The sequence below is a fragment of the Psychrobacter sp. APC 3279 genome, from assembly GCF_030407795.1.
In the GTDB taxonomy this organism is placed as follows: Bacteria; Pseudomonadota; Gammaproteobacteria; order Pseudomonadales; family Moraxellaceae; genus Psychrobacter.
Map to the genome: position 1 here is coordinate 57,672 of NZ_JASDCR010000001.1, position 115,343 is coordinate 173,014.

Sequence of the window (115,343 nt, forward strand, 5' to 3'; positions counted from 1 at the left end):
TAATCCGCTCCCAGAACTTAACGGGTCCCGTTTGAATGCTACGTAAAGCCCCGACGCCATTGCGCTCCTCGTCACCTTCATTCACCAACTTAGCCACTCCCACCGCTTTAAATGAGCCATAACTGGCATGGTCACTCAGTGCTTCAAATACCTCATCAATCGGTTTTTTGACAATGCGCTCTACTTTTATTTTAAACATAATATGATCTCATTAAGACTAAAGTTATTTAGCTTACGGCTATTTCAGCAATAAATATAGCCGTCACATTGTGAAAAATTATTACCGTGAAGAGCCTCGTCCTTTTGAAGGACGCCTGCCATTGGTAGCAGGTTTGCCACTGCCTCCGGGCTTACCATTACTGCCTGACGGCCTACCACGACCAGTAGGACGTCCATCCCTACCTTTAGAACCTGCTGGTTTTCTAGCATCATCTTTGGCGTATTTGTTACGCCCCTTTGCTGCCCCTGCCGATTTTGTAGATGGTTTTGACTTTGATGAAGCATCAGCACGAGGTTTTTTTCGTGGCGTATTGCGAGATTTCTTGTTTGAGTGATTGTCTTGTGAAGAAGAGTCTTCTACAGATTTAAGTAACACAGACAACTCTTTTGGAGTTAAGTCTCGCCAGTCACCAACGGGAAGACCTTTGAGACTTACATTCATAATCCGCGTACGTTCAAGCTTGACGACTTCGTAGCCAAAGTGCTCACACATACGACGAATTTGACGGTTCAAACCTTGTACGAGCGTGATGTTAAAGACATTAGGCGCCACTTTAGTCACTGGGCATTTTTTGGTCATCTTGCCGAGCATCGGCACACCGCCCGCCAAACCTTCGATAACACTATCCGTTAGCGGCTTATTCACTGTAACTAGATACTCTTTCTCATGATTATTACCAGCACGTAGTACCTTATTGACCAAATCACCGTTATTAGTCAAAAAGATCAAACCTTGAGAATCTTTGTCCAAACGGCCAATCGGAAAAATACGCAAACTATGTCGCACAAAATCGACAATATTATTTTTCTCAGAGCTTTCCGTGGTGCTCACAATACCCACTGGCTTGTTCAACGCAATAAAAATAAAATCATCAGGCTCTCTTGGCTCAATAAGCTGCCCATTAACTTTTACTGCATCTCCAGCGACCACCTGATCACCAACCGACGCACGTTTGCTATTGATGTATACATTACCTTGTTCAATAAAGCGGTCAGCGTCTCGCCTAGAGCAAATACCACTTTCGCTGATGTATTTATTTAAACGAGTCGAGGAAGCGTTGAACATAAAGCACCGTTTTACCTGATAAGAAGCATTTTTGCTAAGAAAAAAGCCTGAATTGAATGGATAAACAATAACGAAATAGCTCACATTATATAGGAAATCGACTGAACCTTTGAGGAGAGATGGGTGAAAACCTATAAATGTATAGCGTCATATAATTTTGGATGATGTCGAAAGAACTTATTTATGAGGTTGTGAATTTAAAAAGCCTCACCATTCATCATACGAGCAGTGAGGCTTTTTTCTAGTTGTTCAGCTATATAATTTTTCAAATCTGTTCTTTTGCTGATTACTCTACTAACTTATCTTCCACACTACTCAGCATCATCTAACAGTTTGTTAAGCTCGTCCACCATTGGATCGTCAATGATGCTACCTTCTACATAGCTGATTATCTCATCCACAGTCGTCAGATCCATTTCACGAATACCTAAACTGGCTAGTTGCGCATTAATCGATTCTAAGCTGTCGTTATCTTCAGCGTCATCTAATAAATTCTCTTCAAATCTACCTCTGACAAACCAATACATCTTTTCTAATACGGTTTCTTTTTTGGTCAGAGTAGAATAACCATCGCCATAGATGAATAGGTTGAAATGATAAGGTATTTCTACATCGTTGATGAAAAATGTACGTTGGCACTCTAATGTATAGGCTTGAATCTCTTCACTCTCAGCGCTTTCATCACTTTTGTTGTTGTCATCATACTCAATCGCCTCTTCTATCAATTCACCTAATATCTGATAGTCGCCGACTTTAATTTTGTGATTATAAATGATAGCAGAGTCTGCGATTGCATCGAAAATAATGGCGCTGACATCTAAGGTATGATTATCGATATCATAAAATGCTTTTAACGCTGGCAAAAACTCGGTCAGCTCTTCTTCTGGCACTTGAATGAGAAACTGTTGCTCGTATATTTTAATCATATCTTCAGGAGCATAAGTATTAGCAGTATTAGTCTCGTTTCTACCTGTTGGCTGCAAAGGTAAAAAATTATACGGGTTATGTTTGGTCATTCAGAACTGCCTTTTTGCTTAAGTTAAATTTATTAAATGTCTGTTGCTCAATCTCTAAGAGCTTTTGAACGCGCTACTATGCTTCAGTACCGTAAAACTTTAGGATTTATGGGCGTATTGTCTCTTATTCAGGCAATTTTAGATAGACAGTTATAAATATACAAGTTCAATCACTCTGGTTTAGACAGGCAGTCAGAATAATACAGACTAAAAAGACGATTCTAGCCAGCAGCATCTTGATATCGCTTTCAAGGGTTAATCCAATTTTCACTTTTCTCTAAGACTACTTACATACTAATTCACTTGCTGCCATCCTGATATTGCATGATGTTCATCTTGATGTTCAAATAAAGGGTGAGTTTTGGCTTCATGTAAACTCAACACAGGGGTCACACAGACATCCGTTGCTGAAAATACACGTTGCCAATGCTCAAGCGTTTGACTGGCGAATTTTTCCGCGATTGTGTTGGACGCAGCTTCACTCTCAGGCATATTGGGCATGATACCAAGCTGCCAGTGTATTTCTTTGAGCGCTGGTAACTCCAATACCTGACATAGACCTTGCCAAAATTTTAGCTCCAAGGAACCAACCGCCATATAGCGCTGGTCAGCGGTTTGGTATAGTCGGTAACATGGTAAGGCACCACCCAAAAAGTCATGCTGCGGCAGTAGAGTGTCGTTTAAGCCATCTCCTGAAAGGCTATTAATCAGTTTGCCTGTGACCTTTGGCATGACCATATGATTGTACAAACTGTGCGTCATGCTAATAGCAATGTGTCGTCCTCTGCCAGTACGCTGGGCGGCAAATACGGCAGCCAACAGTGCTATCACTGCTGTGTCACTACCACCTGCCAAATCCGCAAACTGGATATTGGGCATGGCCTGCTCACCCTGCGCTGTTTTTAACTGATCCAGCACACCGCTCATGGCCATAAAGTTGATATCATGACCTGCCTTATTGGACCAGTCATGATTCACTTGAGAGCTATTTTTTGAGTCAGCATCTTCTAAATAGATACCTTCTTTCGCGTAATTGCCTGCTAAGCCATAACCAGTAATAGATACCATTACTAGCTTTGGGTTGATGGTATGCAAGGTCTTAGCATCTAGTCCCATTTCTGCCAAAATACCTGGGCGAAAGCTATCTAGCATCACATCAGCTTCTTTAAGATGTGCTTTTATAGCTCCAATCGCTTTAGCGTCATGAAAGTCATATTTTTCGGTAGTCTTACCGTGGTTCAGAGCTGCGAAGAGCTCACCAAATACCCGAGCAGGATCGCCTTGTTTGGGCTCGATTTTAAGAACGTCCGCGCCTAAGTCCGCAAGCAGGCGCGTGGCAAAAGGCCCAGGTAGATTACGAGTCAGATCGATCACTCGTAACCCTTGTAGACAGTCCTTCATTTGATCAGGATTTGATACATATCTATCAGTCATCAGAGAACGCCTCGCCTTTGACTGCCATGTCTAGCAAGATTTGAGCTGGCTCAAAACGTTCACCATATTTCGCAGCCAGCTCACGACTCCGCTCAACAAACGCACTAACACCCATTGCATTGATAAACTGTAGCGTACCACCATGCTGCGGTGCGAACCCCCAACCAAAGATAGACCCTATATTGGTATCAGCTACTGAGCGCACAACATTTTCCTCATAGCATTTAGCAGATTCATTGGCTTGAATAAACATCAGGCGATCAACCAAATCTTGCTGCGACGGTTGCTCTGATTTTGGCGGATATAAATTTATCAGATCAGGCCATAGATGCTTATCACCCTCTATTGGATAGTCATAGAACCCTTTGCCATTTTTCTTACCTTCGCGCCCATGCTCATTGACCAGTGTTTTTAGTATGTCATAAGAAGGACGCACTACGATTGGCTTACCTTCGGCTACCATATCCGCTTGCTGCTGTTCGCTGACATGCAATGCGAGGCTTAATGACACTTCATCTTGTAATGCTAGCGGCGGCATTGGCATACCTGTTTTCAGTCCGGCAACTTCAATGCTACGCGGATGCACACCCTCTCCTAGCATCGCAATGCCCTCTGACACATAGGTACCAAATACCCGCGAGGTATAGAAGCCATGACTGTCATTGACGACGATAGGCGTTTTACCTATTTGCACAACATAATCGAAAGCTTGGGCCAACGTTGCATCGTCGGTTTTCTCGCCCATGATAATCTCAACCAGCGGCATCTTGTCTACTGGCGAGAAAAAGTGCAGACCGATAAATTGGTTTGGACGAGTGCTGGCTTTTGCCAGTCCTGTGATCGGTAGCGTTGAGGTGTTAGAAGCATAGACGGCCGTGTTTGAAATCACTGCCTCACTTTGCTGGGTACACTTGGCTTTGATTTCTCGGTTTTCAAACACTGCTTCGATAATAAGATCACAATCTGCCAAATCATCGTAAGAAACGGTTGGCATAATGCGTTCTAAGAGAGCTTGTTTTTTCTCTTCGGTAGCACGCTTTCTGCTAATGGCTTTATCCAAAATATCAGCAGAGTACGCTTGACCTTTTTCAGCATTGGCAATCTCTGTGTCCAATAAAACGACGTCTATCCCTGCTTTGGCAGTGACATAAGCAATGCCTGCACCCATCATACCAGCACCCAAAATACCGACTTTTTTGGTGGTTGTGCGTTCAAACCCTTGAGGACGAGACTGACCTTTTTTGATGCTATTCAGCTGCGTCCATAAGGTGTTGATCATGTTTCTAGATTCAGTGGACAGTACGCAAGCGGCAAAATAACGCGACTCGATCTCAAGCCCTGTATCGATATCCACGAGGCATCCTTCAAACACACAAGACATGATATGAGTAATCGCTGGGTAGTTGCCATGTGACTTTTGATTGGCCATGGCTGGGGCAATAGAGAATATAGGAACCACCTTTGGATGCTTACTATCGCCGCCAGGAATTTTAAAGCCTTTCTTATCCCATGGCTGCTGCGCACTTGGATTATTTTGAATCCAGTCTTTTGCTTGCTTCAGCATATCTGCTTGATCAGTAGCTATTGCATCAATAAGTCCAATGTCTTTTGCCGCTGCTAGTCTTAATTTTTTGCCTTGCGTCATGAGCTCCAATGCCGTCTGAATACCGACCAACCTCGGTAAGCGCTGAGTACCACCGCCGCCAGGTAGCAAACCCAATTTCACCTCAGGCAAACCTAGCTTGGTCTTAGGCGTGTCAATGGCAATACGATAATGACAGGCAAGTGCCAACTCTAAACCACCGCCTAATGCGGTTCCTGTCATAGCAGCGACGACAGGTTTGCCTGAGGTCTCAAGCTTACGCAAACTACCTTTTAATTCTTCAGTCAGTGCAAATGCTTGCTCGGCTGTCTTTATCTGGTTCAATTGATCAATATCTGCACCAACCACAAAGGTGTCTTTGGTCGATGTGAGAATCAAGCCTGTGGCTGTGCCATCCTTGATAAAACTATCAACTATCGTGGCGAACGACTCTGTAAAACCGCCACCGATGACATTCATTTTGCGTTTGCTTTGGTCAATCGTGACAGTGACGATACCATCCTCATCACGCTGAGCTGAGAAGTTTTCTAGTGCATTAATGGCTGTCACGCTATCTGCTGTCTGGTTATTTGTCATCATTTTTATCCCTTAAATGATTCTTTATCTATTATTTCTTAATCTAATTGTGCTTTAGTCTATTTTAGAAAAAGTTAAACGCGCTCGATAATGGTGGCAATACCCATGCCACCGCCCACACATAGCGTAATCATAGCGGTCTGTAGATCGCGGCGTTCTAACTCATCAAGGACGGTCGTCATTAGCATCGCTCCTGTTGCTCCAAGCGGATGACCCATGGAGATTGCACCACCATTTACATTGACGATATCAAGCGAGATGTCAAAATCATCAGCGGTATTCATCGGGACAGCAGCGAATGCCTCGTTGATTTCCCAAAGGTCTATATCAGAAGCTTGCATGCCCGCTTTATCGAGGGCTTTTTGGCAAGCTGGCGTTGGGCCTGTGAGCATAATGGCAGGCTCTGAGCCAATGACTGAGGCCATCGTGATTTTGGCACGTGGTTTTAACCCTGCTTTTTGACCAGCCGCCGCACTACCGACCAAACATATGGCAGCCCCATCAACGATGCCCGAAGAGTTGCCTGCATGATGCACATGATTGACGGTTTCAATCGTAGTGTATCTGTCCAAAATAACGCTATCAAAGCCCATTTTGCCCGGCATAATAAAAGAAGGTTTTAGACCCGCTAAGGTTTCGACATTGGTATTAGGACGGATGGTTTCATCTTTATCCAACAGCATCATGCCATTGATATCGGTGACAGGGACGACAGATTTGTCGTAGTAGCCATTCTCCCAAGCCTTTGCAGCGCGGCGATGCGACTCGGTGGCAAAGGCATCGACATCACTACGACTAAAGCCTTTGAGCGTTGCGATGGTATCCGCACCTACTCCTTGCGGTACGAAATGCGTCGCTTCATTGACTCGCGGATCCATGTACCAAGCACCGCCATCTGAGCCCATCGGTACGCGGCTCATAGACTCAACGCCGCCTGCCACCACCATGTCTTCCATACCTGACATGATTTTGGCAGCAGCTAAATTAATGGACTCTAGACCAGAGGCACAGAAGCGAGACAGAGTAAGACCTGCCACACTTTGTGCCCAGCCAGCATCAATAACAGCAATGCGGGCAATATCAGAGCCTTGCTCACCCACTGGCGTCACACAGCCAAGTACGACATCATCGACCAAACTGGTATCCAAGTTGTGGCGCTGTTGCATCTCTTTTAGTAAAGTTCGCGTCAGCCAAATCGGTGATGCCTGATACAACGAACCATCCTTTTTCCCTTTACCCCGTGGCGTACGGATAGCGTCATAAATGTAAGCAGTCTCAGTCATAAAAAATCCTTTTTTTATTTTTTAAATAAACAACAATTATCGTAGTCTTATAATATAAGCGTCTACATAAAGCGTGAAGCCAGCTCTTTCATAATTTCATTGGTGCCGCCATAGATTTTTTGCACGCGCGCATCAGCATATAAACGTGCGATAGGATACTCTGTCATATAACCATAGCCACCAAACAGCTGCACGCATTCGTCGATAACTTCACACTGTTTTTCGGTGACCCAATATTTGATCAATGAGGCATGCGGTACAGACAGTTTGCCATCTAACATCGCATCTACTGCCGCATCACACATGGTGCTAGCAGCAAGATAATCGGCATAGCATTCCGCCATCTTAAAGCGGGTATTTTGAAACTTCCAAATAGGTTTGCCAAAGGCTTCGCGCCCTTTTACGTAATCTAAGGTTAAATTGATTGCCAGCTTCATCGAGCCAACCCCTGATAGCGCAATGATTAAACGCTCACGTGGCAACTCCTGCATCATTTGGATAAAGCCCATACCTTCTACCGTACCCAACAGGTTGGTTTGTGGCACACGTACATTGCTAAAGAACAACTCTGAGGTATCCTGCGACGTCAAACCAATCTTGTCGAGATTGCGTCCACGCTCAAACCCTTCTACTTTGTCCGTTTCTACGATGATAAGTGAGACGCCTTGTGCGCCTTTTTCACGGTCTGTTTTGCATGCTAATAGGATAAGATTGGCATGCTGACCATTAGTGATAAAAGTCTTAGAACCATTGATAATGTAGTCATCACCATCTTTTACCGCATAGGTTTTGATGTTTTGTAAGTCAGAGCCAGTACCAGGCTCGGTCATGGCGATAGCGCCGATATATTCACCCGTTGCCATTTTGGGTAGCCACGCTTGTTTTTGCTCTTCAGTACCGTGGTCTAAAATATAAGGCGCGACAATGCCTGAGTGCACCATACCGCCAAATCCCGATTGATTGGCCTCAGTCTGTGCGTAGATAAGTGCCGCTTCATGGCCAAAATCCCCGCCACCGCCGCCATACTCAGCTGGTATCGCCGCACACAGAAACCCCATCTCGCCTGCCTCTTCCCAAGCAGCGCGATCAATCATGCCATTTTTGCGCCACTGCTCATCTTTAGGATCCCAAGATTGAAACATTTTTAAGGCGCTGTCGTACACCATCTGATGCTCTTCGGTCATCCAGTTTGGGGTAAGTTTTTCGATACTCATGATGTCTATCCTTGACAAGGTGGAGTGAATAACAACTATATAGTCAAGTCTATATAAATCCGCTACATCGTCATCCTCGCTAAGCATACTAATATATAACTTACACTCGGTTTCCTTGTATCGAAATTATATTGAACTGACTATATCTAAGCCATTTTGTAAATTATGGTAATTTATATTACCGTTATAGATATACTATAAATGCTTTGTATTTATTAATATATGAGTCTTATACTAGGCTACGAAAAACCACTTCGCAATCAATTAAATAAAAATGGTAATTTATATTACTTATTGATTTAATCACTTTAAATTATTGAGAAAATCATTTAACTGATAGGACGTATCAAATAGTCAATACTTTAAGAAGCGATAAATATGAAAACCTTTAATCAATCAGATAGCCTCACGCAAACTCGATCTCTAGCGCCCCTATCCGATATGCGGCCCGCAACTTTGGATAAAATTGAACAAGCTGTTCGTAAAGTCTTTGCAGGATTTGACGCCAATGAGGTGACGATGGCGCAGATTGCAAAGTCTGCAAACGTTTCTTTGCAAACGCTTTACAAGTATTTCGGAGACAAGCAAACGCTGTTTTATACCATTATGGATATTGTGCTCGGCAGATTAGCCGCTCGAATTATGGATCATCTGCAAGGGATTGATAGCGTACAAGATCGTCTACGTAAGACACTGTGGGTCTGCTTTGATTTTGTAGACTCGCATCCAGATGCGGTGATGGTTCTGTCTTCTGTCTCGGCCTCACGTATACGTAATATCGCAATCTATGAAAACAAAGAGTTAATTGGGGCGTTTTTAGCGGTATTAGAAGATGGACAAAATCGTGGGGTGCTCAATGACACTGTTCCTTTGCACATACTCTTTGATGTGTTTATGGGGTTTATCAGTCGACTTGGTTTAATGCATACCATTCGCCAAACAGAAACACCGTTAAATGCAGAGTTTGATGCGCTATTTGTGATTTTATGGCGCGCCATCTCTAAGCCTGAAGCCTGACGCTTAAAATGAATTTTATAAAACTGATATTTAGCAGTGTTTGTCTCTTACAAGAAAACATAACGTAAAAAACCAAAAAGCCCCACAATAAAGTGAGGCTTTTTTATACTGAGTCTTCTAATTTATACTAAGGCTTCTTAGTCGATGAGCTTAGATTATTACACTCTTCATATACTCACAGCATTTTAGATACTGCTAGATTTTGGCAATCCATACTCTGCATGGTCGACCACATGGTTGTCTTGTTCAATAGTCAGTCGATAGGCTTTGATTATACCGTCGTATGGCAAACTGCCCTCATACTGCTGATAATGCTCGCAGATGCTGTCTTGAATCACTGATTTACGTGCAGCATCGTCTAATTTGGCAAAACCGCTAGGCAGATGTACTTGCGCAAAACGTAAAGCCGCGCCACGAGACATCCAATTGTCAGCACTCGTAAATGTAAAATCTACTTCCGCTCGTAAGCTATATCTAGGTAGCGTGTTAGAGTGATTCGCCAAGTCATATTTAATCTGCGCAATATCTTCTGCGAATGGCTGATACGGTATCTCAAGCACGGCAAACAGTTTTGCCAAAAACTCATCAGCGGTAAAGTGTTTGTCCATATAGCTACCATCAAGCCCAAGGAATTTGCTCGACAGTACATGGCGCAGGCGGTCATAGGCAGGTATGGTATGTTTAAGAGGATAGCCCATTTGCTTGACGATATCTTGCGGGCGCAGCTCAAGCGACTCTATTTGATTGATAATATATTGCGCTAAAGAATGGCGTGGGTGATAACGACGGGTATATTTAGATGGGTTAGCAATGTGGCTCATGATATTGAACACCTTAGACTCCTGTAACTCCGACGAAAAAGTATGATATACGCCCAAATAGGCAAAAAATCAGGCACAAATGAGGTTGTCGGAGTACAGGCTCATGCGCTTTACCAGAGTTGTTTTATATCGTGCTGGAAGTTGCAAGGTTTGTTACGCTGCCATTAGACTATTGTCATGGTCGGCAATAACAAAACTGTTAAACCCACGATAGATCGTTCAACGATGATAGCACATCAGATGACAAAAAATAAATACCGATATTTGTGACCGTTTGTGAATAATTTTTTTTCACGTTGAGCACTCAATCTTAGACGTTTCGATGCGCCACTTATTCATGTGTTAACACGAGGTTCAACATCGAAATATTAGGGTTGAAGTATTAACGCTTAACGCCTAACGATTGACGTCAACGACTATTCGACCACGAACCTTACCATCCAACAACTCGCTGGCTGTCGGAATGACTTCGCTTAGTCCAATCTCTCTAGTGATTGCATCCAATTGTGTCATATCCAAGCTTGTGCTCAAACGCTGCCATGCTTCTACACGCTCATCATAAGGTCGTGTCACACTGTTGATACCAAGCAAACTGACACCGCGCAAAATAAAGGGCGCGACAGTAGCAGGGAAATCCATGCCTTGAGCCAATCCACAGGTAGCGACTAGACCATCCTCACACGTACTGGCACAAACGTTGGCCAACGTATGACTACCAACAGAATCAATTGCGGCAGCCCATTTCTCTTTACCAAGAGGACGTCCAGGACTACTCAATTCAGCACGGTCTATGATCGTCGTTGCACCAAGGCTCTTTAAGTATTCTGCTTCCTCTAAGCGTCCCGTAGAAGCCGTGACAGAGTAGCCTTGGTTTGCCAAAAGTGCGATGGCAAAGCTACCAACGCCGCCATTAGCACCCGTCACCAATATTTCGCCACGCTCTGGTGTGAGTCCATTACGCTCTAATGCGATTAGACAAAGCATTGCGGTATATCCCGCTGTACCTATCGCCATCGCCTGACGTTCAGTCATCGATTCAGGGAGCGGGATAAGCCAGTCACCGTTTAATCGCGCTTTTTGTGATAGACCGCCCCAATACTTCTCACCCACACTCCAACCATTTAACAACACCTTGTCGCCAGCTTTGTAGCGAGGATGGCTGCTTGTTTCGATGGTACCCGCTAAATCGATTCCTGGAACCATGGGAAATGTGCGTACCACAGGGCTACGACCCGTAATGGCCAATCCATCTTTATAGTTGAGCGTGCTAAATGCCACACGAACCGTGACATCTCCTTCTGGTAATTGCGTGTCCTGTATTTCAGTCAGATTAGACTGATAAACATCATCATTTTTTTCAATTAATATTGCATTAAACATAGTAGATCCTATTTAGACCAATCGTCTATAAATGAGTAAAAAATAATTTAGACCAGTCGTCTAAAAATATGGATAAAAAAATTACTTCTGTATTCCTGCTACAAAACCTCGGAAAAAAGTATCTAATGGACTGACATCTTGCGTCAACTTAGCACGCAGAACCGCACCTTCCCAACCAATCCAAAAGAAAGTAGCCAGCTCATCACAATCACTATGAGAATGTATTTGTCCTTGTTGTACTGCAAGCCGTAAGCAAGCCGCTAAACGCTCTTGCCAATCAAGCAATATACTTTCTAGCTCACAGCGAAAACTGTCAGGCAACACGACTATCTCTTGACCCAAGTTTCCTACTAAGCAGCCGCGTCGAAATTCATGCTTAATCATTCCCGACTTAGCATCTTCAACAAAGTCACTAATACGCTGCATAGGAGATACTTGATCATTCAAAAGACAATAATCTAGCTTGCGAGCAAAATACAACGCATATTGCTGCAACACTTCCTGTCCAAATGCTTCTTTGTTCTTGAAGTAATTGTAGAAGGAACCTTTAGGCACATTGATGCGTTTGAGTATGGCATCGATACCAGTGGTCGCAAAACCTTGCTCTGTCAACATTTCCATCCCAGATCTCAGAAGAGCTTCACGGGTATCCGTAAACTCGCGTTCAACATTGGGTGGACGCCCTCGACGGGCTTTTGGCTTAGTAATCGTCATGCATAGATATTATGACCGATCGTCTTTAATGTCAATTAATTATTTTAAGCAGTTTATTTATCCATCAGTCGCGACAGTTTTTTGACTGCCCTTGCTATCAGTCTTCACCATGATATGTCGTCTCATCCATCCAAACGATGGGATCTTCGCACAGATGAGTTATGTGATACCAAATATCACTACTACGAGCGATACGATGATGACCGCCTTCAAAGTAATCGACTTCCCAGCTGTCTGGCAGATTTACTAATGTTCGTCTGGCGACTGCTACGTCCAAACTTTCATCGCCAACTTCTACCATAACTCGTACCATCTCGGTATTGGTCGTGGGAAAAGACAGCTTCATATCAGCCACGTCAGGGATACGGTCCGCCAATACCTCACTTGGATAGATACAAGGTGCAATCAATAGTGCGCGCAAGTTGTATTTATGAGCAAAATGATTGGCAAACCAACCACCAAGCGAATGCCCTGCCAACACCACTCGTGGATACTGTGTCATTTTTTCGCGGATTAAGGCGTCGTAGATCTCAAATATTTCTGCAAAACTCTCGCGGTAATTGACCGTTTGACAGTATTTTGGCTCACGCGTGATACAAGTATATTTACTAGTCTCATTGCTTGAATCAAGACCATGAAAAAACAGTAAAAACGTATCATTGTTTTCGATAGGGAACATCATAAGGTTCTCCTTTTTTAATTATTATTTAGGTTGATTCTTGATAATTTGGCTTATAAATTAAACCGATTTTTGACTAGCAACCTGCGCTTGGTACAAGCTTAAAAGCTCCTCACAAGCCTGCATTGAGATATTTCTTGCAAAGCCTTCGTTAAACCAAAAGTCATAAACCGCTTGGACAATAGCTTTCACCGCTTCTGCATTTTCTGGCTTTTGTTCTGTTAGTTTCATCGCAATGTCTTGCGCTTGTATATCCGACTCGCTATAGGGCGCGCTCCAGCCCACGCCATAACAATAGAGCACATCATTGATCGCCAATATGAATATAGCATTCGACACCCCAAATGACCCGACAAGCCTGTCAAGCATTGCACAGCGCTCTTCATAAATACTGACCTCTATCGGCATATCAGCTCGCTCAAATAGGCAGTCACAACTCACCATGTGCGAGGGTTTACTAAAATCATCCCACAACAATGGATAAGTTCCTCGAATCCCGCCCTTTTCCACTACATTAAATTGCCAGATCGCATAATTCGTATCTGGCCCCTTATAAGGCACATGTATAAACCACTGCATCATCACATCACTGTCGTACATGATATGAGTGCTACCAATCCGCACGCCCTGCTTAGGCAGTACATCCTGATATACGCTATTTATATCATCACTATAGAGCGTCACTTTACGTAAGTTTTCATCACTGCTATCGCCCAACTTTGCTCGTGCTTCAGTTATGTTTCGATAGGGTTTAAATGGCGCTACCCATATGAGCATCTCATTAGTATTGTTCACGAAATAAATATCATCTTCATAACTGTCTATAGAAACCGTTTCGAGGTAAAACAATGGCTGTTTTCGTATTCGGCCTTTCTCATCATTTGCCAGTGCCGTTATACCAGATAACTTTGAGCCATCCGACCATTGCATATTGTCTAACCGTTTTTGTTCAAACTGATACGTTAATGTGGTCATCGTTATATCCTTATTATTTTGATTTTGGTTGTTTAGCTGCAGTTTTTCGTTGTTGTTATATTCTGAATGCTGATTTCAAGCCAGCCGAGCCTATTCGCCATTGTTTAAATGACGTCATTATCTATAAAGTTAAGTAAATTAATCGACTTGGTAAGGTAGTAGCTTTTAATTCTGATAGGCTTTTTAGCCACAGTTTTTTGCTGTCACATCGCTGATATTTTTGCAATGTTAACGAGCTTTTTTCTGCTAAGTTTTTTGTTTATTAATAAATATGGTTTTTTAGGTTTGTACAGGCACAGAAGTTTAGGATTAAACGTAAATAACACTACTAGAAAGACTTCGCTAAGATAGCGTTTAAAAACTCAGTTAAAAAGTGAAGCGTTGCGCTCCGAGGGTTAACTGGTTTTTATCTCATGTCATTTTGCCTGACCTAATAACTATAATATAGGCTCACATAAAAATAAAGCCGATTAAAACCTTCTACGACAACTGGTGTCGCTTTTCTTTCAATGAGTTGTAGTTTAGTCGTTAGCAAGTATCCCAACGCATTAAATATGATTAACGATAGTTTCATATTACTCAAGTATCCTCAATAAACGTCCAATTAACAATCCTTATCAAAAAACACCTTTCACGATTGACGTGGGCTTGCTATTTTGCCCCGCAAACCTTGTATTCTAATTAAACCTACCCCACTTTGACCTATCACACGTAGTATTCGCATCTGTATTGGACTTTATGACACATAACCTTGAGGCCAGCTCAAACGCTCGCCGAACTCAGTATTTTCAAGTATTTTTGATGGGCGTTAGTGCCTTTATTATGAACACCACAGAATTTGTCCCTGTGGCGCTGTTGAGCGACATTGCCCAAGACTTCTCTATTACGACGGCAGAGACTGGCTGGATGTTGACACTCTATGCTTGGATTGTCGCTGCGATGTCATTGCCACTAATGCTATTGACCAGTCGATTTGAGCGCAAGCGCTTGCTCTTGGGTCTTTTTGCCGTATTCATTGCCAGTCACGTACTGTCCGTATTTGCATGGAGCTTTGACGTGCTGCTCATTAGTCGCGTGGGGATTGCGTTATCTCATGCGATATTTTGGTCGATCACAGCTGCAATCGCGATACGCGTCGCGCCTGAAGGCAAAAAAGCCATGGCGCTTAGTGTACTGGCGACTGGTACGTCGTTAGCAATGGTATTGGGTGTGCCGCTGGGGCGTTTGGTTGGGCAATGGTTTGGCTGGCGAGCGACCTTTGGCGGTATTGGCGTCATTGCCTTAATTGTATTTATTCTACAAGCGAGGCTCTTACCCACGCTACCTAGTATGTTTGAAGGGTCTTTTAGAAAGATTCCAGAACTACTTAAAAACCCCCTATTAGTCTGTTTGTACCTGCTTATCTTATTGGTCTTTACAGCGCACTACACAGCTTATTCTTATATAGAACCATTCATGCGCCAAGTTGGCAACATCAGTGAAAATGCTGCGACTTTTGTACTGTTACTATTCGGTGCAGCAGGAATTGTAGGCAGTATTATTTTCAGTCGTTGGGGAGATCGGTTCAATACCAGATTGATGCTAATATCGACCATACTCATGCTCGTGTCTATGCTTGCACTATTGCTAGCAGTGACCTCTGTATGGGCGCTCAGCTTTATTGCTTTGCTTTGGGGCGCGGCGCTTATGCTACTGATTATCTCAATGCAGGCCAAAGTCATCATGGTCGATGTCAATGCACAAGACATGCTGATGTCGATGTTCTCAGGTATTATTAATTTGGGAATTGGTACGGGTGCACTATTCGGCGGTTATGCCGTGACGCATATTTCACTATCTAGCGTAGGATACACCGGTGCGGCTATCGCAGTTGTGGCGTTACTATTAATGCTGTTTATGATCAAGCGTTTTCCTGAATTGAGTAAACGACTTGGCTAAATAATAAGTCGATATTAAAGGATACCCAAAAAACAGTAGTCAGTAAGTAACCGTCAGAAAATAATAAGCAGAATGCCAGCCATATAAATAGGCTGGCATTTTCTTTATGTATGAATACAACAATGTAGCCCATAAAACATTTCAAAGATTTCTTACACACTGATTGAACGAACGTTCAGGTGCAGTTATACTAATTTTATTGGACATAAGTATACTTAAACTATAAGTATATTTAATAAAGGACTGATAGGGATTAAGCACAAAAGGATGAGTGTGAAATGGATACTATTCAAAACAAGGAAGTCATTACCTACGATCTAAATTTAGTGACGATATATACTGCGAGTTTTCAACTTGTTGGAGAGCCTGATGGAATGACTCAACGAGACAGTCGAGATCAAGGAAATCAAGATAACCCTGCGCCCCCTAAGCTAGGCAGATTACACTATGCTTGGATCGTTGCTGCGACAGGCTCTGTAGCAATGTTCTGCGGACTTGGGTTAGGACGATTCGCATTTGGCATGTTACTACCGTCAATGTCATCCTCTTTAGGATTAAATTATACTCAAAGCGGAATCTTGGGATTCACCAACCTGATAGGATATCTGGTTGCAGTGCTTCTAAGCCCGTTTATCCTACCTCGGTTGGGTACTCGAACGACTGCGACGGCAAGTCTCCTCCTCATTGCTGTCTCTATGCTCGGTATGGCTTTTACCACCAGTTTTCCAATACTCTGCGCACTCTATGTGCTGACTGGTATCGGTAGCGGCAGCGTGGTCTTACCAATGATGAGCGTCATGTCTCATTGGTTTTTTCCTTCGCACCGCGGGCTTGCTTTAGGATTAGTCATGGCGGGACCCGGCTTTGGTATCATTTTATCAGGCTTCGTCGTACCCAAACTCTTACCCTTCTCTACTCTATTGTCTTGGCAGACAGGTTGGCTAATTTTTGCCGTGATTAATATTGCGGTAGCTTGGCTTACTTTTACTTTGATTCGCAATCATCCAGACGATGTCAGACAAAGCCCTTTTGGGCGCGCACCTACCTTACCTGTTAAAAATAAGAAAAAGCTAGAACGTAGCAATATTAAGCTGCTCGTACATTTAGGTGTCATCTTTGCTATTTATGGTGCTACTTATATGGTTTACGTTACCTTCATCGTGACCAGTATGGTTGGCTCATATCAGCTGAGTGAAGCGACTGCTGGTGGTGTTTGGGCATGGATTGGGCTGCTTAGCATGTTCTCAGGCATGTTGTTTGGCTGGATTTCTGACCATATTGGTAGACGCCTTGGTCTAGCGCTGGCTTATTTCTTCCTTGCCATCGCTTATCTGCTAGTCGGACTTACTAATTGGAGTTTAGGGCTGTATTTGTCCATTATCTTGTTTGGCATAGTGGTGTGGAGTGTGCCTGTCATTATGGCAGCTTCTGCAGGTGATTATTTCGGGCCTGCGGCGGCGGCAAGTGCACTCGCGGCGCTGACGTTTGCTTTTTCAAGTGGGCAAGCTCTTGGGCCAGTAACCGCAGGTTATCTTGCAGAAGTCACTGGTGACTTTAGTATCAGTTATATGATATCTGGTATCGCCGCTTTTGTAGCGCTTGGACTTGCCTTATTATTGCGTCCACAAAAACAAGCTTAATTTCAGTTTCTATAGTATTGATACTGCTAGCTATACTTTGCTATTACCGCCAGTGACATCTTTATACGCATTTAGTCTGACTATCTTATTGTGGAGTGCTGCTTTGATACTATTTATGATTGGGCAGTTGCTTAGGTTAAACAAGCAATATCGATAGATAATTCTTATACCTTTCAATAAAAATCAGGTGCTTACAGCATAATTACATAGAAGGAAATAAAATATTATGTGAGCGAGACAGTATGATTTTTCAGTACTTGCTCCCCCTTTTTTATGCTCTAAAAACTTACTTAGATAAGGCAATATTCTTGCAACTTGCAATCAAAACGATTGCTAGCTTTCTAAAAAGTGGTTACACTCGGTTGACAAACTATTACATTGATGACAAGGAAGTCACTATGCCTCGTAATACTTCACGTTCTAAAATTAGCCATACCCCTTTCAAAACTTTTACCAAAAGCATGCTGGCTGTCAGCCTATCTATCGCTGGTATTTCTCACGCAAATGCTTATGACAGTGTCACCTTTTTTGGTGATAGCCTGACCGATGGTGGCTATTTTAGTCAAGTTGTACCAGGTCCTGCTCAGTTTACCACCAACCCTGACAACACTTGGGCAACCTCATTCACTGAGCAGCTAGGTACCACGGCTGTTCCCGTTGTATTCGGTAGTCCTCAAACTGGTAATAACTACGCTATCGGCGGTGCAAGAGCAGGCGAAGAAGCGCTTTTCCCTGGCGGTATTCCTATTGCTTCTGCCAATAGCCAAGTCGATAGCTATCTCGCTAATAACACAGTAGATCCTAACGGATTATATGTCGTGTGGGCAGGTGCAAATGACTTGCTTGCGGCGGCTGAAGATCCTGCTAATGCCCAAGCAACCATACTTGGAGCAGTCGCTAGCCAAACCGAAACGATTAATGCATTAAAAGACAATGGTGCCAAATATATCTTGGTACCTAATATTCCCGATGTCGGTCTAACCCCTAGAGTTATCGATCAAGGGCCTGTAGCACAGGCGCAAAGTACTGGTGCTACTAGCCTATATAATCAATTTATGCTTAGTGCCGCAGCAAATACTGGCGCTAATATCATACCGCTAGATATGTTTAGCTTAACTCAGGAGATCATTGCATCGCCTGCTCAGTATGGTTTCACTAATGTCACCGATGAAGCTTGCGGCGACAACAATAGCTCTCTAACTTGTGGACCTGATACTCTTGTAGAAGCAAATGCCAACGAAACCTACTTCTTCGCTGATGGCATACATCCAACAGGTGCTACTCATCAACTGATTGCTGACTATGCAAATGCTGTAGTCACAGCGCCTAGCTTAATCGGTGTGCTGCCACATATTGCAACGACAACTGGACTTGCAACCAATGAGCGCTTACAGTCACACGTCAACCAAATTCAAAGCAGTGAGCAAAAACCTGCCCGTACACTATGGGCCGTTGGTGAAGTCGCTAATCAAGAAATTGCAGGGTTTGATGGTGATAATAATACCCAAGTATTACTTGGCGTAGATTTTGCTCATCCTAACTCAGCCAATGCAGTGACAGGCTTATACGGTAACATTACCCAAAAAGACTTTGAAAACTCAGACGTTGGCACAGGTTTGAGTGATATTGATCTAGGAGAGGTCGGTTTTGGTGTCTATCACAGCAACAAGTTTGGTGGTTTACAGATCAATGGTGCTGCAGGATTTGGCAACATGGATGTCGATGTCACACGTGCTGTGACACTAGGCAGTAATCAACAGCAGTTTAAGTCAAATGCTGATGGCAAGCGCTTTTATGCCAACTTGCAGGCAGGCTACCCAATGCAAGTGAGCAATATTGCTGTCACACCTTATATCGGTGCAACAGCGAGCCGCGTAAAAATTGACGGACTCAAAGAAAAAGAGATGTCTGGCATTGCTATGCAGTTCGATGAGCAGAAATACTCTACGACATATGGCAAGCTTGGTCTCAAAGCCAATCATAGCTTGATGGAGAACCTCAACCTATTTGGTGACATTCATTACCAAAAACAGCTGAGTGACAATCGCGAAGCGGTAACCGCACGTTTGAATACGCTACCAAATATCAGCTTTGAGACGCCTATGGTCGAAACTGATGATGATAACGTTGCTATGACACTTGGCCTATCTAGAAGCTTTGGTCTATTGAATGCCAACGCTGGTGTCACACATTCACAAGGTAATGACGATGACTCAACCAGCGTATTTGTTGGACTTAATGGTGCATTCTAAATAAGTCGTTAATCTAGAATAATGGTATAGGTGGTAATTAATCGCCTATACCATTCTAAATTCAAACGTTGCCATAACCTACTATAGCTTTTGTTCTATAAGTTTTCTGCCGTATAACTTCTCAACGACCAAACCTACTATCACAAACTCTCTAAAAATCTACTTTACCGCGCAAAGCCTTTGTCTTACCACGCTGGGTCTTTTTATCCACCCGTTTACGTTTGGCATTTCTGCTTGGCTTGGTAGGCCTTCTGGTTTTATTAACGTAAGTGGCTTTGGTGATAAAGCTTTGCAAACGTTCAAGCGCATCTATTTTATTGCGCTCTTGCGTTCGAAACTGCTGCGCCTTGATAATTAGCACGCCTTCCTTGGTTATTCGGCTATCTTTGCTATTTAGCAGTCGCTGCTTGTACTCATCGCTCAGACTTGAGTTGTTAATATCAAAACGTAGGTGAATGGCAGAAGATACTTTGTTGACATTCTGCCCCCCTGCGCCTTGCGCTCGTATGGCGCTGATCTCTACCTCATTATCATTGAGGCTGATATTATTGTTAATGAAAATCATAGTTTGCTTTTATCGAATGTGAATGGATATGGTTTATGATAAAGTATTATATAGTCAATACTTTATAAATTAGGTACGGTGTCAGTCTCGCTTAGTATACTGCTTGTAATACTTTCACTCGGCTTTCTAGGGCGTGTCCTCATTTTAAGAATGGTGATAAAAATGAGATAAATCGCAGTCAAACAAGGAAAATAGCGCAGATAATATCGAGATATTAGTCAGCTATTTGACGCCATTTGGCAAGATTTAGCCATTTTTAACCCATTTAGATAACTATCGATTGAATTGAGGACACGCCCTAGTAACCAAATTATATTGAACCGACTACTTATATTGAACCAACTATGGATTGGTCTGTTACTTTACCAACAATTGACGACTACGCTCAATCACTGGTGCATCGACCATCTCGCCATCTATTTTAAATACTGCCTGCCCGCTCCGCTCATACTCCTCGACTACACGCTGTGCAAATAACAAAGTCTCATCTGTTGGTTGCAATGCTTGTTGCACGACTGCCACTTGTTTAGGATGAATACACAGCATTCCTGACATCCCCATTTGTGACCATAGCTGTACTCGGTCATTCAGCCCAACTTCATTATTGAAATCAGGATAAATGGTATCGATGGGTGGCGATAATTGGTGCACTTTTGACGTCAGGATTAGTTGATAGCGGATTTGATTGGCGATGATATCAGCGGCAGGCGTTCCTACTTGTACTTGCAAATCATTGCACAGATCTAAAAATCCATAACTAAACGCGGCCAACCCGACCGCTTTTGCCATACTATCGATTTGATACAATCCCATCGCACTCTCAATCAAGGCAATCACAGGTAAATTGGTAAGCTGATGTACGTTATTAATATCTTCTGCTTGCTCAGTTTTGGCCAATAATACTCCCGATAAATTTGGCATCTGGTGGCAAAGCGCGATATCTTTTATAAATGCATCGCTGCCTGCTTTATTGATACGTAGCCAAATCGGCTGATAGTCTGCGCTGTCATGATATTGTTGTAATGCTTTTCGGGCATCTGCTTTATCTTCTGACGCAACAGCATCTTCTAAATCGACAATAACCGCATCTACGCCACTAGCAAAGGCTTTCGCTACTCTGTCGATGCGAGTCGCTGGCACGAATAGCCATGTTTTATTTTGAGAGATTATATTTATTTTATTATTAGTCACTGAATCCATGCTTGATTCCTATATTATTCAAGTAGCTGTTAGTACCTTTATTATGCCATTACACAGCCTATTTTTACTTTAAATTAACAATCTATCGATGCAATGACACTAAGATTATTTAGACACTCGATCAGAAATAAAATCAAAAAAAACTGCATGGAAATAAATCTCATGCAGTTCTTAATAGTAAATTGTTTTTTAACTTGTATCCTAAGTCTTCTAACTGGCTAAGCCAACATACCACCATCGGCGACGATGGTCGCGCCTGTGGTATAACTTGATGCATCAGATACTAAGTACAATACCGTACCAGCCATCTCGTCAGGATTAGCAACGCGTCCTAGTGGAATCGAGTGTAATGCCATTTTTAAGACTTTATCATTGGTCGTTAAGGCTGAGGCAAACTTAGTATCGGTCAGACCAGGCAACAAGGCATTGACGCGAATGTTTAAGGGACCGCACTCTTTGGCAAAGGCTTTGGTCATACTAATCACAGCCGCTTTGGTGATCGAGTAGATACCTTGCTTGTCGCCAGCTACCAAGCCATTGACCGATGCGGTATTCAAGATAACACCGCCACCTTGCTCTTTCATCATTTTGCCAGCAGCAGTCGACATAAAGAAGTAACCACGAATATTTACTTCAACCGTTTTATCAAAGGCGGCTAAGTCCGTATCCAAGATATGGCCATAGTAAGGGTTTGCAGCGGCGTTATTGACTAAGATATCAATTTGACCAAACTCGCTTTTGATATGCTCAAAAATCGCATCAATCTGTGCCATCTCGCCCACGTGACAAGCAAAAGCACTGGCTTTGTGACCGTCAGCGATGATGCTATCAGCGACTGCTTGGCAAGCATCAATCTTACGGCTAGAGACGATCACGTGCGCGCCTCTTGATGCCAACAAACGAGCAATAGATTCGCCAATACCGCGGCTAGCGCCAGTGACTAAAGCAATCTTGCCGGTTAAATCGAATAAATCTTTCATCGTTATCCCTTATATTTTGAATTAGCTATTCAGTTTTCAATTTTTTATCGTAACCACTTAATAAATTATAGTCGAAAAACTGCAAATCCATTACAAGGCAGCTGAGCGTAGATAGTACGCATAGTACATCGAGCGAGGCTAACACCGTAATGATTTAGCAGTTATTTGACTATTAAGCCAACATGCCACCATCAAGGGTAAACGCATGACCATTCATAAAGGTACTCTCATCGCTGGCTAGCCATGCAATCGCACTAGAGATTTCATTCACATCTCCTAGACGGCGCATTGGACTGGCTTTGATAGTTGCTTGCTGCGTACGCTCATCCATCGTTGCCATGGTATTGCGTACCATCGGCGTATCGATGAAGCTTGGGCAGACCGCGTTGAAACGAATATTGGCGCGCGCATACTCATGGGCAGCAGACTTGGTCAGACCCATAACTCCGTGTTTAGCCGCACTGTAGGCTGAGATCATCGGTGCTGAACGCAGACCAGCAATAGACGCTACGTTAATCACATGACCACCACCATTAGGTAGCATACAGTTGACGGCAGCACGCATACAGTGCCAAACACCTTTTAAATTCACGGCGATATTGCGATCAAAGTCATCATCGCTTAGCTCATGCATTGGCGAGGGCTTATGGTCGATACCAGCATTGTTTACCACCACATCTAGACCACCAAGCGTTTCCACTGCGAAGTCGAACAACGCACGTACTTCGTCACCACTGGTCACGTCTACTTTTTTGAAGACGACACTGTTACCAGCATCTTGAGCTTGCTTGGCAACCGCAGCGCCCATCTCTTCTGCCATATCCCCAATCACAACTTTTGCACCGCGACTGGCCAGCAATAGCGCGCTTGCTGCGCCGATACCTGAGGCACCGCCCGTGATTAAAATTCGTTTACCCGTTACATCTGATGCAATTCCATTTGTATTTAATGTCATGATTTATCCCTCTACCTTAAGTACCAGTTTGCCGAAGTTCTCACCTTTAAAGAGCATCATTAACGTATCAGGGAACGTCTCGATACCTTCAACGATATGGTCTTTTACTTTAATGTTGCCCGATTGAATCCAGCCAGCAATATCTTTCATCGCTGTCGGGTATTCTTTAATATTATCAAAGACGACAATGCCTTCCATACGCGCACGATTGACCAACAGTGACAGATAATTTGATGGCCCTTTGACTTCTGTGGTGTTGTTATATTGGCTAATAGCGCCGCAAATCACGATACGCGCATGAAGATTAATTTGCGTGAGGACGTCATTTAAAATATCGCCGCCGACGTTGTCAAAATAGACATCGACGCCTTTTGGACAAGTTTCTTTTAACGCTTTTTTTATATTCTCATTCTTATAGTCGATTGCCGCATCAAAACCTAGCTCATCGACTAAGAATTTACATTTCTCAGCACCGCCGGCGATACCGACGACGCGGCAGCCTTTGAGTTTAGCAATCTGACCAACTAAACCACCGACCGCGCCGGCAGCGCCAGAGACGACGACGGTTTCACCTGCTTTTGGCTGACCCGTTTTTAATAAGCCAAAGTAGCCTGTCATACCCGGCATACCGAGCACGCCTAAATAATAAGATAAAGGTGCGAGATTTGGATCGACTTTATGTAGTCCAGTGCCATCACTGACCGCATAAGACTGGACGCCGTCGTGACCTGCGACATAGTCACCTACTGCAAATTTCTCATGCTTACTTTCAATCACTTCGCCCACAGTACCGGCGCGCATCACTTCACCAATTTGTACTGGCGCGATGTAAGATTTGGCATCGTTCAACCAACCACGCATCGCCGGATCGATAGAGATGTATTCAACCTTAATCAGTAGCTGACCATCGGTAATCGTCGGTATTTCTGTCTCGGTATAATCCCAAGTTTCAGCGCTCGGCTCGCCTACTGGTCTTGCTTTTAGGCGCCATTGTTTATTTATCTTTGTCATGTCTCTTTCCTTAGAGTTGTCCTTAGAACCAGTCCGCTTGCATATCAGTGCAAACTGAATTGGTGTTGGTTAATAATTCGATGTCGCGTTTAACTAATGGTAGTTCCCAATCGATGAAGTATTTGGCTGCTTGTATCTTGCCTTTGTAAAAGTTTTGCTGCTCGACATCTTGCGTCGTACTTAGCAGCTGCTCGGCTTTACTGGCTTGGCGAATCCAAATCCAGCTCAGTACAATTGAGGCAAAAATATTCATCAGTGCTTGCGCGTTGCCCGTCAATGTCAGCGCTTCTTCTGTCTGCAACACTTTGCCCAAATGCACAAGCACTTCATGCAGCTGACCCATATAAGGCATCAGCTTGCCTGCAAGTTGTGCGCTCTCAGGTGTAGTGATGCTTTCTAAATCTTGTGTAATTTCACGTTTTAGGATTTGAATGCCTAACCCACCTTTTTGCCATAACTTACGGAATGACAAATCTAGCGCCTGCACACCGTTTGTGCCTTCATGGATAGGATTTAGACGATTGTCACGCCAAAACTGCTCAGCCTGATATTCACGTGTATAGCCTGCGCCGCCCAATACTTGAATACCCAAATCATTGGCTTTTGGACCATATTCAGATGGCCATGCTTTTAGCACTGGCGTTAGCAAATCTAATAGTTCAGTTAGCTCATTTTTTAGTGTTTCGTCTTCACAGGTATTGATACGGTCAATTAGGTTTGAGCCATATAAGCATAATGAGATGCCGCCTTCAGAATAAGCTTTTTGTGCCAATAGCATGCGCTTTACGTCACCATGCTGAATAATGGCCGTTGCATCATCTTCAGGCTTATTGTTTGGCGCAATGCGACCTTGTGTACGGTCTTTGGCATAATCTAGCGAATACTGATAGCCGCGATAACCAATCATAGAAGCACCAAAACCAACTGCGATACGTGCTTCATTCATCATCTTGAACATATAACGCAAGCCAAAATGCTCATCACCGATCAAATAACCATAACAATCGCCTTCATCGCCGAAGCTCAATGCCGTAGAAGTCGCACCTCTATAACCAAGCTTATGAATCAGTCCAGTCAGATGTACATCGTTACGCTCGCCAACAGACAAGTCATCGTTCAAGCGATACTTAGGCACGGCAAATAAAGAGATGCCTTTTACGCCACCTGGACCACCTGGCACTTTGGCCAATACCAAATGCACGATATTGTCAGACAGCTCATGATCGCCTGCTGAGATATAAATCTTGCTGCCTTTGACACGGTACGAGCCGTCATCTTGTTTTACCGCGATGGTTTTGATATCAGCAAGCGATGAACCTGCATGTGGTTCAGTCAGTGCCATGGTGCCGGTGAACTCACCTGTCAGCATACGCGGCATAAAGGCTGCTTTGATATCATCGCTAGCAAAATGCGAGATAACGTTGATTGCCGCAGTGGTCAAAAATGGATAGGCAGTCGTTGATGGATTGGCTGCCATAAAGTAGCCTGCCACAGCAGTCATAACCGTCTCAGGTAACTGCATGCCACCATCTTCGAAGCTATAACGACCTGCGATAAAGCCAGACTCACGGAACGCATCAAAAGCGACTTTTACATCGTTTATCATGCTGACTTTTTTACCATCGAACTGCGGCTCGTTCTTATCTGCGATATGGTTGTGTGGTAAAAATAAATCTGTCGCAATCTTATTTGCCGTCTCTAACACAGCATCAAATGTCTCGCGGCTATGTTCTGAGAACTTTGCGTGCTCGGTGAGTGATTCTGTGCCTAGTACATCATACAATTGGAAAGGTAATTCAAAATCGTTTAGGAGGGTATCTGCGGCCATAGTATTCTCGTTAACTGATTAAATGTGGTTATCAATTGATATTAGTCTAATTTGACACCTGTCCGTATTGTCATTTATGACATAATTATGGTTAAATAAGACATAAACAGAGTATCTAACCAGTTAAAATCAACCAAATAATGGCTATTTTGGTCAGTACAGCAAAGGAAAAGAGTGACTTATGCCCTATTTCAAACCATTTAATGTAATCATTCTTGGCTTCGATGGCGTGCTTGGGAGTGTGCTCGCTGGCGCCTTAGATCTTTTTTCATTTACAGGGGTCAGCTGGCAGCGATTTTTAGATGAAGAGGTTGAACCTAGATTTAAGGTACAGATCGCAAGCTTGGGTGGCGGTGATATCAGATGTAGTAATCGCCTAATGGTGCGAGCGCACTGCGATATCCAAGATGTCACGGAGTGCGATTTATTGCTCGTGCCCACCATTGGCGACTCTATTGACAAGGTGCTAAAACAAAACAGTGAGCTACTGCCACACTTAGTACGGCTTGCAAATACCAAGGCCGATATAGCAAGCAACTGTAGCGGTGCATTTTTTTTGGCAAAGGCGGGATTATTAGATCATAAGATAGCCACCACACACTGGGGCTATGCCAATAAGTTTAAGGCAGATTTTCCATTGGTGGATCTACAAGAAAATCAGTTTGTGACCCATTCAAGAAGCGAGTCAACAAACCAATCAGGCAATATATTTTGTGCAGCTGGCGGCAGCGCCTTTTATGATTTGGGGCTATTATTGATAGAGCGGTACTGCGGACGTGAGATTTCTACACAGGTGGCAAAAACCCAAATTATCGATAGCAAAAGAGGTAGTCAAAATAGCTATACCAATGTGACCTTGCACAAGCCACATTCGGATCATTTGATTAAACAAGTACAAGAATATATTGAAGAAAACTTTCAGCATTCTTTACAGGTCAGTAGTTTAGCCGCTATGGTAAATATTACCCCGCGCACTTTAAACAGGCGCTTTCAGTCCTGCGTGGCGATGCGACCGATTGAGTATATTCAGGCTGTCAGAATTGAACAAGCCAAACGCTTACTTGAATTAGGCGATGTATCGATAAAGTCGCTTGCCGATCAAGTAGGTTATGATGATATCTCTTCATTCACGCGTCTATTTAAACGTGCGACTGAACTGACACCTAAAGAGTATCAAGATAAGTTTTCACGGTTGGCTATTTAAAAAGGACAGTGATTAGCGTTTAAGCAGTCTGCCACAAGCTTTCTACTTGGATGGCATCAGCCTTGATGGTTGGATAATCGGTAAATGCCAACTGATAGCCGCCATTTGCATTAGGACTCAGCTGGCAAATCGCTCCTAGCGGAAAGCTGTATTTGTTGCCGATATGACCAAAAGGCATACCACTATATACCGGTAATCCTGTTAGTTCATGCAATTGACGAATGACTGTGCCGACATCATAACGTTTGTCATAACTGTCCTCGCCTGTACCAGACAATGCTCCAAATACAATCGCTTGCTGCCCTTTGAACACACCTGCGAGATATAAATCATATAACATGCGCTCAATACGATACGCCTGCTCACCGACATCTTCTAGAAATACAATACCGCCATCGATACGCGGTAAATACTCACTACCTGCCAGCGCTGACACGACACTTAGGTTACCACCCCAAATCGTACCAGTTAATGGTTTTGGCTCACCCTTTGTCAGTATGACAGGTAGCTGCTGACTGGTTAAGGTAGCATCTTGTATGCTGATAGTCAGAGTAGGATTGGTCAGTGCTTCAACAAACTGCTGACAGCTGATCTTATCAGGCACAGTTTTGCCAAACTCGCTATAGAGCATTGGCGCGGCAAGCGAGCTCGTTGACCCTTTTGCCAATAGCGCACACTGAATAGCCGTCACATCGCTAAAGCCTGCGAGTATCGTGCCGCGCTCCTTCATAATACGTCCTAGTGTCGACCAATCCACCATAGGCAATATGCGCATGGCACCGTAACCACCGCGCACACCCAACAGCAGCTTTGGCACGGCTATTGCCCCAGTGGCAAGGTTTTGAAAATCGCTAGCACGCTGTGAGTCCGTTCCCGCGAAGCGTAAGTACTGACGATTGATAATAGCAGGATTTTCTACTTTAAACCCAGCACAAGCCACCCGATCTAATGCCAACTGATTACGCTCATCACTACCACCGACATTGGAGCTGGCAAAAAGTCGCGTCTCAATCGTAGGCGTGATACAACCTGCCTGCGTCAGTGATTCCTGTGACGTTTGTGATGATGAGCGATTATCCAATAACGAAGTTGGTAGATCATCCTTGGTCAGCTGCGTACTATGACCAGACTCGATAGGACTGGCTGCAAGCGCTTGAGAAATACCTTGGCTCGCTAGTACTGCTGTGCCTGCACTCACCCCGATTCGACGTAGAAACTGCCGACGGTTTAGCCCAGATGTTGTTTCAGTTGCATGACTATTTTCATCATCTGTCCATGACTGGCGCTTAATCCCCATATCTTACTGCTACCTTATCGCTTTTATTTTTATGACTTGTGTTTTTAGACCTTGTGGCAGCATATTGTAGACGCTTTTCTGACACTGATGGTTGCCTAATCTTTACCGATATTTACTTTTTCGCTACTGAGACACACAATATAGATCGATCAGATTTGTTACTGTAAATACAAATTCATCGCGAAAAACAAAAGGTAATAATTATGTTTAATAAAAAAACCGATAAAAACAAGTCACTTGACTCTAATTTAGAATACTTGCTAGGCAAAGAAGATAAGCTTAAACAAAAATTAGAGGACAGCGGCTACCTTGAGCCGTTTAGTGATGATTTAATGCTATTTATGAGTCTTGTCAAAGACTATTACAAAGGTGACTACCGTAAGATCCCTTTTAAGACAATCTCAGCTGGCGTTCTTGGTGCGCTCTATGTGTTAAATCCAATTGACCTCATTCCTGATTCTATTCCGTTTATCGGCCATATCGATGATGCGTTAGTACTTAAGTTCTGTTTAAAGCAGGCCAGAAAAGATCTGCAAAAATACAAAGAATGGAAGCAGGAACAGTCAGCTACTAAGGATAAGTTAGAATCTAACAACGACACGGATAAGACTGATAACGATAAAACTAGTAATGATGAGAAAGATAGCGACGAGACTGGTACTAATCTTAAGAAAGCCTCATAAATATTAATACTTTCAGCTATTAAAAACTGCACTATCGAAAAAGCCACGACCGCAAATTAACTTTTCGGTCGTGGCTTTTTAGTTTTCATGATTCATCTGTCGTTAAATTTTAATCAGGCACTTCATAATTAGCTTTTTCTGGATTAAGGCCAAACGAGTAGACGAATGTCGCAACGAGGCTGTTGACAATAATGAAAGGTAAATCAATCGCAGCATGACCAAGTGCATAGCGACCAAGCAGCCAAGAGACGATCAACATGATAATAAAGAATGCACCCAAATATGCCAAAATCGCAGGATGTTTCAAATTATAAGGCTGCTCAGGCGTCGGTTGTTTGTCTAATACATACGTTCTTACCGCCCAACCAGCTGCATAAGAGAGTCCACCTAACACCACGTAACTAAAAAAATTCATATTGCTTAACTCTAATGGTATGACTGTTTATAACAAAATACTGTCTATGCAAATATCATCCACCAACAATAGTATTTATAGTCGATACTTATCCAAGTACTATCGTTAATGCTTATTTAAATACTATCATCAACATTATCGATAACAAGATTGGCATGTGGATTGGCTAAAATATCGGTATTCACCTCATCGCACTCTACACGGTAGATCGTGTTGGCGCCTCGATAAATGTACGACAAGTACTCACTGTCTAAGAGCGGATCAATATTTGCGTAAGCTGGTTTGACATGAGCCAGTACAAGCACTCGATCAGGACGACCAATGACTGCATCGACATTGTCTGGATCGATAGAGAAAAACTGCGGTATATCGCTATTTTCAATCACTTCTAACGGCTCTGGAGTATCCCAGACGCGCTTAGCAGTGACGGGCTCTTTCATCTGCATCACCCAAGTGTCATCTTGCTGGCTGACCTTTATCTGAGCAGGCTCATCTTGACTCACCGTATAACAACCTTCAAAGACAGAAAGATCTGCCGCAACTTCGGTATCTGCTTGAAGGCTAGTATCACTACAAGCGCTCAGAAAAATCGCGCTGCTAGTAGTTACACTGAGCATCAGATACGTCAGTCTCTTATTAAATAAATTCGAGCGTAAGGACATAATGGGGTTATCCTGCAATCATGCATTAAAAACTTTTATTAAGTGTACTATTATCAAAATGTCACTAGATAGCTGTATAAGAAAAATGCGCTTAGGCATCTTGGTAGCAAAGACAGCTCAGTCATTAAAAACCAGTGGCTTTCAGTGAGCTTCGCTATTTTAACAGAAAACTAGGACGTTACTATTATGTTATAAGTTACCGTAACGGTTTTCTGACTTTGTGCGTCACGACTGCCCATATTTATGATAGATTTGCTATACTCACAACGTCATCATCATCGTTCGAATAACGTAAACGAGATGCTCTAGTACTACCCTATGCTTACCACTTATCAGGTCCATACTCTTTTATGTCAGACAACCGTAATTCAATGCCAAACACTCATAAAGACAACGCGATTGATCCATTGGCTGCTAAAACAAACACCACTGTGGCCTATACTGATGGTGCTTGCAAAGGCAATCCTGGCGCTGGCGGCTGGGGCGCACATCTTATATTTAGTGATGGCAGCACACAAGATTTATACGGCGGCGACAAAGAAACCACCAATAACCGTATGGAACTAATGGGTGCGATACAAGCCCTGACGCATAGCCCGCATGAGCATACTCTTGAGATTTGGACTGACTCCAGTTATGTCAAAAAAGGCATAACTGAATGGATTGAAGGTTGGAAGAAAAAGGGCTGGAAAACTGCCAGTAAAAAGCCCGTCGCCAATCAAGACCTATGGCAACAATTGGATAAGCTCTGCCAACAGCGTGATGTTAGCTGGCATTGGGTCAAGGGTCACGCTGGACATGCTGGTAACGAAAAAGCAGATGAGCTGGCAAACTTAGGTGTCACCTCAAACAGCGGCCATTCAGCTATAGTCAGTAAAGCAGATACGGCTAAAAAAAAAGACCACATAGCGACTGATATTAATCCTAACATTGTTACTAATACTGACACTAACATTGATACTTCGCAAAAATCATCTAGCGCTGACTGGCTAAGTTTCGATCCATTGGGTCTAGATATGATGGACGATGAGTTTGATGAAGAGCTCTTAGAACCTGAGCCGCTAAGAGAAGATAGTCAGAGTGCTGCTGACAATCGCGATATAAATGAAGACATTGCTGTAGAATCTCACAGCCATCAAGATAATACATACAACCCGACGAGTACCAAAGCTATGCCAGACATTCAAACGCACCTAGATGATACCGTCGACAACGATATGTTGCCAAGTGTAGAATCTGATGCCCCTAAGTTCGATGGGGATACTAGCCGTGCCAACCCATATTTCAAGCCGCTACTACCAAAGCCGATACACCGCCATGAGGCAGATCGTCAGCTTATCATGGATACAGAAACCACAGGGCTTGATGCTCTAAAAGGCGATCGTATTATCGAGGTCGGTATTGTGGAGCTGGTCGGACGTAAGTTTACTGGTGAAAAGCTGCACGTTTATATCAATCCGCAGCGAGGTATGGATGACGAAGTCATTCGTATTCATGGTATCTCTGAAGCATTTTTGACCGACAAGCCGACCTTTGACCAAGTGGCTCAGTCTTTGTATGACTTTATGGACGGCGCTGAAATTATCGCTCATAACGCTACTTTTGATATGAACTTCTTAAATATGGAGTTTGCAAAAGTTGGTCTGAATGATTTTGCTAATCGAGTGCAAGTAACCGATTCACTGGCGATGGCCAAGCAGCAGTACCCTGGGCAAAAAAACACGCTAGATGCCCTCGTGCGTCGCCTAGATGTTGGTAAGCAAGACCGTACTTTTCACGGGGCATTACTTGACTCAGAGATTCTAGCCGAAGTTTATTTGGCGATGACTGGTGGACAGGTCACGCTTGCCATCGAAGAGGATACAGACACCGATGGCGGACAAACTGCTCATGCAAGTTTCGCCAATTTAGCGAATTTATTACTGGCTTCAACATCGGATGAAACTGCTGACCAAAGCTGGTATGCCGCTTTGGCAGAAGATTATCCTGCCCTAAAAGCTAGCATGTAATTGTCGTTCGAATTTTTATTGAACCGACATTTGTATAATTTAGTCTTGATTATTATGATAGAAAGCGTTAAAACATCACTAGCTAATACTTTCTAAATCAAATTTATCATATTGCTATTCTCATCAGTACATTATGGAAAAATACTTATGGACCAGTCTGCGCAAATGAAGCTAACCGCCCCAACGCTTAGTGTTACTGATTTTAACCTACCGTCACTCCATTTACTGCATGATGAGGTTATAGCAACGCTTAAAGATACTGAAATTCATCTAGGTGAGTTCAATGATGATAGTAGTCAGGCGCCTTTGTTGTCAGACTCTATCGAAGTATTAAAGCAACTGTCTTGTATTTTCAAACTGATTTCTTTGGTCGGTGCAGAAGCATTGAATGATGCCATTGTTGGTGGTCTACAGAGACTTTATGACAATGGTGACAACAATGATACTGATTTGATCATGGATCTATCAGAAGCCATCATGACCTTGGATCGTTATGTCGAGTTTGTCCTATTGACTGAATCGGTAGAGCCTACTCTACTGATACCTGTAATCAACAAGCTTAATGCACATAGTCAAAAAGCTCCTATTACAGCAGACTATTTTTCTGCATTTGGTAGCAGTAGTGTCATCATCGCCAATCCTGAACAAAACTTTGAATCTCTAAGCGCACTTAATCTAGACACAGAGCTGTTGACCAACGCGTATCGTAGTGGCCTTGGGGTTACGCTACTCAATCAAGATGGCAACATTGACGCTGCAGATCAGCAAAAGCTTGATGCTATGAGTGCAGCTTGTGCATTAATCGCTGCAAATACTGATAGCTTATTTTGGCAAGCGGCGACTGCCGCCGTGACTGATATCGCAGCAGTATTACCATTAAACCTAAGTCAAAAGCACACACTTATCTATTTAGAGCAGCAATTTCAAAGCTATTTACCAGTCATGGATACCCGCTTTGCAGATTTAGTAAGCTTTGCCTGTCAACGTGATAACGAGCAAGCGCAGCAATTACGTGAACAATATGCAAATAACCATTTAGAAGGTGCTCAGTTAGAACAAATGAAGCGCTTTTTATTCGGTCCTAACCGCGAACTTACCGATACGTTAAACACAATTATTCAAAATCAGATCAATAACATTAAAGAACACGTCGATAGTTATGCACGTGGCGATTCAATCAATCCTATTGATATGCAGACAGCGCAGATTATTAAAGAGCTGACTGAACTAAGTTCGGCATTACGTTTGTTAGGTCTGTCCAACGCAGCCAATAGTCTTAGCGAAGCAGCAGAAGCTGTGAGCCATTGGCAAGCGCCTTCTCCTGAAGACTTCGATCATTTGCTATTAGCGTTAATGCACGCAGAGAACGCCACCATTGCTATGGCAGAGATGCATACACCAGGGGCAATCTATCTACCACTGAATAACCCGCATATCTCATTGCATCAGCTTAATACGGCCAATGATACCTTGATACAAGAAAGCCGAACTGCGATTGCTAGTGCCGAGCAAGCCATCAATGATTATTTGGCGGAGCCTGAGCGCGACATGCTCAATATCCAAAATATTCCTGGGATGATGCGTCAAGTAGCAGGCGCGGTACGTTTCTTACAGTTGGCCACACCTGCCAGCATGCTGAGTCAGCTAGCCAACTATATCGAACAACGTATCGAAGGCGGACGACGTATCGAAGACAGTACGTTAGCCTGCATCGCTGATGTTATTATGGCGGTTGATCATCACTTAGATGGTTTTGAGAATAATCGCCCTGTCAGCAAGCAAGCGCTTGATGTTGGTCAACAGAGCTTAAGCCATCTACTTGCTGCTTAACTTTTCTCATTGTCATGTCATGGTCATTATCTCTTAACCATGACATCTCATTTAAATATAGATAATTCAAGATAATGTAGGTACGAGTCAGGCACGTGAAAGCGCTATATTCATTAGGTTAAACTAGCCTAGTCATTAGGCTGAACCAACCTGACAATATATATGGATATCTGGGTATCTGGTTTACATAGAATTGATGATATTTTACTCTTAATAAGTCTGTGTCTACGTCGATGCGGACTTACTTTATAATGTTTGGAATTTTATATGGCCCATGCTTTTGTATTAAGTGATGACAGTATCTTATGCCGTCAAATGCCAGATGGTTGGTGGCCTTTGCAAGTTCAGCTATCGTCTGATAGTAATGACTCAAATGAGCAAGCTTATCAAGTCGGTCATGTAACGCTGCACGAGAGCCTAGCACCAAATCATTGGTTATCAGACAACAACAATAGCGCTGGCAACCATGCAAAGGGTACGGTTGACGCCAATATGGCTCATAGCTTTACCGCTCAAGCGACGAGCGCCATGACTTATGACTATGCAGTTGCTCATAACGTGACGCTACCAATTATTGCTGAAAGTAGTGGTAACACCTTTGTTCCTTATCGAAAACTAATGACTCATTTGCCAGTCGCTTTATCAGATCAGATTAGCCAGGCAATACAACTATTAAGCTGGCAAGCAGATACGCAGTTTTGTAGTCGCTGTGCTAGCCCTACCGTACATGCTGACCAAGGCGAACGTGCCATGGTTTGTCCAGTATGTCGATTGCGCCAATACCCTCGCGTACAACCTTGCGTCATCACTGCTATTACTCGTCCAAATCCAGTGAAAGGTGAGATGCAAATCTTATTGGCTCACCATCATCGTCATGGACAGCAGAACCTACCGCCAATGTATGGTTTGATCGCAGGGTTCGTAGAAGTTGGAGAGAGTCTGGAGCATGCGGTGGTACGTGAAGTCGAAGAAGAGGTCAATATCAGCGTATCAGATATCCGCTACGTCAGTAGTCAGCCATGGCCATTCCCCTCTAACTTGATGCTCGGTTTTCGAGCATCGTATGCCAGTGGCGATATTATCTTGCAAGAAGATGAGCTAGCTCATGCTGATTTCTTTGATCTCTCAAACCTACCTAGAATTCCGCCAAAGGGTAGTATCGCTCGCGATTTGATTGACCAAGTAGCTAAAGAGCAAAATATAGATTTATAATCAGTCCTTATCTATCAATACCTCATTACGCTATAGTATTGTATTTTCAATCTCATCTCTTTAAAATCGCTGCTCCTGTGATAAGCGTTTTACTTCGAACTTCATTTTTAGTAAGTAACACGCCAAAATGAGAAGTAACACGCTAACATGAGCAGATGCTTTTATAGATACTGTTTTACAAAGACCGCTTTCTCAACCTTTTATCTCTATTTATACTAATACCAATTCTTACGACTGGTATTAAGGTCCTTAATTAAATGCAAAGTAGCACCAATATACGCTTAGTCAATCTACCTATCTTATTCGATGCATTACACATTGATACCTTGTCCGCTGACATACAGGCAAAAATTGCACGTGTGGATGCGTGTCTGCCACAGACGCAGTGCGGTCTATGTGAGCATCCAGATGGTTGCCTGCCATATGCCGCTGCAATTGTATTAGATGGCGAGCCGTATAATAAATGTGTGCCTGGTGGTCAGCCAGTCACCAATGCGATTGCTCAGACTCTCGATATAGATACTTCTAACACTACGCTGACGGCAGTGCCTTCACAGTGGCCAATAGATGCCACCTCTGAACGTCCGACTGAGGTTCGTGCGGTTATCCGTGAAGATGACTGTATCGGCTGTACCAAATGCATTCCTGCTTGTCCAGTCGATGCTATCGTTGGTACTGGCAAGCATATGCATACGATTTTTACAGATTTGTGCACGGGCTGTGAGCTATGTATCGCGCCCTGCCCTGTTGATTGCATCGACTTAGTTACGATTGAGCGGGAAATATCTGAGCCTGAGCGAATAGCAGAGCAAGAGGATTTAAGACAACGCTACCACACTCATTTGAAACGTGTGACAGAACAGCTTGCTGATACGAGCAATAGTAGACCTGTCGTTAGTATGGTAGAGGCTAAGCTCAATAACGCAGCAAGCCAGTCTCTAAACATCAGTGAGTCGCAAGCGAAAAATACCATTGCGGCTGCCAAGCTCCGTACCAAAATCAAAAAACTGGAAAAGCAACTGAGTGTGCGTGCAAACGATAAGAAACAAGTAGAGCTCGAATCTTTACAAGCCGAGCTTGAGTCATTGCAAGTAGCGCTATAACGGTAATAGCTGATTACGCAATTAATGCGTTAATAAATTGATACTTTAATCATTAACATGAATGCTAACGCTAGCATATAATTTGGCACAATCATTCATCAAAATAATAGTCAAAATGCCATGAGTAAAACGGTCAAACATAAAACAGCTGACACACCGCCCTCTAGACGAATGCCCAATCGTGACGTGCGTCCATTCTTTGAAAAGCTAGCAGCGACTATTGATGAGCCTGTCACCGAACTTAATTATGATAGTAATTTTGAGTTACTTATCGCGGTAATTTTGTCCGCACAAGCGACTGATATCAGTGTCAATATTGCCACCAAGCAATTGTACCCTGTGGCCAATACGCCTGAGGCGATACTAGCATTAGGCGAAGACGGTCTCAAATCCTATATCAAAAACATTGGTCTATATAATGCCAAAGCAAAAAACGTCATAAAAACTTGCCGTGATTTGATTGAGAAATTTGATAGCACTGTTCCTGATAACCGCAAAGATTTAGAGTCACTGGCAGGTGTCGGCCGAAAAACTGCCAATGTCGTGTTGAATACGGCCTTTGGCCAGCCGACCATGGCCGTTGATACGCATATCTTTCGGGTGGGCAATCGTACTGGGCTTGCTACTGGCAAAACCGTACTCATTGTCGAAAAAAAGCTGGTCGAGCGCATCCCAGAAGACTTCATCGTAGACGCTCATCATTATCTTATCTTACACGGCCGCTATACTTGTCAGGCACGTACACCCAAATGCAGCTCTTGCCCTGTCTATGAAGAATGCATGTTCAAAGATAAAGCTGCATTTTTAGAGTTGTAACGTATTGTTCATTTCAAGCAAACGCTACTGCTAGCTAATCACTCAGCTAGATAAACCGCTATCCAGTAACCACCTTTGATTGCAGTGAACTGCTTGTTGAGCATTTCTTATAGTAGAGCAAGTGTTGCTCACTAGAGTTTTATAACGTTTCAAGGTAGAATAACCCTATTTTGCGTTAAGAGATTTTGGCTATTACCCTGCTTCTGATAAGGCAATCTGCACATTAGCGTTGTCTATTAGGGCAAGTACTGCTTCAACTCGTTACCGCCAAGACCATATTAGAGCGAGGCAGTATCATTTTATATATTGATTAAATGATAGTCAGCTCACCCTTTGGTCATATTTATTAGCAAAGATTTTAGTCAAAACCGATTTTAAATTGAGAAACACCGATTATCTGCCGCGTAAATGCGTGGTCAAAATTAATTAGAGCAGCACCCAGATGTGCTGCTTTTCCTACCCTTATTGATTCAATTAAGCGATCCCATTATGCGTGAATACAACTTATTTACCTCAGAATCTGTGAGCGAAGGCCATCCTGACAAAATGGCTGACCAAATATCAGACGCTATCCTTGACGCTATCTTACGTGAAGATTTGCACGCACGTGTGGCATGCGAAACCTTAGTAAAAACAGGCGCAGTCATACTTGCAGGTGAAATCACCACAACGGCAAATATCGATTTAGAGCGTCTGGTTCGTGACACCGTAAATGGCATCGGCTATCACCATTCAGACCTAGGCTTTGATGGCGAGACTTGTGCAGTCATCAATATGTTAGGTAAGCAATCTCCTGAAATCGCGCAAGGCGTCGATCGTAGCGACCCTGAAGAGCAAGGTGCAGGCGACCAAGGCTTGATGTTTGGTTATGCCAGTAATGAGACCGAAGTATTAATGCCAGCACCTATCGAGTATGCCCATCGTTTGATGGAGCGTCAGTCGGAGCTGCGCCGTGCAGGTGAGCTGCCATGGTTGCGTCCAGATGCCAAAGCGCAGGTGACCTTGAAGTATGACGGCAATCGTCCTGTCGCCATCGATGCTGTTGTATTATCAACACAGCATGATCCAAGCATCTCGCAGTCAGATCTACAAGAAGCTGTGATGGAATCTATCATTAAGCAAGTGCTACCAGCTGACTTATTGCACGCTGGCACACGCTATCATATCAACCCAACTGGTAAGTTTGTGATTGGCGGTCCTGTTGGTGATGCTGGTCTGACTGGTCGTAAAATTATTGTTGATACTTACGGCGGTATGGCACGTCATGGTGGCGGTGCGTTCAGTGGTAAAGATCCTTCAAAAGTGGATCGCAGTGCTGCTTACGCAGTACGTTATGTGGCCAAAAACATCGTAGCAGCAGGTCTTGCTGAGCGCTGTGAAGTACAGGTCAGCTATGCAATTGGTGTCGCTGAGCCGACTTCTATCTCTGTTAATACCTTTGGTACTAGTAAAATCAGTAACGATGAGATCATTCGCTTGATTCGTACTCACTTTGACCTACGCCCTTACGGCATTACCCGTATGTTGAACTTACTACAGCCAATGTATCAGCAGACTGCTACCTTTGGACACTTTGGTCGTCCAGGCTCAGAGACTGCCTTTACGTGGGAAAAAACAGACAAAGCTGATATCTTAAAAGCAGACGCTGGTTTATAAGAGTCATTACTTTAAAACGTTTGCCAACCATTTTTATATACTAAAAACTACTGACACTTATTATTAGGAGTTGCTTATGTCTCAAGACAATATTCAAGACCAAAACGCTGATGCTAACATTGAAATCACCCCTGAAATGCAGGCATTCTATCAACGTGCTGACGCTATCATCGGTATCGCCAACAGCCAGCTAGGTCCTGAAGCACATTCAGGTCAAGTAGGTGCTTCTTTATTGTATGCTGCAGCACGCTATAGCGCGTCAGTTGCCTCTATCGGCTTCGTCAAAGGTGATGATTTCGCTAAAGAAAAAGACGATATCGTCGAGTTTTATGTTAAACAGTATCGCCAAATGCTAAGCGATAATTTAACTGATTATGCTCAAAACTTTGACAAGTACGTGCAGCTAAACCAAGATGACAAACCAGCTGAATAAGCGAATGTCGTCAGTCTAGATGTCTTTCATTTAGACATGCTGTCGTAGTATCAATATTTGATGGCAGAAAACAAAACCCCAAGCTTAATTGAGCTTGGGGTTTTTTGTATGGTGTTTAAGTGGATAGCTATTGATAAATGAGCTACCATAAATACTTAAGCGTTTAGCCTCAATAGGCAAATCCATCAGCGATAACAGGACGCTATCGAATATTATTAATAAGGACATTTCTTATGAAACAAACTCTATCCAATTGTCGATTTTCCAAAATTAATCAATCTTCGTTCAAACCATTATCACTTATATTGATATTAGTTCTAGCTTTGACGGGCTGTAGCTCTATGTCTGATGTAGGCACGTCTGGTCAAACACCTACCCCATCCATTCCTGATCTCAGTCAGCAGTTTGAAGATGCTCTTACTCAATGTCCACCCGCTAATCCTGCCAATAATATCTGTACGGCACAATATGAACCCGTCTGTGTAAAAACGAAAGTTGGATCAATTGTTAGCTACCGAACGGCTAGTAATGCCTGCTCAGCCTGTAATATTCCTGAAGCCATTGGTTATACAAAAGGCGAATGCAATTAATCTATAAAGCGATTATATCGAGATCTGCTGTGCTGAAAGCTGCTGTATTGGAAGACTTTCTATTAAAAATATTGAACATCCATAAAAATACCCAGCTTATGACAAGCTGGGTATTTTTGTAGCTGAGAAATAAACTCTAAAGCTTAAGCATCTTTCTCAAGTGCTGGTGGGCCTTTTAGTAGCTCTTCATCACGGAATTCATTGGCCGAGTTGTGCTCTGCTGACTCTTCTGTGGTGAACCATTGCTGATTACGATACAGTATCAAGCGATCGCGACTGAGGCCACGCAATAGAGAATACATCATCACGACGATCACAATAACAAAAGGAAATCCTGAGACAATCGATGCCGCTTGTAATGCACTCAAACCACCTGCTGCCAATAGTACAGCAGCGATAACGCCTTCAGCACCTGCCCAAAACAAACGTTGAATCTTTGGCGGATTGGTATCGCCGCCCGAGGTCAGCATGTCGATAACAAAGCTAGCTGAATCTGATGAGGTGACAAACCACAGGACAATCATCACCACGATGAGCAAGTTGACCGCACCTGTTAATGGATAAGACTCCATCAGTTTAAAGATAGCGCTACCTGTATCGGCTTTGACTGCTTCGATCAGACCTGGGCTAACCATGTTAGGGTCTGCTGCTGCCACCAGCTCCATATTTACCGCAGAACCACCAAAAGCGGTAAACCACAAGAACAATATCGTGATAGGAATTAACAGTACGCCTAATATAAACTCACGGATGGTACGGCCACGAGAGATACGTGCAACGAAGACCCCAACGAATGGCGACCAACTAATCCACCATGCCCAATAGAAAATCGTCCAAGAAGCTTGCCAATTTTCTTCGCCTCTATAAGACTCTGTCCATAGACCTAACGGCACGATTTGGTGCAAATAGTTGCCGATGTTTTCTACAAAGCTATTAAAAATAAACTGCGTAGGCCCAAAGATAATCACAAAACTGAGCAATATCACAGTGAACAATATATTGGTATCACTTAGACGCTTGATGCCTTTATCCAATCCCATAAACAGAGATAACCCTGCTAGCATGGTGATAAGGCCAATCAAAATAATCTGCACCGTAATATTATTGGGTATACCAAATAACGTCTCAAGGCCCGAGTTAATCTGCAAGACGCCAAGACCTAACGTAGTCACTACCCCAAACATCGTACCAAATACGGCAAGCGTATCTACCGTATGCCCCCAACCGCCGTAGATTTTTTTACCCAATATTGGGTACAGTGTCGAACGGATAGCCAGTGGTAAACCTACTCGATAATGAAAATATGCGAGCGATAGCGCAACCATGCCATATAGCGCCCATACATGTAGACCATAATGTAAAAACGAGATATTCATCGCTTGCTTGGCCGCGGCAACGGTTTCTGGTTCTCCTAATGGCGGTGCCATAAAGTGATACAGCGGCTCGGCGGTACCCCAGTAGAGCAGTCCAATACCAATACCTGCCGAAAACAACATACCAACCCAAGAAACAAGATTGTACGCAGGTCTCTCGTTTTGATGACCAAGCCTAATATCGCCATAACGGCTAAATATCATGTAAATACTCATGACCAATGTTAAATTGACCACGACAATAAAGAACCAGCCAAAGCGTAAAGAGACAAATGCTTTTGCTTGGTTAAATACCACTTCTGCTTGTTCATTGAATAAAGCGCCAAAAATAATGAACGCCAGTATCAAGATTGCTGAAGTCAAAAATACAGGTTTACTTACCCGCGGAAAAGGGCCTAATCGGCCAACTTTTACATGATCCATAGGTATATCCCCAAAAAAGTGCGTAACCATACCAAGGTATGAACGAATTATCAAATATAACACCTTGTAAATACTGCCGAATGTATAGAAATGGTAGTAACATTTCGGTAATAATTTTCAAAAATCCGAATTTATCCTGAATAAATTTAAGTATCTTTACCCAATAAAGAAGCCCCAATTTAAAAACAAATTGGGGCTTCTTCTATTAAAAGCTTAAGTATCTGTCTTACTTTTATCTACTTCTTAGTCACCTTTTACAATCTTGGGTGGTCCTTTTAGCAGATGCTCATCAGCAAATTCATCTGCCGAGTTGTGATCTGCTGATTCTTCAGTAATATAATGCTGCTGCGCTCTATATAGTATCAGTCGATCACGACTCAAACCACGCAGTAGCGCATACATCATTGCAAATATAACCAAGGCAAATGGCAATCCTGCTACGATAGCGGCTGCTTGTAACGCGCTCAATCCACCAGCAGCCAACAACACAGCAGCAATGACACCTTCAGTGCTTGCCCAAAATAAACGTTGAATCTTTGGCGGATTGGTATCACCACCAGCCGTCAGCATATCGATGACAAAACTTGCTGAATCTGATGAGGTCACGAACCACAATACAATCATAATCACAATCATAAATGTGATGGGTTGCGCCAATGGATAGTATTCAACCAATTTAAAAATGGCACTACCAAAATCTGTTTGTACCGCCTCGACCAGTCCAGGACTAACCAACGCTGGATCAATAGCAGCGAGCAGCTCCATATGAATAGCAACGCCGCCGAAAGTTGAAAACCAAAAGAACAATATGGCCATAGGAATAAGTAACACCCCAAGTACAAACTCTCTAATCGTACGACCACGGCTGATACGAGCAATAAACACGCCGACAAATGGTGCCCAACTTACCCACCATGCCCAATAAAATATCGTCCATGCTGACTGCCAGTTTGCCTCACCTTCATAAGACTCTCCCCATAGACCTAATGGTACAACCACTGAAAGATAGTTGCCGATATTTTCTAGGAAGCTATCAAAAATGAAAAGCGTCGGCCCTAAGACGACCATAAAACCAAGTAGAATAGCCGTCAAACCGATATTCACATCGCTTAGACGCTTGATACCCTTATCCAAGCCCATCATGACAGAACAGGCGGCTAAAGCAGTAACAAAAGCAATCAGAGCGATTTGTATTGTGAGGTTATTAGGAATACCAAATAATTTCTCAAGCCCTGAGTTGATTTGCATAACCCCAAGACCGAGTGACGTCACCACACCAAACATCGTACCGAATACGGCTAAGATATCAACGGCATGACCCCACGAGCCATATATCTTTTTACCCAATATAGGATAAAGGGTTGAGCGAATCGATAGTGGTAAGCCACGGCGAAAATGGAAATAGGCTAAAGATAGCGCTACAATCGCGTACAATGCCCAAGCATGTAAGCCCCAATGTAAAAAGGTAATATTCATCGCCTGTTTGGCGGCTTCTATCGTTTCCTTTTCACCGAGTGGCGGTGCCATAAAGTGATGTAAGGGCTCTGCTGTACCCCAGTAGACAAGTCCAATACCGATGCCAGCAGAGAACAGCATACCGATCCACGAAAATAGACTGTACTGTGGTGTCTCAGTTTGAGCACCAAGACGAATATCGCCATAACGGCTCATAGACAAATAAACACAAAGTCCTAAGGCCACATTAACGAGAATAATGAAAAACCAACCAAATTTATCGGTAATAAAGCCTTGTAAAAAACTGAACAACGTACCGGCAGATTCAGTAAAAAAAACGCCAAGAACAATAAATATAATAATAAGTAATGCTGAAGTTAAAAAAACAGGTTTACTTACCCGCGGGAAAGGGCCTAACCTGCCAACTTTTACATGATCCATAGGTATATCCCCAAAAAAGAGCGTAACCATAGCAAGGTATGAACGAATCACTAAATATAACACCATGTAAATACTGCCGAATGTATAGAAATCGTAGTAACATTGCAGCAATAATATTTCGACAAACTGAATTTGTTCTGAACAAATTTAAATATCTTTACCCAATAAAAAGCCCCAATTTAAAAGTAAATTGGGGCTTCTTCTATCAAAAGCTTAAGTAGCTGTCTTGATGCTATTTACTTCTTAGTCACCTTTGACAATTTTAGGTGGCCCTTTTAGCAGATGCTCATCAACGAATTCATTCGCTGAGTTATGGTCTGCTGATTCATCCGTAATAAAGCCTTGCTGCGCTCTATATAAAATCAGACGATCGCGACTCAAACCACGCAGTAGCGCATACATCATGACAAAGACCACTAAGGCAAATGGTAGTCCTGCTACAATCGCTGCCGCCTGTAGAGCAGACAGTCCACCAGCCGCTAGCAAGATAGCGGCGATAACGCCTTCTGTCGTCGCCCAAAATAAGCGCTGGATTTTAGGTGGGTTGGTATCGCCACCAGCAGTCAACATATCGATGACAAAGCTAGCAGAATCTGACGAGGTCACAAACCATAGCATAATCATGACGACAATCAGTAGCGTAATCGGTTTTGCCAATGGGTAGTATTCAACCAACTTAAAGATGGCACTACCGGAATCCGCTTGTACTGCTTCAACCAATCCTGGGCTAACACCTGACACAGCAGAAGCAAGCTCCATATGAACAGCAACGCCGCCAAAGGTGGTAAACCAGAAGAACAAAATCAGCATTGGAATCAGTAGTACACCAAGCGTAAACTCACGAATCGTACGGCCACGAGAGATGCGAGCAATAAAGATACCAACGAATGGTGCCCAACTAACCCACCATGCCCAATAAAATATCGTCCAACTACTTTGCCAATCTGTCCCGCTATAAGACTCACCCCATGTACCTAGAGGTACAATCACAGTCAGATAGTTGCCGATGTTTTCGATAAAACTATCAAAGATAAACAGCGTTGGTCCTAAGATGACCATAAACGCTAATAAGACGATAGTGAAACCAATATTGATATCACTTAAACGCTTAATACCTTTATCCAAACCCATCAAGACTGAAGCTGCCGCTAGCGCTGTGATGAAAGCGATCAAGCCAAACTGTACGGTAAGACTGTTAGGCGTACCAAACAGCTTTTCGAGTCCAGAGTTGATCTGCATAACCCCAAGTCCAAGCGAGGTAACCACACCAAACATCGTACCAAACACAGCCAAGATATCGACCGTGTGTCCCCAACGACCATAGATCTTTTTACCAAGTAAAGGATACAAAGTAGATCGAATCGATAATGGCAGGCCGCGACGGAAATGGAAGTACGCTAAAGATAGCGCTACAATCGTATAAATCGCCCAAGCATGTAGCCCCCAATGCATAAATGAGATATTCATTGCTTGCTTGGCGGCTTCTACTGTCTCTGCATCGCCCATTGGTGGTGCCATAAAGTGATACAGCGGCTCCGCTGTCCCCCAATAGACAAGTCCAATCCCGATACCAGCAGAAAACAACATGCCGATCCATGAGAATAAACTATATTGCGGTGTCTCAGTTTGAGCCCCTAGGCGAATATCACCATAGCGACTCATTGCCAAGTAAACACAAAGCGCGAGGGCTACATTGACTAGAATGATAAATAGCCAACCAAACTTATCGGTAATAAAGTTTTGTAAAAAACTAAAAACAGCCCCTGCTGTTTCGGTGAAAAGCGCACCAAAAATGATAAAGCCAACAATCAGCAGTGACGAAGTAATAAACACAGGTTTGCTCACCCGTGGAAAAGGTCCTAATCTGCCTACTTTTACTTCTTCCATGTGTAAGTCTCAAAATTTAAGGAACATTACCTTAACAAAATAGATGTTAACTATCAATCAATTACAAAATAAAACTTGATAAAACTATTAATTTACTCTAAAAGAATTTGATAGTTTTATTAAAATAATTAAATATACAGGCAGGTAAATACGTCCTTAATTCGATGCTGTTTCGATGTTTTTTCAATATTGTTTCGATGTTATTTGGGCAATAATCTGAGTAATTGTGCATCACTACCGTCCTCAAGTGTCCACACTTGCCCGTCTACTGCTAGCACACTGCGCACACGCTCTCCCATGTCATAGCGGTAACGCTCAGCGGCGGTATTGTCTTCACTTATGCCCACTACGATAAGCGCTTTAGACGATAAGCCACTGATAAGCGCATTGCCTTGCCAGCTAGGAAAATCATTATGAGTACCAGCCGCATAGATGCTCATAGCAGATGGTGAAATAACAGGTGTCCAAGTAATTTTGGGTGCCGCAAACTCTGGCTTTGTGCCATGGTCAGGAATGTCTAAACCTGAATAATTGCGGCCATTGGATACCACTGGCCAGCCATAATTATTACCCTTCTCAATAATATTAAATTCATCGCCACCTTTTGGTCCCATTTCGTGCGCCCAAAGCTGTCCACTATCGTCAAATGCCATACCAAGCACATTGCGATGTCCGACGGTCCAAAACTGTTTGGCCAACTCATTATCAGTAAACGGATTGTCTGTCGGGGTGTTACCATCAGGACTCAACCGTATTATCTTACCCAAATTACCATTCATGTCTTGTGCTGGGTCTTTGTCTTGACGCTCGCCTGAGCTGATATATAGATAGCGCCCATCAGGAGAAAACAGCAAACGATGACTATAATGTCCCTGCCCTGTAACTTTCGGAGACTGTTGCCAGATAGGCGTGATATCTTGCAACGTAGGTGTGGCTGTCTCTAGTCCTGAAAGTGTCGCTTTGATAACTTTAGCGCCAAATTTATTACTATCACTTCCTGTTCCTGCTTCCGCATAACTAAGATAGACGGTATTGGACGTCGCAAAATCCGGAGCCACAATGATATCCCCCAAGCCACCTTGACCACCGTAAGCGACTGTAGGAATGCCTTCGATTTTGGTCTTATTACCCGTCGCTGTATCTACGATAAATAGCTCACCTGTTTTTTGTGTTACTAGTAATTTTGGCGCTTTGCTATCTGCAATGGGTAACGCTGTCATAGCCCAAGGCTCATCAAAGGTAGCGATTGCTTTGGTGGTAAAGTCAGGCTTGCTAGTCTTTGTTTGTTTGGTGGTTTGTGTGGTGGTTTGAGCATCGTTATCTGAAGTGGACACTTCTTTAGATTCTGTTGCAGTACTTTTATTATTGCTGGGACTTACTGTAGAAGAGTTGGAGCACGCGGCAGTGCTAAACAGCAATGCTGCAATGATTAGCGGCGAGGTTAAAGGTATATTTATACGTTCAATATGGGCTGTCATCGGTCTACTTCTCCATTCAGTTGATACAGTTACTATTAGTCATTGATTTAGTTATAGCATAGTCCTGAGACTTAAGAGATATCGAAATGGTAAAAAAACAATAACGTAAAACGCGCCTTATAAATAAAAACCCCTTACCTACGATTGTAGATAAGGGGTTTATTTTAAAAGTACAGTTGGGTTATAAAAACGTCAAAGCTAGATTGATTAGCTCATTCTAAGCTTATCAAAAGTGAGCTTATCATCGGCACCCACATCGACTTTGATAATATCACCAGCGACAAAATCACCTGCCAATAGTTTCAATGACAATGGGTTTTCGATCTCTTGTTGAATGGCACGCTTTAAAGGACGAGCACCATAAACAGGGTCATAACCCACAGCAACCAATTTATTCATCGCATCTGCTGACAGCTCAATATCCATCTCACGCTCTTGGATACGCTGACGTAATCGATCCAGTTGAATATCCGCAATACCTGCCATCTGCGACATACCAAGCGGATGGAAGACTACGATTTCGTCAATACGGTTGACGAACTCTGGACGGAAATGCTGCCCAACAGAATCCATTACTTCCGCTTTGATATCCTCATAGCTCTCACCAACCATCTCTTGAATTTTATGCGAACCCAAGTTACTGGTCATGATAATCACGGTGTTCTTAAAATCTACCACACGACCTTGCGAATCGGTTAAGCGGCCATCGTCCAATACTTGCAATAAGATGTTGAACACATCAGGGTGCGCCTTTTCTACTTCATCGAACAATATGACGCTATATGGCTTACGGCGTACCGCTTCAGTCAATGTACCGCCTTCTTCATAACCGACATAACCTGGAGGCGCCCCTACAAGGCGACTGACACTGTGTTTTTCCATATACTCACTCATGTCGATACGTACAATCGCATCTTCAGAGTCAAACAAGAAGTTTGCTAGTGATTTGGTCAGCTCAGTTTTACCAACACCAGTAGGTCCTAAGAATAAAAACGAACCAGATGGACGATTTGGATCAGACAAGCCTGCACGGCTACGACGTACCGCATTGGCCACCGATTCGACTGCTTCGTTTTGACCAATGACACGCTCATGGAGCTTTTCTTCCATTGCTATCATCTTGTCACGCTCGCCTTGCATCATTTTGCTGACTGGAATACCAGTCGCGGCTGCCACCACTTCTGCAATTTCATTGTCGGTGACTTTATTACGTAGCAATTTTACACCGCTCCCTTCACCTGTCTGCTCTTTTTGCTCAGCCAAATCAGACTCATGAATACGACGTTCTAACTGCGGAATGGTTTCATATTGCAGCTTACTCATGGTCTCATAATCGCCTTCGCGGCTAGCTTTGTCATACGCGATACGGGCTTTATCTAGCTCGTCTTTTAGCTGTTGACTGCCTTTAACCAATGCTTTCTCTGCCTGCCAAACCTCATTGAGATCAGCATACTCTTTTTCCAATTCAGCTATTTGCGCATCAAGCACTTTTCGTTCTGCTTGCGCGCCGGCATCCTCTTCATTTTTGAGTACTTCACGCTGCATTTTTAGCTGAATCAAACGGCTATCAAGCTTACCTAATGATTCAGGCTTGCTATCCATCTCCATCCGCAAACGACTGGCCGCCTCATCAATTAAATCAATCGCCTTATCTGGTAGCTTACGGTCAGTGATATAGCGATGACTCATGCGCGCAGCAGCGATAATGGCACTGTCTTGAATATCGACGCCATGATGCAACTCGTAACGCTCTTTTAGACCCCGTAATATCGCGATGGTATCTTCGACCGTTGGCTCATCGACCAGTACTTTTTGGAAGCGACGCTCAAGTGCTGCGTCCTTTTCGATGTACTTACGGTATTCATCCAGCGTTGTCGCCCCGACACAATGCAGTTCACCACGTGCCAATGCAGGTTTTAGCATATTACCTGCATCCATCGCGCCTTCAGATTTACCTGCCCCGACCATCGTATGCAGCTCATCAATGAATAGGATGACATTGCCTTCTTGCTTGGCCAAGTCGCTCAACACGCTTTTGAGACGCTCTTCGAACTCACCGCGAAATTTTGCGCCCGCAATAAGCGCACCTAAATCCAACGACAGCACTTCTTTACGGCGCAGCCCTTCTGGTACGTCACCATTGATGATTTTTTGTGCCAAACCTTCTACGATAGCTGTTTTACCAACGCCCGGCTCACCGATGAGCACAGGGTTATTTTTGGTACGGCGTGATAGCACCTGAATAGTACGGCGGATCTCTTCGTCACGGCCAATCACTGGATCTAGCTTGCCAAGCTCTGCTTGTTCAGTCAGGTTAATCGTGTACTTGTTGAGTGCATCACGCTGATCTTCGGCGTTTTGGTTATTCACTGTATCATCACCGCGCAATTGCTCAATTACCGCTTTTAGTTTGCTTGCCGTCACGCCAGCACTTTCAAATATCTTTCTGGTTTCGCCCTGCTCAGCGAGTGCCAACATCACCCATTCCGTCGCGATAAAATCATCGCCTTCTTTTTGTGCCTGACGATCGGCCAAGTTCAAGATTTTGACCGAGTTTGGGTTTAGGTTGACGTCACCTGTCGGTTCCGAAATGGTCGCTTGGTTATCTAGTGCTTTAGCAACGCCATTTTTTAGCGCTGGGATAGAAGCACCTGCTTGTTGGCAGATAGATAAATTAGACTCATCTTGTAGCAACACGGCAAGCAAATGCACAGGATCGATACCTGTATGATCGCGACCTAATGCTAGGCTTTGTGCTTCTTGAATGGCGGACTGCAATTTTTGAGTAAACTTCTCAAATCTCATGTCTATATCCTTTTATAATTGGTATTCTCAGTAGCACCTCTAAGGATTACCTTAGTCTAGTGCCCACTGTTATCTGTCACTTATATAAGGTATGTATACACCTATTTCAAGACGATTACCAAATAAAACCTTACTTAAAGCAATGATATTTATTATTAATAATATTTAAATGAGCTATTAATATCAGTTAAAGGTATTTAGTAGATAAGTTACGCCATTTTATTAGTGCAAATGAAAGATAAATCTCTATTAAATACGTTAATGAATAATGCATCTGCTTAGTATAAATTAGATAACAATCCGACTATTCTACTCCACGATTTCAATAGGAACACCAAGTGTCACCGCACCCATAATTTCATCCATCTCATCATTGGCAACAGCGATACAACCATCTGTCCAATCACGTCGTTGATTAAATAATGCCAAATACCCAAAGCCATTCATTTGCCCATGAATCATGATATCGCCACCCGGATTGACCCCTAATGAATTCGCTCGCGCCTTGTCTTCATCATTAGGATAGCTAATATGAATAGAACGATACGCAATGGAGTCCTCATTTTTATAATCTAATGTATAAATCCCAACTGGCGTACGCTGGTCGCCTTCTTGTTGCTTGTGACCTGATGGACTGCCCCCTAGCGCAATACGATATGACCTAATAACTTTACCATCGCTCATCAATTTTAAGATACGATCTGATTTGTCGACAAAGACTCGGTCAATGACTATGGAAGGAGGAATGGAATTTTTGGTTTTTGAGGTGCTTTTAACATAAGCAATAGCGCTGGTGCTGACAATGGCAGCAAGACTAAGACCAATGATAATGGGCAACCAAGGCGTACGCTGCTCATTTGATGAATAAGATTTTTTATAAAAAAATGGCATAGACTCTGGTTCCTATAATTAATTTTTTGTCATTAATCATATGTATCAAAGCACTATGCCAGATTCTGTAGATACGTTTTGTGCAAAAGTGATGAATCACTCACTAGACTGTTACACCATGCGAATCGCACCATCTAAGCGAATAACTTCACCATTTAGATAAGCATTATCTATGATATGAGTCACCAATTTGGCAAACTCATTGGGAGCGCCTAAACGTTTAGGATATGGCACACCTGCCTCTAGCTGCTCGCGTGCTTTCTCAGGAATGCTCTCCATCATCGGCGTAGCAAAGACACCAGGTGCAATAGTCATCACGCGAATACCATGACGTGACAGCTCGCGAGCAAGTGGCAAGGTCAGACCAACAACGCCTGCCTTGGACGATGAATAGCTGGCTTGACCTACTTGACCGTCAAAGGCTGCGATAGAGGCTGTATTAATGATAATGCCTTGATCTACATTCTTCTCTACATGGTCGCCTGCACTACTGTCATTCGCTATGCGCTTGGCAATGCTAGCAGCGACCAAACGAGCGACGTTAAATGAACCAACCAGATTGATATTGACCCCACGGCTAAATGCCTCAAGGTCTGCCGGATTGTTATCACGATCTAGCAGCTTTTGTACCACTACGATACCAGCACAGTTGATTGATCCTTGCAGGCCGCCGAAAGCTGACTCTGCCATTTCGACCGCTGATTGCACTTCATCACCGTTAATGATATCACAGCGTACAAAGCGCGCACTATCACCTAACTCGGCGACCAGATCTTGCCCAGCAGATTCATTTAAATCAGCGATAACGACGTTGCCACCTTGACCTACGATCGCCCGAGCCACTGACTCTCCCAAACCTGATGCACCGCCTGTGACCAAAAAGCTGTTTTCTTTAACTTGCATGATTATTCCTTTAAATATTCATTTTTTATTAGCTGTTTTCTATGAATTATCTATAAACGCTCTATTAGGTAGTTACGCAGCAGATAAACTACGTAGTAAAAAGCGTTGAATCTTACCACTTGGTGTTTTTGGTAACTCGGTCACAAACTCGACCTCACGCGGATAAGCATGAGTGGATAAGCGTTTGCGTACTAGCTCTTGGATTTCTTTGGCAATCTTATCACTACCTTCGATACCATCTTTTAGTACCACATAAGACTTAATAGTATGACCACGCACTTCGTCTGGTACGCCTACTGCCGCAGATTCTGCGACTGCTTCATGCTCTAATACAGTATTTTCGACATCAGTAGGCCCTACGCGATAACCTGCAGTAATAATGATGTCATCATCACGGCCTGAAAACCAGTAACTGCCGTCACTATGACGCTCGACCACGTCGCCTGTCAGATAGTAATCATCTACAAAGGCTTGTTTTTCATTCCAGCTATAGCCACGGAAATAAAACGCAGGTGACTGACTGACCACGACTGCTAGCTGCCCTTGCTCACCATCCGGCAGTACATTCATATCATCATCTAGTACCACCAGCGTATGACCTGGGAGCGCCATACCCATCGAGCCAACAGGACAGTCATGCGCCAGTGCATGATGTGCACAGCAAGTCATGCCAGTCTCTGTTTGGCCATATTGGTCTTTGACTTGGCACGCCAAATAGGTTTCAACCCAGTTGACCACTTCTGTATTCAATGTCTCGCCTGCCGAGTTGGCACAGCGTAAAGACAGCTTGGCATTAGTATCGTTATGAGCGCCTTCATTAACACTATCAAATACGCCGCTAGATTTCATCATTCGAAATGCAGTTGGCGAAGAGGCCAAATTGGTAATCTTGTGACGCACCATAAACTCACGCGTATTAGTCGCGTCAAATCCTGCTTCATTAAAATAAGTGGTGATACCCAGTAGCAGCGGCCCTGTGATGGCATAGTACAAGCCATACGCCCAGCCTGGATCTGCCATGTTCCAGTACTGATCATCTTCGCGTAGGTCGATGGCATAACGCATATATAAATAGAAAGCAGGTAACGCAGCCAATGGAACGCTGACGCCTTTTGATTTACCAACCGTACCTGAGGTAAACATTTGCAAGAATGGCGCGTCCGTATCAAGCATCATAGGTTCAAACGTTTGCAGCTGTGCTGCCATAGACTGGCTATAATGATCGTCACCCCATGTCTGAGCATCTTTTATACTGCCGACCAATACCATTTTGGTTTGCTCAGCCAAATCTTCAAACTTGCTGCGATTTTCTAGGTTAGTAAAAACGACTTTTGTATCGGCTTTGTCCATCCGATATTTGATTGAATCATAGCCAAAAGCAGTAAATAGCGGCTGATATACCGCGCCGATGCGCCACGTCGCCAATACAACAGTAAGAAGCTCTGGCGTGCGCGGTAGCATGGTCGCTACCTTGTCGCCCGCTTGTACCCCATACGACTGTAATAAGTTAGCGATTTGTGCACTCGCTTTGTCAAGCTCACCAAAACTCATGCGCGTTACATTGCCTGTCGTGTCTTCGTGTACTAACGCAGTATTGTCAGCCCGACCGTCACGTACATGACGACCACAGCAAGCCATATAAGCATTTAGTCGATCATCCACATGCTCGCCAAATATTTCTGACAGCAGTGTATTCATATCAAAATTATTATAGTAATCGGTATAGTTCTTTGGCGTGACGGTAGTATCTGTATCAATATTCGTCGGGGTTTGAGAGGCGGTGTTCATAAGCTAATCCTTTAGCAATAGCAGGTAACTGGTAAAATGGTATTTATGATGGAAAAACGGCCACATCCTATAGACCGTTTCATAGGTTCGTATTTATCATGCTCTATTAGTAACGCATTTTTACGTTTATTTCAATACATAACGTATCATTTTTATTTTATAGAAATAGAGATAATCTATAACTAATTATCATTAATTCGTTATAAATCCGCAAAGACACCTACAATAGCCAAAGTACTGCCGCATATTTTCAATTTCCTATTAAAGAATTAACACCTCAATATTATTATCTAAAATCTCACATCTAAACATCAGCTCTTAAAAACCCTAACAATGCTTTTTCTTCACAACTTTGGTATTTTTTGGTTCGTCCACGGCGTGCTTGTTTGTAAGTCTCAAAGAACTGCCCTGCCAAAAAACGCTCAATGACAATGGGATGAATATAAGAGGCACGGCATACGGTTGGTGTGTTGCCCAGCTCTGCTGCCACACTTTTTACCATATCAGTGACTAATTGCTGTCGCTCAGCGCTTTCTGGTGCACTGGTTAATATGTTAGCGCCTGCAGTTGTTTGCAGTTCGTCATATAGGTAGCTTGCTGCAAGAACACTTGCCATCCATGTACGAAAATCCTTTGCGCTGTACAGTTTACTTTCGCAGTCCATGCCGCACGTATGCATCCGTAAGTAGTCATTGATATCACTACTATCAACGACTTGCTTATGCCCATTATCATCTAGATATTTGAATATCTGATAGCCTGGCAGCTCAGAACAGGCTTGCACGATGTCAATCAATCGCTCGTCTTGTAGCTCAATATGATGCTCTTTTGCACTTTTTCCGACAAAATCAAACGCCAGTCCATTGTCGGTTTCGCTGACATGCTTACTACGTAACGTACTTAGACCATAGCTTTTATTTTGTTTGGCGTAGCGGCTATTACCAATACGAATCAAAGTAGTTTCAAGCAATTTAACAACGGCAGCAAGCACATTGGTACGTGATAAGGACTCTGCTTCCAAATCTGCCTCCACCTGCGCGCGTAGATTGGGCAGTGCCTCTGCAAATCCTATCATCGCATCAAACTTTGCTTGGTCACGGATGTTGTTCCATGACGGATGATACAGATACTGTTTGCGTGATTTTTCGTCTCGCCCTGTTGATTGCAAATGGCCTCTTTCGTCTTGGCATATCCACACCTCTGACCACATGGGCGGTATCACCAATGCATCAAAACGCTGACGCAATGCTTTGTCTTTGACCGTGTTGCCTGTTGCATCACGATAAGTAAAGCCGCAACCCCAACGTCTACGCTCGTAGCCTGGTTCGTCGTCACTCACATAACGCAAATTGGCACGGCGTGCGAGATGCTCGTAATCATGACGCACGTCTTTGGTCATTGTTTGCTGGCTTGCCTTTACTGTTGCCTTTGTCATAAACCTGTATACCTTTGAGAGTTCATGGTTTTAGCATAATTAATGACGGTAGTTTTTGCTGTTTATTTGGCACAGACAAAGTGTAATCGATGTGTAAAATAAAGCAGTGACAAAATCGTGATATGGGTTCTAAACGCTACTTTTTTGAGGCATAATTTAGCGCTATCCACAACTTAAGTTTATTAAAAAAAATGAAACATTCATCTGTAAAAATTAAGCTACTGGCTCACAAAGATTACGCTTCATGGTTAAATTTATGGCAAAATTATCTCAGATTTTATGAGACCAGTTTACCAATGAGCATAATTGATGCGACATGGCACAACCTGCTTAACAACGATATCCCTATTTATGGATTTGGAGCATGGAAGGATGATATCTTGGTAGGTTTTACCCATGTCGTGCTGCACCCCAATACTTGGAACACTACTGACTGTTGCTATTTAGAAGATCTATACGCGAGTGAAAATATGCGCGGTCAAGGCGTTGGACGTGCGTTGATCGAAGCGGTATATGCTTTTGCCAATGAGAAAAACTGCAACCGTGTCTATTGGGTAACGCAAGAAAATAATACATCTGCACGTAAGCTATACGACAATATCGCCAGCTTGACCAACATGGTGCAGTATCGTAAAAACCTATAATTTTAATTAACCCTGTGTTGACTGCTTTATTAAAGTTCATGCCTATTTTAAAAAACATGCATAAAAAAACGCCAAGCATAAAATACTTGGCGTTTTTCGTTTTGATACTGCTATAACTTAGAAGTCGTTATTTACCGTATACACATAGATAAGCGGTTTCGACGTCTACTTTTACTTGGAACTTCTGATTAGCTTCAACGGTAAACTGCTCGCCAGCGTTAAACGTTTGCCACTCATCACTCTCTGGTAATTTTACGGTCAATGCACCGCTCACCACGCTCATGGTTTCAAATTCACTGGTGCCAAACTCATACTCACCAATTTCCATGACGCCGACAGTTGCAGGCTTAGTAGCCGTTTGAAAAGCAATAGAAGTCACTTTATCATCAAAATAATTATTAACGCTTGGCATAATTTTCCTTAATTAAATATTGGTTACTATTTTAAAACGGCTGCTTATTTAAAACAGCCTTTTACAATCCTGCTTTTAGACTCGCTTCAATAAACTGATCGAGGTCACCATCTAGCACCGCACCAGTGTTAAAGGTCTCAACACCCGTACGTAAGTCCTTGATGCGTGAATCATCGAGCACGTACGAACGAATTTGACTGCCCCAGCCGACATCAGACTTACCGTCTTCGACTGCTTGCTGTGATTCCATACGTTTTTGCATCTCTAACTCATAGAGCTTAGCACGTAGCATCTTCATCGCCGTGGCTTTGTTACCATGTTGACTACGCTCATTTTGACAGGTCACTACCACGCCCGACGGCTCATGGGTAATACGTACCGCAGAATCTGTCGTGTTTACATGCTGACCACCCGCCCCAGATGAGCGATAGGTATCGATACGCAAGTCCGCTGGATTGATATCAATCTCGACGTTATCATCAATCTCAGGCGACACAAACACCGCAGCAAACGACGTATGACGACCATTATTACTATCAAATGGTGATTTACGTACCAAACGGTGGACGCCAATTTCGGTACGCAACCAGCCAAACGCATAATCGCCTTTGATCTCAATCGTTGCAGACTTGATACCAGCTACACTGCCTGATGACACTTCAATAACATCTACTTTAAAGCCATGAGCTTCAGCCCAGCGTGTGTACATACGTAGCAGCATTTCAGCCCAGTCTTGCGCTTCGGTGCCGCCACTGCCTGACTGAATATCTAAGTAACAATTGTTTGGATCCATCTCACCGCTAAACATCCGGCGGAATTCTAAGTCAGCAACACGTTTCTCAGCGCTATCTAGCTCGCTCTGCACATCGGCTAGCAATGACTCATCTTCTGCTTCAACTGCCAACTCTAGCATGGCAGACGCGTCTTCTAGTGTGGTTTCAAGAGAAACCACCACATCGATGACACCATCAAGGTGACTTTTTTCTTTGTTGATTTTGGTCGCGCGCTCTGGATCGTTCCATAGCTCAGGGTTTTCTAATTCCAAATTGACTTCTTCTAAGCGTTCTTGCTTACCATCGAAGTCAAAGATACCTCCGCAAATCCTGCCCACGCTCTGATAAATCTTTAATTTGTTCTTGATACGGATTGATTTCCATAAATATTCCTGTTTTTCTAATAAAAATAAATAACGAATGTGGCGCTATTTTAAATGAGATTGAGACTAAATGGTTCGCTAATTATCGCTATTGCCAATGTTGCTATTATTATTAGATTGGACAGCCTATATTGACCAATCTTCTACTGCCCAGCGATGTGCCAAAGCATGCGCATGTAACGCATCATCAGGTGATACGCAAACGGCCACATCAGCCCATTCGAGTAACGGAATATCATTTTTAGAATCTGAATACGCGTACGTTTTTTCAAAGGTGATGCCAGAGGCTTGCTGTTTATTTAGCCATTTATCCAAATGGTATATTTTGCCCGCTTGGAAGTTTGGTCTATCAGTTAGCTTACCTGTATAGCGATTATCTTTGATCTCGAGCGGCGTTGCCAATACATTGGCAGCTTCAATACCAAAACGCTTGGCAATGGCCGATACCACAAAATCATTGGTCGCAGAAATAATCACCACATCGTGCCCTTGCTCAATGTGCTGGCACAACGCTTCCATTGCTTTTGGGCGAATATGTGGCTCGATTTCACTTTTAATATAGTCTTCTCTTAGCTCATCAAGTCTATCAAGCGGCAGACTGCTTAAAAACTGCGCGACGAATTCATTATACTCTGTCGCGTCTAGCGTACCTTCAATATAGTCATTATAAAATTTCTGATTGGCAGTGCGGTACTGCGCCTCATCGACAAGGTCATGCTTTACGATATACTCACCCCAGAGATAATCGCTATCGACATCAAGTAATGTATGATCTAAATCAAATAATGCCAGTTGCTTTTGTTGTATTTGTGCTTGATTTGCCTGCATGGTGAGACCTTATCGTTGGTTGCGAAAAAATATGAATTATTTAATAAAATTAGGTACAGTTATCTACTAAGGCTGAGCCGTATCACTTAAACAGCATGTAAATGAAATAAGTATGCGCCCTATCGTCTATCTATTTAAACTTAGCTCGTTTACTTACCCTTAGTCAGGCATCGCTATTTCTGTTAAGCCAGTTTTAAATTTCTGGCAACGCTCAGCATAATGTAGCGCTGACATTTTTAGCATTGCTGCTTGCTCATCGGTCAGTGTCTTGACGACTTTTGCAGGCGCGCCCATCACTAGCGAGTTATCTGGAATAACCTGACCTTCAGTAATTAAGGCTTTCGCCCCTATCAGACAGTTTTTACCGATTTTGACATTATTAAGTACCACAGCGCCAATACCAATCAGACTGTTATCACCGACTTCACAGCCATGTAGCATAGCTAGATGACCGATAGTCACGTAATTACCAATAGTGACTTTGATACCTGCATCAGTATGAATCACACTGTTTTCTTGTACATTACTATAGTCACCGATATGGATACGATCGTTGTCACCGCGTATCACTGCACCGAACCAAATATTGGCTTGATGGCCTAAATACACATCGCCCATCACTTGCGCTGAATCTGCTACCCAACCGTTGAACGGTGCGGCAAACTCAGGGGTTTTGTCTAAATACTGATAAATCATAACGACTCCTTGTCATCTTCATTATTGTTATAACAAACGATCATAAAAATTGGGTTTAGCGCTGCGCTGTCCATTGTGGCAAAGCCAACTGCGAAAATCCAGCGCTATTAATACACGCTGGATGTTGATTTTGATAAAAGAAAAGGTAGCTTGTATTTGCTTAGGCTATTTTATAAAGTTAATATCTTTATAAAGTCCTCATTATTAGCTATGAAATGACTAATAATCCAGTAAATCGGCTAGCTATAACCGTCTATTTTGTATATAATACGCAAAATCTGTGCCTAAGCGAGCGGACATGATGCAAGTTACCTATTCACTATCTAGTGGGTTTTGTAGTTTTCATCAATAATGTCTTCTCGCTTTTTTGTGGAAAATTTTTGTGTATCGCCCTTTTTTTACTTTTATATGACAACAGTCAAATGCCGTAAATAAAAGGATACGGAGCAATTTTAGTCCAACAAAACATGATGGCACTCACCAATAACAGCGGAGGCAATCCTTGAATTCATCGGCAGAAATACAAGCAATTTTGGCACTAGCAGACGGTACAATCTTTCGCGGTGTCAGTATCGGCAGCCTAGGTCATCGTATTGGTGAAGTGGTATTTAACACAGCCATGACAGGGTATCAAGAAATCCTAACCGATCCAAGTTATGCCCGCCAGCTGGTGACTTTGACTTACCCTCATATCGGTAATACAGGCACCAACGCTGAGGACACAGAATCTGGCAATGGCCATAAAGTATGGGCAGACGGTCTTATCATCCGTGATGCCACCATGGTAACCTCTAACTTCCGTAACTCAGAGTCACTTAGCGACTATTTACAGCGTAATGAGACAGTGGCTATCGCTGAAATTGATACCCGTCAGCTAACACGTCTATTACGTGATAAAGGTGCACAGAACGGCTGTATCATGACTGCCTCAAACGGCGAGACGATCAGTAGCGACGATGAGCAAAAAGCGATTGAGTTAGCGAAAGGCTTTGCAGGTCTAAAAGGCATGGACTTGGCAAAAGAATGCTGTACTAAAGAGAACTTCGAGTGGACAGCGGGTACCTGGGATTTATCAGACACCCTACTCAACCGCGATATCCCTGGTAGTCATGATAGCGGTACTGGCGGCTTCTTTAAGCAACTCGGCACTCACATCGATTCTAAACACAACGTAGTCGCTTATGACTTCGGTAGCAAAACCAACATCCTACGCATGCTCGTCGACCGCGGTTGTCACGTAACGGTTGTACCAGCACAGACCCCTATCGCTGATGTGCTAGCAATGAACCCAGATGGCATCTTCTTATCAAACGGCCCTGGTGATCCTGCAGCTTGTGATTACGCTATCGATGCGGTACGCCACATCATTGAGCAAACTGACGTGCCAACGTTTGGCATCTGCTTAGGCCATCAGCTGATTGGTCTGGCTAGCGGTGCAAATACCATCAAGATGAAAACAGGCCATCATGGTGCCAACCATCCAGTACAAGATTTGGCGAATGGCACGGTTATGATTACCAGTCAGAACCATGGTTTTGCGGTTGATGAAGACACGCTACCTGACAACGTTAAATCTACTCATCGCTCACTATTTGATGGTACCAACCAAGGTATCGAGCTGACCGATAAGCCTGTATTTAGCTTCCAAGGTCACCCAGAAGCCAGCCCTGGTCCACATGACTGCGCGCCATTGTTTGATAAGTTTGCGGATATGATGGAACAGTCTAAAACTGCCCAAGCGTAAACGGTTGATTATAACTACATAATAAGTAAACGCTTGAATCGTCCATAGCGCTTCAAGCGGCATTAAATAAAGCACTGCAAGCATAAGACGCCATGAGCGTTATCAAAAATAAAGATTACTCAAATTATCACCCAAACGAAGGTAGCTCTAACTATGCCAAAACGTACCGACATAAAAAGCATTCTTATCATTGGCGCAGGCCCTATCGTCATCGGCCAAGCATGTGAGTTTGACTATTCAGGCGCACAGGCGTGTAAAGCACTAAAAGAAGAAGGCTACCGCGTCATCTTGGTCAACTCAAACCCTGCGACCATCATGACTGACCCTGTCATGGCTGACGCGACCTATATCGAGCCGATTACTTGGCAAACCGTTGAGCAAATCATTGCCAAAGAACGTCCAGATGCAATCTTGCCAACGATGGGCGGACAGACAGCACTAAACTGTGCGCTAGAGCTAGACAAGCACGGTGTATTGACCAAGTATAACTGTGAGTTGATTGGTGCAACCAAAGACTCAATCGAAATGGCAGAAGACCGCAACTTGTTTGATAAAGCCATGAAGCGTATTGGCCTTGAGTGCCCTCGCGCTGAAACGGCTGAAACCATGGAAGAAGCCTTTGCTACTCAAGAAAAAATGGGCTATCCGTGTATCATTCGTCCATCATTCACGATGGGTGGTTCAGGCGGTGGTATCGCTTATAACCGCGATGAGTTCATTGAAATCTGCGAGCGCGGTTTTGACTTGTCTCCAAACCATCAACTGCTTATCGATGAGTCATTGATTGGTTGGAAAGAGTACGAGATGGAAGTGGTTCGTGACAAAAACGACAACTGCATCATCATTTGTGCCATCGAAAACTTTGATCCAATGGGCGTGCATACAGGCGACTCAATCACCGTCGCACCAGCACAGACCTTGACCGACAAAGAATACCAAATCATGCGTAATGCGTCATTAGCAGTACTGCGTGAGATCGGTGTTGAAACAGGCGGCTCAAACGTACAGTTCGGTATCAACCCTGACACTGGTCGCATGGTCGTCATCGAGATGAACCCACGCGTATCACGCTCGTCTGCCCTAGCCTCAAAAGCCACTGGCTTCCCGATTGCCAAAATCGCAGCGAAACTGGCCATTGGTTATACGCTAGACGAATTGCAAAATGACATTACTGGTGGCAAAACGCCAGCCAGCTTTGAGCCTGCGCTTGATTATGTCGTGACCAAGATACCTCGTTTTAACTTTGAAAAATTCCCACAAGCAGACAACATCCTATCGACTCAGATGAAATCGGTCGGTGAAGTGATGGCAATTGGTCGTAACTTCCAAGAGTCGATGCAAAAAGCCTTACGCGGTATGGAAACAGGTGCGGATGGTTTTGATGAGCAAATTGACTTATCAAAAGTAAGCGCCGAAAAAGCACGTAGCGAAATCATCAACCGCCTAACCATTCCAACACCTGAGCGTATCTACTACGTTGCAGATGCATTCCGCGTCGGTATGAGTGTCGATGAAGTGTTTAACTTTACTAAGATTGACCCATGGTTCTTGGTACAAATCGAAGACATCGTTAAAACAGAAGCTACCGTAAAATCACTGGGTTTTGGCGGCTTGAACGAGAAAAATCTACGTAGTTTTAAACGTAAAGGCTTATCAGATTTGCGTTTGGCTAAATTGCTTGGTATCTCACAGAAACAACTACGCAAAAAGCGTTGGGATCTAAACGTCTATCCAGTCTATAAGCGTGTCGATACCTGTGCCGCAGAGTTTGCTACTAGCACGGCTTATATGTACTCAACGTACGATAGCGAATGTGAAGCCAATCCAACAGACAAAAAGAAAATCATGGTTATCGGTGGCGGTCCTAACCGTATCGGCCAAGGTATTGAGTTTGATTACTGCTGTGTGCATGCAGCGCTTGCCATGCATGAAGATGGTTACGAGACCATCATGGTCAACTGTAACCCTGAAACGGTTTCAACCGATTATGACACTTCTGACCGTCTATACTTTGAGCCAATCACATTAGAAGACGTGCTAGAGATTGTTCGTATCGAAAACCCAGATGGCGTGATTGTACAGTTCGGTGGTCAAACACCATTGAAGCTTGCTCGTGCACTAGAGTCAGCAGGCGTTAAAATCATCGGTACTAGCCCAGATGCGATCGACCGTGCCGAAGATCGTGAGCGCTTCCAGCATATGATTCAGCAGCTAAACCTAGTACAGCCATCAAACGCTCTAGCAACCAGCTTGGAAGACGGCTTGGTTAAAGCAAAAGACGTAGGCTATCCATTGGTTGTACGTCCATCTTATGTATTAGGTGGCCGCGCGATGGAAATCGTCTATAACGAAGACGAGTTAAGACATTACCTACGTACTGCGGTACAAGCATCGAACGAAGCGCCAGTTTTGCTAGATCGTTTCTTAGATGATGCCATCGAAGTTGATGTGGATTGTGTATGCGATGGTACTGATGTTGTCATCGGCGGTATCATGCAACATATCGAACAGGCTGGCGTTCACTCAGGTGACTCAGCATGCTCACTACCACCATACTCGCTATCTAAAGAGCTATGTGATGTGATGCGTGCGCAAACGGTTGCTATGGCAAAAGAGCTAGGCGTTATCGGTTTGATGAACGTACAGTTCGCAGTAAAAGGCGAAACCGTATATATCCTAGAAGTGAACCCACGTGCTGCACGTACAGTACCGTTCGTCTCTAAGTGTATCGGTACTTCGTTAGCACAGGTTGCAGCGCGCTGTATGGCTGGTACCTCGCTTAAAGACCAAGGCTTTACTACTGAAATTGTTCCAGCATTCTATGCGGTCAAAGAAGCGGTATTCCCATTCGCCAAGTTCCCAGGTGTTGACCCAATCTTGAGTCCTGAGATGAAATCAACGGGCGAAGTCATGGGCGTGGGCAAAACCTTTGGCGAAGCATTCTACAAGGCCATTATCGGTAGTAATGAGCGTCTGCCAGGTCTACCGACTGAAGGCGAGACAAAAACCGTTTTTATCTCAGTTCGTGACAGTGACAAAGCGCAAATCGCTCCGATTGCTCGTCAGCTTGCAGACTTTGGCTTTAAGATTGTCTCGACCACTGGCACGCAAAAAGTACTGAGCGACGCTGGTATCGAAAGTCAGCAAATCAACAAGGTCACTGAAGGTCGCCCGCATATCGTTGATGCCTTGAAAAACGGCAAAATCGACCTTATCATCAATACGACTGAAGGTAAGCAAGCTCAAGAGGATTCGTTCTCTATTCGCCGCAGTGCGCTACAGGGCAAAGTATTCTACGTCACCACGTTAGGTGCCGCTGATGCCGTCTGCAAATCTTACGCGATTGACTTACCGTTTGATGTCTATAAGTTACAAGATTTGCATGGGCAAGCAAAGTCTATTGACGTGGCTGAATAATTTCAGTAGATTAAGCATAACCGTTAGGCTTGCCTAAAAGCTCACTCAAGTATCGTTGTTTGCTTTAAATATAGCCAACCATGCTTGAGGAACGATACCTTTACCGTGATAGACCTAAAAAGCATAGTGGCTAAATTGCGACTATGCTTTTTATTACGTAAGCTTAAGTGCGCCTATGCTTGAATTGAGGTGAGATACACTCATAAATGATAGCCAACTTATTCACTACATCGTCTTAATTATCACTCTTTTATATTTTATATCCATTGCAACAACACTGACACCATCTCATTATGAGGTGGTGTGGTGTTATTGGTTTAAGGAAAAAACATGCAACGTTACCCAATGACTCCGCAAGGACACGCGGCTCTAGAAGCCGAATTAAAACAGCTAAAAAGTGTCGACCGTCCACGTATCACAGCATCGATTGCTGAAGCACGCGAACACGGCGATTTGAAAGAAAATGCTGAATACCATGCTGCCCGTGAGCAGCAAGGTTTTTGTGAAGCACGTATTCGTGACATCGAAGCCAAACTTGGTGGCGCTCAAGTCATCGATCCTTCGACACTGCCAAAAGAAGGCCGTATCGTGTTTGGTGTCAGCGTCGTGATTGAAAACATGGACACAGAAGAAGAGAAACAGTACAAAATCGTTGGCGATGATGAGGCTGACTTTAAAGCTGGCAAAATCTCAGTCAACTCTCCAATCGCTCGTGGTTTGATTGGTAAATTCGAAGGCGACGAAGTGCGCATTGAAACGCCAAAAGGTGTAGTCGAATATGAAGTCATGAAAGTTATATACGACTAATAGCTACACTGCGTTCTAATCTATAAATTTGATGTTCTCAATTGAAGACAGTTTGAGAAATGTCTTTTAGATAGCAGCTTCGATGACAATAATTGCGCCTAGCTACTTAGTTATGCGACTCCATAGATGAAAACTGTACTACACATAAATAGCATTTATACCATTTCGGTTACACAATGCTGCTTTTATCCGTGATTTGTTTTGGCGCATAATTATTTGAGTTTGAGTGCACAACAGCTTCAATATTAAGTTTATTCAATAAGAAATAGTTAAGATTGAATAACTTTGATATAAGTCAACACTGCTGCGCTCTTACTAAAAATAATGATGGTCTGATCGCACACATAGGCTAATATCAGCACTACTACCCTCGTTATTTGGCATATTTTTCGGTGTCATTTAGCGGGGGTTTTGTTTATCTAGGCATTATCTATTGTTGTATTACTTACTATTATTTTTGAGGAGTCTTTTATGATTATGAACGATGGTTTTCAAGCGTTAACTACTAAAACGACTATGGCAAAAAATGCAACTCTGTCTGCATTACTAGCAGGTATCATGTTGGCCGCATCATCGGCCAATGCTGCCCCTGAGATTGCCATTAGCTCCTCTGCGAGCGGTAGCACCACGGTGGTCGAGCAATACTCTGATGGCAAAACTGCTACGATTACGGCGACACCAAACGGTATCACCATGCAAGACGGCATGCCGTACGCGGTGACTCAGGTGACCACTGTGCCACGCTACGTCGTACGTCAGTCTCCTGTTGTCCAAGGTACGACGACCGTTACTAGCGTACCAGTGACTAACTCTATTACCAATAAAGTCACTAAAGTAGATGTGATTACCACGCCTGCCAGCAGCGTGACGCAAGTACTACCTGTCGCAACCAATGTCACCCCGCCAGTGATTATGCAGCAGCCAGTGACCAATCAAGTAACGACAACGACGACAACTTTGGATACGTTGCAACTGACCCCAACTTTTAGCACGCCTGGCGTAGTCAATGCCAACACCAAAGTCATGAAAATTCTAAAAAATGCTGATGGACGTGAAGTTGCCGTTCCTGCCAATCATATTGCCCCTGGTGATGTGATTGAGTATCACACCACGTACACCAATACCACAGCACAGCCGGTTAATGACATCAACGCCATGATCTCATTACCAAGTGGCGTCCAGTTAGTCTCGTTAAATAGTCCTCTGCCGACGCTTGCTACCACTGGCGGAGACAGCTATCAAACCATTCAGCAAGTTGGTAATACGGTAGTTGTCCAAGAAAACTACTCTGGTCTAAAATGGAACTTGGTGAACTTTGATGCCAATGCGGCCAAAACCGTCGTCATACGTGCCAAGGTTCAATAAACATTAAACTGTCGCATATTATTATTTAACAGCTATCTGAATATGTAAAAGGTCTTGTGGACTAGCTCTAGTCAGCAAGACCTTTTTTTGGAAAAAAGCCAAGCACAGGTATTCACGATACTAGCCATTCCTCTCTTATTACTCGGTATTGCAGGTATCGTTGGCGGTTTGGTCATTGGATTATTATCTGAAAAAATCTTTATATAAATTCAAATCACATCCAAAAATTCAGATTTTTGTGACGACAACCGTTGTCGCATATCATTCTAACTTCACCTATAAATACAATGACTTAGCGATAATTTTGGTAAAATAGTCTCTCAATAATTAATTGGTAAAACGCGACTTATGGCAAACATCAATTATGAAAGATTACAGGGCAAACTCAATATCTTGGCCGATGCTGCCAAGTATGATGTCTCTTGCTCATCCTCCGCTGGTACTCGTAAGAACCAAGGCGGCGGACTAGGTGATGCCTCAGCAACAGGTATCTGTCACAGCTACACCGAAGATGGTCGCTGCGTCAGCCTATTAAAGATTCTTTTGACCAATCACTGCATTTATGACTGTGCTTATTGCACTTCACGTAAAAGCAATGACACGCCGCGCGCTGCGTTTAGTGTGGAAGAAGTCGTCGACTTGACCATGCAGTTTTATCGCCGTAACTATATCGAAGGGCTATTTCTCAGCTCTGGTATCTTTAAAAGTGGCGACTATACAATGGAGCGACTGGTCGAAGTCGCCAAACTCTTACGTACGCGTGAGCGCTTTAATGGTTACATCCATCTAAAAACCATCCCAGGTGCCTCAAAAGAACTGCTGCTAGAAGCAGGGTTATATGCGGATCGTTTGAGCGTCAATATTGAGATTCCAACCAAATCAGGGTTGGCTTTGCTTGCGCCAGAAAAATCTCATGATCAATTAAAAGCACCGATGGAGACGGTAAAAGAAGAAATCATCACCATTCGTGAAAGCCGTAAAACTCACAAAAAAGCACCTAAGTTCACGCCAGCAGGTCAGACCAGTCAAATGATTGTCGGTGCGAGTAACGAGACTGACTTGCAGGTGATTCAGCTATCGAGTCACTTCTACAAAACGTATGATCTCAAGCGGGTCTATTACTCAGGTTATGTACCTATGCTCTCTGATAATCGCTTGCCTGCGATTGGAACGCCTGTGCCGATGGTACGAGAGAATCGTCTGTATCAGGCAGATTGGTTAATGCGCTTTTATGGTTTTGGCGCGCATGAGATTGTGGAGCCAGAGTCGCCATTTTTAGATTTAGACTGCGATCCAAAGCTTGCTTGGGCAATACGCCATCGCGAGCATTTCCCAGTCAATATCCAGACAGCGACTTATGAAATGATAGTGCGTATCCCAGGTATCGGTACAAAAACTGCTAAAAAAATCGTCAAAGCACGTAAGTTCAATCAATTAACGCTATACCATCTAAAAAAGATGGGCGCTGCGGTCAACCGTGCTAAATACTTCATCGCGACCACTGGCAAAAACGAACACCTTGCTCATTTAACGCGCGATAATTTCCGTCAGTATGTATTGGCTCAAACGCAAACCAAGTTTAACGATCAACGTACTGGGCAGTTGGCTTTATTTTAGAATGGCTCTAGATAGTGGGTGCTAGAGAAAGTTGCCATCTGGCTACTGTATTTATAATAAAAATTTAGGATAAAACATGTCAGCACTTATGCAAAACGACTCTTACGCTGTCGGTCAATTGACGCCTAGCATTGTACTGTATGAGCCTAGCTTTGAAGGTTGGCTGAGTGCTGTGTTTTATGTCTATGCCAATCGTCTGCAAAATGATATGTCACTGAAACTAACTGCGCAAGATTGCTATGTGCCATCACTCATCGCTCAGGCGACTAGCGTGGCAACTGATGAGGATAGAGCCGAGCGTGTGTTGGTCAAATTAAATACCCTATTAGGTCGCTCAGGCATGCGAAATATCTTATGGGGTTTTTTATCAGAAAAGGATGATATCGGTACGACATTGTTTCGTGTGGTCAAATACGCCATCGACTACCCTAGCCGTCAGATTATGCAGGATTTGGGTAATTTGGACGTGCTTGAACTGGTGCAGACAGTCAAATCTGTCGGCCGTGAGAAACATCGTATGGAGGCGTTTGTACGTTTTGAGCATACAACCGATGATATTTATTTTGCACGTGTAGAGCCTGATTTTAACGTATTGCCACTCATCGGAGAGCACTTTCGTCAGCGCTATCAAGATCAACACTGGGCGATCTATGATCTGACTCGGGGCTATGGCATCTATTACGATAAAAGTAATAGCACACCATCACGTCCAGCAAAGCTACAAACCATCACCGACCTCGATGATGCGGTACTACTCAACCCTGCTAGCATCCATAGCCCTGATGAACAGCGCTATCAAAAATTCTGGCAAGGGTATTTTACCAACGTCAATATCAAAGAGCGCAAAAACCCTAAGCTGCATAAACAATATCTCCCGCAGCGCTACTGGAAATACTTGAGTGAAAAACAAGTACTTCCCAATGCTGAGCACTTACAAAAACGACGCTAATGGCTTTTGGTGCTTATTAATTAATCTACGTCTTACGCTTATATAGTCTAAAAACCGCCTATCTGACCTCATCTTTTTATCTTGATGGTTGAGTTTTAATCGCTTTTAACTGACAATAGCAAATTGATATTACTAACCGGTAACCAACGCTATTATGAAAGTTATGCGCTTACTGTCGTCTCTAAAGCATGATGAATCCGAGCGCGGCATTTTTCATCTTGGGCGGGCATTGGTCAAAAATGAGCATACCTCTATCATTGTCTCGAGTGCCGATGAAGACAACGACTTGGTCAGACGTCTCAAACGTGATGGCAATATTTACCATCAGTTGCACGTGAATAAAAAGTCTTGGCTATCGCTATTGCAAGTCTCTGCCCTACGGCATTTGATAGAAAAGTACGAACCCGATGTCATTCATGTACATTCGCGTACCCCTGCATGGATATTACATTTGGCACTGCGCCGCGCACGCGTCAGGCGTTTTCCCAAACTGGTCTCGACTATGTATGGGTTTTATCCTATTAATAAATACTCTCAAGCCCTACTCAATGTTGATACGATAATCACCGTATCTGACAGTGTCACTCAATACTTAAAAAAAGGACTGCGCCTCGAAGACGTAGATCCCAAAGTCATCACGCGTATCTATCGTGGTATCGACACTCGGCGCTACCCTTATCGTCATAATCCTTCGGTCTATTGGTTACGTCATACCTTTGCTGAATACCCTGAGCTTGAGCACAAAAAATGGCTCGTATTCCCAACTGTAATCGGTAATGAGTACGGACAAGAGTGGCTGATAGATATTTTGGGTAACCTGCAAGAGCAATTCCCCAATATTCACGTTATTATTATGGATGAAGACTATAAAGACGGCGATGTCGCTCATGAAGATTTTCGTCAACGTACTAACAGCTTGGGACTGGCTGAGCGCATTACCTATGTGGGCAGCAAACGTAATGATATGCGAGAATGGCTATCGGCGGCCAACATTGTCATGGCACTTGCCAATGAGCCCGAGTCAATCGGTATCAATGCCCTACAAGCCATACATCTAGGTACGCCAGTCATTGGTTGGGATCAAGCAGCCTTTAGCGAGATTTTACAACCGCTCTACCCGCAAGGACTGGTAAAAAAATATAATGCCAATGCGCTCTGTAAAGCGGTTAGAAATCAGCTAGAGAGCGTGACGCGTCCTGAAATGACCAACAAATTCACCATGCGTGAGATGATTGAAAAGACGCTTGAAGTCTATCAAAGCTTACATGATGCAGCGCTTGCCGAAGAACAAGCAAAAGCAGATGCTATCGCAGTTCGACGCATCAAACGCAGTCTGAAGAAAGCATCTAAACCTGCGCTCAACGTCGCTGTAAAAAATATTGAACCTGTTGCTAAAAATCCAAAAATAAAGCTGACTAAAGAAAAATCGAAGACAACGCATAATGTAGATACGACAGAAGACAATCAATAGCCATAAATACTTGTCATTCTGACGATGCCAAACCTCGCCTAACGGGTGATGTCTGTATCGCTTCATATGCCAATTTTTTGATTTGTAATGATGCGGTCATTGTACCGCAATATGATGATATAAATGATTCACTCGCCATCGGTCAGCTTGAAAAAGTCTTTCCTCAAGCATCAGGTAGTGGGAGTACGAACGAAAGAAGTGGTTTTTGGTGGCGGTAATATTCACTGTATTACGCAGCAGCAACCAAAATCATCGATCAAAGGCAATAACTAAAAGCATTAATCAAAAGCTTTAATCAAAAGTAGCAGCATAAAAATATAGACCCAAATGGATTTTGAACTCAATAATATTTTAAAATAAAGGACATCACATGAGCGATTATCAAGTCAACAACCCTGCCACTGGTGAAGTAGAAGCCACTTACCCTACTGCCACTGAACAAGACATCCAACAAGTCATTAAGCAAGCAGACAACGCTTATAAAGGCTGGCGTCAAGTGCCATTAAATGAGCGCAGTGCGCTACTGCATAAAATCGCTGATATATATCTGGAGCGCCAAGACGAGCTATCTCGTATCGTGGCCAATGAGATGGGCAAACCTGTTGCCCAAGCAAAAGGCGAGATTGGTCTGGTGGCTGATATCTATCGCTACTATGCAGACAACGCTGAGCAGCTACTAGCGCCAAGCACCATTGATGTAGACTCAGGGTCAGCATCGGTAGAAAAACACCCTGTAGGCGCGCTACTAGGTATCATGCCGTGGAACTATCCACATTACCAAGTAGCCCGTTTTGTCGCGCCAAACTTTATGGCAGGCAATACAATTATTCTAAAACACGCACCGCAGTGTCCAAACACCGCAGAAGTTATCGTCGATATCTTTAAAGATGCAGGTGTACCTGAAGGCGTTTATAACAATATTTTTGCAACCAATGAGCAATCAGCGACCATCATCAATGACACACGCGTACAAGGTGTCTCGCTGACGGGTTCTGAACGCGCTGGACAAGCCGTTGCAAAAGAAGCTGGCGGCGCACTCAAAAAAGTCGTTTTAGAATTGGGCGGTTCAGATGCCTTTATCGTCGCAGCCGATGCCGATATCGAGCAAGCGATACAAGGCGCTATCGCTGGTCGTTTCGGCAATACTGGACAAGCCTGTAATGCTGCCAAGCGTTTGATCGTCATTGAATCAGTCTATGACAAGTTCGTTGAAGGCTTTACCAATGCAGTCAGCAACATGACTTTGGCCGACCCGCTCAAAGAAGATACGTTTATCGGCCCAATGTCATCAAAAGCCGCTGCGGTCAACTTGCAAGCGCAGTTAGACAGTGCTATCCAAGCAGGTGCGACAGTATTAGTAGAAGGCGGCATGGACAAAGACAAGCCTGGCGCTTGGTTTAAGCCTGCGGTACTGACAGATGTGACTGAATCCATGGATGTATATCGTGAAGAGCTGTTTGGTCCTGTAGCAGTCGTCTATAAAGCAAATGATATCGACCATGCTATCAAGATTGCCAACGATGTGCCTTTCGGTCTGGGTGCGTCTATCCAAACGCAAGATGCGGCACTGGCGGCTGAGATTGCGGACAAATTAGAAGTCGGTATGGTGACGATCAACGCCCCTTCTGGTTCTGAGGCCAATACGCCATTTGGCGGTGTTAAACGTTCAGGTTTTGGCCGTGAGCTTGGCACTCTTGGTATCACCGAGTTCTTAAACTATAAGCTGATTCGTGATAAGTCTTAATAGATTAAAACCTTAGTTAAATGAAAAAAAGCCTAACGTTTGACGTTAGGCTTTTTTATTAACGATAAGTAAGTCTACTTTTTATATGGATTTTCTTTTAACCATTGTTGATTAACAATTTTGAGCTCATGTAGCTCATGATCCATAATCTCTTTACTTTTACCAGGATTCTTCATTGATGCATAGCCATACATTGCGCCGCCAAGAACCGTCCAACCAAGGAATATCCACCACTCGATAGGAACAAGGGCTGATGGCATGCCCGGTAGGTAAAGCGCCAACATACCGAGACTTAAGATAATAGTGATAATACCAACCAACTTACCTGCTGGTACTCTAAACGGACGTACCATATCAGGCTCACGGTAGCGCAGCACTAAGAATGAAAGAGCCACACAAGTATAAGCAATAACGATACCGAACCCACCAGCATCTACAATCCATACCAACATTTTGCGACCAAACAATGGCGCGAGTGTCGCGAGACCACCAATCAACAAGATCGCATTGACTGGGGTGTTATACTTAGGATGCAGCTTGCACAAAAACTGCGGCAACATGTGCGTTTTGCCCATAGCATATAGCAGACGACTACCACCAATAAGAAACGCGTTCCAGCTCGATAAAATACCTAGCACGCCGCCAATAACTAGCAAGGTGCCTGCCCACTTACCATTCCAAGCATTGGTCATCGCATCAGCCGTTGCCAATGTTGAGTCTTGTGCTTGTAATAGCGGTAAAGTCTTACCCACACTCCAAGCGACTGCTACATACCACAGCACCGCGATAATAATAGAAACGATCAAAAACTTACCGATGTTCGGACGAGATAGATTGATTTCTTCTGCAGCTTGAGGAATGACATCGAAGCCAACGAACAAGAACGGTACCATTACCATCACCGTCATGATGCCACCCATACCACCAATAAAGTTAGGCGCTTGTACGGTATTAGAGGTCTCAGGACTAAACATCAATGCCCCAACGAACAGCAGTATACCTACACAGAAAATACCCACGACTGCCAGCTTTTGAAACCAAGCACTGACTTCCATACCGCGTATGTTCAGCCAAGTAACAATCACTGAACCGAGCATCCCGACGCCTACCCAAGTGGCGTAAACATCCCAGCCAGCGATATTCCAAAGATACCCTTGGCTATAATTGGGAATAATGTATTCGACGACGGTGGGCAGTGCCACGGCTTCGAACGCAACGACTGAGAAGTAACCGAACAAAATACTCCATGAGCAAATAAAGGAGACATTGACCCCTAGTGCTCGGTGGGTATAGGTATGCTCACCGCCAGTAATTGGCATAGAGGCCGCAAGTTCAGCATACGTCACACCAATCAATACGACGACTAGACCGCCTATCAAAAAGGCGCTAATTGCGCCCCATATACCTGCCGAGATGATCCAACTACCTGCCAGTACAACCCAGCCCCAACCGACCATTGCACCGAATGCCAGTGCAATGATATCGAACACCCCTAGCGACTTTTTTAATTCAGACATAACCTACTCCTTGTCTGTGTTTCATCCGTGTGAGCCTGTTACAGCTACACTATTTTTGTTTCATGGGATCATACCCATCATGTTTGTTGGGTCTGTCGCGTCGCCGAAAAACTTGTATTTGCCGTCGGTATAGTATGCAAACAGCAAATACAAAAACGGCGTCTTGACTTGCAAGGCGCCGTTAAAAAACTCACTCAAAGCGAGTGTCATAAGGGCAACCTTGCCGTTATCTTCACTATAACTTTTCAATCAAAATCAATGTTTGATTAAAAGCGATCCATCGCTAAATTTTATGACACTCGATAACTATTAAGCTGCAAGGATACCTTTAATGATATCAAGACCTTCTTGTAGCACGTCGTCTTCAACTGTTAATGGCACCATCACACGAATAGCATTGCCATACATACCACAAGACGCTAGTAGTAGGCCTTGCTCAAATGCTTTTGCTTTTAAGTTGGCTGCTGCTGCTGCATCAGGTTTGCCTTCGCTATCAATTAGCTCAAACGCTAGCATCGCGCCTTTATGACGGATATGACCGATACTGCTTAGGTTCAAGCCTTTTAAGAACGCGGCGATGGTATCACCAATCACAACACTACGCTCAAGTAAATTCTCTTCCTCGATCACTTCCATGACTGCAAGCGCCGCCACACAAGCAAGTGGGTTACCAGAGTAAGTACCGCCCAAGCCACCGACTTGCGGCGCATCCATAATGTCAGCACGGCCAATGACCGCAGAGATAGGATAACCACCCGCCAAACTCTTCGCAGCAGTCATTAGATCAGGCTCAACGCCTAGCTGTTCAGTGGCGAACAACGTACCGGTTCTCGCAAAACCACACTGTACTTCGTCAAAAATAAGCACGATGCCATGCTCATCACAAATCTCACGCAACGCTTTAGCAAATGAAGGCGTTACTTGATGGAAACCACCCTCGCCTTGGACTGGCTCAACGATCATTGCAGCCACTTCACTAGGATCGATATCTGCTTGGAAAATCATGTCAAGGCTATGTAGCGCTTGCGCTTCTGTTACGTTCAACTCTTCTGCAGGGAACAACGCATGGAATACAGGTCCTGGCATCGGGCCAAAATTCTTTTTGTATGGTAGTACTTTGCCAGTTAGGCTCATACACATCATGGTACGACCATGCCAGCCACCAACAAAAGAAATCACGCCTGGACGACGGGTTTTAGCACGAGCAATCTTGATGCAGTTTTCAACCGCTTCTGCGCCAGTGGTCAAAAAGAATGCTTTAGTATCGCCGCTGATAGGTGCTTTTTCGCACAGCTTTTCAGCCAGATCCACGTAGCATTCGTAGTTAATCATTTGCGCCGCAGTATGCGTAAATTTGTCTAGCTGCTCATGCACACGTTGGGTAATTTTTGGATGGCTATGACCCGTGTTCAATACTGAGATGCCACCGACAAAGTCGATATAGCGCTTGCCTTCGATGTCCCAGATTTCTGAGTTCTTTGCTTTTTCTGCAAAGATAGGAAAGGCAACCCCAAGTCCTGTTGGTAAAACAGCTTTGCGGCGCTCAAGTAATGATTGATTGGTAGTCATGGGAATGTCCTTTTCTTTGTTCGTAACATAAGTGCCATCTAGAGATTGGCGGTTTATTTGATTTCTGTCTTTGTACTCAATAGATATCAAATGGTGTTTATTTGAGCTAAAACACCACAGATATCCAAAAATTTTCGCTAGTTGATGCGTTGCTAATTGTTACTTTGCTAACCATTAAGCCAACTCGTTAGGTTATGGCTATTAGGTGATATCAGAGCACCAGTACTTGGTCGTAATATAGTCTTCGATACCATATTTTGAGCCTTCACGGCCAAAACCAGACTGCTTCACGCCGCCAAACGGGGCAACTTCTGTAGAAATTAGACCAGTATTATGGCCGATGATGCCGTACTCCAGCCCTTCAGTAACGCGCCATGAGCGAGCATAGTCGCTACTATAAAAGTAAGCGGCCAAGCCATAAATCGTATCGTTAGCAGCACGGATAACTTCTGCTTCGTCTTTGAAAGTAAAGATGGTTGCAATCGGTCCGAAGATTTCTTCAGAGGCGATGTCCATATCACTGCTAATATCTGTAATAACCGTTGGGTTATAAGTCAGTTCTGATGCGTCATTGACACTACCACCAGTGACCAGTTTTGCGCCTTTATCCAGAGCATCTTTTAGCAAGGCTTGAACTTTATCTAAGGCTTTTTTGTTGATAAGCGGGCCAATATCGACGCCTTCTTCTAAGCCGTTACCTACTTTTAATTCAGCGACTTTTTTGACAAAAACATCTAAGAATTTATCTTTAATGCTGTCTTGAACGTATACTCGGTTGGCGCAGACACAAGTCTGACCAGCATTACGATATTTAGAAGCGATTAAACCAGCAGCGGCTTTCTCTAGATCGGCATCATCAAAGACGATAAATGGCGCATTGCCACCCAACTCTAACGATAGCTTCTTAATAGTTGGCGCGCATTGTGCCATCAGCGTACGGCCTACTTCTGTAGAGCCTGTGAATGATAGTTTATGGATGCGTGCATCACCCGTTAGGATGTCACCGATGACAGAAGACTTACCGGTTACGATCTGAATGACGCCAGCTGGTATACCCGCTTGTTCTGCCAATACACCTAGTGCCAATGCAGAGTATGGTGTCTCGGTAGCAGGTTTGACGATAATCGTACAGCCTGCTGCTAGTGCAGGAGCAACTTTGCGCGTGATCATCGCAGCTGGGAAGTTCCAAGGCGTGATAGCAGCACAAACACCGACTGGCTGCTTAAGAACGACATGACGTAGCTGTGTGCTATTAGCAGGAATCACATCACCATAGACGCGCTTGCCTTCTTCGGCAAACCAACGGATAAAGCTGTTGGCATAACCTACTTCACCACGTGATTCAGTCAGCGGTTTACCTTGCTCAGCGGTCATAATGATGGCCAAATCTTCTTTATTGGCATCGATTAGATCAGCCCACTTTTGCAATAACTCTGCACGCTCTTTGGCTGTTTTTGCTGCCCAGTCTGCTTGGACATCATGAGCATAAGCAACGGCTTCGTTAACATCTTCTGTGGTGAGACTTGGTACAGTACCAATGAGCTCACCATTAAAAGGGTTGTTGACATCGAGCGAAGATTCATCACTAGCAGCATGCCAGCCGTCTTTGATGAAGCAAGATTGTTTGAGTAAATCTGGATTTGATAACTGCAGCGCGTGTGACATGTTGACGCTCCTTGTCATATAGGGTTTATTTATAAGAATGGATACATTGGTAAGTCGTAAATAATTATTGATAATTCATTACTTGTTCAATATACTGAACACGTATTCTATATACGAGACGTCATTATAAGAACGATATGACGCGATTTGCAACCCTTAATCTCATTATTTTAAAAATTATCTTGTACTTCTTTCTTTTATTTCACTTTATAGGTTATTTATGAGCTCGACTGCCGTACCTGCGCTAGACAAAACGTTTCAGATTTTGGACTTGATTACTGATAGTTCACAGCCTCTGACCGCAGCTCATATCGCTAAGGAACTGGGGCTACCTCGCAGCTCTACTCACAACATATTGCAAAGTCTATTGACCAAACATGTCATTTACAAAGACCCTGAAAGTCGCTTTCATTTGGGTTCATATTTGATGTATTGGGCTGGGAAATATGAGCAGCAGCAAGGCGTCACCCAGTTGTTTAAAGATTTGATTGTGCAGTATCCGGTGCTCCTTCAGCACACGGTTACCTTATCCAAACTGGATTTAGGAGAGGTGGTATTTTTGGCATGCCATGAGTCGCCTGCTCCGCTTGGCTTTACCTTTCGTGCAGGTGTTCGTGTGCCCGCCGTGTTTTCTGCAACTGGCAAGGCTATGCTATCCACGTTATCTATGGACAACATCAAATCGTTATATAAAAATGAGTTTCCGACACCTATGACCCAGCATGGGGTCAAGAATTTTACGGATTTATCCGCTGAGCTTGTAGCGACTCAAAAAAGTAGGTTGTCACTCGATGATGGACAGTTGCGCGATGGGATGTATTGCTTGGGCACTTATATCCGTAATGCATCAGGCAATGCGGTCGCTGGTATGGCAGTAAGTTTTTTACAAGGAGAGTATGAGTCTAAACGGGCTGAGGTCAGTGCGGTATTGATTGAATTGGCGGAGCAAATCGAGCAGCATTTAGGCTTCAATCCTAACGCTGAAAGATAGCGTTAGGATTGAATATCGGTGCAGGTCTAAAAAATATAATCTAAAAAATTCTGCTAAACAATTCCATCGGCTTTTAGCTTAGCGATCATCTCACTGTCATAACCCAAATCAGTAAGCGTACTATCAGTATGCTCGCTTAACTGCGGTGGCGGCGTACGATAGCTGACTGGTGATGCGGATAACTTGATAGGGTTACCAAGTGCGCGTACTGGACTGCCTTGCTCGGTGAAATTAACGATCATCTCACGTGCTTGCGCTTGCGGCATGGCCAAGGCTTCAGCCACATTATGAATCGCACCGCATGGAATCCCTGCTTGATCTAAAACCTCTAGCCAATAGGTACGTGGCTGCTTGGCAAAATGTTTAGTCAACTCACCGCACAGCAGTTCGCGGTTGGCAACGCGTTGTGGATTGGTCGCGAAGCGCTCATCGGTATGCCAATCAACTGCAAGCACCTCACACAGTTTGGCAAATTGACTGTCGTTACCACAGGCTAAAATAAAATGCTGCTCGCCCTCGCCCGCAAATACTTGATACGGCACGATATTAGGATGCTGATTGCCCAGTCTTGGCGGTATCTTATCGGATGCCAAATGATTCATACCGACATTGGCCAGCATGGCGAGCGCACTGTCGAGCAACGCTACATCGACATGTTGACCAACACCCGTATTTTGACGTGCCAGCAGTGCCGCTTGAATACCAATCGTTAGCTGCAAACCTGCAAACAAATCGACGACTGCCACGCCAACTTTATGCGGTTCGCCATCGCTTGGACCCGTGATACTCATCAGACCTGACAGACCTTGGATAATATAATCGTAACCAGGGCGTTTGGCATCGGGACCTGACTGCCCAAACCCTGTCAATGACGCATAAATCAGACGCGGATTGTCTTGTTTTAAGCTGTCATAATCCAAGCCGTATTTTTTCAGACCACCGACTTTAAAGTTTTCGACCAAAATATCACTCTCAGCAATTAGCTGCTTAATGATGTCTTGTCCTTTAGCCGTAGTGATATCTACCGTCAGTGATTTTTTATTGCGGTTAATCGTAGCGTAATAAGCGGAGGTATCATCGCTGAATGTCGGCGGTGCCCAATGACGCGTTTCATCACCGATATGCGGACGCTCAACCTTGATGACTTCGGCACCAAGATCAGCAAGTACTTGTGTACAAGAAGGCCCTGCCAGCACTCTCGATAAATCAAGCACCTTAATACCATGCAATGCGCCCTCTGGCATATTAGCTATATCAGTCATGAGATTCCCTTACTCTGTCGCGTATTTTTTGACTTTTAATCATAAAATTGTTCTTCAGGATGTAATTACAAAGTAGTTAAATCATGAAGAACAATTGAAAAACGTACGCTACCGTTAATGCTCTTTTAATAAAAAGCTAAGCAGCAACGTACGTTATAAAATACAGTTGTACCAAAAACTATTAGCTAAAAACGCTTAGAAGAACGCTTGAATGCCTGTCTGGGCACGGCCTAGGATAAGCGCATGAATATCATGTGTACCCTCGTAAGTGTTGACGGCTTCCAAGTTCATCACGTGACGGATGACATGGAATTCGTCAGAGATACCGTTACCGCCATGCATATCACGAGCGATGCGAGCGATATCAAGCGCCTTGCCGCAGTTATTACGCTTGATAAGTGAGATCATTTCAGGTGCTGCATTGTCTTCGTCCATCAAACGACCGACACGTAGCGCTGCTTGTAGACCTAAGGTAATTTCTGTCTGCATATTGGCAAGCTTCAACTGTACCAGCTGCGTTGCGGCAAGCGGACGACCAAACTGCTTACGATCGAGCGTGTACTGACGAGCCGCTTTCCAGCAGAATTCAGCCGCTCCCATCGAACCCCAAGCGATACCATAACGGGCTTTATTCAAGCAGCCAAATGGTCCTTTTAGGCCACGGATATCTGGGAAAGCATTGGCTTCAGGAACGAATACTTTGTCCATGACAATCTCACCCGTGACTGATGCACGTAATGAGAACTTACCTTCGATTTTCGGCGCAGATAATCCTTTCATGCCTTTGTCTAAAACAAAACCGCGAATCTCGCCAGCATCATCTTTTGCCCACACGACAAATACGTCTGCGATAGGACTGTTGGTGATCCACATTTTATTGCCAGTCAACTCATAACCGCCATCCACAGCGCGTGCACGAGTCGACATCGATGAAGGATCAGATCCTGAATCTGGCTCAGTCAGACCGAAGCAGCCTACATACTCACCTGTGGCAAGCTTTGGTAAATAACGCTCTCTTTGCTCTTCTGTGCCATACGCCCAAATAGGATGCATAACCAAGCTTGACTGTACGCTCATCGCTGAACGGTAGCCCGAATCAACAGCTTCCACTTCCTTGGCAATCAGACCATAGGCGACACTTGATAGACCAGCACAGCCATAGCCTTCAATCGTGACACCAAGCAGACCCATTTCACCCATTTGACGCATGATATTACGATCGAAATTCTCATTGCGATTGGCCTCGATAATGCCAGGCATCAACTCTTTTTGAAAAAACTGACGCGCGCTGTCGGTGACCATACGCTCTTCTTCAGTGAGCTGATCACGTAGTAAAAAAGGATCTTCCCAATCAAAACGTGGGCTAGTAGATGTTGCCATGTGGATCTCCTTGGTATCAGTCGTCCTGACTGACGAATAGTGATTGATACAACAGTTGGTCTAACAAGTCATTGACTTCGTTATTCCGCTGTGCGAAACTTAGTTTCATAATTTAAAACCATTTAACCAAACTTTCGCTGCGCTGTAAACCTTTATCAAAAAAAGATGAGTATAAAATGACGAAACCCTTATCAACAGCTACTCCGCTACTCGAACGCATGCATGCAACGATGAGTCAAAACAAGGAAGAGAATGACCGACAGTTTGTGACGGCATTGGGACGGGGACTGATTATACTGGCAGCTTTCGAGCACCATGAGCGGCTCACCCATCAACAGCTATGTCAGATGACAGATCTCCCAAAAGCAACCATTACCCGTCTTATCCATACCTTAACTACGCTTGGGTTTTTACGTGTCACTGAGCACGGACAATATCAATTGGGCAGTAGTGCTGTACGTCTCAGTGCGACCGCATGGAGTCGCCACGATATGGTTGCAGCGGCTGAGCCTTTACTGCGACAATTTGCTAGTGAGAATGAAGTATCGGTGAATTTGGCAACTGAAGTCGAAGGAGAAATGCGCTATCACGCCTGCTGCCGTAGTCCTGCTCGCCTATCGGTCAATTTACAGGTTGGCTCCGCTGTACCTGTCGCACGCACTGCTATTGGACGTGCTTTTTATACGGTAAGTACGCAAGCGAGACAGGCGGTCATCATTAATAATCTCCAAGAGAATTTATCTGTTGAGGAATTCGACCATGCGCAAACCGCCCTAGCCAGCGCGGCAGAGCATTATGAAAAGTATGGCTATACCGTGTCTGATGGGGAATTTTCTACCGACATATTGGCAGTCGCGGTTGGTGTATATGATGTCGCCATTGGACAATACGCGTATTCGCTCAATGCCAGTGTACCAAGTGCTAACTGGGAAGTGGATGACTATGCGGCGATGATAGTGCCAAAATTGCAGGCGTTGGCGGAGCGGATTGGTGGTGGGGTTTAAAACAGTAATATGGTGAAGATATAAGCCTTCTAGCCAGTCATAATTTTTCTATTGATATAAACTAAAGAGCTGGTTAATTGGCTGGCTCTTTAGCGTCTAATACCCAAACGGCATCGTGTCCAACAAAATACGTATGATGGTCCGCCACTTCTATGTTATAGACATAGTCTTCATAAGGATTGGGGCAGACATCGTTATAGCGTCGCATCTGCTCATGGATACTTTCTTCTGTTAATCCCATTGAATCGCCATACTTTTTGATACTGGCTAAAGCTTTTTTGAATAAACCTTCATCACCAATTCTATTTTCTTTGATTATTTTTCCCTCAAAGATTAGAGGTGAGTGCATCTCTCTTACAAACCTTTCTGCACTATGTGTCTTAGGCGCTATGTCTTGACGTAATCTTACATTCAATGTTTTATAAAGATCAGGGTCTATAATAAAGGGTGCCTTTTCATTGATGAGCAACTTGGCATCAGAAGTTTGCAGATTGACAGTTTTGATTTCTTCTTTGAACGCTTCTTCTGTATTGGCTAAACTGACAAACTGGTAGCCATCATCCGTAAATTTCACAAACTGAACCAGACCGTTTGTCTTCCATAAGTCATGTTCCTCAATACTTTGAGTATAAGCTGTACCTTCAGGGAAGTTCGGTAAGGTGCGTACAGGGATAAACGAGTAATCATCAAGTGCAATCGTATCACCATGAGCAGACGTTAGATATCCAGCTGGTAAACGCTCCGCCGACAGCCATTCACCTTCCGTATCTTCAGGCTGGCGAGTTACCCAAAATGGGTGGTTGCTGGTACATAAGATATAGTTTCTACCCTTCTCACCTTGCTTGGCTACCGTTTCGTTAAAGTATTCAACTTTAAAGATTCTTTCCTTTTTCGGGGATGTAAACGTACTTATGACAGGCTTATATTCTATGTCACCGCTACCATCTTCAGGCTTGGAGAGTACAGGCTTTGATAAAATTAAGTCACCTACTTTAATATCTTGAATCGGTACTAAACCTTTATCCGTATGGATAAGCGTGCCTGCGACAAACCCTGTATTGTTCATCAATTTTCCTTTTACTGTTTTTATTATTGATGCAATTAGTTATTTGAACTGGCATCATGTGCCCATAGTCCTGCTTGATCAATAAAATAGGTATGATTGTCTGCCACCTCAAAGTTATAGACGGTTGTGTTATAAGGGATAGGCGCGCCTTGATCATTCGTTAGATGATTTAGTATTCGTGGATTACCTTCTTTATCTAGGATACCAATATCAAAGTAACCATGTCGCTGATAATAGCTAATATCATTAACATAGCCTATACCTTTATATTCTGCCTTACTATAGTCGAGCATGTGCGCTTCGGCATCTTGTACATAATCATCATAATAGTCTTCGTGATAATGCTTTTGATACCAAGAATAGTTTGGATTACTCTCCAAATCTTCATGAGCGATTTGATAGGTAGGTTGCACACGCTCAACGGTATACATTACGCCATCGGCATTCACAGCAATCTCATACTGTTGTAGTTCGTCCACACGTTTAAAGTGAGGCTGATCATAGAACTCAATGTCCGCCTGTGGATTTTCCATGGCTCCGACTACCCAAACAGGGTGATTGGGCGTCGCTAGAAAATCACTGAAGCGACTAGCTGACTTGTATGTTTGATAATCAATCATCTCGCGATCTTTATCAAACTTCTCAATATTTTTCTCTAAACGCACGATCCACATCTCTTTGTCTTCATGCACAAAGGTCATGACCACAGGCTTATACTCTATGTCACCGCTACCATCTTCAGGCTTGGAGAGTACAGGCTTTGATAACATGAGGTCGCCCGCTTTAATATACTGAATCGGCACTAGACCTCTATCCGTATGGACTAGCGTTCCTGCTGCAAATCCTGCATTGTTCATGTCTTATCCTTTTTAATATTATCGTTTTAACCCATCAAACCTCAGCCCAAACTTTAGCAGATACTTACGCAGTCGGTCGCTGTCGTTATTGCTTTTCAGCTGAGTTCTGGAGTTGGCGTACAGATAGCGCCCAGCCGCCGCTTGGTTTTTATGGTTGATACAAACCTCAATCACATATGCCAATTGCACTGCATCAAACGGATCAATAGTTGTCAGCATGTCTTCATCGAGATATTGGCGTAAAATATTATGGCTACCCTGCTCGATGGTTTTGCTGTTTAAAGTAACATATGGGCTATTTTTAATCACTTTATTGCATATACTGTCATTACTTATTTATGCAACCGAACTAATGCCGCTCCTAATGAAAGTGATTTTGGCAAGCTGTTACCCATTGATACCGACGTAATGACGTCATGCGTGTATGATGTACGCGACAAATGTAAGCATCTTATTTATATCAATCATTACTATTGAGCCTCGCTATGCCTGAATCTCGTACCAACCTAAACCCTGAACCCAAAACCAGCTCGCCGTATTTTATCGGATTATTACTTCGCTATAGCACGTTCGGCGCGGCGATTTTAATTCTATTAGCGGGTTTATTATTGGTAAGTTGGTGGCTGATTGTGATTGGTGGTTTGGCGGTGGCACTTGGTATATATGATTTGATTCAGTCTAAGCATGCCATATTGAGCAACTACCCTGTCGCTGGACATATTCGCTATGTGTTGGAAGACTTTCGCCCTGAGATTCGCCAGTACTTGCTTGAGGACGATAAAGAACAAGTGCCGTTTTCACGCCAGCAGCGCGCACTAGTCTATCAGCGTGCTAAGAACGTCAGTGACACCAATGCCTTTGGTACGTTGGATAATCTATATACTCATGGCAAAGAGTGGTTTTTGCAATCCACCATCAGTGCACCACTAGAGAACAAAGATTTTCGTATCATGGTCGGCGGTGAGCGTTGTCAGCAGCCGCACGATATGTCGGTATTCAATATCTCCGCGATGAGCTTTGGTAGCCTATCAGCAAACGCTATCATGGCACTCAATCAGGGCGCAAAACTCGGCGGCTTTACTCACGATACGGGCGAAGGCGCAATCAGTCCTTATCATCGTAAGTTCGGTGGGGATCTGATTTGGGAGTTGGGTACGGGTTATTTTGGTTGCCGTGATAATGATGGTAACTTTGATCCACAGTCTTTCGCTGAAAAGGCCGTTGATCCGCAAGTTAAAATGATTGAAATCAAGCTTTCACAAGGTGCTAAGCCTGGTAAAGGTGGTGTCCTACCCTCTAGCAAAATCACGCAAGAGATTGCAGACACACGTCAAGTACCTACGGGTCAAGACTGTATCTCACCCTCTTCGCATACCGCATTTAGCACCCCGCGCGAGTTGGTCGCCTTTTGGCAGCAGCTACGTGATTTATCAGGCGGCAAGCCAGTTGGCTTTAAGCTATGTATTGGTCAGCCATGGCAGTTTATGGCGATTGTCAAAGCGATGATAGAGACGGATAACTATCCTGATTTTATCGTTATCGATGGTGCAGAAGGCGGCACAGGTGCAGCGCCCGTCGAGTTTATGGACAATGTCGGCATGCCAATGGTCGAAGGGTTTTTATTGGTTCATAATACTTTAGTCGGTGCAGGTATTCGTGACAAAATTAAGCTTGGCGTCAGTGGCAAGATAGTCTCAGGCTTTGATATCGCGCGCATGATTGCGCTAGGTGCCGACTGGTGCAACTCAGCACGTGGCTTCATGTTTGCCGTCGGCTGCATTCAGTCGCGCTCTTGTCATACCAACACTTGCCCGACGGGTGTGGCAACCCAAGATCCTTACCGTCAAAAGGCGCTCGACGTCCCTAGTAAGGCTGAGCGTGTTGCAAGTTTCCACAAAAACACGCTAAAATCGCTTGCCAGTATCGTAGGCGCGGTCGGTTTACAGCATCCTAGCCAATTACAGCCGTATCATATCGCACGCCGCTTAGACGATGGGCAGATTAAGCTGTTATCCAAGTTTTTCTATTTTGCTGATAAAGGCGCATTACTCGATCATAGTGCTCGTGCCGACGTATTTAATCAGATGTGGGTCATGGCAAACCCTGATAGCTTCTTAGCCAATAATGACGCACTCATTGCTTATAACAAAGACTCGCGTGATAAGGGCAAGGAAACTGGCGCGCCAACAGAACAAAGCGCTGGATATAATTCTGAGCATTTGACCAACCTCACCGATGGTGGGCGATTAATTGGTAATGTGAATAACACAATCCGCGACTTCCCGCCTGCTAGCGACTGATTCAGCGCCTAAATCGTTGTACTTAAAAAATAGTAATGAAAGTGTAATTAAGCAGTAGATAGCAACCAAACTTAAATAATTTGTACATTAAAAGACGCGTGATTGATGCCAAGTTCTATTTTTACCTTATCCCTACCAACGATAGTGCTTGCGCTAGGCCTTAGTGCCTGCCAGCAGACAAATACCAATGCGGCTAGCAGCGATACCGATAGCTGGTCATGTCAGACTGAAGACACACCTTTTACTTATAGCGTTTGCCGAGTGGATGCTACCGCGTTAGCGAGCGAGCGTTATTCATTACAACTGTTTTGGCAATCCTCTGATAACAATAAGCCTCTGCTAACCTTTGATACGTTATTGGCCACATTACCGAACCATGAGAGTCTCAACTTTGCGATGAATGCAGGCATGTATAATGAAAACTATGCGCCGATTGGATATACCGTCATCGAAGGCAAAGAACTCAAATCGCTAAATGTAAGAGAAGGTGGCGGTAATTTTCATCTATTACCTAATGGGGTTATGTGGTGGGACAAAGCTGGCAACGTGCAAATCACCGAAAGTAATGCGTTAAATGAGCAGCTAAACAATGGTGATGTGCAGCCTTGGTATGCGACGCAATCGGGTCCTATGTTGGTCATCAATGACGAGATACACCCACAGTTCAATCCTGATAGCAGCTCAATCAAACTGCGTAATGGTGCAGGCGTTTGCCGTGATGGCAGTATACAGCTCGTTAATAGCGATGAGCCTGTGACTTTTTATCAGTTTGCAGAGCTATTTAAGGATGAGCTGGGTTGTTCAAACGCGCTGTTTCTAGACGGTGGTATTGCCTCAGCATTGTATGCGCCTAGTATCGATAAGCAGGATAAAAAAGAGATGGGCGTCATGATTGGATTGGTTGAAAATAAAGATTAATACGTCTTTATATCTTTAGGTTAATCTCTTTCTTCTCATAGTATGTTGTATAAAAAAGCACTTAGCGTGATTATTCCATGCTAAGTGCTTTTTTATAAACATTTATTTTGAATATTATAGTCAAAGAACTCTAAAATGGGTACAAGGCAGCCGACTGTAGATTGTACAATTAGTACATCTAAGGAGGGTAACGCCGTAGCGGTTTATTAGTTCACCGACTATATGTTAAAAACTTAACCACCCAAGCTCATCTTAGGGCCAAACGGTTCGTAGTGGACGCTATCGACACCATGATCTAATGCTACTAACCCATCAATCATGCTCTCCATAAATAGCATCGAGCCGCACACATAGACATCGGCAGGCTTAGGCAAGGTAGCAAGCCATGTTTCATCTAATATCTGCCCAGACTCAAAGTAGAATATATGCTTTTCTACGTTCTCAGCCTTAGCAAGCAATGCCTCTACCTGATCAGAAAAAGCATGATGAGCGACATTTTGACATGCATAAACCCAAATAATAGGTCGTTTAGGATTGGCTAATACTTGCGCTTCTAGCATAGACAGTACAGGCGTAACCCCGACTCCTGCACTCATCAACACCAATGGAATCTCATTCTGATGTACCAAATCTTGATTGAGCGCAAAGTCACCAGCTGGCGCTGATAATAAAACCGTATCACCGACTTCTAGTTGATCATGCATATAGTTAGAAACCAGCCCATGATGCGCATTACGGTTGTCACGTCGAACCGCAAACTGAATGCCCGTATCGGTACTAGCAGAGTACAAAGAATAATGGCGCAAGGCTATATGGTCGCTGTCTTTTGGGTCTGTTTTTACTGTGATATATTGACCAGCAGTTAAGGTTAACTTGCTTAAATCAACCTCTTGAGTGTTTGCTGAATCATTGCCTGTTTTGTTCTCACTCTTATCGACTGGTACCACGGTAAAGGCTGCGATATCTGTAGCGACTGCTTCTTTTTTAGTGACCTTAAACGGTGCAAACCCCTGCCACATTGCTTCTTCATACATGCCATGTTCAATTTGGATAAACACGGAGGCAATTTCATCATAAGCTTCTGTCCAAGCGTCAATAATGTCATCGGTAGCCGCCTCACCCAATACTTCTTTTATCGCCCCAATTAAATGCTTGCCGACGATAGGATAATGCTCAGGCAATATCTGTAACGCTCTATGCTTATGGCTAATCTGAGTCACTTGCGGTAATAACATAGCCAGTTTGTTCAAGTGCTTGGCAGCGGCTAATACTGTCGTCGCTAGCGCCGTCTGCTGTCTTCCCAATTTTTGATTGGTCTCATTAAAAATATCTAACAGCTTAGGATGCTCGTTAAACATATTTCTATAAAACACAGTGGTAATCGCAACGCCATGCTCTTCGAGTACAGGAACAGTTGCGGTGACGATTTCTAACGTTTTTGGTGAGGCCATGTTGTTTCTCTTAGTCATTAACTTCATTGATAAATTGAGATGTTAAAAATAATCCGTCTAAACTAGCAATAATGAGCAGACCTTTTTAAAATGGTCATCAAAATTTTTAGCAAACCAACTCGAAAGATTTATAACATTCATTTTAAATGAATGTTAACACACTTTATTAGACATACCAATATACAATCAATATTGAGTTCATTTTCATCGATGAAAAAACAGCCGCTATGTTGTCATAACGGCTGTTGTTATAGGGATTTAAGCTGTGTTAACAGACTTTATTTATTCATCAATCAGGCTTAATATCAAAATTACCGTGCCATATATTGAGTCATTTCTTCAACACCATGTAACGTCATCGGATACATCTTATTTTCAAACAGTTTTTTAATTTCAACGATGGTTTGCGTATATTGCCAATACGATGGGTTTTCAGGATTGAGCCAAGTTACTTTATCAAAATGCTCCAGTACGCGTTTCAACCATACGATGCCCGCTTCATTATTCATATACTCTACGCTGCCGCCTACTGTCATCAGTTCATAAGGTGACATCGATGCATCACCGACGAAGATGACACGATACTCACGGCCATATTTATTGAGTAGCTCAAACGTTGGCATCGGCGCACTATGACGACGATTATTGTCCTTCCACACATAGTCATACAAACAGTTATGAAAATAAAAGAACTCTAAGGTTTTAAATTCATTTTTTGCCGCAGAAAACAGTTTTTCGAGCGCTTCGACATGGATATCCATACTGCCGCCCACATCAAACAACATCAACACTTTGACACGGTTACGGCGCTCTGCCTGCATATGTATATCGAGCACCCCCTTTTTTGCCGTACGCTTAATCGTCTCATGAATATCTAGCTCGTCAGCACTGCCTGTCCGCGCAAACTGGCGCAGATTGCGTAGCGCCATCTGAATTTGGCGAGTACCGAGCTGATTATCATCATCGAGATTGCGATATTTACGCTGCTCCCAGACTTTTGCTGCGCTACGTTTGCGCGACTCACCGCCAACACGCACGCCTTCTGGATGGTCACCATAAGCACCAAATGGTGAAGTGCCGCCTGTGCCTACCCATTTACTACCACCTTGATGACGCTCTTTTTGCTCTTTTAACCGTTCCTCTAACGCCTTCATCAGCTCTTCAAGCGAGCCGTACTTTTTCAGTAGGCGTCTTTGCTCTTCGGTCAGATTTTTGGGATCGAGCTTCAGATCCAGCCACTCTTTGGGCACATCTGTTAGCTTGGCCAACAGCTCATCCATATCGAGACTATCGACACCTTCAAAATAATCTGCCATGGCCCGATCGAACTTATCAAAATGGCGCTCATCTTTGACCATGCACAGTCGAATCAGCCGATACATATCTTCGCGGCTGGCAAAAGTAGTCAGTGCTGGATCTTCAGGATGCGTCTGCATCATCAGCCCTTTATCTAACGCGGCATTGAGATCGAGCAGCTCGCGCGTACTGACTGGCACGCCGTAAGTACGCAAGGTATAGAATAGTTTGATAAACATAAGAGTCGTATCACTTATTGGCTGATATTATTATCTGGTGGTATTGCTGATATCATTAATTGTTACAGTCACAGGTTGAGCGCTTGCATTGACCTTCATAATAGACATCCGATGTCGGACACAAGATATTAAAGTCAACGCAAGCGGCAAACATTAACGACGCATCATATTGGCAAAACGCTGTAATAAACTCACATCTGCCTCGTTCTTGAGCAACGCACCATATAGTGGCGGGATAGATTTCTCGCCGCGTAGATTTTCTTCTAATTCGTCCTGAGCCATATCATCAGCAAGTAACAAAGTTAACCAGTCGACTAACTCAGACGTTGATGGCGGCTTTTTAAGACCTTGAATACCACGCAGTTTATAGAAGATATCCAATGCATCATTGACCAGTTTTTCCTGAATATCCGGAAAATGCACTTCGATGATTTGGCGCATGGTTTCTTCTTCTGGGAAGTCAATATAGTGGAAGAAACAACGACGCAAAAATGCATCTGGTAGCTCTTTTTCATTGTTTGAAGTAATAATAACTACTGGACGCTGCGCCGCTGTAATAGTCTCACCCGTCTCATAAACATAAAAAGACATCTTATCAAGCTCATGTAGCAAGTCATTTGGGAACTCGATATCGGCTTTATCAATCTCATCAATTAGCAGTACGCTACGCTCTGTACTGGTAAAAGCGTCCCACAGCTTGCCCGGCTTAATATAGTTGGCAATATCATAGACCTTATCATCACCCAACTGTGAATCGCGCAGGCGTGATACCGCATCATACTCATACAGTCCTTGCTCCGCTTTAGTCGTCGATTTGACATGCCAAGTAATCAGTGGCATACCCAAACTCTCAGCAACTTCTTCGGCAAGCAACGTCTTACCTGTGCCAGGCTCACCTTTGATCAGCAATGGCTTTTGTAAGGTCATGGCGGCATTTACGGCCAGTTGCAAATCGTCGGTAGCAATATAACTACTGGTACCAGTAAAGTTTTTCTTAGTATTGTCAGCTGTGGTCATAATCAGATCTCGATTGTTGTTATAGATAAGTTGTTATAAATGGATAGGTCTAAAACATGAATGAGTAATAAAGGATAAATTAGTAAAGAATAAATTAGATTAGCACAGCCTGATGCATTGCCAAAATACTCATGCGTTCGCATTTATTAACAATTGTTATGTGCAGTTCATAGTGAGCAATTATTCATTTGACTACTAAACAATCTGGCATAAAAAAAGACACGCAGCGGTGTCTTTTTATTCGAGTATCAAATAACTTTTAAGACAGTAATTTTGTCTCAACGCCTAGCTTATTTTTATCACTTGTCAGATGTATCGCTATTCGTTTTCTTAGCCAACGTACTGTCTTTTTTTAAGCTTACATTAGTGTCAGGCTGTTCGGTTACGGTAGCGCCTTCTGGCAAATAACTGCCTGTGGTCATTTGTAACGTGGCCTGCGTATCTTCTGCACTGCGGCTACGGGCTTTGTCCAAACTTGATGCAAATGCGCTGCGTATCAACTGCCATACAAAACCAACGAACAACCCTGCGACCAGTATCACCAATATTGGCAACATATTGGCAACTGCACCTGCATAATCTTTCATCATCACAGCATAGACGACGCTAATACTGGCTGGTGCAAGCTCGCTAGGATCGCCAAGCGCTGTACCTGGTGCTAGTAATACTGCAAACAGAACCATCCAGCTCATACCGCCCAATGGTTTCGGCAGTACACGAGCAACGAGTATCCATAGCACTAGTACCAGAACAGCACCGCCCAGATAAGCATACATCGGCAAATCAGCGGGCGGGACATCCTTTACCATTTGGCCCCACCAAATGGCAATCTCACCGAGAATGTCACTGATAGACTCTAGCGGTAAGCTATGTAAGATATTTTTTAACCAGTCCATGCGTGTTTATTTACCTGCGTTTATCGCCGGTGACACAATCTGTGTCTAGCGGTATATGTGCGTTCTGTAGAACCAGAATGAGGCCAACTACATAATGGACTTATGCATTATGTAGGCTTATATCTGCATTGCATAGGGTGTCAGTTTATCACGACTCTCTACTCAAATGCATGTGAGCAAGTGTGTCGTAGGTTTTTATCGACACTGTTTTTAAGGTAGCATACTGATATGTCCTACCACACTTACTCGCTAACAAATCTATTAATTGTAGATGCTGTCCTGTGATTCACGAGCGCGCAGCTCTGCTTGGCGGCGCATCACGTCTTGCGGCGGCAACTGCACAAAGTAGCCTTGAGACTGTAGTTTTGCCAGTACTTCTTCTTTGTCGACACGAGCGAGCTTATCTTTAGTTGATAAGTCCAAATGCATGACGAACTTACTACGACCTAAACCTGCACGGAAATCTTTTGGTAATACACCAAGCCAGTCTTTGATTTCATCAGTATCATCAGGATAATCAGGACGCGCAATGTAGATATACATGTCGTCGTGTTTGGGAAATTTATAAATATCGCAATGCATAAAAACCACCTATCAGAAACTATGGGCGTAGGTTAGCATATTTCAGGCAAATACCAGTAGTCGCTTTGCGTTTTGCTATCGTAATTTTTGTCAAAATACACAGATAAAACGCTGATATGTGCAATAAAAATATCGTTGTAAAACACAACCTATTTGACAGACTGCCCTATCAAAACATGATTTTTGCCAAATTTATTTATTTTAATGGCTTTGATGACTTGTAAAAGCGCCTTGAACCTTTCATAATAAAAGCGTTTTTCAGGAGAGAGTTTATCAGCATCGTTTTTGTATTGAACCCCATTGGTTATACAACTATCGCAATTGCTAGATAACCACCGAAGGCGCATCCACCCTGCCAATCGCTCAGGTAAAAGGACTGAAAAACGCATGTCACTGTTGTTTGATAGTGTGTAGTAGTATGACGCTCATAGCGCACTACTTTATCAAACATCAGGCATAACAAATCTGGAGAGTGGTAAGCACGGACGACGTCTTACCCACCGAAGGGGAGAAAATACGCTATCATCGATGATAGGGCTCATATAACTGCCCAAAAATGATGGTTCGTGTTGAAAATCTCAGGTCACAGGACAGATAGGGCTTTAGCTCAAACTGACGTATAGCGTCTGTTTGGCTTATGTCTTCATCTTTGCTTTCTGTGTCACCCTTTGATGTGATATTTGCGCCTTGCAATATTGCTTCTCGCTACTTTTACGTTGCGCATCACTCCCTACTCTGCCGAGTACGACTGATGTACACATAAGGATTTGTTATGACTGATACCCATTCTCAAGACTCTAGCAGCAACCAAGCTCCTCAGCGCACCCCTTTTTACCAGTCTCATATTGATAGTGAGGGCAAACTGGTCGATTTTTCTGGTTGGGAATTGCCCATTCATTACGGTTCACAAATCGAAGAGCACGAAGCAGTACGTACAGATGCAGGTATGTTTGATGTCTCACATATGGTTGTGACTGATATCAAAGGCGCTGATACCAAAGCATGGCTACAAAAACTGCTCGCAAACGATGTCAACAAACTCACTACCGCTGGTAAAGCGCTGTACTCTGGTATGCTCAATGAGCAAGGCGGCGTCATCGATGATTTGATCGTCTACCTGATGAATGCAGAAGAAACTGAGTACCGTATCGTCTCTAATGCGGCCACTCGTGACAAGGATTTAGCACAGTTTAATAAAGTCGCTGAAGGTTTTGACATTATTATTACCGAGCGTCCTGAGCTTGCGATGCTTGCCGTTCAAGGTCCAAATGCTATTGCAAAACTGGCTCAAGCCAAACCAAACTGGGCAGATACCTTAGTAGGGCTAAAACCTTTCGTTGGTGCTGACTTGACCAATATCGAAGGCACCGATTGGTTCGTGGCTCGTACTGGCTATACTGGTGAAGATGGCGTCGAAGTCATTATGCATGGCGATGATGCCCCGGCTTTCTTTGAGCAGCTAAAAGCGAATGGCATCCAACCTGCTGGTCTTGGCGCACGTGATACCTTGCGTATGGAAGCTGGTATGAACCTTTATGGCCATGACATGGACGAAACCATCAGTCCTTATGAGTGCAACATGGGCTGGACGCTAGCGCTCAAAGACGACCGTGCCTTTATCGGCCGTGAAGCATTGGTCAGCAAACGTAAGCAGTCAAAAGAAGACAACACCGCTATGAAGCAAGTGGGTCTGCTATTGACCACGCGTGGCGTATTGCGTGAAGGCATGACAGTGACTATCAATCAAGGCACTGGCAATGAGCAAACTGGCATTATCACCAGTGGTACATTCTCCCCTAGCCTAAAAAATTCAATCGCGATTGCCCGTGTGCCTGCCAGCTTATCAGAAGACGACAGCGTACAAGTCGATCTACGCGGCAAAGGTAAGTTCGTCGATGTACGCGTACTAAAGCTACCTTTTGTCCGCAACGGCAAGCAACAGTTTGACTCTTAGGTCTTATAAATTCTATCATTAGAGCGCGTTGTCATTTTACACACGATTATAAAAATGACGACACGCCTAGCCTCCATTATTTTTGTTAATTAACCTCTATCACTTAGGAGAGAGATCATGAGCAACATCCCAGCAGAGCTAAAATATATTGCGAGTCACGAGTGGCTACGCCTAGAAGACGACGGTACGATCACTGTTGGTATCACTGACCATGCTCAAGATCTATTGGGTGATGTGGTATTCGTTGAGCTACCAGATGTGGGCGATATCATCGCTGTCGATGACGAAATCTCAGTTGTTGAATCAGTAAAAGCGGCTTCTGACGTTTATGCACCTATTTCAGGTGAAGTGATCGCTATTAACGAAGCACTAGAAGATGATCCTGAAATCATCAACTCTGACCCATACGGCGAAGGTTGGTTCTTCAGAATGAAGCCTGACAACATTGCTGACTACGAAGCACTAATGACTGCTGACGAGTACGAAAGCGACTTATAAGCTAAGCACGTAAGCTAAGCATGCTCTCGCAAGACATTAGCACTTGTAAGACATTAGCACTTGTAAGACATTAGCACTTGTAAGACATTAGCACTTGTAAGACATTAGCACTTGTAAGACTTTAGCTTATACAAAGCACTAGCCCCGACTAAACATCATAGATACTGGCAGCAGCTGGTATCTATACTCTCTATTTAAACGATTTAAATATCTTTCTCATGAAAAGTATTGGCTCATTGACCATGCTTGTTATTTGAAAGAAGCTTTATATGTAGATCTCCAACAATCATTATCGTCCGATGTTACTGCTCTCAAGCGTTATCTCATTGACTCGTATTGATCACCTATTCGAATCCCAATGAATACGTGCTATCAATAACGACGCAAACTGATAACCCAATTCTCAGCATGGATCCTAATATGAATGCCAACACCGATAATAAAGACCCCATTTCCACACCAAATCATACGCCGCAGCTACAAGCCTTCCGCGATATTGTAGAGTCACGCCGTTCAGTACGCCGCTTCACTGACACGCCCATACCTGATGATGTATTGGCAGACTGTCTACGCTTGGCGATGCTAGCGCCGAACTCTAGCAATTTGCAGCCGTGGGAGTTTTATGTTATCGATGATGCTGACAATAAAAAACGTGCCATCAAAAACTGCATGAATCAAAACGCAGCAAAAACATCAGCACGTTTGATTGCAATCGTTGCCCGTACTGACATTTGGCACGACCACGCTCAGCAAGTATTGCGCGAATACCCTGACCAGCCAGTGCCAAAGAAAGTGAAAGACTACTATAACAAAGTCGTCACAATGGACTTTTTGCGCGGTCCAGCCAACGTAGTCTCAGCAGCCAAATGGAGTGCGACGCAAGTAGTTAGGCGCGTAAAAGGGCCAATCAAGTCGCCTTATTATACGTTTGAAGATACCAAAAACTGGGCAACCAATAACACCTCGCTTGCTGCCGAAAACCTCATGCTAGCATTACGTGCTCATGGGTTTGATAGTTGTGCTATGGGCGGCTTTGATGAGCCTGCGATGAAACGCTTACTAGGCTTGGGCGATGATCAACATATCATTATGATGATTGGTGCTGGCGAACGCGCTGACAATGGTGTTTACAACACTCAGTTCCGCTTTGATCAGACTCAGTTTGTGCATTACGTATAACGTACCGCTCACATTATTCCCTTAATTGCTATTTTGTTTATTACTCCCTTAACCAAGGATTGTCATGACTATCTCTCAAAACCCATCGTTTGATACCTTCCAAGGATTGTTCAACGAAGCTGAATTTGTCTATCGCCACTTAGGCTCAAATGAGACCAAGCAAGCTGACCTACTCAGCGCTGTTGGTTACAAAGATATGCAAAGCTTTATCAATGACACAGTGCCTGAACCAGTGCGCTTGCACAAAGAGTTGGATTTGCCAGTAGCGATGAGTGAGCATGCTGCACTTGCCAAACTGCGCACAATGGCAGACGACATCACTGTTAACAAAAGCTATATCGGCCAAGGCTACTCGCCTGTGCGTATGCCTGCTGTTATTCAGCGTAATGTCCTTGAAAATCCAGGTTGGTATACTGCTTATACGCCTTACCAAGCGGAAATCGCTCAAGGTCGTTTAGAAGCATTGCTGAACTTCCAACAAGTATGTATCGATTTGACTGGTCTTGAGCTGGCTGGTGCATCATTGCTTGATGAAGCAACAGCAGCGGCAGAAGCGATGGCGATGTCAAAGCGTGTGAGCAAAAGCAAATCAACACAGTATTTCGTTGATGAGCGCGTCTATCCACAAACACTAGATGTCATCAATACTCGTGCTAAATACTTTGGTTGGGAAGTCATCGTTGGTGATTTTGAAACCGCTAAATCTGGCGATTATTTCGGTGCGCTATTCCAGTATGTCGGTGCTGAAGGCGACGTTAAAGACTTAACAGACGTCATCAGTGCAGTAAAAGAAAACAAAACCTATGTGAGTGTCGTCAGTGACATCATGAGCTTAGTGCTATTAAAATCACCAGCTGACATGGGTGCCGACGTAGCGCTAGGTAGTACCCAGCGTTTTGGTATTCCAATGGGCTTCGGTGGTCCACATGCCGCTTATTTTGCGTTCTCTGATAAGGCCAAGCGTTCAGCGCCTGGTCGTATCATTGGTGTCTCAAAAGACGCACAAGGCAATACAGCACTACGTATGGCTCTACAAACGCGTGAGCAGCATATCCGCCGTGAAAAAGCCAACTCAAACATCTGTACGTCGCAAGTATTGCTAGCTAACCTCGCTGGTATGTATGCGGTATATCATGGTCCAGGCGGCGTGAAGCGTATTGCCACTCGTATTCATGCGTTCGCCACTGCGTTTGCTGATGCTATCACAGAATCTAACGACAGCAGCTTGAGCGTGGTACATGATCAATTCTTCGATACAGTTGTAGTTGATTGTGGTTCAGAGAAGTTGGCTACTCAAATCTTTAAAAATGCAGACAACGTCGGCTACAATTTATGGCGTCTAAGCGACACCAAATTGAGCGTTGCCTTTAGTGAAACCAGCGATCAGCAAGATTTTAACACCTTGACTCAGCTATTCGTCAACAAGTCACACGATCTACCTGAAACAGCTCGCGTCTCACTTGATAGCGCACACCTGCGTACGGATGACATCTTGACTCATCCAGTATTCAACTCGCATCATACCGAGCATGAAATGCTACGCTATCTAAAGTCGCTTGAAGACAAAGATCTAGCGATGAACCGCAGCATGATTTCACTGGGTAGCTGTACCATGAAGCTAAACGCCACCAGTGAGATGCTACCGATTACTTGGCCTGAGTTTGCCAATGTGCATCCTTTTGCACCGCGTGATCAAGTTACTGGCTATATCGCGATGATCGATAGCTTGCAAGATCAATTAAAAGCCATTACTGGTTTTGATGATGTCTCTATGCAGCCAAACTCTGGCGCTTCTGGTGAATATGCTGGTCTGTTAGCCATTCGCCGTTATCATGAGTCATTGGGCGAAACCAATCGCGATGTTTGCTTAATTCCTATGTCGGCGCACGGTACCAACCCTGCTACCGCTATGATGATGGGTATGCAAGTTGTCGTGGTCAAAACTGATGAAAACGGCAACGTTGATATCGATGATCTAACGGCTAAATGTGAAGAATATAGCGATCGTCTAGGTGCGCTAATGATCACTTATCCATCGACGCATGGTGTGTTCGAAGAAGGCATCCGTCATATCTGTGATTTGACTCATAAGCATGGTGGGCAGGTCTATATGGACGGCGCAAACATGAATGCTCAGGTAGGCATGATGCAACCTGCAGACGTTGGTGCTGACGTGCTACACATGAACTTGCACAAAACCTTCTGTATCCCGCATGGTGGCGGCGGTCCAGGCATGGGTCCTATCGGTATGAAAGCGCATTTGGCACCATTTATGGCCAACCATACCTTGAGCCCTGTGCATAATGCGCAAAAAGACTGCTCAGCAGTATCGGCAGCCCCTTATGGTTCAGCGAGCATCTTGCCTATCTCATGGATGTACATTGCCATGATGGGTCGTGACGGTCTGCTAAAAGCGACAGAACTGGCATTGCTAAACGCTAACTACGTGGCAGCCGAGCTAAAAGGTCACTACCCTGTCTTGTATGCAGGCAAAAACGGCCGCGTAGCTCACGAATGTATCATCGATATTCGTCCGTTAAAAGAAGAGACTGGCATCACGGAAAGCGATATCGCTAAGCGCTTGATGGATTATGGTTTCCATTCGCCAACGATGAGCTTCCCAGTCGCTGGCACACTTATGATTGAGCCAACTGAGTCTGAGTCAAAAGAAGAACTAGATCGCTTTATCAGTGCGCTGAAGTCTATCAAAGCTGAAGCCATGAAAGCCAAAGCTGGTGAAGATAACTGGACGCTAGAAGACAACCCATTAGTCAATGCACCGCATACGGCTGCTATGATTACTAGTGAAGAGTGGACGCATCCATACAGCCGTGAGACTGCTGCATTCCCACTGCCGTACATTCGTGCAAACAAGTTCTGGCCAAGTGTCGCGCGTGTCGATGATGCTTATGGTGATAAGAACCTAATGTGCTCTTGCCCAAGTATCGAAAACTATATGTAATTATCATTTTCGATAGTTATTCTCTGTAGTAAAAAACCTCCAAGTCAGCAGCTGACTTGGAGGTTTTTATTTTGCTGACTTTTTATCTATTATATTAGCAGGTAATATTATCAATAAAATAAACGATAAGAACTCAATGTAATAAAAGCTTATATTGATAATAAGCTATTTATCTTAAATTTCTGAAGCATTGACTTGGATACTGCTATGCGACATAAAGCGCCTAAACAAAAAACTCGCGTCATTCTAATTCATGGGCTACACCAAACCCCATGGATCATGCGGCCATTAGCCAAGCGCCTGCAAACAGCAGGATTTGATACCCATCAGTATGGCTACCGTAGTATGCGTGATGGTATCAAAACCAATAGCGCCCGCCTAAATAGCTGGCTAGAAACAAACCATCACCCAGATCATCCAATAGATTTGGTTGGGCATAGTTTGGGTGGTTTAATCATTCGTGATTTTGTCGCTCAGTACCCAAAATGGCAAATTGGACGTTGCGTGACGCTAGGAACACCGCATATAGGCAGTGTTTGTGCAGATTATATCTGGCGACTGACTCCTGCTGTCGTAGGTCGCTCCTATGTCGACGCACTCGACGGTACAGTCGCACAATTGCCCAAACACGTGACGTTAGGCGTCATCGCTGGCAACCGACCTTATGGTCTAGGTCAGCTATTTTTGCAATATCACAATCGCAAACTGCGCAAATCTGACAAGCCACTTCTTAACGAGCAGCTTGCACATGACGGGACAGTATATATAGAAGAGACGAAGATAGAGGCTGCAGCTGATCATATCGTCATGCCAGTCTCGCACACCGGCATGCTAGTGAACCCAGAGGTCGCCGAGCAGACTCGATACTTTTTAGAGCATGGACGATTTAAACGCTAAGAGCTGTATAAATAAGAGCTGTATGAATACTTGAGGGTCAGTTTTCAGTCTTGTCGAACGTCGGCTTATTAAACGCGGCCCTATCGAACGATTCCTTATTGAACACGAATACCCATGCCTTGCTGCAGTTCGGTTTTATGCTTTTTGATGACTGGAATTAAGGTTTTAACAACCCAGTCGTTACGCCAACCTTTTAGCCCTTGCGGCAGTTCGCTCACGTCTTTATCAAGAGCAACCACTTCATACAACTGCCCTAGCCATTTTTTACGCATCAATACGCTAGCAGGTATACCAATCTCACGCGCATGCTCATCAATCGCTTGCTGCACTGCTTTTGAGAGTACTTTATTTTTTGAGCGATATGGTGGCACTAGACAGTCTGGATGCTCTGTAGGGGGTAGACTCTTGGCATCTCTGATTACTTTCAGCAGCTCTTCGCCATATAGTCGCAGCATACTACGGTGCATGGTCGTTTTATGTGCCAGCTCGCGCATACTGTTTGGTTTTTCAGTGACAATCTCTCGTACTGCTTGTTTTTTTATCACAAAGGTACGCGGTTGATTGGTCGCGCGTGCCAGCTCTTCTCGCCATGTAGCAACCCCTTTGAGTATCGCCATTTGCTGTGAGTTATAGCGATAATCTGCCATCGTTAGATACATCGCTTCATCTTCGACGTGTTGCGTGTCATACAAATCACTGGCATAAAGCTGACAGTCAGCCCAGACATAATCATATAAACCTTGAGCCTTAAGCGCATGCTCGATACTGAGATACAGCGCTGGCAGATAACGCACATCATCGATGGCATACTGCTCTTGTTCATCTGTCAACGGACGCTGGAGCCAATCAGACTGGCTGTGTTCTTTATCGATATGCATATCTAGCTGATCAGCCAGTGCCTGCTGATACCCCATTTGCAATTGACCCGTTAGATAAGACAACGCTATTTGCGTATCAAATATATTGGTCAATGGCGAACAACCAGATAGCAGATAAAAAATACCCAAATCTTCGCCGCAGGCATGCCAGATAGCTACATCTACTTTGCGTAGCGCTTCCCACAGCTCAGCCAGTTGCAACTGGGGTGCATCCAGCAAATAAACATGATTGCCAGTATTTAATTGCACCAGTGCCAAGCGCGGATAATAAGTGTCGCGCTTGATAAACTCGGTATCTAAGGCCACGCGTCCGCAAGTCGCTAAGGCATCAATAACCTCATCTAAATCGCCTTGCTTACGTACCCATGTAATAGCAACGTCATCAGCAATATCCAACAGCGCATCAATATCTAGCACTTCAACATCTGGAGTATTAGACACTGACTCAGATGACGTTGCTGCTGACATTGGCTCAGTATTAGCGGCTTCTTGTAATGAGCCATTATTGATATCAGCAGCATTTGATTGAGCTGAGGCGTTTGAAACGTTATTGGACACGGGCAGATACCTGCATTAATAGGAGAAAATAAAACGCTAAACCGCGCCTTAATAAAATTAAAAGATAAACAATAATAAAGTAATTATAACAATTCCAAGAAATGAATTGGGTAAGACTTTAAAGCAATCAAAACATTATAAAAAAGAACGATTTTGCATGGCTTGACCGAGCGTCATACTATCCAGATACTCAAGCTCGCCGCCCATCGGGACACCTTGTGCTAAGCGCGTCACTTTATTGACATGACGACTGACAGCCTCACTGATAAAGTGCGCCGTAGTCTGCCCTTCGACAGTCGTACCCGTTGCCAGTATTAGCTCTTCGACAGGTTCTTGCTTCACTCGCCATACGAGCTGATCAATATTTAAGTCGTCGGCGCTGACACCATCAATTGGCGATAGATGCCCGCCCAACACAAAATAACGTCCACGATAACCAGCTGTCTGTTCAATCGCCATCACATCTGCTGCTGTCTCGACCACGCATAGCAGACTGTCATCACGTCTAACGTCTTGGCATAGCGGACATACAGCCTCATCACTAAAGCTATGGCAACGCTGACATTCAACAATATCACGCATCGCTTCATCTAGTGCTTGGGCGAGTGCCATGCCTTGTGGGCGCTTTTTACTGAGCAGATGTAACGCCATTCGTTGGGCACTTTTTTGACCGACGCCTGGCAATATACGCAGCTGTTTGACCAGCTGATCAAATTTGGCTGTAAGCAAAGTAGCTTCCTTTAGTTGACTTTATCTAACTGAATTTATAAATCGTAGCTATAAAAATGGGGTCGTATCGTGTCGATAACAACCCCATTTTTGTCTTCAGTATGAAGTATTTAATGCTTAAAACATGCCTTGCATACCTGGTGGCAGACCCATACCTGAAGTCGCGCCAGCCATGGTTTCTTCGTAGAGTGCATCTGCTTGACGAACCGCATCATTGATAGCAGCAGCGATAAGATCTTCAATCATATCTGGCTCATCTTCTAGCAGACTTGGATCAATAGTCAAACGCTTAACTACATGACGACCAGTCATCGTTACTTTAACTAGGCCACTGCCCGCTTCCGCTTGTACTTCTTTGTTAGCAAGTTCTTTTTTAGCATTTTCAACGTTTGCTTCTACTTTCTTTTGCATCGTTTGTGCTTGTTGCATCAATGCTTGAATGTTCATAGTTGCCTCTTTGTCTTATAATAATAAATGGGATAATTTAAAGTTTAAAATAAAATACTGACGGCATTATACCGCTATCTTTACAAACTGTCTAAACCACGCGCCAAATCTTTGATAATATCTTCGACATCTTCCAAACCGACTGATAGACGAATCAGACCGTCTTTCACGCCAGCTTCGGCACGAGCCTCAGGGGTGAGACGGAAATGCGTGGTCGTCGCAGGATGCGTAATCGTGGTTTTAGCATCGCCCAAATTATTGGTGATGGAGACCATTTGAGTCGAGTCAATCACATGCCAAGCCGCTTCTTTTGTATCGCGGCTGTCAGATGCTTTGACTTCAAAACCCATGATAGCACCGTAACCGTTTTTCATATGATGCTGATGGGTGGCAAGCTCGTGTGCAGGATGGTCACTTAGGCCAGAGAAATGCACCGTACTAATGTTAGGGTGATTGACCAAAAATTCTGCGACTTGATTGGCATTGTTACAATGCGCTTGCATTCGGAGTTTTAGCGTTTCAAGCCCCTTAGTAAATACCCAAGCATTGAACGGACTCATGCTGATACCGCCTGAGCGCACTACGGTAAACGCTTCTTGCATGAGTTTGTCACTACCAACCAACGCCCCGCCAAGTACTCGGCCCTGACCATCCAAATATTTGGTCGCAGAGTGAATAACGACATCGGCACCCAAATCTAGAGGGCGCTGCAATGCTGGCGTCGCAAAGCAGTTATCAACAACCAATAATATGTCATTGGCTTTGCACAGCTCGCTCAAATAACCGATATCGCAAATCTGCGCCAGTGGATTACTTGGGCTTTCACAATAGATCACTTTGGTGTTTGGTTGAACGGCATTGGCCCATGCATCATTGTCAAAGCAATCAACATAGCTAACTTCAACACCAAACTTGGCCATATAGTTGTTAAACAGACCGATAGACGAGCCAAATAACTGATTGGCAGCGAGCAGATGGTCGCCCGCTTTTAGATATGCCAAGCACATGGTCAGGATTGCACCCATACCAGAGGCCGTTGCAACCGCACGCTCACCGTTTTCTAGCGCGGCGAGACGACGCTCAAAAGTACGGACGCTTGGGTTGGTATGACGAGAGTAAACGTTTCCTGTCTTTGTACCGTCAAAATGTGCCGCAGCATCAGCTGCTGATTGATAAACATAAGAGCTGGTCGTAAAAATCGGCTCTGAATGCTCGCCCTCATCGGTACGATGCTGACCTGCGCGCACGGCGATGGTTTGCATACCATAATCAAGCCCTAAATCTAAGGCATCGTTACGCCAGTTTGGATCTAATCCATCGTTTAAATGCGTTTGTTTGTGACTCTCATCTTTTGTTTGCGACTGACTCATAGACGTTCCGTTGCTGTGTTTTGGTTGATATAAAAGGACTGCTTATTTTTTTGATTATCGAGTGGATACACCAGTACCATCATAACATGCTGACTTATTTCAAACATCTGCTTTCAGATACCTCTCCATATTATTTGTGCCTACTGCAGACTCAAACGATTCAGGATAAGGAGTATCAGACAGGTTGAACTGCCTTAAAAACAGACCACATCCATCGTCAAACCTAACAAAAATAACGTATTTATAATAGGCAGATATGCTAACAGCTGCTAAGCTTAGCGACGATTTGAATTTTGGCGTTGGTGATATTTTTATAGACCGTCCAATCGATGCTATCATCCTTAAAAATAGATGAACAATTTCAGCAAATTACTTATCCATGCATTTTATTTATCAGTATATTTAGGCTCATCAAGGTAAATTCGTTATGTCGATGTTCAGTATAGAACCAAGCAGCTTATCGTTGAGTCTGACACTTGGGCTGACTTTAGGTCTGAGCGCTTGCCAGAGCCTACCCAAACAGCCTCACCTGCCTGAGAGTCAAGCATTATCAGCGCGAGTCAATGCTTTATACCAACAAGAAGACAGCCCAAAGATTGAGCAAAATACAGCGACTACAACCAACAATACTGATCTAGTGGCCGCTGTTAGTGTGCAGAATGAAATTCATCCTGATTTGTCAGGCTATCATCCGATCGTCACTGGGGCAAATGCGTTTGCCGCCCGTAGTATGTTAACAGGTATGGCCACGCGCAATATCGATGCGCAGTATTATATTTGGCATAACGATCAGGCTGGTCAGCTTCTACTAAAAGACTTATGGGATGCGGCTGAGCGCGGCGTAATCGTGCGCTTATTGTTAGATGATTTTAATAATAGTGCCAAGTTCGACCAGCATTTATTACGCTTTGCCAGTCATCCCAATATCGCGGTACGTATTATCAATCCTTTGATGCATCGTAAGTTTCCAACATTGAACTATGTGACTGGTTTGCCGCGTATCAATCGCCGCATGCACAATAAAAGCATGACCTTTGATAAGCAAATTACTATCATCGGCGGGCGTAATATTGGCAACGAATACCTTAGCAATGACCAAAGCAGCCAATTTGCAGATTTGGATGTCTTACTTATCGGTAAAGTCGTTGCAGATATTGATAACAGCTTTTATGACTATTGGTCATCGCCTTTATCATTTGATATCGAGACCTTAGCGAAATTTGATGATGACGTTACACCTGATTTTTTAAAGGCCTTAGATAAGCTCGGCCTGGATGAAGAAAACAACGAAGGCAGCAGCTTGACGGTTTATAAGGCTGCGATCAAAGACTCTACGATTGATAGTGACTTGATTAATAAGCGTGTGCCTTTTCGTTGGACCGACATGCAGTTCTTAAGTGATGATGTGGGCAAACTAAGCAAAACAGTTCCTGCCGATACCAACTTGGTTCATCAGTTGCGTAACTTGCTCGGTAGCCCAACCAAGAAGTTGACGATTATTTCTTCTTATTTTGTACCGACCAAAGATGGGGTCGATACTTTGGTGAAGCTCGCCGAATCTGGCGTTGATATCAAAATATTAACCAACTCATTTGATGCGACCGATGTAACTGCCGTGCATTCTGGTTATAGCCAGTGGCGACCTCGCCTGCTTCGTTCAGGCGTCAAAATATATGAGCTTAAATCAACCGCTGCTGAAGAAAAACGTGATAACAAACTGTGGCGAGCACGTAGTCAATCATCGACCAGTTTGCACGCAAAAACATTCGCAGTAGATGATTATCAAGTCTTTATCGGTTCATACAACGTTGACCCACGCTCTGCCAATATCAATACCGAAATGGGTGTAATCATTAATGATGATGAACTAGCAAGGCAGCTGCATGGGGCGCTGAGTGATGATTTACTAAACCAAGCTTATGAAGTTAAGCTGCTAGACAACGGTAGCTTGGAGTGGCACACCATGGAAGATGGCAAAGAGGTCGTTTACGAATCAGAGCCACGAGTTGATATGGGTGATCATATTTGGCTTACTATCATGTCTTGGCTACCCATCGATTGGCTGCTGTAATATGTAAATTCTTTTCTAAATAGTCCCTAAAATTACAGGATGTGCAGTTTCGCTTCTGGTAAAAGCCAGATCCTGTAATCAAAGTTCTTATTACAACACACACAAAATTACTGTTTCGGCAAATCATTGTTTATATACTTTGATTTGCCGGTTTTTATCATGGCCGATTATCTAAACGATGATCGTCTTAATGGCCACTTTACCCTGTGGAAGCGTGATCTATTATGCCGTCTCGTTCTCAATACGCCTTGATGTCTACAAAAGACAAAAATACCGTTATGTTCGTAAGCTTCATCAGTGCGATCGTCTTTTTTGACTTTTTGATTTACTTATACATTGCAGATATCGTGACCGCTGCGTTTTTTCCTGTTGATACTGACCCCAATGTCGCCAAACTACAAGGACTGGGGCTTTTTGTCATTGGTTACTTAGCTCGTCCGCTTGGGGGTATTCTGTTCGGGCGTTATGGTGATCTCAAAGGTCGAAAACCGACCCTTTTTCTGAGCATAATCGTCACGGCAGGTAGCTTGCTTGCGATGGCCTGTCTGCCTACTTATGCGCAGTGGGGCGCGCTTGCACCTGCGTTATTCATACTGCTGAGAATCATACAAGGTATGGCATTTGGTCTTTACGTACCGTTATCTTGGGTGTTTGTGGCGGAGCATGTGCCTAGGCAGTATTTGTCAGTGGCTTGTAGCTACATTACCGCTAGCTTTTTGGTAGGGGTACTCTTCTCTAATGCGTTTTTTCTGTGGCTGACTGGTTTTATGACCACCGTACAGTTGACTGACTATGGCTGGCGTTTGCCGTTTTTTGTTGGTGCCTTACTAACCTGTCTACCATTGTTGGTATGGCGACTGGTTAAAGAGACCCCATTTTTCTTGGCGTTAGATAAGCCAAAAACTGGTAAGAATTTGGGTAGACCATTTACGGTGTTATTCAAGCGCTGCAAGCATTCTATCTTTGTCAGTATGGTACTGACTCTAGTGATATCTAACATCACCTCCGTCATTGTCCTACTACTGCCAGATTTAATAGAAATCAACTTTACTTTAGACAGTGATTTGTTTAGCTTCTCTCACAGTTTGGGCATCGTATTTATGATTCTTGGCTGTGTCTTTTATGGCATGATCTCGACCCATGAGAACTTTGGTAAAATTTTGGTCATTGGTTCTGTTCTACTTATCGCTCAAACGTTGGCGTTCTTTTATCATTTGCAGGCGGGTGGCGATTATATATTGATTATGTATGCACTTTTGGGATTCTGTGCCGGTATCGTGGGCATGGTCCCTGCCATTTTAGTGCAGCTATTTCCGACCAATGTACGTCTCACAGGTATCGCTTTTTGTTATAATATTACCTACGGTATCGTTGGTGTACTGATCCCCTTTGGTCTTGGTTACGCCACGACGCTTATCAGCTTCTCACCAGCGCTATATATTGCCTTTGTGGGCTCTATCGGTATTATTATGGGGCTTTACTTCTATAATTTGCCCGAATTCAAAAAAATTGATCATGTTATTTTATAAATAATGGATCAGTCACTGATTTGAACAAAGCTTAAAACTAAGGTGCAATGGGATGTCTCATCCATTGCACCTTCTCCATTTATTTAAGACACAAATATTAAGGCTCAATAATCATGGTTGATATGACCAACAAACGCCTCTCAGTAGCTCCTATGATCGACTGGACAACAACAGATTATCGCTACTTTGCACGACTGTTCAACCCGCATACGTATCTATATACCGAGATGATCAGTACTGGTGCATTGATACATGGTAACCGAGCACGGCATCTACGTTTTGATACGCTCGAGCATCCGCTTGTATTACAGCTTGGCGGTGCAGACATCGATGAGATGACGCAGTGTGCTGAGTTTGCTCAGCAGTATGGCTATGATGAAGTCAATATCAACGTCGGTTGTCCCTCAGATCGCGTACAGCACAATAAGATAGGTGCTTGTCTGATGGCCGAGCCTAAGACGGTTGCTGATTTGGTCAAGCATATGCAAGCCGCAGTCGATATTCCTGTGACGGTCAAACATCGTATTGGCATCGATGACTTTGATAGTTATGAGTTTATGGTGGACTTTGTACAGACAGTTGCAGCGGCAGGTTGTACTCGATTTATCGTACATGCGCGTACAGCATGGTTGCAGGGGCTCAGCCCTAAGCAAAACCGCGAGATACCACCGCTACGTTACGATGATGTGTACCGTCTGAAGCAGGATTTTCCTGAGCTGGATATTGAAATCAATGGTGGTATCGATACAATTGAGGACATTAGAACGCATCTACAGCATATCGATGGCGTGATGATTGGTCGGGCGTTTTATCATAACCCGTATCTATTAGCAGAGGCCAATAGCTTATGGAACGAGGCAGCGTCCGAGACAATACCTAAGCGCTCAGAGATTTTAGCGCAGCTTTATCCATATCTCGAAGAACAACTCGCAAAAGGCGAAGCGTTGCCAACAATGACACGGCATTATTTAGGACTCTTCCAAGGTCTGATGGGCGCGCGTAAATGGCGTCAAGCATTGAGCGGTAAACCTCAGCTGACGATTGATGATATTAAGCGAGCTGCCGATGAAGTACTACTATTAAATCCTGATGCATAATCCTAACGCGTAGCCAAATTTTTATATCTAACTATTTCGATATAATTTATATAGTAGCAATCATTGAGGCTAGTATTTCATCTACGCCGCTTGCGCAATATACTGCCACATCGCTGCACCATTATTGACAATGTGCAGTACGATTGGCAGTAGTAGCGAGCCCGACTTAATCCGTGCATAGCAAAATATCAATGCCAACACTACGATAGTACTAATCTCGTATATACCATACTGCACATGGATCACAGCGAATATCAAACTTGTCACAATGCTGGCGACAATCGCCCCATGATTCGCTGAATATGATGATGCCGTAAACTGTTCTTCGATGGCTGACCACAATATACCGCGAAAGATAACCTCTTCATAAATTGGTGCGACGACCACCATAGCAAAAACCAACAGCCAAACCGAAATGACAGACTGATAGAGCGGATCAACAAACACCAACGGCGTCATATCGAGTACATACGTCAGTGTCTGACTGGCAATCATAAATATCAGGAGTAGCCCAAGCATGCCTATACCCACCGGCAGTGAGAACGGTTTTAGTGCTAAATATTGACGCAGACTGCCACCTTTTAAACGAATGATAAGCACGCTAATGGCCACTAGCAATACACAGCCGATAAGTATAGACAGGCTCACGACCGTTCCATCATTACTACCAAAATAGAATATACGCCCTATCGATGTCCTTTCATCGGCAGGTAATACCAGCTTGCCAGCGACATAAACACCTACCAACTGACTGATAAAAAACGCAAGCACCATTCCTACTGTTAGCACGAATGTACCCACGCGCGAAAATAGCGGCAGAGACTTAGCTGAGGCAGTCATACTAGATGGAACAGTTAAGTTTTTTGGCATAAAGGTATCACTTAAAAATACTCTGGCAGCTCATATCCATTACAAGCATGACTGATAATATGTTGCGTTTATTTGGACAATTGCTGCTTAATCAATCCTAACACCTGCGTTGAGACAGACTCTGGATGCTCAAGTGGGAACATATGCCCTCCTTCGTGAGTCTCATAAGGAATGCCCAAGCGCGATTTTATCTGCTGCGGAAAGCGTCGTTTCAAAAAGATACTGTCTTGACCAATGATTAAAGTCACAGGCACTTTAGGACCGCGGTTTGGTGCCAGCCAATACCAAGAAGGATTGGTACGGAAGACAGCGACTTCGCTAGCTTTAGGGATAGCCAATGTCACTTTGCCATCCGCGCGCTCATGCAAGCCATGATCGATATATCCTTGAAAGCTACGCTCATCAAAATTCTTAAAAAACCCTTTATGTCGCATTTTCTCATATGCTTCATCCCGGCTATTCCACACATCACGGCGATGTTTGGAAACGCCAGCTGGTGACAGTTTGTCCATCAGACGGTTATTCATGAGCGGTAATCTGTCTGCTGTCTTTGCCAAATGCCATAACAAGCTGACTTTGCCATAAATCCAAGGCGGATCCATAAGCACCGCTTGTGCAAATAGTTCAGGCTGACGATACGTGGCCTGCAACGTACACATGGCCCCAAGCGAATGCCCTACTCCTACTACTTGTGCAACGCCATGCTTGTTACAAGCACTGTTTACACTATCAATGATTTGCTGCGTCAAACTACGCCAATGGTCATCCACTGGATAATCCGGTGTATCACCCAACATCGCAATATATTCAATCGTAAAAAACTCTGATAAACCTTCAAAAAACGGCTCATATACCGCGCTTGGCATTCCATTAGCATGAGCAAAATGCAGCACAGGTTTATTGGTTATTTTAGAGACAGGTAGTTTAGCAAAGGACTGCAAATTTATTTCATCACTCATGACAGACTCTCGTGGGATCGTTTATGTTATATATTATTTTAATGATTGAACCTTGTACCATTATTAAAACCAACAGCATCAAAACTACCCCCTTCAAAACAAACCATCTTTGTATGGCAAGTTTGACGACTGTGTTTGATGATTATAGTTGTACAGCTAGTTTAATCAGGCTATCACTCAGACCAAGGTTTTTTATTTGGTATTACATAGAATTAAGGCTGAGCACAATTATATGCTCAGCCTTAACAATCATACACATTATATCTAAAACATAAAACGCTTAACGCATCTGCCCAGTGTTGCTTTCTTGTGGCAATACGTCGAGACTAACGCTAGAGCCAATACCTGCACCTAACTTCACTGCAAAACGGTCCATAAACATTTGGAACGGATCAGTTGGGCTATAGCTGATGATTGTATCAAGGTCGAGTTGCTTACTTAGACTTGTGATACTACCTGTTTTGTCTGCCAAACCTAGCTCAATAGACTGCTCACCTGTCCAGAATAGCCCTGAGAACAGTTTGTTTTGTTCAGGATTCTTCAGGCGGTCACCGCGCCCTTCTTTGACAGCGTTGATGAAATGCTTGTGCGTATTTGCTAGTACTTTTTCGACATGGTTTTCTTCATAATCAGTCAACGGACGAGATAAGCTTAAGATATCTTTATACTCACCAGCCGTAATCGTACGATCTTCTACGCCAACTTTGTCCATCAAACCTTTAACGTTATAGCTTGGCATAATGACACCGATAGAGCCGACCAAACTTGACGGATTGACATAAATCTCATCTGCGGCAGACGCAATATAATAAGCACCTGACGCACCGATATCACCAATCACCGCATAAAGCTTTTTGTCTGGGTATTCTTGGCGTAAGTCCATCATGGTCTGCCAAATCTCATCAGACTGTACCGGTGAACCGCCAGGTGAGTTGATATCTAAGGCCACTGCTTTTGAGTTACTGTTTGCAAAAGCGTCTCTCAAGGCTTCATTAACATCATACGCATTGGCCACATCGTCATTACTGATGACGCCTTGCAGCTCGACCACTGCTAAATGTGGATCGCTAGTATCGACTGCGTCCATACCTGTTGGCGCACTGCTGCAACCACGACCAAGGGTCAAAAATATCAATAAGATATAACCAAAGGTCAGTAGTTTAAAAAAGATACTCCAACGACGAGCGCGGCGCTGCTCAACCACACTCGCTAATAACGTGTTTTCCAGCACCTTCCATTCTTGTCCACTTGGCGGGCTTGGTTGCTGCGGTTGCGTTGGCTGATTTGCCGAGTTATCAGGACGTTTGTTAGGGTCTGGTGGCCAGTTGGGCATATAACTTCCTAAGTTAGAAACAATCTAAAACAATAAAATGAGGTTGTCGAGAAATACAGCTAGAACGGTGGTATATACCTGATACTGTCTCACAGTATCTGTAACCTATGTTAATAGTCAGTGACCTGTATTAATAGGCTGCTAAGTATGGTGGTATTTCGATAATGGTTCAATAGTATAACTGTGAAATATCACTATATTGTAACGCTGATAATATAAGCCTTATTTTTCAGGATTAGCAGTCTCGGCATTGGGAATGCTATCAATGTTATTTAGCGATTTAGTTGTTTAGCGATAATGCAGCTTCTAAAGGATTATTATCATAGGTTATAACTTCATCGACTCTCTGACGATTTATGACATCAGCTGTAATCTGCGAGTCACTATGACCAAGCCAACGTGTATTTTTGAATAGCATGTCATCATTATTTGATTCAGCTGAACATAGTAATGACCACAGTTGCCAAACGCGTTGATGAGTAGCAGTATCTAGAATCAAACGCGACTGGGAAAACGCTGACTGTTTGCTAGTTAACTGATTGGTGACTATTTGTGCTTGACGGCTAACAGGTGAATTGGCAGGTAACGAGTTAAGTGGGTCTGCTGCATTGTATCTAAGAACGCGTATAGGCAAGTTAGTATCAAGAGCAATCGTACAATTCCAAACGCTAGCATCACCTATCTCGCTCCAACCAGTGATGGCCTGTACTGACAACTCATCGTTAATCGACTGCCATGTTTTACCTTGCTCACAACGTTGAGCACTGATAGTAGGCGTATCTTCAGACTGCCTAACTGTTTTGTAAGCTTGCTGAAATGCAGACCAACGATCAGAGCGCCCTGCTTGCCAATATTGGCTAATGGTTAAGCGGTCATTTAATTGCGCAACGGTCATCGGTAGTAATTCAGGATTTTCGGTATTATTAGCAATATTCTTACCGTCAAAGATTAACGTATCCGTCAGACCGACCCTGCTACTCTGTACGACAATACTCTCTAACTTATCGACAGATAAAATGCCCAATTGCTGCTTTAAATTTTCAGATAATTTGTCTGCTGTCAGGTTACTTGGCATCGTTCGTGTAGAGGCTGGTCTATGATCAGCTAAGAACAACCAATTGGTACTGTCTTCATTGGCGGTAGGATATTGCAGCAATGCTGCCGTTATATATGAATCACCCGTTGGCAAAATATATAGTGTCGGTACCGTGACGAATGACTGCTGATTAGCATACACTGTCATTATCAGTAACGTTAATGGTGGCAACATCAACCAACGACTGAGTAAACCCCTTGGCAACAGCCAAGGCAATGCACTTAGCAAAGCCATCGATAGTATCGCGATATTAAATGGTGTATAGAGCCATGCATCCGATAGCGCTGGCAATGACGTCAGCCAACTCATCAAATCGTGTAGATGACCAACTATTGTACTAATAATTACCCAAAGAATATCAGCGATACTCGGCATTAAAAGGTAACATAGTCCTGCTAATAGATTGAGCGGTACAATTACCCAACCAAATAGCCCGATAGCAAATAAATTGATAAAAAGTCCCCATAACGACGCCTTACCAAATAAAAGCAACGTAACGGGTAATAAAGTAAGAAACAGCCAAAACTGTAATTTAAACACACGCTTGATCGTTTGCCAAACACGGTTAGATAGCGCGTTATTGATATGAGTACGCGGCTTATCATTGTATAAATTCGTTACAGCAGTAGTCTGATTCTGATACGACTTATCGTCATACTTAAGCAATAACGCCACTGCAATAAAAGACAGCCAATACCCTGCCTGCCATAATACGTAAGGGTCACCCCAAGCCATCAACACAGCTAGAGCCAATAGCACACGCATCGTACTGATAGGAAGCAATGTTAATCTGACAAATCCAATCGCTAATAACATCCAAGCCGTACGGGCAGCAGGTACGTCAAAACCAGTAAATAGCGCATAAATAAAAGCGGCACCAATCATTACCCACCAGCGCACTTGCCAACGCGGAATACGACGATAAATCGCTGAATAATTACGATCAAACAGCAGTACAACTATGCCTGCCAATACAATAGCTAAAAACAGTACGTGCGTGCCTGAAATAGCGAGCAGGTGTGAGATACCGGCCAGTTGATATAAGTCCTTAGTATCACGATTAATTAAGCTACGATCACCCGTAAGCAGACTTAATGTCACGGCTTTTGCTTGTTGCTCTGCTGTCGATTGCGCTGACCAGTCTTGATAGAAATGCTGTCGTAATCGCCAACGTCCTTGATCGATACGAGTACGAAAGTGCTGAAGATATGAATCAAAGTCTAGCGACTGCTTCGAATATTTTTCATCTCTTATTTTATTGCTGATTTCGTTACTGTTTACCAATATAGGACTAACGGCCAAAATATTTGCAACGCTATCAATATGCCGACCTCGTAACCAGCGATAACTGTCAAAACCAGTAGGGTTATTGACTGCTTGCTCAGAAGTAGCCAATGGCGCCAGTGCTAGGCTCATGAATACCTCATCACCGGGCTGCAAATCGTTTAAGGATGTAAGCTGATTATCATTTGCAGACTTTCTTGGATAGGCGTTAAGTAGGACTCGGTGTTCGCTAACTTTGATATTAATTTCATTGGAATTAACATTGTAATTTCTGCTTAGGCTATTTTTATTTGCATCTAAGTAGTCGGATGTTTTAGTTTCTAATTCTATCGGCGTCAGCTCAGCGACCAATGGAGTGATATTCGTTATTACCGCTACTTGGCGATAACCGCTATCTGTAGCGGCATCATAAACACTGTCGCTCAACCCTTCAATACGCACGAGCGCTTGTACTCGTATCGGAGCAGTTATTTCAGTGGTTTCTGCTTGTTGATGAGTAACTAAAGCTTGCAGTGCACTGCCTATCACCAGCGCAGTCGCTAACAAAGCTAAGACCAAGTATCTAATAATTCGGAAAGGAAGTTTAGTATGACGAGATGCGTTATTAAAGGTACTGTTATCAGCGCTGTGGCTGTCTATCGGGGGTATGTTGAATTGAGCAGAAGCCAACAGAAATATAGCAAATACAATCAGCGTCAACGACAGATTAGACGTACCAACTGTCTCTAGCAAGGATAAGTCAGTTGGCAATATAACATTATCTGCGACTGCCAATACGCCCATCATAACTATAATTATGAGGCTACCAATTAACCAGTACACCAGCACTCCTTGCTTGATGACTTAAATATTATTCGGCCAAATATGGTTACTTACTATAGCAAATGGCACGCGATGCAATAGCATTTATATTTATATTACCCTATACTGAGGCAACGTATTAGATGGTAACTATCTGACACCACTATTCTGTGTGTTCTAACCTTTATCCTACTCACCATATATTACTTTATACCAGCTTCTCAATACCATTGAGTAGACTGTAGTTAATGATTAAAGGCGATCCTGTGCCCCAAAAACGTCTAAAAGACCTACTTCCTACACCTGAGAAAATCTTAGAAAGTCGCACTTTAAAGCTGTTTGCACCGCACTTGGCTGATCCAAGGTTATGGCATTTCAATCGACACAGCCTAAATAAGGCTGTCTATATCGGTGTACTAAGTGCATTTTTTCCGCTGCCAGGACAGATGTTACTGGCACTTATTGGCTCGCTTATTTTTCGTGCCAATGTCCCTATGGCGCTTGGTTTGACATGGATTACTAACCCAGTCACTAGCTTGCCAATCTTTTATGCTGGATACTATATCGGTGCAAAGATCATTGATGCACCTGTGATTAGCTTGCGATTCATCGGTAGAATGATTGCTGATTTTAGCTTATGGGCATTATCAAACGGTGCCAATCCGTTCATTACTTATCGCGGTACAGTATCGCTTGCTGCATTTTGTATCGGGCTAACGATTTTGGCCGTGGTCACCAGTCTTATTTGCGGTTTGGCATTTAAGGCCATTTGGCGTTATAAAACCGTGGCGAGCTGGCAGAAACGTCAGCAGAAAC

At 43.7% G+C, this 115,343-nt stretch carries 92 protein-coding genes and 2 riboswitches (2 of these 94 cut by a window edge); of the genes, 37 read left to right on the forward strand and 55 right to left on the reverse strand.

Annotated features, from left to right (window positions below; genetic code table 11):
* The 7 genes from QL898_RS00075 to QL898_RS00105 all read right to left on the reverse strand — a co-directional run.
* Nucleotides 1-199, reverse strand: partial view of an SRPBCC family protein gene (locus QL898_RS00075; protein ID WP_290175376.1) — the 5' end (the start) only. 245 nt of this gene lie to the left of the window's left edge; 199 of the gene's 444 nt are visible here — the first part of the coding sequence; the start codon lies at nt 197-199; the stop codon falls past the left edge of the window.
* A gap of 81 nt (nt 200-280) precedes the next feature.
* Complete coding sequence (gene rluF, locus QL898_RS00080; protein ID WP_290175378.1) at nt 281-1,285, reverse strand: 23S rRNA pseudouridine(2604) synthase RluF; 1,005 nt, start codon at nt 1,283-1,285, stop codon at nt 281-283.
* A gap of 311 nt (nt 1,286-1,596) precedes the next feature.
* Nucleotides 1,597-2,301 (reverse strand): hypothetical protein, encoded by a 705-nt coding sequence (locus QL898_RS00085; RefSeq protein WP_290175379.1) that lies wholly within the window; start codon nt 2,299-2,301, stop codon nt 1,597-1,599.
* A gap of 294 nt (nt 2,302-2,595) precedes the next feature.
* Complete coding sequence (locus QL898_RS00090; RefSeq protein WP_290175381.1) at nt 2,596-3,735, reverse strand: CaiB/BaiF CoA-transferase family protein; 1,140 nt, start codon at nt 3,733-3,735, stop codon at nt 2,596-2,598.
* Nucleotides 3,728-5,917 carry a 3-hydroxyacyl-CoA dehydrogenase NAD-binding domain-containing protein gene (locus QL898_RS00095; protein ID WP_227679255.1) on the reverse strand — a complete coding sequence of 730 codons (2,190 nt, stop codon included), beginning with the start codon at nt 5,915-5,917 and terminating at the stop codon, nt 3,728-3,730. The genes QL898_RS00090 and QL898_RS00095 overlap by 8 nt, the downstream gene beginning before the upstream one ends.
* 71 nt (nt 5,918-5,988) lie before the next feature.
* Complete coding sequence (locus QL898_RS00100; protein ID WP_160021282.1) at nt 5,989-7,197, reverse strand: acetyl-CoA C-acetyltransferase; 1,209 nt, start codon at nt 7,195-7,197, stop codon at nt 5,989-5,991.
* 62 nt (nt 7,198-7,259) lie between these two features.
* Complete coding sequence (locus QL898_RS00105; RefSeq protein ID WP_290175387.1) at nt 7,260-8,411, reverse strand: acyl-CoA dehydrogenase family protein; 1,152 nt, start codon at nt 8,409-8,411, stop codon at nt 7,260-7,262.
* A 378-nt stretch (nt 8,412-8,789) separates the two neighbouring features.
* Between QL898_RS00105 and QL898_RS00110 the strand changes: the two genes are divergently transcribed.
* Nucleotides 8,790-9,428 carry a TetR/AcrR family transcriptional regulator gene (locus tag QL898_RS00110; protein ID WP_156410701.1) on the forward strand — a complete coding sequence of 213 codons (639 nt, stop codon included), beginning with the start codon at nt 8,790-8,792 and terminating at the stop codon, nt 9,426-9,428.
* A 185-nt stretch (nt 9,429-9,613) separates the two neighbouring features.
* Here QL898_RS00110 and QL898_RS00115 read toward each other — a convergent pair whose 3' ends face one another.
* The 5 genes from QL898_RS00115 to QL898_RS00135 form a co-directional block, all read right to left on the reverse strand.
* The gene (locus tag QL898_RS00115) at nt 9,614-10,249 is read right to left on the reverse strand and encodes a hypothetical protein (protein ID WP_290175390.1); all 636 of its coding nucleotides are present in this window, start codon (nt 10,247-10,249) and stop codon (nt 9,614-9,616) included.
* Between the two features lie 396 nt (nt 10,250-10,645).
* On the reverse strand, nt 10,646-11,629 hold the full coding sequence (locus tag QL898_RS00120; protein ID WP_290175391.1) for an MDR family oxidoreductase: 984 nt from the start codon (nt 11,627-11,629) through the stop codon (nt 10,646-10,648).
* Between the two features lie 81 nt (nt 11,630-11,710).
* Nucleotides 11,711-12,343: a TetR/AcrR family transcriptional regulator gene (locus tag QL898_RS00125; protein WP_290175393.1), complete on the reverse strand. Its 633-nt coding sequence runs from the start codon at nt 12,341-12,343 to the stop codon at nt 11,711-11,713.
* Nucleotides 12,344-12,440: 97 nt separating this feature from the next.
* The gene (locus tag QL898_RS00130) at nt 12,441-13,025 is read right to left on the reverse strand and encodes a YqiA/YcfP family alpha/beta fold hydrolase (protein ID WP_290175394.1); all 585 of its coding nucleotides are present in this window, start codon (nt 13,023-13,025) and stop codon (nt 12,441-12,443) included.
* A gap of 57 nt (nt 13,026-13,082) precedes the next feature.
* The gene (locus QL898_RS00135) at nt 13,083-13,997 is read right to left on the reverse strand and encodes a hypothetical protein (RefSeq protein ID WP_290175395.1); all 915 of its coding nucleotides are present in this window, start codon (nt 13,995-13,997) and stop codon (nt 13,083-13,085) included.
* A 738-nt stretch (nt 13,998-14,735) separates the two neighbouring features.
* On the opposite strand from QL898_RS00135, the gene QL898_RS00140 reads away from it, so the two are divergent.
* The 3 genes from QL898_RS00140 to QL898_RS00150 all read left to right on the forward strand — a co-directional run bounded on the left by QL898_RS00140 (nt 14,736) and on the right by QL898_RS00150 (nt 19,827).
* On the forward strand, nt 14,736-15,935 hold the full coding sequence (locus QL898_RS00140) for a sugar transporter (protein WP_290175397.1): 1,200 nt from the start codon (nt 14,736-14,738) through the stop codon (nt 15,933-15,935).
* A gap of 278 nt (nt 15,936-16,213) precedes the next feature.
* A complete protein-coding gene (locus QL898_RS00145; RefSeq protein ID WP_290175399.1) occupies nt 16,214-17,575 on the forward strand; it encodes an MFS transporter in 1,362 nt (453 codons plus the stop codon).
* 398 nt (nt 17,576-17,973) lie between these two features.
* Nucleotides 17,974-19,827 carry an autotransporter domain-containing protein gene (locus QL898_RS00150; RefSeq protein WP_290175401.1) on the forward strand — a complete coding sequence of 618 codons (1,854 nt, stop codon included), beginning with the start codon at nt 17,974-17,976 and terminating at the stop codon, nt 19,825-19,827.
* A gap of 151 nt (nt 19,828-19,978) precedes the next feature.
* On the opposite strand, the gene arfB is transcribed toward QL898_RS00150, so the two are convergent.
* The 6 genes from arfB to QL898_RS00180 form a co-directional block, all read right to left on the reverse strand.
* A complete protein-coding gene (arfB, locus tag QL898_RS00155; protein WP_102091188.1) occupies nt 19,979-20,392 on the reverse strand; it encodes an alternative ribosome rescue aminoacyl-tRNA hydrolase ArfB in 414 nt (137 codons plus the stop codon).
* A 357-nt stretch (nt 20,393-20,749) separates the two neighbouring features.
* Nucleotides 20,750-21,592 (reverse strand): CoA ester lyase, encoded by an 843-nt coding sequence (locus tag QL898_RS00160; protein ID WP_290175403.1) that lies wholly within the window; start codon nt 21,590-21,592, stop codon nt 20,750-20,752.
* A 218-nt stretch (nt 21,593-21,810) separates the two neighbouring features.
* A complete protein-coding gene (locus QL898_RS00165; RefSeq protein WP_290175404.1) occupies nt 21,811-22,572 on the reverse strand; it encodes an SDR family oxidoreductase in 762 nt (253 codons plus the stop codon).
* A 172-nt stretch (nt 22,573-22,744) separates the two neighbouring features.
* Nucleotides 22,745-23,527 carry an SDR family NAD(P)-dependent oxidoreductase gene (locus QL898_RS00170; RefSeq protein ID WP_201604432.1) on the reverse strand — a complete coding sequence of 261 codons (783 nt, stop codon included), beginning with the start codon at nt 23,525-23,527 and terminating at the stop codon, nt 22,745-22,747.
* A 3-nt stretch (nt 23,528-23,530) separates the two neighbouring features.
* Complete coding sequence (locus tag QL898_RS00175; protein WP_290175406.1) at nt 23,531-24,538, reverse strand: NADP-dependent oxidoreductase; 1,008 nt, start codon at nt 24,536-24,538, stop codon at nt 23,531-23,533.
* A 22-nt stretch (nt 24,539-24,560) separates the two neighbouring features.
* Nucleotides 24,561-26,366, reverse strand: a complete 1,806-nt coding sequence (locus QL898_RS00180) for an acyl-CoA dehydrogenase (RefSeq protein WP_290175407.1) — start codon at nt 26,364-26,366, stop codon at nt 24,561-24,563.
* A gap of 181 nt (nt 26,367-26,547) precedes the next feature.
* Between QL898_RS00180 and QL898_RS00185 the strand changes: the two genes are divergently transcribed.
* Nucleotides 26,548-27,570, forward strand: coding sequence for a helix-turn-helix domain-containing protein (locus QL898_RS00185; protein WP_290175408.1), 1,023 nt, complete (start codon nt 26,548-26,550; stop codon nt 27,568-27,570).
* 19 nt (nt 27,571-27,589) lie between these two features.
* Here the strand turns inward: QL898_RS00185 and QL898_RS00190 are convergent, their stop codons facing one another.
* Complete coding sequence (locus QL898_RS00190) at nt 27,590-28,867, reverse strand: LD-carboxypeptidase (protein WP_290175409.1); 1,278 nt, start codon at nt 28,865-28,867, stop codon at nt 27,590-27,592.
* A gap of 203 nt (nt 28,868-29,070) precedes the next feature.
* Between QL898_RS00190 and QL898_RS00195 the strand changes: the two genes are divergently transcribed.
* Complete coding sequence (locus tag QL898_RS00195) at nt 29,071-29,550, forward strand: YkvA family protein (RefSeq protein WP_290175410.1); 480 nt, start codon at nt 29,071-29,073, stop codon at nt 29,548-29,550.
* A gap of 109 nt (nt 29,551-29,659) precedes the next feature.
* Here QL898_RS00195 and QL898_RS00200 read toward each other — a convergent pair whose 3' ends face one another.
* Both QL898_RS00200 and QL898_RS00205 read right to left on the reverse strand, forming a co-directional pair.
* Nucleotides 29,660-29,965, reverse strand: a complete 306-nt coding sequence (locus tag QL898_RS00200; RefSeq protein ID WP_201547742.1) for a hypothetical protein — start codon at nt 29,963-29,965, stop codon at nt 29,660-29,662.
* A gap of 116 nt (nt 29,966-30,081) precedes the next feature.
* Nucleotides 30,082-30,627 carry a hypothetical protein gene (locus tag QL898_RS00205; protein WP_227679256.1) on the reverse strand — a complete coding sequence of 182 codons (546 nt, stop codon included), beginning with the start codon at nt 30,625-30,627 and terminating at the stop codon, nt 30,082-30,084.
* Between the two features lie 350 nt (nt 30,628-30,977).
* On the opposite strand from QL898_RS00205, the gene dnaQ reads away from it, so the two are divergent.
* From dnaQ to QL898_RS00245, 8 genes are all read left to right on the forward strand, one after another.
* Entirely contained in the window at nt 30,978-32,636 is a 1,659-nt protein-coding gene (gene dnaQ / locus QL898_RS00210; RefSeq protein WP_290175411.1) for a DNA polymerase III subunit epsilon, read from the forward strand.
* Between the two features lie 147 nt (nt 32,637-32,783).
* On the forward strand, nt 32,784-34,466 hold the full coding sequence (locus QL898_RS00215) for a hypothetical protein (protein ID WP_290175412.1): 1,683 nt from the start codon (nt 32,784-32,786) through the stop codon (nt 34,464-34,466).
* Between the two features lie 267 nt (nt 34,467-34,733).
* Complete coding sequence (gene nudC / locus QL898_RS00220) at nt 34,734-35,678, forward strand: NAD(+) diphosphatase (RefSeq protein WP_290175413.1); 945 nt, start codon at nt 34,734-34,736, stop codon at nt 35,676-35,678.
* A 257-nt stretch (nt 35,679-35,935) separates the two neighbouring features.
* Nucleotides 35,936-36,781 carry an RnfABCDGE type electron transport complex subunit B gene (locus QL898_RS00225; RefSeq protein ID WP_160021300.1) on the forward strand — a complete coding sequence of 282 codons (846 nt, stop codon included), beginning with the start codon at nt 35,936-35,938 and terminating at the stop codon, nt 36,779-36,781.
* A 120-nt stretch (nt 36,782-36,901) separates the two neighbouring features.
* Nucleotides 36,902-37,597: an endonuclease III gene (gene nth, locus QL898_RS00230; RefSeq protein ID WP_290175414.1), complete on the forward strand. Its 696-nt coding sequence runs from the start codon at nt 36,902-36,904 to the stop codon at nt 37,595-37,597.
* Between the two features lie 489 nt (nt 37,598-38,086).
* Nucleotides 38,087-39,253: a methionine adenosyltransferase gene (gene metK, locus QL898_RS00235; RefSeq protein WP_057760687.1), complete on the forward strand. Its 1,167-nt coding sequence runs from the start codon at nt 38,087-38,089 to the stop codon at nt 39,251-39,253.
* 76 nt (nt 39,254-39,329) lie between these two features.
* The gene (locus QL898_RS00240; protein ID WP_102078350.1) at nt 39,330-39,686 is read left to right on the forward strand and encodes a DUF3144 domain-containing protein; all 357 of its coding nucleotides are present in this window, start codon (nt 39,330-39,332) and stop codon (nt 39,684-39,686) included.
* A gap of 341 nt (nt 39,687-40,027) precedes the next feature.
* Nucleotides 40,028-40,276: a hypothetical protein gene (locus QL898_RS00245; RefSeq protein ID WP_290175415.1), complete on the forward strand. Its 249-nt coding sequence runs from the start codon at nt 40,028-40,030 to the stop codon at nt 40,274-40,276.
* Between the two features lie 143 nt (nt 40,277-40,419).
* On the opposite strand, the gene QL898_RS00250 is transcribed toward QL898_RS00245, so the two are convergent.
* The 9 genes from QL898_RS00250 to QL898_RS00290 all read right to left on the reverse strand — a co-directional run bounded on the left by QL898_RS00250 (nt 40,420) and on the right by QL898_RS00290 (nt 55,155).
* On the reverse strand, nt 40,420-42,072 hold the full coding sequence (locus tag QL898_RS00250) for a BCCT family transporter (RefSeq protein WP_290175416.1): 1,653 nt from the start codon (nt 42,070-42,072) through the stop codon (nt 40,420-40,422).
* A 243-nt stretch (nt 42,073-42,315) separates the two neighbouring features.
* Nucleotides 42,316-43,968, reverse strand: a complete 1,653-nt coding sequence (locus tag QL898_RS00255; RefSeq protein WP_201547750.1) for a BCCT family transporter — start codon at nt 43,966-43,968, stop codon at nt 42,316-42,318.
* A 243-nt stretch (nt 43,969-44,211) separates the two neighbouring features.
* Nucleotides 44,212-45,855: a BCCT family transporter gene (locus QL898_RS00260; protein ID WP_290175417.1), complete on the reverse strand. Its 1,644-nt coding sequence runs from the start codon at nt 45,853-45,855 to the stop codon at nt 44,212-44,214.
* Nucleotides 45,856-46,055: 200 nt separating this feature from the next.
* Nucleotides 46,056-47,333: a PQQ-dependent sugar dehydrogenase gene (locus QL898_RS00265; RefSeq protein WP_290175418.1), complete on the reverse strand. Its 1,278-nt coding sequence runs from the start codon at nt 47,331-47,333 to the stop codon at nt 46,056-46,058.
* A gap of 207 nt (nt 47,334-47,540) precedes the next feature.
* Complete coding sequence (clpB, locus tag QL898_RS00270; RefSeq protein WP_290175419.1) at nt 47,541-50,138, reverse strand: ATP-dependent chaperone ClpB; 2,598 nt, start codon at nt 50,136-50,138, stop codon at nt 47,541-47,543.
* 309 nt (nt 50,139-50,447) lie between these two features.
* A complete protein-coding gene (locus QL898_RS00275) occupies nt 50,448-51,029 on the reverse strand; it encodes a L,D-transpeptidase family protein (RefSeq protein WP_290175420.1) in 582 nt (193 codons plus the stop codon).
* Between the two features lie 111 nt (nt 51,030-51,140).
* The gene (locus QL898_RS00280) at nt 51,141-51,932 is read right to left on the reverse strand and encodes an SDR family NAD(P)-dependent oxidoreductase (RefSeq protein WP_290175421.1); all 792 of its coding nucleotides are present in this window, start codon (nt 51,930-51,932) and stop codon (nt 51,141-51,143) included.
* 72 nt (nt 51,933-52,004) lie between these two features.
* A complete protein-coding gene (locus QL898_RS00285; RefSeq protein ID WP_290175422.1) occupies nt 52,005-53,720 on the reverse strand; it encodes an AMP-binding protein in 1,716 nt (571 codons plus the stop codon).
* Between the two features lie 304 nt (nt 53,721-54,024).
* On the reverse strand, nt 54,025-55,155 hold the full coding sequence (locus QL898_RS00290) for a DNA topoisomerase IB (protein WP_290175423.1): 1,131 nt from the start codon (nt 55,153-55,155) through the stop codon (nt 54,025-54,027).
* Nucleotides 55,156-55,346: 191 nt separating this feature from the next.
* On the opposite strand from QL898_RS00290, the gene QL898_RS00295 reads away from it, so the two are divergent.
* Nucleotides 55,347-55,799: a GNAT family N-acetyltransferase gene (locus tag QL898_RS00295; RefSeq protein ID WP_201547761.1), complete on the forward strand. Its 453-nt coding sequence runs from the start codon at nt 55,347-55,349 to the stop codon at nt 55,797-55,799.
* A 127-nt stretch (nt 55,800-55,926) separates the two neighbouring features.
* Here the strand turns inward: QL898_RS00295 and QL898_RS00300 are convergent, their stop codons facing one another.
* From QL898_RS00300 to QL898_RS00315, 4 genes are all read right to left on the reverse strand, one after another.
* On the reverse strand, nt 55,927-56,211 hold the full coding sequence (locus tag QL898_RS00300) for a pyrimidine/purine nucleoside phosphorylase (protein WP_057760713.1): 285 nt from the start codon (nt 56,209-56,211) through the stop codon (nt 55,927-55,929).
* 61 nt (nt 56,212-56,272) lie between these two features.
* Nucleotides 56,273-57,368, reverse strand: a protein-coding gene (gene prfB / locus QL898_RS00305; protein WP_102078362.1) for a peptide chain release factor 2 whose coding sequence is annotated in 2 segments (ribosomal slippage) — nt 56,273-57,295 and nt 57,297-57,368 — 1,095 coding nt in all. Because the reading frame shifts where the segments join, the coding sequence is not laid out codon by codon here.
* 125 nt (nt 57,369-57,493) lie between these two features.
* Nucleotides 57,494-58,195 carry an HAD family hydrolase gene (locus tag QL898_RS00310; RefSeq protein WP_290175424.1) on the reverse strand — a complete coding sequence of 234 codons (702 nt, stop codon included), beginning with the start codon at nt 58,193-58,195 and terminating at the stop codon, nt 57,494-57,496.
* Between the two features lie 159 nt (nt 58,196-58,354).
* Nucleotides 58,355-58,891: a gamma carbonic anhydrase family protein gene (locus QL898_RS00315; RefSeq protein WP_057760719.1), complete on the reverse strand. Its 537-nt coding sequence runs from the start codon at nt 58,889-58,891 to the stop codon at nt 58,355-58,357.
* A gap of 502 nt (nt 58,892-59,393) precedes the next feature.
* Between QL898_RS00315 and carA the strand changes: the two genes are divergently transcribed.
* The 9 genes from carA to QL898_RS00360 all read left to right on the forward strand — a co-directional run bounded on the left by carA (nt 59,394) and on the right by QL898_RS00360 (nt 72,005).
* The gene (carA, locus tag QL898_RS00320; RefSeq protein ID WP_160021318.1) at nt 59,394-60,635 is read left to right on the forward strand and encodes a glutamine-hydrolyzing carbamoyl-phosphate synthase small subunit; all 1,242 of its coding nucleotides are present in this window, start codon (nt 59,394-59,396) and stop codon (nt 60,633-60,635) included.
* Nucleotides 60,636-60,788: 153 nt separating this feature from the next.
* Nucleotides 60,789-64,052, forward strand: coding sequence for a carbamoyl-phosphate synthase large subunit (carB, locus tag QL898_RS00325; protein WP_290175425.1), 3,264 nt, complete (start codon nt 60,789-60,791; stop codon nt 64,050-64,052).
* Nucleotides 64,053-64,382: 330 nt separating this feature from the next.
* Nucleotides 64,383-64,859 carry a transcription elongation factor GreA gene (gene greA / locus QL898_RS00330; RefSeq protein ID WP_057760725.1) on the forward strand — a complete coding sequence of 159 codons (477 nt, stop codon included), beginning with the start codon at nt 64,383-64,385 and terminating at the stop codon, nt 64,857-64,859.
* A 471-nt stretch (nt 64,860-65,330) separates the two neighbouring features.
* Nucleotides 65,331-66,224, forward strand: coding sequence for a hypothetical protein (locus QL898_RS00335; RefSeq protein ID WP_240990932.1), 894 nt, complete (start codon nt 65,331-65,333; stop codon nt 66,222-66,224).
* Between the two features lie 348 nt (nt 66,225-66,572).
* A complete protein-coding gene (locus QL898_RS00340; RefSeq protein ID WP_057760729.1) occupies nt 66,573-67,841 on the forward strand; it encodes a putative DNA modification/repair radical SAM protein in 1,269 nt (422 codons plus the stop codon).
* Between the two features lie 76 nt (nt 67,842-67,917).
* Entirely contained in the window at nt 67,918-68,790 is an 873-nt protein-coding gene (locus QL898_RS00345; protein WP_160021319.1) for a TIGR03915 family putative DNA repair protein, read from the forward strand.
* A 154-nt stretch (nt 68,791-68,944) separates the two neighbouring features.
* On the forward strand, nt 68,945-70,261 hold the full coding sequence (locus QL898_RS00350; RefSeq protein WP_160021320.1) for a glycosyltransferase family 4 protein: 1,317 nt from the start codon (nt 68,945-68,947) through the stop codon (nt 70,259-70,261).
* A 123-nt stretch (nt 70,262-70,384) separates the two neighbouring features.
* A complete protein-coding gene (locus QL898_RS00355; RefSeq protein WP_290175426.1) occupies nt 70,385-70,534 on the forward strand; it encodes an agmatine deiminase family protein in 150 nt (49 codons plus the stop codon).
* A gap of 97 nt (nt 70,535-70,631) precedes the next feature.
* The gene (locus tag QL898_RS00360) at nt 70,632-72,005 is read left to right on the forward strand and encodes an NAD-dependent succinate-semialdehyde dehydrogenase (protein WP_290175427.1); all 1,374 of its coding nucleotides are present in this window, start codon (nt 70,632-70,634) and stop codon (nt 72,003-72,005) included.
* A 74-nt stretch (nt 72,006-72,079) separates the two neighbouring features.
* Here the strand turns inward: QL898_RS00360 and QL898_RS00365 are convergent, their stop codons facing one another.
* From QL898_RS00365 to QL898_RS00375, 3 genes are all read right to left on the reverse strand, one after another.
* Nucleotides 72,080-73,522, reverse strand: a complete 1,443-nt coding sequence (locus QL898_RS00365) for an APC family permease (RefSeq protein WP_290175428.1) — start codon at nt 73,520-73,522, stop codon at nt 72,080-72,082.
* A 309-nt stretch (nt 73,523-73,831) separates the two neighbouring features.
* A complete protein-coding gene (gene gabT / locus QL898_RS00370; protein WP_290175429.1) occupies nt 73,832-75,091 on the reverse strand; it encodes a 4-aminobutyrate--2-oxoglutarate transaminase in 1,260 nt (419 codons plus the stop codon).
* A 201-nt stretch (nt 75,092-75,292) separates the two neighbouring features.
* Nucleotides 75,293-76,756, reverse strand: a complete 1,464-nt coding sequence (locus tag QL898_RS00375) for an NAD-dependent succinate-semialdehyde dehydrogenase (protein ID WP_290175430.1) — start codon at nt 76,754-76,756, stop codon at nt 75,293-75,295.
* 220 nt (nt 76,757-76,976) lie between these two features.
* On the opposite strand from QL898_RS00375, the gene QL898_RS00380 reads away from it, so the two are divergent.
* Nucleotides 76,977-77,747 (forward strand): IclR family transcriptional regulator, encoded by a 771-nt coding sequence (locus QL898_RS00380; protein WP_290175431.1) that lies wholly within the window; start codon nt 76,977-76,979, stop codon nt 77,745-77,747.
* Nucleotides 77,748-77,800: 53 nt separating this feature from the next.
* On the opposite strand, the gene QL898_RS00385 is transcribed toward QL898_RS00380, so the two are convergent.
* Both QL898_RS00385 and QL898_RS00390 read right to left on the reverse strand, forming a co-directional pair.
* Nucleotides 77,801-78,991, reverse strand: a complete 1,191-nt coding sequence (locus QL898_RS00385; protein ID WP_057762530.1) for a CaiB/BaiF CoA-transferase family protein — start codon at nt 78,989-78,991, stop codon at nt 77,801-77,803.
* 213 nt (nt 78,992-79,204) lie between these two features.
* Complete coding sequence (locus QL898_RS00390) at nt 79,205-80,389, reverse strand: acyl-CoA dehydrogenase (protein WP_290175432.1); 1,185 nt, start codon at nt 80,387-80,389, stop codon at nt 79,205-79,207.
* Between the two features lie 176 nt (nt 80,390-80,565).
* On the opposite strand from QL898_RS00390, the gene QL898_RS00395 reads away from it, so the two are divergent.
* Entirely contained in the window at nt 80,566-81,393 is an 828-nt protein-coding gene (locus QL898_RS00395) for a helix-turn-helix domain-containing protein (RefSeq protein WP_290175433.1), read from the forward strand.
* A gap of 73 nt (nt 81,394-81,466) precedes the next feature.
* Here QL898_RS00395 and QL898_RS00400 read toward each other — a convergent pair whose 3' ends face one another.
* The 3 genes from QL898_RS00400 to QL898_RS00410 are packed head-to-tail and all read right to left on the reverse strand — an operon-like array spanning nt 81,467 to nt 83,625.
* On the reverse strand, nt 81,467-82,459 hold the full coding sequence (locus tag QL898_RS00400) for a hypothetical protein (RefSeq protein WP_290175434.1): 993 nt from the start codon (nt 82,457-82,459) through the stop codon (nt 81,467-81,469).
* A gap of 35 nt (nt 82,460-82,494) precedes the next feature.
* Nucleotides 82,495-83,316, reverse strand: a complete 822-nt coding sequence (locus tag QL898_RS00405) for a hypothetical protein (protein WP_290175435.1) — start codon at nt 83,314-83,316, stop codon at nt 82,495-82,497.
* 18 nt (nt 83,317-83,334) lie between these two features.
* On the reverse strand, nt 83,335-83,625 hold the full coding sequence (locus QL898_RS00410; RefSeq protein ID WP_290175436.1) for a hypothetical protein: 291 nt from the start codon (nt 83,623-83,625) through the stop codon (nt 83,335-83,337).
* Nucleotides 83,626-83,801: 176 nt separating this feature from the next.
* Here QL898_RS00410 and QL898_RS00415 point away from each other — a divergent pair, with 176 nt between their 5' ends.
* Both QL898_RS00415 and QL898_RS00420 read left to right on the forward strand, forming a co-directional pair.
* On the forward strand, nt 83,802-85,616 hold the full coding sequence (locus tag QL898_RS00415; RefSeq protein ID WP_290175437.1) for an FMN-binding glutamate synthase family protein: 1,815 nt from the start codon (nt 83,802-83,804) through the stop codon (nt 85,614-85,616).
* A gap of 105 nt (nt 85,617-85,721) precedes the next feature.
* Nucleotides 85,722-86,534 (forward strand): phosphodiester glycosidase family protein, encoded by an 813-nt coding sequence (locus QL898_RS00420; RefSeq protein WP_290175438.1) that lies wholly within the window; start codon nt 85,722-85,724, stop codon nt 86,532-86,534.
* Between the two features lie 233 nt (nt 86,535-86,767).
* Here the strand turns inward: QL898_RS00420 and QL898_RS00425 are convergent, their stop codons facing one another.
* The 5 genes from QL898_RS00425 to QL898_RS00445 all read right to left on the reverse strand — a co-directional run bounded on the left by QL898_RS00425 (nt 86,768) and on the right by QL898_RS00445 (nt 92,015).
* On the reverse strand, nt 86,768-87,985 hold the full coding sequence (locus QL898_RS00425; protein ID WP_290175439.1) for a globin domain-containing protein: 1,218 nt from the start codon (nt 87,983-87,985) through the stop codon (nt 86,768-86,770).
* Nucleotides 87,986-88,296: 311 nt separating this feature from the next.
* Nucleotides 88,297-89,520 (reverse strand): VWA domain-containing protein, encoded by a 1,224-nt coding sequence (locus QL898_RS00430; protein WP_102093651.1) that lies wholly within the window; start codon nt 89,518-89,520, stop codon nt 88,297-88,299.
* Between the two features lie 153 nt (nt 89,521-89,673).
* Nucleotides 89,674-90,537 carry a MoxR family ATPase gene (locus QL898_RS00435; RefSeq protein ID WP_101205695.1) on the reverse strand — a complete coding sequence of 288 codons (864 nt, stop codon included), beginning with the start codon at nt 90,535-90,537 and terminating at the stop codon, nt 89,674-89,676.
* Between the two features lie 299 nt (nt 90,538-90,836).
* A complete protein-coding gene (locus QL898_RS00440; protein WP_290175440.1) occupies nt 90,837-91,433 on the reverse strand; it encodes a hypothetical protein in 597 nt (198 codons plus the stop codon).
* Between the two features lie 261 nt (nt 91,434-91,694).
* Nucleotides 91,695-92,015, reverse strand: a complete 321-nt coding sequence (locus QL898_RS00445) for a YcgL domain-containing protein (protein ID WP_057760762.1) — start codon at nt 92,013-92,015, stop codon at nt 91,695-91,697.
* Between the two features lie 249 nt (nt 92,016-92,264).
* Nucleotides 92,265-92,404, forward strand: a riboswitch (glycine riboswitch).
* Between the two features lie 66 nt (nt 92,405-92,470).
* Nucleotides 92,471-92,619: riboswitch (glycine riboswitch) on the forward strand.
* A gap of 168 nt (nt 92,620-92,787) precedes the next feature.
* Here QL898_RS00445 and gcvT point away from each other — a divergent pair.
* The 5 genes from gcvT to QL898_RS00470 all read left to right on the forward strand — a co-directional run bounded on the left by gcvT (nt 92,788) and on the right by QL898_RS00470 (nt 99,505).
* Complete coding sequence (gene gcvT, locus QL898_RS00450; RefSeq protein ID WP_290175441.1) at nt 92,788-93,969, forward strand: glycine cleavage system aminomethyltransferase GcvT; 1,182 nt, start codon at nt 92,788-92,790, stop codon at nt 93,967-93,969.
* A gap of 117 nt (nt 93,970-94,086) precedes the next feature.
* Nucleotides 94,087-94,467, forward strand: a complete 381-nt coding sequence (gene gcvH / locus QL898_RS00455; protein ID WP_057760766.1) for a glycine cleavage system protein GcvH — start codon at nt 94,087-94,089, stop codon at nt 94,465-94,467.
* 420 nt (nt 94,468-94,887) lie between these two features.
* Nucleotides 94,888-95,646, forward strand: coding sequence for a nitroreductase family protein (locus tag QL898_RS00460; RefSeq protein WP_290175442.1), 759 nt, complete (start codon nt 94,888-94,890; stop codon nt 95,644-95,646).
* Between the two features lie 64 nt (nt 95,647-95,710).
* Nucleotides 95,711-98,608, forward strand: coding sequence for an aminomethyl-transferring glycine dehydrogenase (gene gcvP, locus QL898_RS00465; RefSeq protein ID WP_290175443.1), 2,898 nt, complete (start codon nt 95,711-95,713; stop codon nt 98,606-98,608).
* Between the two features lie 207 nt (nt 98,609-98,815).
* Nucleotides 98,816-99,505 (forward strand): alpha/beta fold hydrolase, encoded by a 690-nt coding sequence (locus QL898_RS00470; RefSeq protein WP_290175444.1) that lies wholly within the window; start codon nt 98,816-98,818, stop codon nt 99,503-99,505.
* A 95-nt stretch (nt 99,506-99,600) separates the two neighbouring features.
* Here QL898_RS00470 and QL898_RS00475 read toward each other — a convergent pair whose 3' ends face one another.
* The 4 genes from QL898_RS00475 to QL898_RS00490 all read right to left on the reverse strand — a co-directional run bounded on the left by QL898_RS00475 (nt 99,601) and on the right by QL898_RS00490 (nt 103,487).
* Nucleotides 99,601-100,941: an HRDC domain-containing protein gene (locus QL898_RS00475; RefSeq protein ID WP_290175445.1), complete on the reverse strand. Its 1,341-nt coding sequence runs from the start codon at nt 100,939-100,941 to the stop codon at nt 99,601-99,603.
* Nucleotides 100,942-101,076: 135 nt separating this feature from the next.
* Nucleotides 101,077-101,670, reverse strand: a complete 594-nt coding sequence (gene recR, locus QL898_RS00480; protein WP_057760773.1) for a recombination mediator RecR — start codon at nt 101,668-101,670, stop codon at nt 101,077-101,079.
* A gap of 117 nt (nt 101,671-101,787) precedes the next feature.
* Nucleotides 101,788-102,117, reverse strand: coding sequence for a YbaB/EbfC family nucleoid-associated protein (locus tag QL898_RS00485; protein ID WP_045445429.1), 330 nt, complete (start codon nt 102,115-102,117; stop codon nt 101,788-101,790).
* Nucleotides 102,118-102,197: 80 nt separating this feature from the next.
* Nucleotides 102,198-103,487 carry an O-succinylhomoserine sulfhydrylase gene (locus QL898_RS00490; protein WP_290175446.1) on the reverse strand — a complete coding sequence of 430 codons (1,290 nt, stop codon included), beginning with the start codon at nt 103,485-103,487 and terminating at the stop codon, nt 102,198-102,200.
* Nucleotides 103,488-103,914: 427 nt separating this feature from the next.
* Between QL898_RS00490 and QL898_RS00495 the strand changes: the two genes are divergently transcribed.
* The 3 genes from QL898_RS00495 (at nt 103,915) to dusA (ending at nt 108,184) form a co-directional block, all read left to right on the forward strand.
* Nucleotides 103,915-105,558: a phospholipase D family protein gene (locus QL898_RS00495; protein ID WP_290175447.1), complete on the forward strand. Its 1,644-nt coding sequence runs from the start codon at nt 103,915-103,917 to the stop codon at nt 105,556-105,558.
* A gap of 224 nt (nt 105,559-105,782) precedes the next feature.
* Nucleotides 105,783-107,087 carry an MFS transporter gene (locus tag QL898_RS00500; RefSeq protein WP_160021341.1) on the forward strand — a complete coding sequence of 435 codons (1,305 nt, stop codon included), beginning with the start codon at nt 105,783-105,785 and terminating at the stop codon, nt 107,085-107,087.
* 113 nt (nt 107,088-107,200) lie between these two features.
* Nucleotides 107,201-108,184 (forward strand): tRNA dihydrouridine(20/20a) synthase DusA, encoded by a 984-nt coding sequence (gene dusA, locus QL898_RS00505; RefSeq protein ID WP_201547816.1) that lies wholly within the window; start codon nt 107,201-107,203, stop codon nt 108,182-108,184.
* Between the two features lie 81 nt (nt 108,185-108,265).
* Here dusA and QL898_RS00510 read toward each other — a convergent pair whose 3' ends face one another.
* The 4 genes from QL898_RS00510 to QL898_RS00525 form a co-directional block, all read right to left on the reverse strand.
* Nucleotides 108,266-109,054: a CPBP family intramembrane glutamic endopeptidase gene (locus QL898_RS00510; RefSeq protein ID WP_290175448.1), complete on the reverse strand. Its 789-nt coding sequence runs from the start codon at nt 109,052-109,054 to the stop codon at nt 108,266-108,268.
* Between the two features lie 68 nt (nt 109,055-109,122).
* Complete coding sequence (locus tag QL898_RS00515) at nt 109,123-110,013, reverse strand: alpha/beta hydrolase (protein ID WP_290175449.1); 891 nt, start codon at nt 110,011-110,013, stop codon at nt 109,123-109,125.
* 280 nt (nt 110,014-110,293) lie between these two features.
* Nucleotides 110,294-111,346, reverse strand: a complete 1,053-nt coding sequence (gene sppA / locus QL898_RS00520) for a signal peptide peptidase SppA (RefSeq protein ID WP_290175450.1) — start codon at nt 111,344-111,346, stop codon at nt 110,294-110,296.
* A gap of 280 nt (nt 111,347-111,626) precedes the next feature.
* Nucleotides 111,627-114,548, reverse strand: a complete 2,922-nt coding sequence (locus QL898_RS00525) for a ComEC/Rec2 family competence protein (protein ID WP_201547822.1) — start codon at nt 114,546-114,548, stop codon at nt 111,627-111,629.
* 245 nt (nt 114,549-114,793) lie between these two features.
* Here QL898_RS00525 and QL898_RS00530 point away from each other — a divergent pair, with 245 nt between their 5' ends.
* Nucleotides 114,794-115,343, forward strand: partial view of a DUF2062 domain-containing protein gene (locus QL898_RS00530; protein ID WP_227522947.1) — the 5' portion only. It continues 26 nt past the right edge of the window; 550 of the gene's 576 nt are visible here — the first part of the coding sequence; it begins with the start codon at nt 114,794-114,796; the stop codon falls past the right edge of the window.

What these genes read in the sequence shown, in the direction of transcription:
- QL898_RS00435 (WP_101205695.1), bottom strand. Translation starts at nt 90,537, where the DNA reads ATGACCACAGCTGACAATACTAAGAAAAACTTTACTGGTACCAGTAGT.
- QL898_RS00290 (WP_290175423.1), bottom strand. Translation starts at nt 55,155, where the DNA reads ATGACAAAGGCAACAGTAAAGGCAAGCCAGCAAACAATGACCAAAGAC.
- greA (WP_057760725.1), top strand. Translation starts at nt 64,383, where the DNA reads ATGCAACGTTACCCAATGACTCCGCAAGGACACGCGGCTCTAGAAGCC.
- QL898_RS00335 (WP_240990932.1), top strand. Translation starts at nt 65,331, where the DNA reads ATGATTATGAACGATGGTTTTCAAGCGTTAACTACTAAAACGACTATG.
- QL898_RS00310 (WP_290175424.1), bottom strand. Translation starts at nt 58,195, where the DNA reads ATGCAGGCAAATCAAGCACAAATACAACAAAAGCAACTGGCATTATTT.
- QL898_RS00200 (WP_201547742.1), bottom strand. Translation starts at nt 29,965, where the DNA reads ATGAATTTTTTTAGTTACGTGGTGTTAGGTGGACTCTCTTATGCAGCT.
- arfB (WP_102091188.1), bottom strand. Translation starts at nt 20,392, where the DNA reads ATGATTTTCATTAACAATAATATCAGCCTCAATGATAATGAGGTAGAG.
- QL898_RS00135 (WP_290175395.1), bottom strand. Translation starts at nt 13,997, where the DNA reads ATGACCACATTAACGTATCAGTTTGAACAAAAACGGTTAGACAATATG.
- QL898_RS00095 (WP_227679255.1), bottom strand. Translation starts at nt 5,917, where the DNA reads ATGATGACAAATAACCAGACAGCAGATAGCGTGACAGCCATTAATGCA.
- gabT (WP_290175429.1), bottom strand. Translation starts at nt 75,091, where the DNA reads ATGACTACCAATCAATCATTACTTGAGCGCCGCAAAGCTGTTTTACCA.
- clpB (WP_290175419.1), bottom strand. Translation starts at nt 50,138, where the DNA reads ATGAGATTTGAGAAGTTTACTCAAAAATTGCAGTCCGCCATTCAAGAA.
- QL898_RS00265 (WP_290175418.1), bottom strand. Translation starts at nt 47,333, where the DNA reads ATGACAGCCCATATTGAACGTATAAATATACCTTTAACCTCGCCGCTA.
- QL898_RS00105 (WP_290175387.1), bottom strand. Translation starts at nt 8,411, where the DNA reads ATGAGTATCGAAAAACTTACCCCAAACTGGATGACCGAAGAGCATCAG.
- QL898_RS00385 (WP_057762530.1), bottom strand. Translation starts at nt 78,991, where the DNA reads ATGCCAGAGGGCGCATTGCATGGTATTAAGGTGCTTGATTTATCGAGA.
- QL898_RS00185 (WP_290175408.1), top strand. Translation starts at nt 26,548, where the DNA reads ATGCCCTATTTCAAACCATTTAATGTAATCATTCTTGGCTTCGATGGC.
- QL898_RS00355 (WP_290175426.1), top strand. Translation starts at nt 70,385, where the DNA reads ATGATTCACTCGCCATCGGTCAGCTTGAAAAAGTCTTTCCTCAAGCAT.
- QL898_RS00375 (WP_290175430.1), bottom strand. Translation starts at nt 76,756, where the DNA reads ATGTCACACGCGCTGCAGTTATCAAATCCAGATTTACTCAAACAATCT.
- QL898_RS00180 (WP_290175407.1), bottom strand. Translation starts at nt 26,366, where the DNA reads ATGGCCGCAGATACCCTCCTAAACGATTTTGAATTACCTTTCCAATTG.
- QL898_RS00225 (WP_160021300.1), top strand. Translation starts at nt 35,936, where the DNA reads ATGCAAAGTAGCACCAATATACGCTTAGTCAATCTACCTATCTTATTC.
- QL898_RS00400 (WP_290175434.1), bottom strand. Translation starts at nt 82,459, where the DNA reads ATGAACAATACAGGGTTTGTCGCAGGCACGCTTATCCATACGGATAAA.
- QL898_RS00160 (WP_290175403.1), bottom strand. Translation starts at nt 21,592, where the DNA reads ATGGATTCAGTGACTAATAATAAAATAAATATAATCTCTCAAAATAAA.
- QL898_RS00380 (WP_290175431.1), top strand. Translation starts at nt 76,977, where the DNA reads ATGAGCTCGACTGCCGTACCTGCGCTAGACAAAACGTTTCAGATTTTG.
- QL898_RS00350 (WP_160021320.1), top strand. Translation starts at nt 68,945, where the DNA reads ATGAAAGTTATGCGCTTACTGTCGTCTCTAAAGCATGATGAATCCGAG.
- QL898_RS00405 (WP_290175435.1), bottom strand. Translation starts at nt 83,316, where the DNA reads ATGAACAATGCAGGATTTGCAGCAGGAACGCTAGTCCATACGGATAGA.
- QL898_RS00315 (WP_057760719.1), bottom strand. Translation starts at nt 58,891, where the DNA reads ATGATTTATCAGTATTTAGACAAAACCCCTGAGTTTGCCGCACCGTTC.
- QL898_RS00515 (WP_290175449.1), bottom strand. Translation starts at nt 110,013, where the DNA reads ATGAGTGATGAAATAAATTTGCAGTCCTTTGCTAAACTACCTGTCTCT.
- QL898_RS00340 (WP_057760729.1), top strand. Translation starts at nt 66,573, where the DNA reads ATGGCAAACATCAATTATGAAAGATTACAGGGCAAACTCAATATCTTG.
- nudC (WP_290175413.1), top strand. Translation starts at nt 34,734, where the DNA reads ATGGCCCATGCTTTTGTATTAAGTGATGACAGTATCTTATGCCGTCAA.
- QL898_RS00300 (WP_057760713.1), bottom strand. Translation starts at nt 56,211, where the DNA reads ATGCCAAGCGTTAATAATTATTTTGATGATAAAGTGACTTCTATTGCT.
- QL898_RS00280 (WP_290175421.1), bottom strand. Translation starts at nt 51,932, where the DNA reads ATGCAAGTTAAAGAAAACAGCTTTTTGGTCACAGGCGGTGCATCAGGT.
- QL898_RS00420 (WP_290175438.1), top strand. Translation starts at nt 85,722, where the DNA reads ATGCCAAGTTCTATTTTTACCTTATCCCTACCAACGATAGTGCTTGCG.
- QL898_RS00395 (WP_290175433.1), top strand. Translation starts at nt 80,566, where the DNA reads ATGACGAAACCCTTATCAACAGCTACTCCGCTACTCGAACGCATGCAT.
- sppA (WP_290175450.1), bottom strand. Translation starts at nt 111,346, where the DNA reads ATGCCCAACTGGCCACCAGACCCTAACAAACGTCCTGATAACTCGGCA.
- QL898_RS00130 (WP_290175394.1), bottom strand. Translation starts at nt 13,025, where the DNA reads ATGATGTTCCCTATCGAAAACAATGATACGTTTTTACTGTTTTTTCAT.
- dusA (WP_201547816.1), top strand. Translation starts at nt 107,201, where the DNA reads ATGGTTGATATGACCAACAAACGCCTCTCAGTAGCTCCTATGATCGAC.
- QL898_RS00495 (WP_290175447.1), top strand. Translation starts at nt 103,915, where the DNA reads ATGTCGATGTTCAGTATAGAACCAAGCAGCTTATCGTTGAGTCTGACA.
- QL898_RS00245 (WP_290175415.1), top strand. Translation starts at nt 40,028, where the DNA reads ATGTCTGATGTAGGCACGTCTGGTCAAACACCTACCCCATCCATTCCT.
- QL898_RS00145 (WP_290175399.1), top strand. Translation starts at nt 16,214, where the DNA reads ATGGATACTATTCAAAACAAGGAAGTCATTACCTACGATCTAAATTTA.
- QL898_RS00275 (WP_290175420.1), bottom strand. Translation starts at nt 51,029, where the DNA reads ATGCCATTTTTTTATAAAAAATCTTATTCATCAAATGAGCAGCGTACG.
- QL898_RS00250 (WP_290175416.1), bottom strand. Translation starts at nt 42,072, where the DNA reads ATGGATCATGTAAAAGTTGGCCGATTAGGCCCTTTTCCGCGGGTAAGT.
- QL898_RS00215 (WP_290175412.1), top strand. Translation starts at nt 32,784, where the DNA reads ATGGACCAGTCTGCGCAAATGAAGCTAACCGCCCCAACGCTTAGTGTT.
- QL898_RS00360 (WP_290175427.1), top strand. Translation starts at nt 70,632, where the DNA reads ATGAGCGATTATCAAGTCAACAACCCTGCCACTGGTGAAGTAGAAGCC.
- QL898_RS00170 (WP_201604432.1), bottom strand. Translation starts at nt 23,527, where the DNA reads ATGACATTAAATACAAATGGAATTGCATCAGATGTAACGGGTAAACGA.
- QL898_RS00100 (WP_160021282.1), bottom strand. Translation starts at nt 7,197, where the DNA reads ATGACTGAGACTGCTTACATTTATGACGCTATCCGTACGCCACGGGGT.
- QL898_RS00190 (WP_290175409.1), bottom strand. Translation starts at nt 28,867, where the DNA reads ATGGGGATTAAGCGCCAGTCATGGACAGATGATGAAAATAGTCATGCA.
- QL898_RS00150 (WP_290175401.1), top strand. Translation starts at nt 17,974, where the DNA reads ATGCCTCGTAATACTTCACGTTCTAAAATTAGCCATACCCCTTTCAAA.
- QL898_RS00485 (WP_045445429.1), bottom strand. Translation starts at nt 102,117, where the DNA reads ATGAACATTCAAGCATTGATGCAACAAGCACAAACGATGCAAAAGAAA.
- QL898_RS00085 (WP_290175379.1), bottom strand. Translation starts at nt 2,301, where the DNA reads ATGACCAAACATAACCCGTATAATTTTTTACCTTTGCAGCCAACAGGT.
- QL898_RS00285 (WP_290175422.1), bottom strand. Translation starts at nt 53,720, where the DNA reads ATGAACACCGCCTCTCAAACCCCGACGAATATTGATACAGATACTACC.
- QL898_RS00390 (WP_290175432.1), bottom strand. Translation starts at nt 80,389, where the DNA reads ATGGCAACATCTACTAGCCCACGTTTTGATTGGGAAGATCCTTTTTTA.
- gcvT (WP_290175441.1), top strand. Translation starts at nt 92,788, where the DNA reads ATGACTGATACCCATTCTCAAGACTCTAGCAGCAACCAAGCTCCTCAG.
- QL898_RS00205 (WP_227679256.1), bottom strand. Translation starts at nt 30,627, where the DNA reads ATGTCCTTACGCTCGAATTTATTTAATAAGAGACTGACGTATCTGATG.
- gcvP (WP_290175443.1), top strand. Translation starts at nt 95,711, where the DNA reads ATGACTATCTCTCAAAACCCATCGTTTGATACCTTCCAAGGATTGTTC.
- QL898_RS00445 (WP_057760762.1), bottom strand. Translation starts at nt 92,015, where the DNA reads ATGCATTGCGATATTTATAAATTTCCCAAACACGACGACATGTATATC.
- gcvH (WP_057760766.1), top strand. Translation starts at nt 94,087, where the DNA reads ATGAGCAACATCCCAGCAGAGCTAAAATATATTGCGAGTCACGAGTGG.
- QL898_RS00115 (WP_290175390.1), bottom strand. Translation starts at nt 10,249, where the DNA reads ATGAGCCACATTGCTAACCCATCTAAATATACCCGTCGTTATCACCCA.
- QL898_RS00110 (WP_156410701.1), top strand. Translation starts at nt 8,790, where the DNA reads ATGAAAACCTTTAATCAATCAGATAGCCTCACGCAAACTCGATCTCTA.
- QL898_RS00120 (WP_290175391.1), bottom strand. Translation starts at nt 11,629, where the DNA reads ATGTTTAATGCAATATTAATTGAAAAAAATGATGATGTTTATCAGTCT.
- dnaQ (WP_290175411.1), top strand. Translation starts at nt 30,978, where the DNA reads ATGTCAGACAACCGTAATTCAATGCCAAACACTCATAAAGACAACGCG.
- QL898_RS00140 (WP_290175397.1), top strand. Translation starts at nt 14,736, where the DNA reads ATGACACATAACCTTGAGGCCAGCTCAAACGCTCGCCGAACTCAGTAT.
- QL898_RS00500 (WP_160021341.1), top strand. Translation starts at nt 105,783, where the DNA reads ATGCCGTCTCGTTCTCAATACGCCTTGATGTCTACAAAAGACAAAAAT.
- QL898_RS00195 (WP_290175410.1), top strand. Translation starts at nt 29,071, where the DNA reads ATGTTTAATAAAAAAACCGATAAAAACAAGTCACTTGACTCTAATTTA.
- metK (WP_057760687.1), top strand. Translation starts at nt 38,087, where the DNA reads ATGCGTGAATACAACTTATTTACCTCAGAATCTGTGAGCGAAGGCCAT.
- QL898_RS00295 (WP_201547761.1), top strand. Translation starts at nt 55,347, where the DNA reads ATGAAACATTCATCTGTAAAAATTAAGCTACTGGCTCACAAAGATTAC.
- QL898_RS00460 (WP_290175442.1), top strand. Translation starts at nt 94,888, where the DNA reads ATGAATGCCAACACCGATAATAAAGACCCCATTTCCACACCAAATCAT.
- QL898_RS00345 (WP_160021319.1), top strand. Translation starts at nt 67,918, where the DNA reads ATGTCAGCACTTATGCAAAACGACTCTTACGCTGTCGGTCAATTGACG.
- QL898_RS00240 (WP_102078350.1), top strand. Translation starts at nt 39,330, where the DNA reads ATGTCTCAAGACAATATTCAAGACCAAAACGCTGATGCTAACATTGAA.
- QL898_RS00425 (WP_290175439.1), bottom strand. Translation starts at nt 87,985, where the DNA reads ATGGCCTCACCAAAAACGTTAGAAATCGTCACCGCAACTGTTCCTGTA.
- QL898_RS00415 (WP_290175437.1), top strand. Translation starts at nt 83,802, where the DNA reads ATGCCTGAATCTCGTACCAACCTAAACCCTGAACCCAAAACCAGCTCG.
- QL898_RS00260 (WP_290175417.1), bottom strand. Translation starts at nt 45,855, where the DNA reads ATGGAAGAAGTAAAAGTAGGCAGATTAGGACCTTTTCCACGGGTGAGC.
- QL898_RS00090 (WP_290175381.1), bottom strand. Translation starts at nt 3,735, where the DNA reads ATGACTGATAGATATGTATCAAATCCTGATCAAATGAAGGACTGTCTA.
- nth (WP_290175414.1), top strand. Translation starts at nt 36,902, where the DNA reads ATGAGTAAAACGGTCAAACATAAAACAGCTGACACACCGCCCTCTAGA.
- QL898_RS00165 (WP_290175404.1), bottom strand. Translation starts at nt 22,572, where the DNA reads ATGAAAGATTTATTCGATTTAACCGGCAAGATTGCTTTAGTCACTGGC.
- QL898_RS00490 (WP_290175446.1), bottom strand. Translation starts at nt 103,487, where the DNA reads ATGAGTCAGTCGCAAACAAAAGATGAGAGTCACAAACAAACGCATTTA.
- QL898_RS00365 (WP_290175428.1), bottom strand. Translation starts at nt 73,522, where the DNA reads ATGTCTGAATTAAAAAAGTCGCTAGGGGTGTTCGATATCATTGCACTG.
- QL898_RS00255 (WP_201547750.1), bottom strand. Translation starts at nt 43,968, where the DNA reads ATGGATCATGTAAAAGTTGGCAGGTTAGGCCCTTTCCCGCGGGTAAGT.
- QL898_RS00470 (WP_290175444.1), top strand. Translation starts at nt 98,816, where the DNA reads ATGCGACATAAAGCGCCTAAACAAAAAACTCGCGTCATTCTAATTCAT.
- QL898_RS00440 (WP_290175440.1), bottom strand. Translation starts at nt 91,433, where the DNA reads ATGGACTGGTTAAAAAATATCTTACATAGCTTACCGCTAGAGTCTATC.
- QL898_RS00510 (WP_290175448.1), bottom strand. Translation starts at nt 109,054, where the DNA reads ATGCCAAAAAACTTAACTGTTCCATCTAGTATGACTGCCTCAGCTAAG.
- QL898_RS00175 (WP_290175406.1), bottom strand. Translation starts at nt 24,538, where the DNA reads ATGACAAAGATAAATAAACAATGGCGCCTAAAAGCAAGACCAGTAGGC.
- carB (WP_290175425.1), top strand. Translation starts at nt 60,789, where the DNA reads ATGCCAAAACGTACCGACATAAAAAGCATTCTTATCATTGGCGCAGGC.
- QL898_RS00430 (WP_102093651.1), bottom strand. Translation starts at nt 89,520, where the DNA reads ATGTTTATCAAACTATTCTATACCTTGCGTACTTACGGCGTGCCAGTC.
- rluF (WP_290175378.1), bottom strand. Translation starts at nt 1,285, where the DNA reads ATGTTCAACGCTTCCTCGACTCGTTTAAATAAATACATCAGCGAAAGT.
- QL898_RS00125 (WP_290175393.1), bottom strand. Translation starts at nt 12,343, where the DNA reads ATGACGATTACTAAGCCAAAAGCCCGTCGAGGGCGTCCACCCAATGTT.